The organism is Zobellia uliginosa (assembly GCF_018860745.1).
Lineage (GTDB): Bacteria > Bacteroidota > Bacteroidia > Flavobacteriales > Flavobacteriaceae > Zobellia > Zobellia uliginosa_B.
Map to the genome: position 1 here is coordinate 519,044 of NZ_JAHKPY010000002.1, position 107,522 is coordinate 626,565.

General features: G+C 36.0%; 67 protein-coding genes (1 of these 67 cut by a window edge). 25 read left to right on the forward strand and 42 right to left on the reverse strand.

The window, feature by feature from the left end:
• From KO521_RS02700 to nagB, 3 genes are all read right to left on the reverse strand, one after another.
• Positions 1 to 282: the 5' end (the start) of a glycoside hydrolase family 3 protein gene (locus KO521_RS02700; RefSeq protein WP_215938364.1), read on the reverse strand. Its footprint begins 1,296 nt before the window's first position; the window shows 282 of its 1,578 coding nt (coding positions 1-282); the start codon lies at positions 280 to 282; its stop codon lies beyond the left edge, outside the window.
• Positions 275 to 1,549 carry an MFS transporter gene (locus tag KO521_RS02705; protein WP_215938365.1) on the reverse strand — a complete coding sequence of 425 codons (1,275 nt, stop codon included), beginning with the start codon at positions 1,547 to 1,549 and terminating at the stop codon, positions 275 to 277. Before KO521_RS02705 ends, KO521_RS02700 begins: the two co-directional genes overlap by 8 nt.
• A 147-nt stretch (positions 1,550 to 1,696) precedes the next feature.
• Positions 1,697 to 3,625 (reverse strand): glucosamine-6-phosphate deaminase, encoded by a 1,929-nt coding sequence (gene nagB, locus KO521_RS02710; RefSeq protein WP_215938366.1) that lies wholly within the window; start codon positions 3,623 to 3,625, stop codon positions 1,697 to 1,699.
• A gap of 193 nt (positions 3,626 to 3,818) precedes the next feature.
• Between nagB and KO521_RS02715 the strand changes: the two genes are divergently transcribed.
• Both KO521_RS02715 and murQ read left to right on the forward strand, forming a co-directional pair.
• Positions 3,819 to 4,568: a DeoR/GlpR family DNA-binding transcription regulator gene (locus tag KO521_RS02715; RefSeq protein WP_215938367.1), complete on the forward strand. Its 750-nt coding sequence runs from the start codon at positions 3,819 to 3,821 to the stop codon at positions 4,566 to 4,568.
• 5 nt (positions 4,569 to 4,573) lie between these two features.
• The gene (gene murQ / locus KO521_RS02720; protein ID WP_215938368.1) at positions 4,574 to 5,383 is read left to right on the forward strand and encodes an N-acetylmuramic acid 6-phosphate etherase; all 810 of its coding nucleotides are present in this window, start codon (positions 4,574 to 4,576) and stop codon (positions 5,381 to 5,383) included.
• Positions 5,384 to 5,385: 2 nt separating this feature from the next.
• On the opposite strand, the gene KO521_RS02725 is transcribed toward murQ, so the two are convergent.
• Together KO521_RS02725 and KO521_RS02730 are read right to left on the reverse strand one after the other, a co-directional pair.
• Positions 5,386 to 5,787: a c-type cytochrome gene (locus KO521_RS02725; RefSeq protein ID WP_252729828.1), complete on the reverse strand. Its 402-nt coding sequence runs from the start codon at positions 5,785 to 5,787 to the stop codon at positions 5,386 to 5,388.
• Between the two features lie 50 nt (positions 5,788 to 5,837).
• Positions 5,838 to 6,959, reverse strand: a complete 1,122-nt coding sequence (locus tag KO521_RS02730) for a PQQ-dependent sugar dehydrogenase (protein WP_215938369.1) — start codon at positions 6,957 to 6,959, stop codon at positions 5,838 to 5,840.
• Positions 6,960 to 7,095: 136 nt separating this feature from the next.
• On the opposite strand from KO521_RS02730, the gene KO521_RS02735 reads away from it, so the two are divergent.
• The 3 genes from KO521_RS02735 (at position 7,096) to KO521_RS02745 (ending at position 18,300) form a co-directional block, all read left to right on the forward strand.
• Positions 7,096 to 15,882, forward strand: a complete 8,787-nt coding sequence (locus KO521_RS02735) for a T9SS type B sorting domain-containing protein (RefSeq protein ID WP_215938370.1) — start codon at positions 7,096 to 7,098, stop codon at positions 15,880 to 15,882.
• A 129-nt stretch (positions 15,883 to 16,011) separates the two neighbouring features.
• Entirely contained in the window at positions 16,012 to 16,728 is a 717-nt protein-coding gene (locus tag KO521_RS02740; RefSeq protein WP_215938371.1) for a dienelactone hydrolase family protein, read from the forward strand.
• A gap of 90 nt (positions 16,729 to 16,818) precedes the next feature.
• Entirely contained in the window at positions 16,819 to 18,300 is a 1,482-nt protein-coding gene (locus KO521_RS02745) for a sulfatase family protein (RefSeq protein WP_215938372.1), read from the forward strand.
• 108 nt (positions 18,301 to 18,408) lie between these two features.
• On the opposite strand, the gene KO521_RS02750 is transcribed toward KO521_RS02745, so the two are convergent.
• The 8 genes from KO521_RS02750 to tsaD all read right to left on the reverse strand — a co-directional run bounded on the left by KO521_RS02750 (position 18,409) and on the right by tsaD (position 32,475).
• Positions 18,409 to 21,996, reverse strand: coding sequence for a VCBS repeat-containing protein (locus KO521_RS02750; RefSeq protein ID WP_215938373.1), 3,588 nt, complete (start codon positions 21,994 to 21,996; stop codon positions 18,409 to 18,411).
• Between the two features lie 104 nt (positions 21,997 to 22,100).
• On the reverse strand, positions 22,101 to 23,852 hold the full coding sequence (locus tag KO521_RS02755; RefSeq protein ID WP_215938374.1) for a RagB/SusD family nutrient uptake outer membrane protein: 1,752 nt from the start codon (positions 23,850 to 23,852) through the stop codon (positions 22,101 to 22,103).
• A 59-nt stretch (positions 23,853 to 23,911) separates the two neighbouring features.
• Entirely contained in the window at positions 23,912 to 27,250 is a 3,339-nt protein-coding gene (locus KO521_RS02760; RefSeq protein WP_215938375.1) for a SusC/RagA family TonB-linked outer membrane protein, read from the reverse strand.
• A 323-nt stretch (positions 27,251 to 27,573) separates the two neighbouring features.
• Positions 27,574 to 28,752 carry a class I SAM-dependent methyltransferase gene (locus KO521_RS02765; protein ID WP_215938376.1) on the reverse strand — a complete coding sequence of 393 codons (1,179 nt, stop codon included), beginning with the start codon at positions 28,750 to 28,752 and terminating at the stop codon, positions 27,574 to 27,576.
• Between the two features lie 7 nt (positions 28,753 to 28,759).
• Positions 28,760 to 29,860 (reverse strand): AI-2E family transporter, encoded by a 1,101-nt coding sequence (locus KO521_RS02770; protein ID WP_215938377.1) that lies wholly within the window; start codon positions 29,858 to 29,860, stop codon positions 28,760 to 28,762.
• Between the two features lie 25 nt (positions 29,861 to 29,885).
• Positions 29,886 to 30,533 (reverse strand): DUF4159 domain-containing protein, encoded by a 648-nt coding sequence (locus tag KO521_RS02775; protein ID WP_215938378.1) that lies wholly within the window; start codon positions 30,531 to 30,533, stop codon positions 29,886 to 29,888.
• Between the two features lie 143 nt (positions 30,534 to 30,676).
• Positions 30,677 to 31,384: a 16S rRNA (uracil(1498)-N(3))-methyltransferase gene (locus KO521_RS02780; protein ID WP_215938379.1), complete on the reverse strand. Its 708-nt coding sequence runs from the start codon at positions 31,382 to 31,384 to the stop codon at positions 30,677 to 30,679.
• A 35-nt stretch (positions 31,385 to 31,419) separates the two neighbouring features.
• A complete protein-coding gene (gene tsaD, locus KO521_RS02785; RefSeq protein WP_252729829.1) occupies positions 31,420 to 32,475 on the reverse strand; it encodes a tRNA (adenosine(37)-N6)-threonylcarbamoyltransferase complex transferase subunit TsaD in 1,056 nt (351 codons plus the stop codon).
• Between the two features lie 57 nt (positions 32,476 to 32,532).
• On the opposite strand from tsaD, the gene KO521_RS02790 reads away from it, so the two are divergent.
• The 4 genes from KO521_RS02790 (at position 32,533) to KO521_RS02805 (ending at position 40,191) form a co-directional block, all read left to right on the forward strand.
• Positions 32,533 to 36,972, forward strand: coding sequence for a translocation/assembly module TamB domain-containing protein (locus KO521_RS02790; RefSeq protein WP_215938380.1), 4,440 nt, complete (start codon positions 32,533 to 32,535; stop codon positions 36,970 to 36,972).
• Between the two features lie 275 nt (positions 36,973 to 37,247).
• Entirely contained in the window at positions 37,248 to 38,234 is a 987-nt protein-coding gene (gene pfkA / locus KO521_RS02795) for a 6-phosphofructokinase (RefSeq protein ID WP_194526833.1), read from the forward strand.
• 21 nt (positions 38,235 to 38,255) lie between these two features.
• Positions 38,256 to 39,257: a type I glyceraldehyde-3-phosphate dehydrogenase gene (gap, locus tag KO521_RS02800; protein ID WP_215938381.1), complete on the forward strand. Its 1,002-nt coding sequence runs from the start codon at positions 38,256 to 38,258 to the stop codon at positions 39,255 to 39,257.
• A gap of 82 nt (positions 39,258 to 39,339) precedes the next feature.
• The gene (locus KO521_RS02805; protein WP_215938382.1) at positions 39,340 to 40,191 is read left to right on the forward strand and encodes an N-acetylglucosamine kinase; all 852 of its coding nucleotides are present in this window, start codon (positions 39,340 to 39,342) and stop codon (positions 40,189 to 40,191) included.
• Positions 40,192 to 40,251: 60 nt separating this feature from the next.
• Here the strand turns inward: KO521_RS02805 and KO521_RS02810 are convergent, their stop codons facing one another.
• The gene (locus KO521_RS02810; RefSeq protein WP_215938383.1) at positions 40,252 to 40,632 is read right to left on the reverse strand and encodes a RidA family protein; all 381 of its coding nucleotides are present in this window, start codon (positions 40,630 to 40,632) and stop codon (positions 40,252 to 40,254) included.
• A 90-nt stretch (positions 40,633 to 40,722) separates the two neighbouring features.
• Complete coding sequence (locus tag KO521_RS02815; RefSeq protein WP_215938384.1) at positions 40,723 to 43,470, reverse strand: putative LPS assembly protein LptD; 2,748 nt, start codon at positions 43,468 to 43,470, stop codon at positions 40,723 to 40,725.
• Between the two features lie 105 nt (positions 43,471 to 43,575).
• Here KO521_RS02815 and KO521_RS02820 point away from each other — a divergent pair, with 105 nt between their 5' ends.
• From KO521_RS02820 to KO521_RS02860, 9 genes are all read left to right on the forward strand, one after another.
• Entirely contained in the window at positions 43,576 to 44,901 is a 1,326-nt protein-coding gene (locus tag KO521_RS02820; RefSeq protein WP_252729830.1) for an N-acetylmuramoyl-L-alanine amidase family protein, read from the forward strand.
• A 100-nt stretch (positions 44,902 to 45,001) separates the two neighbouring features.
• A complete protein-coding gene (locus tag KO521_RS02825) occupies positions 45,002 to 45,985 on the forward strand; it encodes an MlaD family protein (RefSeq protein WP_215938385.1) in 984 nt (327 codons plus the stop codon).
• Positions 45,986 to 47,314, forward strand: a complete 1,329-nt coding sequence (locus tag KO521_RS02830) for a (Fe-S)-binding protein (RefSeq protein ID WP_215938386.1) — start codon at positions 45,986 to 45,988, stop codon at positions 47,312 to 47,314. It begins immediately after the preceding gene.
• Positions 47,315 to 47,365: 51 nt separating this feature from the next.
• Positions 47,366 to 48,157: a (Fe-S)-binding protein gene (locus KO521_RS02835; protein WP_215938387.1), complete on the forward strand. Its 792-nt coding sequence runs from the start codon at positions 47,366 to 47,368 to the stop codon at positions 48,155 to 48,157.
• Positions 48,158 to 48,195: 38 nt separating this feature from the next.
• On the forward strand, positions 48,196 to 48,678 hold the full coding sequence (locus tag KO521_RS02840; RefSeq protein ID WP_215938388.1) for an ABC transporter ATPase: 483 nt from the start codon (positions 48,196 to 48,198) through the stop codon (positions 48,676 to 48,678).
• 105 nt (positions 48,679 to 48,783) lie between these two features.
• A complete protein-coding gene (locus tag KO521_RS02845; RefSeq protein WP_215938389.1) occupies positions 48,784 to 51,696 on the forward strand; it encodes a glycoside hydrolase family 3 N-terminal domain-containing protein in 2,913 nt (970 codons plus the stop codon).
• A 130-nt stretch (positions 51,697 to 51,826) separates the two neighbouring features.
• Entirely contained in the window at positions 51,827 to 52,972 is a 1,146-nt protein-coding gene (gene bshA / locus KO521_RS02850; protein ID WP_215938390.1) for an N-acetyl-alpha-D-glucosaminyl L-malate synthase BshA, read from the forward strand.
• 1 nt (position 52,973) lies between these two features.
• A complete protein-coding gene (locus KO521_RS02855) occupies positions 52,974 to 53,417 on the forward strand; it encodes a hypothetical protein (RefSeq protein WP_215938391.1) in 444 nt (147 codons plus the stop codon).
• Positions 53,418 to 53,538: 121 nt separating this feature from the next.
• Positions 53,539 to 54,717: an OmpA family protein gene (locus KO521_RS02860; protein WP_252729831.1), complete on the forward strand. Its 1,179-nt coding sequence runs from the start codon at positions 53,539 to 53,541 to the stop codon at positions 54,715 to 54,717.
• Between the two features lie 5 nt (positions 54,718 to 54,722).
• On the opposite strand, the gene KO521_RS02865 is transcribed toward KO521_RS02860, so the two are convergent.
• From KO521_RS02865 to KO521_RS02945, 17 genes are all read right to left on the reverse strand, one after another.
• A complete protein-coding gene (locus KO521_RS02865; protein WP_215938392.1) occupies positions 54,723 to 56,774 on the reverse strand; it encodes an HAD family hydrolase in 2,052 nt (683 codons plus the stop codon).
• A gap of 309 nt (positions 56,775 to 57,083) precedes the next feature.
• Complete coding sequence (locus KO521_RS02870) at positions 57,084 to 58,265, reverse strand: GNAT family N-acetyltransferase (protein WP_215938393.1); 1,182 nt, start codon at positions 58,263 to 58,265, stop codon at positions 57,084 to 57,086.
• Between the two features lie 52 nt (positions 58,266 to 58,317).
• Positions 58,318 to 59,283, reverse strand: a complete 966-nt coding sequence (locus KO521_RS02875) for a hypothetical protein (protein ID WP_215938394.1) — start codon at positions 59,281 to 59,283, stop codon at positions 58,318 to 58,320.
• A 5-nt stretch (positions 59,284 to 59,288) separates the two neighbouring features.
• The gene (locus KO521_RS02880) at positions 59,289 to 60,719 is read right to left on the reverse strand and encodes an MBOAT family O-acyltransferase (protein ID WP_252729832.1); all 1,431 of its coding nucleotides are present in this window, start codon (positions 60,717 to 60,719) and stop codon (positions 59,289 to 59,291) included.
• A gap of 64 nt (positions 60,720 to 60,783) precedes the next feature.
• A complete protein-coding gene (locus KO521_RS02885) occupies positions 60,784 to 62,028 on the reverse strand; it encodes a GNAT family N-acetyltransferase (protein ID WP_215938396.1) in 1,245 nt (414 codons plus the stop codon).
• A 12-nt stretch (positions 62,029 to 62,040) separates the two neighbouring features.
• Positions 62,041 to 63,090 carry a GNAT family N-acetyltransferase gene (locus tag KO521_RS02890; RefSeq protein ID WP_215938397.1) on the reverse strand — a complete coding sequence of 350 codons (1,050 nt, stop codon included), beginning with the start codon at positions 63,088 to 63,090 and terminating at the stop codon, positions 62,041 to 62,043.
• A gap of 276 nt (positions 63,091 to 63,366) precedes the next feature.
• Entirely contained in the window at positions 63,367 to 64,023 is a 657-nt protein-coding gene (locus KO521_RS02895) for an HAD family hydrolase (protein ID WP_215938398.1), read from the reverse strand.
• Positions 64,007 to 64,975 carry an ATP-grasp domain-containing protein gene (locus tag KO521_RS02900; protein ID WP_215938399.1) on the reverse strand — a complete coding sequence of 323 codons (969 nt, stop codon included), beginning with the start codon at positions 64,973 to 64,975 and terminating at the stop codon, positions 64,007 to 64,009. The genes KO521_RS02895 and KO521_RS02900 overlap by 17 nt, the downstream gene beginning before the upstream one ends.
• A complete protein-coding gene (locus KO521_RS02905) occupies positions 64,972 to 65,991 on the reverse strand; it encodes a glycosyltransferase (RefSeq protein ID WP_215938400.1) in 1,020 nt (339 codons plus the stop codon). The genes KO521_RS02900 and KO521_RS02905 overlap by 4 nt, the downstream gene beginning before the upstream one ends.
• Positions 65,988 to 66,599, reverse strand: a complete 612-nt coding sequence (locus KO521_RS02910; protein ID WP_215938401.1) for a sugar transferase — start codon at positions 66,597 to 66,599, stop codon at positions 65,988 to 65,990. The genes KO521_RS02905 and KO521_RS02910 overlap by 4 nt, the downstream gene beginning before the upstream one ends.
• A 138-nt stretch (positions 66,600 to 66,737) precedes the next feature.
• A complete protein-coding gene (locus tag KO521_RS02915; RefSeq protein WP_215938402.1) occupies positions 66,738 to 67,880 on the reverse strand; it encodes a glycosyltransferase family 4 protein in 1,143 nt (380 codons plus the stop codon).
• 22 nt (positions 67,881 to 67,902) lie between these two features.
• Entirely contained in the window at positions 67,903 to 69,042 is a 1,140-nt protein-coding gene (locus KO521_RS20600; RefSeq protein WP_215938403.1) for a glycosyltransferase, read from the reverse strand.
• Positions 69,006 to 70,085, reverse strand: a complete 1,080-nt coding sequence (locus tag KO521_RS02925; RefSeq protein ID WP_215938404.1) for a glycosyltransferase family 4 protein — start codon at positions 70,083 to 70,085, stop codon at positions 69,006 to 69,008. Before KO521_RS02925 ends, KO521_RS20600 begins: the two co-directional genes overlap by 37 nt.
• Entirely contained in the window at positions 70,085 to 71,044 is a 960-nt protein-coding gene (locus KO521_RS02930) for an ATP-grasp fold amidoligase family protein (protein ID WP_215938405.1), read from the reverse strand. Before KO521_RS02930 ends, KO521_RS02925 begins: the two co-directional genes overlap by 1 nt.
• Before the next feature lie 28 nt (positions 71,045 to 71,072).
• Positions 71,073 to 72,050: an O-antigen ligase family protein gene (locus KO521_RS02935; RefSeq protein WP_215938406.1), complete on the reverse strand. Its 978-nt coding sequence runs from the start codon at positions 72,048 to 72,050 to the stop codon at positions 71,073 to 71,075.
• A gap of 582 nt (positions 72,051 to 72,632) precedes the next feature.
• A complete protein-coding gene (gene murJ, locus KO521_RS02940) occupies positions 72,633 to 73,988 on the reverse strand; it encodes a murein biosynthesis integral membrane protein MurJ (protein WP_215938407.1) in 1,356 nt (451 codons plus the stop codon).
• Between the two features lie 10 nt (positions 73,989 to 73,998).
• A complete protein-coding gene (locus tag KO521_RS02945; protein ID WP_215938408.1) occupies positions 73,999 to 75,093 on the reverse strand; it encodes a glycosyltransferase family 4 protein in 1,095 nt (364 codons plus the stop codon).
• Positions 75,094 to 75,459: 366 nt separating this feature from the next.
• On the opposite strand from KO521_RS02945, the gene KO521_RS02950 reads away from it, so the two are divergent.
• Positions 75,460 to 76,716 carry a right-handed parallel beta-helix repeat-containing protein gene (locus tag KO521_RS02950; RefSeq protein WP_194550736.1) on the forward strand — a complete coding sequence of 419 codons (1,257 nt, stop codon included), beginning with the start codon at positions 75,460 to 75,462 and terminating at the stop codon, positions 76,714 to 76,716.
• A 53-nt stretch (positions 76,717 to 76,769) separates the two neighbouring features.
• Here the strand turns inward: KO521_RS02950 and KO521_RS02955 are convergent, their stop codons facing one another.
• The 10 genes from KO521_RS02955 to KO521_RS03000 all read right to left on the reverse strand — a co-directional run bounded on the left by KO521_RS02955 (position 76,770) and on the right by KO521_RS03000 (position 92,905).
• A complete protein-coding gene (locus KO521_RS02955) occupies positions 76,770 to 78,380 on the reverse strand; it encodes a sialate O-acetylesterase (protein WP_215938409.1) in 1,611 nt (536 codons plus the stop codon).
• A gap of 202 nt (positions 78,381 to 78,582) precedes the next feature.
• Complete coding sequence (locus KO521_RS02960) at positions 78,583 to 79,125, reverse strand: serine O-acetyltransferase (RefSeq protein ID WP_194550734.1); 543 nt, start codon at positions 79,123 to 79,125, stop codon at positions 78,583 to 78,585.
• Positions 79,126 to 79,199: 74 nt separating this feature from the next.
• Entirely contained in the window at positions 79,200 to 81,038 is a 1,839-nt protein-coding gene (locus KO521_RS02965) for an Ig-like domain-containing protein (RefSeq protein ID WP_215938410.1), read from the reverse strand.
• Positions 81,039 to 81,496: 458 nt separating this feature from the next.
• Entirely contained in the window at positions 81,497 to 82,279 is a 783-nt protein-coding gene (locus KO521_RS02970; RefSeq protein ID WP_215938411.1) for an SGNH/GDSL hydrolase family protein, read from the reverse strand.
• Positions 82,280 to 82,281: 2 nt separating this feature from the next.
• Positions 82,282 to 83,301, reverse strand: a complete 1,020-nt coding sequence (locus KO521_RS02975; protein ID WP_354668187.1) for an MBOAT family O-acyltransferase — start codon at positions 83,299 to 83,301, stop codon at positions 82,282 to 82,284.
• A 679-nt stretch (positions 83,302 to 83,980) separates the two neighbouring features.
• Entirely contained in the window at positions 83,981 to 87,706 is a 3,726-nt protein-coding gene (locus KO521_RS02980) for a PKD domain-containing protein (RefSeq protein ID WP_215938413.1), read from the reverse strand.
• 503 nt (positions 87,707 to 88,209) lie between these two features.
• Positions 88,210 to 89,490, reverse strand: a complete 1,281-nt coding sequence (locus KO521_RS02985) for a nucleotide sugar dehydrogenase (protein ID WP_215938414.1) — start codon at positions 89,488 to 89,490, stop codon at positions 88,210 to 88,212.
• An 85-nt stretch (positions 89,491 to 89,575) separates the two neighbouring features.
• Positions 89,576 to 89,890 (reverse strand): hypothetical protein, encoded by a 315-nt coding sequence (locus KO521_RS02990; RefSeq protein WP_215938415.1) that lies wholly within the window; start codon positions 89,888 to 89,890, stop codon positions 89,576 to 89,578.
• A 598-nt stretch (positions 89,891 to 90,488) separates the two neighbouring features.
• The gene (locus KO521_RS02995; RefSeq protein WP_215938416.1) at positions 90,489 to 91,511 is read right to left on the reverse strand and encodes an NAD-dependent epimerase; all 1,023 of its coding nucleotides are present in this window, start codon (positions 91,509 to 91,511) and stop codon (positions 90,489 to 90,491) included.
• Positions 91,508 to 92,905, reverse strand: a complete 1,398-nt coding sequence (locus tag KO521_RS03000) for a nucleotide sugar dehydrogenase (protein WP_215938417.1) — start codon at positions 92,903 to 92,905, stop codon at positions 91,508 to 91,510. Before KO521_RS03000 ends, KO521_RS02995 begins: the two co-directional genes overlap by 4 nt.
• Positions 92,906 to 93,304: 399 nt before the next feature.
• Between KO521_RS03000 and KO521_RS03005 the strand changes: the two genes are divergently transcribed.
• From KO521_RS03005 to KO521_RS03030, 6 genes are all read left to right on the forward strand, one after another.
• A complete protein-coding gene (locus tag KO521_RS03005; protein WP_215938418.1) occupies positions 93,305 to 94,291 on the forward strand; it encodes a UDP-glucuronic acid decarboxylase family protein in 987 nt (328 codons plus the stop codon).
• Between the two features lie 441 nt (positions 94,292 to 94,732).
• Positions 94,733 to 95,818 carry an aminotransferase class I/II-fold pyridoxal phosphate-dependent enzyme gene (locus tag KO521_RS03010; RefSeq protein WP_215938583.1) on the forward strand — a complete coding sequence of 362 codons (1,086 nt, stop codon included), beginning with the start codon at positions 94,733 to 94,735 and terminating at the stop codon, positions 95,816 to 95,818.
• A gap of 4 nt (positions 95,819 to 95,822) precedes the next feature.
• Positions 95,823 to 97,754: a polysaccharide biosynthesis protein gene (locus KO521_RS03015; protein WP_215938419.1), complete on the forward strand. Its 1,932-nt coding sequence runs from the start codon at positions 95,823 to 95,825 to the stop codon at positions 97,752 to 97,754.
• Between the two features lie 40 nt (positions 97,755 to 97,794).
• Complete coding sequence (locus KO521_RS03020; RefSeq protein WP_436801482.1) at positions 97,795 to 98,598, forward strand: polysaccharide biosynthesis/export family protein; 804 nt, start codon at positions 97,795 to 97,797, stop codon at positions 98,596 to 98,598.
• A 30-nt stretch (positions 98,599 to 98,628) separates the two neighbouring features.
• Positions 98,629 to 101,013, forward strand: coding sequence for a GumC family protein (locus KO521_RS03025; RefSeq protein WP_252729833.1), 2,385 nt, complete (start codon positions 98,629 to 98,631; stop codon positions 101,011 to 101,013).
• 360 nt (positions 101,014 to 101,373) lie between these two features.
• Positions 101,374 to 107,493: a malectin domain-containing carbohydrate-binding protein gene (locus KO521_RS03030; protein ID WP_215938420.1), complete on the forward strand. Its 6,120-nt coding sequence runs from the start codon at positions 101,374 to 101,376 to the stop codon at positions 107,491 to 107,493.
• Positions 107,494 to 107,522 lie beyond the last annotated feature (29 nt).

The window sequence follows — 107,522 nt, forward strand, 5'->3', positions numbered from 1 at the left end:
GTATTTTGCTGATTTTTGATAACGTATAATCAGATTCTGCAACGTTTCAAAACTTTTCTCGTTGGAGACTATTTTTTTCTTCCCTTCAAAATTTGTGGCTGCACTGGCTCTACTGTGAAAAAAGCATAATGAACCAACAGAATGTTCTTTAATAAGTTTTTCTAACTGCTGAATTTCTTCTTCAGAATCATTTATAAAAGCCGCAGGCATAAATAACTGACCTACTTTCTCCTCTAAATTTAATGTTTTAGAGGCTTTTGTATGTGGTAGAACATTAGGCATCTAATTTGGTAGATTTTTTCCCGAAATCTGCTGGGTATTTGATAAATTTTACTAAAAATAAGGCCGGAAGCGCTGCAATTACGACCCAAACGAAGAATCCGCCATAGCCTAACCACTGTTGCATAAAACCACTTATCATACCCGGTAGCATCATTCCTAACGCCATAAAACCGGTAGCAATGGCGTAGTGCGAGGTTTTGGATTTTCCTTCGGAAATATAAATGAGGTACATTAAGAAGGCTGCAAACCCAAATCCGTAACCGAACTTCTCTAGAATAACCGTACCGGTTACCGCATAAATACTTGTTGTTTTGGTCATGGCCAGAATGGCATACAATACATTGGGCAGATTTAATGAAATGACCATGGGTAACATCCATTTTTTTAGTCCATCTTTTGAAATGAGTATACCTCCAAGAATTCCGCCAATGGAAAGAAAGATAACACCCGCTGTGCCAAAAATGGTACCTAATTGTTCTGTAGAGTACCCCAGGCCACCCTTGTCAGGGGCATCTAATAAAAAAGGTGCGGCCATCTTTACTAGTTGAGATTCACCAAGACGGTAGGTTAAAATAAAGGCAAGAGCAATACCTATGCCTGGTTTTTTAAAAAATGAAGCAAAAACCTCAAAAAAACCTTTTGGACTATCTCTTGTAATCTCTACGGATGATTCGTATTTGGGAGCAGCAAAAAAATTAGAGACCGTTAGAATCAACATAAGGAAGGCTGCCACCGTCATGGTAATGCTCCATGCCTTTGAATTATCACCATACTTATTTTCTAGGAAACCCGCCATTACTACAATTAAACCCTCTCCGGTAACCATTGCCAGCCGATAGAAAGTACTGCGCATACCGACGAAAAATGATTGTTTTTTCTCCGTCAATCCAAGCATGTAGTATCCGTCAGAAGCAATATCATTGGTAGCGGATGCAAAAGCCGCCATCCAAAAACAGGCTAGGGTAGTAGTTAAAAACAAACTGGAAGGGATGGTAAGTGCCACCCCGAAAAGGGCTAACGCAATTAGCAATTGCATGGATAAAAACCATTTTCGTTTGGTGCTTTTAAGGTCTACGAACGGACTCCATAGCGGTTTTAACACCCAAGGTAAGTATAGAAGACTAGTGTATAAACCTATGTCTTCATTACTAACACCCAGTTGTTTATACATAATTACGGACACACTTACAACCAAAACATACGGTAGGCCTTGGGTAAAATATAAAATGGGAACCCAGACCCATGCTCCCTTGTCTTTTTCTATCATGAAGTTGTATGTAGCTTAAAGTTTAAAAGTGGTTTAAAGCTACTATTTTTTGTGGGTATTTTGAAGCGGATACTTTCTAATATTTGGAAAAGAAAATTATAAGACCTGTTACTAAAGGATAACAGGTCTTTTTGTATTCAGAAAGTTTTAAAATTTATAGCGTACAAAAGCTTCCATTGCTGCATAATGGGAAAGACCTAATGCACGATATCTTTCTGCTGTATTTTTATTTCTTTCTTCGGCGCGCATCCAAAACTCCCTGGAATCGTCTCCTTGGAACATAACTCCGTCTTTTTGCGATTGGTGGCAGAAGATGGCATAGCGTTTCTTTAGTACTTGGCTAGGGCTCATGGGTACCGCCATTTCAATTTCGTCCACATCCCATTCGTGCCATGCGCCTCTATAAAGCCATACCCAACAATCATCCATGTAAGATTCAGTTTTCAATCTATTTAATGATTCAAAGATGGCATCAAGACATACCTTATGTGTGCCGTGAGGGTCCGCCAAATCACCAGCGGCAAATATCTGATGTGGTTTTATATCGGCAATAATAGCTTGTACGATTTCAATATCCTTTTCTGAAAGATTGTTTTTTTTGATAGTTCCCGTTTCGTAAAAAGGAAGATTTAAAAAATGAACTTTAGAATCTTCAAGGCCCAAGTATCGTACAGCCGCATAAGATTCTCCTTGACGAATATTTCCTTTTAGTTTTCTTACCTCAAGAGAATCAAAACTACTATCGTTTTTCTGCTCAATAGAATCTATTATATTTTGTGCTTCTTCTGAAGGCGCAATACGTTTGGATATCTCGGCATAACGAAGTGCATCCGTATCAGATACCGCTATATTTCCCGAGGTTTGATACACTACGTGCACATCATGGCCTTGCTCTATCAATCTATCAAAAGTACCGCCCATTGAAATAACATCATCATCAGGATGCGGACTAAAAATAATCACTCGTTTTCTGGCAGGTTTCGCGCGTTCTGGACGGCTAGAATCATCGGCATTTGGTTTACCGCCCGGCCAACCGGTAATGGTATGCTGTAACTTATTGAACATTTTTATGTTTAAATCGTACGAGTCCTCCATGGCCAATAAACCGGACATACCATTGTCATTATAATCTTTATCCGTTAAACTCAGTATAGATTTTTTGGTTTCGTCGCATAGCCACACAATAGCTTTTGAAGTCAATGTTTCCGTCCATTCTAAAGATTCATCTACCAACCACGGGGTCTTGTTGCGTGTAAGTTGGCTACCGGCACCGGTATCCAAAACAAACGTACAGTTTTTATGATCTTGCAAATAGGTAGCAGGAACTTGCGGAGAAATTTTGCCTTCAATTGTCTTTTTAATGATATTTGCTTTGTTTTCCCCCCAGCCTAAAAGCACAATTCTCTTAGCGCTCATTACCGTAGATATACCCATAGTTATGGCCTTTCTGGGAACATTGTCAATTCCTAGAAAAGCAGGTGCTGCATCTAAAAGGGTAATATGATCTAGCGTAATCACACGGGTCCCGGAATTGTAGTGAGAACCAGGTTCGTTAAAACCAATATGACCCGTACGTCCAATACCAAGCAATTGAAAGTCCAGTCCGCCCTTCTTCTTTATTTTCTCATCATAAGCAATACAATAGTCAATGACTTTATTAGGAGCTAAGGTTCCATCAGGAATATGTATGTTTTCTGGAGCAATATTAACATGGTTGAAAAGATGCTCATGCATAAAATACCAGTAGCTTTGGCGATTATCCTTCTCCATAGGAAGATATTCGTCTAAATTAAAGGTGATGACGTTGTGAAAACTAAGGCCATCTTCCTTATGCATCCTGACCAGCTCTTCATAAACCCTTATAGGTGATGAACCTGTAGCAAGACCTAAAACACAATTCTTATTCGCACCCTGTTTCTTTCTGATAAGGGCAGCAATCTCTTCTGCAACTTTAATAGAGGCTTGATTTGAATCGGTAAAAATTACATTATGAATTTTTTCGAAACGAGTTTCTTCAAATTGTCCAACCGGTTTATACCTGATATTTACACCATTTTTCTCTAAAATTGTTTTCATAGAAGCAGCTCTTTTGTGTTTGTTGTATAGAAAGTTATTAATGCAAATATATGCAAAACAATTCCATTTTGCTGTTTTGTGCTTTTTTTGAATGCTGTTTTATGCTTTTTTAATGATTATTTAACTTTAAGATGGTAAAAAACAGCAATTCTCATATTTTGCTATCTTTGCTGAGAATTTAATTTAAAGTGCAATGTTAAAAGAAGAACGGCATCAGACCATTCTCAGTCAAGTAGAACTACATAATAGAATTTTATTGACCGATGTAGCTGAATCTCTAGATGTATCTATTGATACGATTAGGCGGGATGTAAAGGAACTGGATGCAGAGAATAAATTACGTCGTGTACATGGTGGAGCCATATCCTTAGGTTTCACGACCAACAATACCCGAAACGTAAATATATATAAGCAGAAAGAAAAGATTATTATTGCCGAAAAAGCGCTTGCCCTTCTAAAAGATGGAGGTGTTATTTTTGTAGATGGCGGAACTACCTGTTTGGAACTAGCGCAATTGATTCCTCAACAAATTGAATTGACCTGCTTTACCCATAGTCTTCCCGTAGCTATGGAATTGCTTACAAAACCTAATGTAACGGTTATTATGATTGGGGGCCAAGTGTCAAGAGAATCGCAAACGGCCATTGGTGCCAATGCTATTCATAATTTAGCGGAGATAAAGGTAGACTTCAGTTTTATTGGGACGGGTTATGTAGATTCGCATTACGGACTTACAGAGTTTGATTGGGATATTGTACAGGTAAAAAAAGCCGTAATAAAATGCTCGAAAAAAACGGTACTTTTGTCTGTCTCCGAAAAATTGAACTCGCAGCATCGCTATAAAACATGCGATATAAATGCAATAAATACACTAGTTACGGAGCTAGAACCGGAGAATGCCCTTTTAAATTCATTTAGAAACCACGATATCAGAATTCTATAACCATTATGGAGTATACTAAAATAACCGAAACACCATCTAATCACGATAATTTAGAGCAGATGGATACAATTACCCTTCTTCAAAAGATGAACGAAGAAGACCAAAAAATAGCGGATGCAGTAGCTAAGGTAATCCCCCAAATAACAGTATTGGTTGATGGTCTAGCGAAACGGTTTGAAAAAGGCGGGCGTTTGTTTTACATAGGTGCGGGTACCAGTGGAAGATTGGGTATTTTGGATGCCTCTGAAATACCACCAACTTTTGGTATGCCACATACACGGGTAATTGGTTTGATTGCAGGAGGAGATACCGCCATTAGAAAAGCTGTTGAGAATGCAGAGGATGATGGCGTACAGGCGTGGAAGGATATGATGGTTCATAATATCACTGAAAATGATGTGGTGGTGGGTATCGCTGCCTCTGGAACTACACCATATGTTTTAGGAGGTATTGCCGAAGCGAAGAAAAAAGGACTTTTAACCGCAGGAATTACCAACAACCCTGGGTCACCATTGGCAGTTGCGGCAGATATTCCGATAGAACTGAATGTTGGGCCGGAATTTCTAACAGGAAGTACACGTATGAAAAGTGGGACTTCTCAAAAATTGGCGCTCAATATGATTTCAACTGCCTTGATGATTAAGATTGGCAGGGTGAAAGGAAATAAGATGGTAAATATGCAATTGAGCAATAGCAAGCTTGTTGATAGGGGAACGCGCTATGTAGCAGAAGGTTTGGGCATAGATTATGATAAGGCAGAGAAATTGCTTAAAAAACATGGTTCTGTAAAGGCGGCTATTGATGCGGGAGCCTAAACTTATTTTTCAATGGCTAGTACTTCTTCTGTTGTAACGATTTCGTCCGAAGAATTGCCCCATGAATTCATTATAAAATTCATAACATCAGCTATTTCATCATCATCCAGCCCCATAGGTGTCATGATATTGTTATACGTAACTCCGTTTACTGTCATCTCTCCCTGTTGTCCGTATTTTACACCACGGATGCTTGCTTCCCGGTTTTGAGCTAGATAATCGGATTTTGCTAGTGGGGGAAAGGTGCCGGTAATCCCTTCTCCTCCTTCTAAATGACAGGTAACACAGAAGTCGGTATAAATTTCAGCGCCTCGTTGCATGCTCTCCGCAAGTACGGTTTCTTGTGCTTGCGCATAGTATACGCTAACTAATAAGAACAAAAAAAGGCAAAAGTTTTCTTTCATAAAATTTGTTTCTGTTTGGTAATTCATTTTTATGGAAGGTAAAGGGATATTTAGGATTTAGGGACTAATTTGTAGATTCCTTTACCTTCAACGGCAACATATATCAACCCGTCCGGGCCTTCTTTTATGTCCCGTACCCGACCCAAATCTGTCAATAGTTTTTCCCGTTTCACAACTTTGGTACCATCCATATGTAACCGCTCCATGTACTGAAATTTTAAGGATCCCACTAGAATACTTCCTTTCCAGTCTCTGTAATTATCAGTAGTTACAAATGCCATACCACTAGGCGCAATACTTGGTACCCAGTAGTGAACAGGTTGTGTCATGCCTTCCATCTCAGTTTTGTCGGTAATAGGGGTACCGCTGTAATTTACACCGTAGGTAACAAGGGGCCATCCGTAATTGGCGCCGGCTTTAATGATATTTATTTCATCGCCACCTTTTGGACCATGTTCGTTATCCCATATTTCACCAGTTTCAGGATGTTTTGCTAATCCTTGTGGATTCCGATGTCCATAACTGTAAATAGCGGTTTTGGCACCTTTGATACCAACAAACGGATTATCTTCAGGAATGCTTCCATCGTCATAAAATCGATAAATTTTTCCCCCGTCACGGGTTATGTCTTGTGGATTTTCGTCGCGGGCACCTCGTTCTCCAATAGATAGGTATAAGTAACCATCATTGTCAAATTCAATGCGTGAACCAAAATGTTGTCCTTTTGTGGTGTTCGGAGAAGCTTTGTAAAGTAGTTCTTTGTCTGTTAGTGTATTATCTTTCAATTTACAGCGCATTAAGGCCGTGTGCCCTCCTTTTTCTTTACCTTCTTCGGACGCATATGAAATGTAAATCCAGCCTGTATTTTCATAATTTGGGTGCAATTCAATATCTAAGAGTCCGCCTTGACCTCTTTGGTAAACCTCGGGAACGTTTTTGACCTTTATTTTCTCTCCGTTTTTATAGTGAATAAGTTCCCCGGATTTTTCAGTAATCAACATTTCATTTGCAGATAAAAACACCATACCCCAAGGAGTCTGCATTTCATCGATCATAAGTTCTGCAGTGTATGGCGCATTTTCTGGGGTATCTACCTTGTTTTCAGTGTTTTGTGCGCAAGAATAACTAAGGGTTATGGCGATGAAGGCTATCGTTAATACACTATTTCGCATATTTTGACGTTAAATGATAATATTAAGGTGTCTCGTTATGGTTAAAGATAACGAGAATTTACAAGTTTAATAGAATTACCCGAGAGAAAGTGATGCACCCCAAATCGCTCGTTTTCTTTTTTAAATGACTTAACCTATGCTCCCAAAAAAAACACAGCGTATTCTGTACGCTCTACTGTTGATGACCTTTTCAGTAGTCTGTAGTTCTGCAATTGCAGGAAAGAAAGCCTTTGATCTTTATGATGACGTGGCCTCTGCGGTAAAGGAAGCGGTTTCTGTTAAAAGTGAAACCGTTACCAAATCAAAAACATTATTAAATACGACTTCAAACAGAAGCACGGCCAAAGAAGCTGCCGCTCCACCCATGTTTGCAACTATCATTCAGAATGCAGATGAAGAAGTGGGTTGTACTGCAGATGGTTCAACCGTTGCTCGTTTTAATCTATGTGGAGATTCTGATGATGAGATTATTTCGTTATCAGGTTCATATAGTAATGTTTCTTGGCAGGTTCTAGGAGGCAGTTGTACTCCGGATATAAACCAAGATTGTCCTAATACAACCATATCCTGTTACACAGAAGTAGCTACAACACCTACGTTTCAATTGGATGCCAGTAGTATTTCTGCAACAACGGGAGCGGAATATCGTGTTGTTGCCGATGGGCAGCAGTACTTTTTTAAGGTTAAGAAAAGTACTATTTCATATGGAGTTTCTTCAAAAGATTTTGTTTGTAATAACCCAGGAAGAATAGAAATTACAGGTCTTCCTAACAGTTACCAATTTAACCTTAATGAAGGAGGAACGGTTGTGAGACCTTACCAATCTTCTTCTATTTTTTCAAATTTAGATCCGGGTACCTATACTGTTAAGGCCAGGTTGAATATTTCTGGAGAGGTTTGTGAATATCTAATAGGTCCTATAGAGATTGAACCAGTAGATATTGAAATAGATGTAACATTCACAAATCCTACTTGTAGTGGAGAGACAGGTACTATAGATGTTTCGGTAAATCCTGAAGTTCCTGGTCCTTATGTTTATACCTTATTAGATGATAGCGGAGCAGAGATAGAATTTACTTCAACTATTTCAAGTAATACGTATTCTTTTGGAGCGGTTAGTGAAGGAACATATGCGGTTAAGGTTGAGACCAATGATTGTAAGGAAGATATTCCCAATGGTATAGCTGCACCAATTCAATATACAGATACCAATGGAGACCCTATTACGGTGGGTACAGGTTTAAGTCCTATAACCGTAATTACGGATACAAATGGTATGAGTTTTGGTTGTTCGGATATAACTAGTATTGATATAGATGTAACTCCCTCGGGAGGTTCTGGTACATATAGTTATACCGTAGTTGGCGGAGGTTCCGGTACTTCTGGTGGTAATTTTACAGGTACAAGTTCATATACAGTTAATAATCCAGGCACCTACACCTTTTACATTACCGATAGTTCAGGCTGTACAGCCGAAAAATCTGAATATGTAGCACAATTAGATCCGCCGGATGTTACGGCAGATGATATTGTTGGTACATGTACTAATGGTGGCGGTAAAGTTGAATTTACGGTAACAGACCCAAAAGGTTTTAATTTGGCCTATAGAGTCACTAATAATGCAGGTGACCCGTTTACAAGTTCATCAACCATACCGGTTGCGGATGGCACTTATAATATTGTTGAAGTACAATATTCTCAAGGAGCATTTTCATGTGTATTGTCTTTACCGGCAGAAACAGTAACCTCTGCAGGAGGACTAACAGGTTCCGCAGCAATGACTCAAGACTATACTTGTGTTAATGGAGGCGGTATAATAGATTTTGCTGTTGCTAGTGGTGGTTCTGGAAGCGGGTATGAATACAGTTTAGATAATGTAACATACCAACCAGGAACCTCCTTTACTGGTTTGTTACCTGGTAATTATACACCATATATAAAGGACGATGCTGGTTGTTTCCAGGCTTTAACGCCAATAGATATATCACAGCCAACTCCTCCCGATTCTATAACTTTTGCTCAAGACAATCTAGATTGTGCTTCGGGAACAAGTAGGGTCACTGTAAATGTATTACCTGCAACTTATACGGTTACGCAATATGAAATTATATCATCCAACCCCACAACCACTTTGCCGCCTGCACAGGGTAGTAATGTGTTTCCTGGTTTGGATTTAGATACCTCGTACCAGTTTGAAATTACGGATGCTAGTGGGTGTACGTATACAGGAAACTTCACAACGGGTGGCTTTAGTTCTATTAGGGCTCAAGTAAAATCTGGTGGAGACAGACGTGTTTGTCCTAGTGGGACAGATGGTACTGGTGCCTTTTTGATAGATGGCTTTGCCACAGATTACAACTATGCAGTCGTTCAATTACCAGCTACACCAGTTGTTAGTGGTACAAGCAGTGATTTTGAAATTCCTATTACAGGCTTAGGAGCTGGTACGTATGAAATTACAGTGACGGACAACGATACCAATTGTACTTCTACTGCATCTTTTGATGTAGAAGAAGCAGCAACTCCATTAAGTATTACACCAACAGTAACGGATATGAGCTGCCAGAATAATAATATTGGTAGAGTACGTGGCGATGCTACAGGTGGTTTTGGCGGGTATCGTTATGAGCTACAATGGCCAGGTGGAACCGTACAAGGACCAAAAACTGGACGTACATTCGGTAATTTAACGGAAGAAGGAACTTATACCATAACAGTTATCGATTCTGAAGGGTGTACGGCTTCAAATACATTTATTTTAACTAGTCTTGATGCACCTACCATTACAGAAGGGGCAATAGATTATTGTTATTCAGCTACTAATGACGGAGAGATTACGGTCACTTCAACAGCTGGTACAGCTGCTTTGGCAACACATGAGTATAGGATTAATGGAGGAACATTAGTCCCTGGTGTTGCAGGTTCACATACATTTACAGGCTTAGTTCCTGGTAATTATACGATTGAAGTTGTTGATGCTAACGGCTGTACGGCTTCTACGTCTGTAATTAGAATTCCACCACAAGTACAAGTTAGTCTCGATTTAAATAGGGAGATCGATTGTGGAGGTGATGGAGAAATGCAGATTACGGTTTCTGGTGGAGATATTTCAGATTTGACTTCTACCTCGTACACCATATTTAGAAACGGTGTTGCCGTTGCAGCTCATACCGGAAATCAGCTGCCATCTAATACGTTTACGTATACTATGGATTTCACTCAGTTTGGTGATTATACCGTAGAGATATCCGATAATAACAGCTGCAGTAATATATCAGAACCTTTAACATTTGCAGAACCTACCAATATTGCCGCTACACACAGAGTAGTAGGCCCAAGTTGTGGCGATGCTAATAGTGGTTTTGTTGAGATTACACCAACAGTATCTTCAGGTGTACCGCCGTTTGAGGTTGTATTTGCACCAGTAGGGGAATTACAGTCTAACCCGTTAGATCCAAATAGTCCAACTGGCGATGCTATTAATTATGCTTATTTAGATCAAACCGTATATTCCGGGTTAGCGGCAGGTGATTATGAATATGTGGTAAAAGATGTAAGGAATTGTGTTACTGCCGTTACTGTCATTTCAGTGGTAACAGATCCTGTGGCTTCTGTTGATGCTAGTATTACGCCTATTGATGCTACTTGTACTACAGGGGCTTTATCAGGAGGAGTTACTATTAACCCTATGATTTCACCGGGTGTTCCTAATTATACAATAACCATTGAAGATAATTTCGGAAATGCTTTTATAACAAGAAATAATGTAGCCCCGGGAGATTTACCTTTAGATATAGAAGACGCTAGCTTGGTACCGGGCAACTATCAAGTAATTGTAATAGACTCAAGAGGGTGTATTGATCAAGAAACTTTGGTAATTGCTTCAACCAATCTTGATATTATACCAAATTACCCTACACCGCCAGCAGTTTGTACTCCGGGAGGGACTACGGTTTGTGTTGATATTGTAAATGGAACGGGGCCTTATGAGATTCGTTTGGTAGCTGATCCAGCCACCCTTTGGGAATCTCCAAATGGCGCACCAGCTTTACCAAACCAACATTGCTTTACAAATCTAATGTGGGGAACTTCATACACAGTTGAAGTGCGTGACACGGCAACAAGTTGTATATATGAAGAGGTGATTACTTTACCGGATGGCCCAGGAATGAACGTGGATATTTTGGTAGACGGCGCAACATGTAGAAATGGAAATGTTGGTGTAAATTATGACATTACCACGGGTACTGCACCTTTTGATGTTGTGATTACAAATTTAGATACTGGTTCAATCATATATAATGTTACTGGATCATCATTAGTTACTTTAGCTTCCGACTTATCCGTTCCAGCAGGTAGATATGGTGTTTCTGTAGAAGACGCATCCGGTTGTTCGGATGGTGATGAAGATGAGGCTATCTTAGCATTACCTCGTGTAGATGTTATCGATAATCAGAATGCGAACTGTAATGCATTAGGACAAATAACCGTTAGGGCAAATGGAGGAACTGCACCTTATGAGTTTGCATTTGTAGAACAAGGAACCTTGGCTCCAGGAGTTGCACCAGCGGCATCAGAATTTGACAGTTCTCCAACTAAAGAGTTAGCAGGTTCTTTAACAGGTATCACTTACGATATTTGGGTTTTGGATGCCGGAGGATGTCCTGCAAGTACATCTGCAGCTATCATACAAATGAATCCTGATTTGCCTTTACTAGACCCGGTAGTTGATAATCAATGTGATGTAACTGCTACTGCTGCAACAGGTTTTGATATTACCTTAAGTCTGCCAGGAGATTTTGATACGCCTACGTTTACCTTGAATGGGGTAAGCCAAACTGTGGCAAATTCAGGTGATTCAGCTATTAACACTACAGCAACATTTACTGTAAACAGTGTTGGGTCTTACGCTTACAATATTATAGACGCAAATGGTTGTGAGGTTGATGGAGTGGCTGAAGTGTATCAAGTTTTAACTGCTTCTGGTGATTTCTCTACAGAACCTAATTGCGAAGAAGAAGATGGTACTATTACAATTACAGCAGATGGTGGTAGTGGTAATTTTGACTATACATTAACAGGAACTGATTTTGACGGAAACCCTGTAAGCATGACCATTTCAGATGATGGTGATGATGCTGTATTTAATGCCGTTGTTGATTTTACAAATGTTCCGCCAGGAAACTATAGTGTAGAAATTGAAGATCAAATTGTAAATGATGGGGCAGGTCAATGTTCCACTACGGTAGACAATATTATAAGATCAGCACCAACCAGTCCGGAAATAGATGAAACCGGTGCAACGGACGTAAGTTGTAATGGTCTAAATGATGGAAGTATATCAGCTTCATTAATAGCGGGTACAGATGTAGACGGTATTAAAGAATATAATCTTTATGATACAAATTTGGCCTCTATGCCATTAGGTTATGATACGTCATCTAGAGATGAATTTAACAATTCTGGATCATTTATCGATTTAACTCCAGGTACCTATGTACTAGAGGTGGTAACAGATAGAAATTGTTTTGATAGGGCAGAAGTAGTTATTAATGAACCACCAGCTTTCAGTATTACTGCTACCGCAGGTACATTACAATGTGAAGTTGGTGCCAACAGATTTAGTACCACGATACTTACTGCAACTGTTGATGGTGTTGAAGTAGGGAATGGTGCGGATTATGGGTTTAAGATAAATGCAACAGATAGTTATCAAACTACGAGCAGTAACACTATGGATTTTGTAATAGTGGATACTGGGGTGCAGCAAACGTTTAATGTTTATGCAATTGATAGTAATGGTTGCGAATATATTAGCGCTGATGTGGTCATTGACCCTCCTAATAATGTAACAGCGACAATTACTCAGGTGTCTCCAATGGATTGTGAAAATCCGGAGCGAGTTCGTGTAACTGTAGCGGGTAGTACCAACTTTATTATTGAAGATCAAGGTTTTTCTGTAGCTCCAGTAGCTAATCAGACCCAACCAAGTGGTAGTTTTGTAGAATTTGATTTACCTATGGTTGCCGGTGAGTACAATTTACAAGTAAACGATATAGGAGGTTGTACGTATCCTATAGCTGCTTATGTGGTAGATGAACCTGTGTTACCAACCGTGACAATTACAGAATCACAAGCTGTAAGTTGCTTTGGAACTACAACGGGTGAATTAAGTATTGATGTAAGCGGCTTTACAGGAGAATATGAATATTGGGTATACGATTCTAGTGATCCAGGATTTACTGGAGGTGCTTTTGGTGCCACAGTGGCTGGAAACTCCAACGGAACTGTTGATATAGCTACAGACGGAAATCCTTTTATCATTACGGGATTAGAAGGTGGTAATCACCGTGTTGTAATTCGCGAAAGCAATAAAACGGTCACTGGATGTAATGTCTTTAGTAATGTCACCGTATTGAGCACGCCAAGTACCGCATTGGTTATTACTACTTTAGATGAAGTTGGTAGAGTTGGTTGTACTAATGATCTGGGCGAAATAGTAGCCACAACAGAAGGTGGCTGGGATACAGCTCCTTATGAATATATGTTGGAATATGAAAGCACTGTAGGTAGTGGTTTTGCACCCCACTCGAATGCCTCATATGCAACTTTCGCAGCCAATGGTAGTAACAATACCTTTACCGGACTTGCTAGTGGAAATTACAGGGTTACCGTAAGAGATGTGGAAGGGTGTACCGACACTGAGGAAATTGAATTAATAGCGGTGCCACAAATTGAGGTAGAAGCAATAATTACAAGAGAATTGGAATGCCCAACAGGTAATGATGCTATCATTTTAGCTGTAGACCCAACCGATAGTACAACACCAGGAGCTATTGGCGGTGTACCAGGTGCAGGGTACCAGTATCGATTATTACATTTAGGGAGTGATAATAATACTGATGTTGTGACCGAGACAGGTTATCAAACTGATCCGGAGTTTTCCGGTACATCAGGAGTTATTCCTGGCGGGTGGTACGCGGTTGAAGTAGCGTCTACTTTAGGTTGTGGAGTTGTGTCTGCACCTATTCAAGTAATTCCGCCACCACCAATTAATCCGGCATTAATTCAAACATCGGTTCCGGCCTGTGGTAATGCGGCAACTATGATGATCCGTGTAAATAATCCACAAGGAGGAACATACGAGTACAGTGTGAACGGTTCTGGAGGACCTTGGACTCTTATTAGTGGAACAGATTCAAATGGACTTCCCGTTGCAACTGGTATTCCAGGTACTATTGGTGACTCCTATCGTTATGAAGTACGTAAGGTAGGTAGCTTAAGCTCTTGTTTGGCCGTGAAGACCAATGGTATTACAATTACCGATGCAGAGCCGTTGAGTATAGATATAAACTCTCCTACTTTTGATGTTTCATGTGCTTATGAAGTAGATGGTAGAATAGAAGGTATTGCTAACGGAGGTACGGGTATTTATGAATTTAGAATTTATAGTTCTGATCCGGGTTCTGATGCTTTTGTCGCAGAAACCATGGCCACTTACCAAAACCGTACTATGCAGGATTTTGGAACATTTGAAAACTTGGACGCGGGCAGTTACTGGATTTCAGTCATTAGCCGTGCTAATTGTGGGGTTGTACAAGGTCCGTTTGTTATTGACCCAGCCATACCGGTAGATATAGTAGGTGATAGTACGCCAACCACTTGTTTTGGAGAGAGTGATGGGACTATTACAATGGAGGTTACAAGTGCTACTGCAGGGTTGGTTCAATTTGCTATAGAGCCAAACTTAAGTGAGTTCTTTAGTGACCCTGATAACCCAACTGTATATACATTTACGGATTTACCGGCAAATACGTCTAGTAATCCTTCTTATACAGTATTAGCGCAAGATGCGGAAGGTTGTCCTCAGACTTTTGAAATAGTGGTAAGTGAACCTGACGAAATAGACATTACAGATTTCAGTACAACGCCAGAAACATGTATCGGTTTTGAAGATGGTACGGCACAAATTACAGTAACCGGAGGTACGCCATTTGTAGATCCTACAACATTGGATGAGTATTATGAAACTCGTTTAGTTGGTCCTAATTCCGATGGAACCGAAGTGTTTTTAAGAAATGATAGTTTATCTTTTGATAGTTTAATTGGAGGAGAAGGATATATAATTTTTGTACAAGATGCCAATGGATGTGGTACCAATGTGCCAATTACAATAGATATAGGAGTGGACCTAACAGCGGAACCTTTGGTTCAGTACGGTTGTGAAGGTATTTTCCCTAATAGCACGGCTTCCGTGCAGTTGCAAGAGGAGAGTTTAATTCCAGACCTGTTGTTCGCCTTAAACCCTATTGACCCATCTGATGCTATTACGGCTTTGGCAACGACTGAACGTTCTTGGGGTGATTTAGCTCCGGGCGACTATACAGCTTACATTTACCATGAAAACGGTTGTACTAACTTTGTTGAGTTTACTATAGAAGCTTATGATCCGTTAACATTAGTGGCTGAGAAAACAGGTCCTAATGAGATTACTGCAACTGCTGAAGGTGGTTTTGGTGGATATGAGTTCTTCTTTGATGGACAGTCTTATGGAAGCGAAGGGTTGTATACAACTACCGAAAGCGGTGAAGTTGAAATTAGAGTGGTAGATCAAAATGGTTGTGTAGCAGTGGCCGTTATACCGTTTGAATTTACAGGTATGCTAGAAATTCCTAATTTCTTTACACCCAATGGTGATAATGAGAATGATTTCTGGGCACCAGGTAACAGAGAGTTCTTCCCTAACATTGAGGTAATTATCTATGACCGTTACGGTAGGGTAGTTGCAGAGCTAGATGCAGTTAGTGAATGGGACGGTCTTTATGAAGGTAAGGAGCTTCCAACGGGTGACTACTGGTATGTTGTAAATCAAAATGATGATAGAGATATACGATATGTTGGACATTTTACCCTGTATCGTTAAAAGTTGATTGAATAATAAAAAAAAGAAACGGATGCCTATTTTGGCATCCGTTTCTTTTTTGCGCTGTTTTATAAATTGTATTTTAACCGATGAATTCCGTTATATCTATTTACGGAGAAGAATACATAAATGCTTCAGAAATTATATCTCATTTTGCTTTGTTTCGTACTGCAAAGTTGTGCCGCCCAATCTAAATACAAGCTAATAGATGCCGAACAAGAAACGGTAATCAAAGAGAACTATAGCTATTACCTCTACTATCCTGAAGGCTACGAAGAAAATACGGAAGAAAAATATCCCCTTTTATTATTTCTTCACGGAGGAGGGGAATCCGGTGATAGTTTGGTGTATGTAAAAAGAAATGGTCCACCAAAATTAATTCAAAGAGGAAAGAAATTTCCTTTTTTGATATTGGCACCTCAAAATCCGCAAAAAAAAATGTGGTGGAATACACGCTCTGTAATGCAGTTACTGGACACTATTGTAGAAAATAACCGAGTTGATAAAAACAGAATTTATCTAACCGGACTAAGTAGAGGAGGAGGAGCTGCTTGGGAAATGGCCGTACAATACCCTGAAAAGTTTGCTGCAATGGCCGTGGTTTGTGGTATGACGCCTCTTCCATATGCTTCTTGGATAGACAAAAAAATGCCTATTTGGGTCTTTCATGGGGAAGAAGATGAGTCTATTCCAATATCAGAATCGGAAACCATGGTTGCTAAACTAAAAAGCATGAACTATGATGTCCGTTTTACAAGATACCCAGGTGTTGGTCACGATTCGTGGATACAAGCTTATGATAACGAGGAGTTGTATGAATGGTTTATGAAGCAGGAGCGGCAGTAGAGAGTCATTTCTAATGTGGTGATTAAATCAGTATTTTCAATTAAAAGTAATTATACTTGTACTATATATAATTTAGATAAAATGAATAGAATGAGACTATTTTACGGGTTTTTTTTTTTAACGGTATTCAATGTTTCCTGTTTATTGGCAAATACGGAACCCGAAAAAAAGACAAAGAAAAAACCGCGTAATGTAGTATTCATCTTAACTGATGACCATAGATATGATTATATGGGGTTCACAGGCAAAGTTCCTTGGCTGGAGACTCCCAATATGGATAAATTAGCACAAGATGGCGCCTATTTATCAAATACTTTTGTAACCACTTCATTGTGCTCCCCAAGTCGGGCATCTATATTAACCGGACAATTTTCTCATTCACATACCATCGTAGATAATCAGGCGCCTGATCCAGGTAACTTAATGTATTTTCCTCAGTACTTGGAGAAAGAGGGCTATCAAACTAGTTTTTTTGGAAAATGGCATATGGGGGACCATGGTGACGACCCCCAACCCGGCTTCACACATTGGGAAAGTTTCCCAGGACAAGGAGTGTATTATAATCCAACATTGAACATTAATGGAAAGCGAACAGCTTATAAAGATTCAACTTATATCACAGATTTACTAACCGAGCATGCAATAGATTGGTTAGATAACAGAGATAAGAAAAAACCATTTTTCTTGTATTTATCACATAAGGCAGTACATGCTGGCTTTCAACCTGCTCGTAGACATAAAGGGCGTTACAAAGGAAACAAAATAGCGCTTCCGACAACGTACGAGCAGACCAAAACGGGAGCGTATAAAGATTTAAAATGGCCGGAATGGGTAGCAAATCAAAGAGTGAGTTGGCATGGTGTGGATTATATGTATCACGAGAATCGTGATATACACGAAATGGTAGTTGATTATTGTGAAACGTTATTAGGTGTAGATGAAAGTGTGGGTTCTGTTATGCAATATTTAAAAAATGAAGGACTTGATGAGTCAACTTTGGTAATATACATGGGCGATAATGGATTTAGTTGGGGAGAACACGGTCTCATTGATAAACGACATTTTTATGAGGAATCTGTAAAAGTACCTTTGTTGGTAAGGTGTCCCGAATTGTTTGAAGGAGGGTTGAAACCTAAAGCAATGGTTCAGAATATAGATATAGGACCAACAATTTTGGCAGAAGCAGGAGTAGAGAAACCAAAAAATATGCCAGGTGTTTCCTTTATACCAGCGCTTACAGGAGAACCTGGAGCTAAAGTGCGTGAAGAGGTTTTTTACGAATATTTTTGGGAGTATGATTTTCCCATGACACCTACAGTATTTGGTATGCGTACAGAGAAATATAAGTACATGAAATACCAAGGAATTTGGGACAGGAATGAACTTTATGACCTTGAAAACGATCCAGAGGAAATGTATAATCTAATTGCAGAACCTGATAAACAAGAGATTGTTAAATCTATGTCTACGGATATTTATAACTGGTTAGAACAAACGAATGGTATGCAAATACCTTTAAAACAAACGATAAAGTATCGTTTTGGAGATTATAAGCATGAGGGGGAGTATTGATTTATAGATACATCTAACCCTAATTTAATTTTTAAGCTTGATAAGTTATTCTTAGTTTAGGAAAAAAACACTTGACATATTACTTTTAACAAATTTGCTAAAATAATTTTAGGGTTGAATTTGTCGAGTTAGGTTTCCATTGTTGTCATAGAAACGAATTTCTATAAAGTCTTCTTTAACTTCTATGAACCGTCCTGATTGTGATTGAAATGTACTGCCCCAGTAAAACTCATGCATTTGTTTGGTACTATCGTGCAATACTACTTGCGCCTTTACCTCTTTTGGTTGTAAAGCAAGTACTTTCAATCGGGTTAACTTAGGCGTATTAAACACTTTTAAAGAATCATTGTTTTGAGATGCCGCAATCAATGTTTTTGAATCACCCACTCTAAAATTAACAATTGCTTTGGCATCTCCAGGAACAAAGAAACCACTCTTATCCAATGAAACTGGTATAAAATTACCATTCCCCTCATTTTTTAGAGCAAGCCCAGTAATGGCATCTGCAGACCCTTGCTGTACTTCCATACCAAAGTCATTACCTACTAAAAGAATATCCTTCAGGCCGTCAGCGTTAAAGTCTAGAGGTTGAATCCCGTAGACAGCAGCAAACTGTGCCTGAACTGGCAGTTCGTGCATTCTAAATTTTTCATTTCCTAAATTCTCTATCCATGAACTTTTCATATAGGTAAGAGAGTCAACGGTGGCATCATCTAAAAGACCATCAGAAAACATTTCAGGTAGTGTGGATTCGCCAAACTCACCGTATGAATTAAACATTTTTCTAATACCTACGTACTGCTTTGTTACATCTTGCCAAGGATGGTATAAATATTCCTTTTTAATACCGATGCTATCCCTTAAGTAAAAGGAGATAAGTGGATCTATGGAGCCATTATGGTCAAGGTCTTTAGAGTATATATGTACAGGTTCTTCCTTTGAGCCTTTAAAGTTAATATTCTCACCAACATTTCCTGCAATATAATCTATGTCTCCGTCGTTGTCTAGGTCAGCAGCGGCTAAGCTGTTCCACCAGCCAGAATAATTAGATGTACCTGTATTATCGGTAATTTCAATTAATTTTCCATTTTCATTTCGGAAGAAACGTAACGGAGCCCATTCTCCGGCCAAAATTAGGTCAGGCCAAAAATCTCCGTTAAAATCTGTCCATAGCGCATCACTTATCAACCCAGGATATTCAAGGTTTGTGGCTACTTCTGTAGTTACATCGGTAAATCTAACTTGTTCATTAGTACTGTCATTTCTTAAGATGTATGAACGATCTGGTCTGGGGTAGGAAAAAGGGAGAACTCTGCTTCCAACAAAAAGGTCTAGGTCTCCATCGCGGTCAAAATCGGCAGCTTTAACTGTAGAGGAATTAGTTTTCATGTCCGGAAGACCTTCCTCAGATTGAGTAAAGCTTCCTTTTCCATCATTAATCATTAGAATATCTTGGTAATAGCCGTGACCACTGGGGTACTGGGCACAACCACGAGCAATGAATAAATCTAAATCTCCATCATTGTCCGCATCAAAAAGCAACGTTCCAGCATCTTCTTCTTCAAGCTTGTCCGATGTTTTATATCCTACTTCGATTTGATTAAAAGTCTGATCTAAATTTTGAATAAACCATTTTTCTCTAAAATTTCTACTTGAAGCAACAAACATATCGTCTAAGCCATCGCCATTTATGTCTCCCACGGAAAGAGAAGGGCCATATTGAGAAAATTTATGTGGTAGGGTACTTTGAAAGTTGAAATCAATGAAGTCATGATCTTGTGAAAGATGCTCTAAATTATAATTTTTAGAAACATTTTCAAAAGTAGTTTTATGCTCAATCTTTTTATTCTTGAGACTAGTTATTTCTTTTGGGTTGTATGCAATGTTTAGGACAGAATCTAATACAGTAGTTTTAACTACTTGGTATTTTCCATTTGGCCAACTGATTAAAAGACTATCAATTTTTTGTCTGTCTCCTATTCCGAAATGAAAAGTAAGCTCGGGTTGAGAAAGGTATCCACGCCCAGATAAAAGGGATTTCCTTTGATGTAATGAATCTGCAAAAATTTCAACATATGCACCTATTGCACTAATGTTTTCTTTTTGACCAGTTAATTTTACTCTTAGGTAGTGCTGAGATTCCTTAAATTCGTTGGATTTATTTTCGAGTAGCAGAACGTTGTCATTTATGTTGCTTACGACTAAATCTAAATCTCCGTCATGATCTAGGTCTGCGTAAGCTGCCCCAGTGGAGTAGGTGGGCATGTTCAATCCCCAATTCTTAGTGCTATCCTTGAAGTTTAAATTTCCATGATTACTGAACATAAAGTTCGGAATCTTTATTTCTGGTATGGCTGCCAGTAATTTTTCTTTACTTAATAACCTACTTGAACTAGCTCTGAAATCCCCAAAATCTCGATCTGTGACATCTTTAGGGAATCCATTAGTAATAAAAAGGTCTTGGAACCCGTCATTATTATAATCTGCAAAGAGAGGAGCCCAACTCCAGTCAGTTTCTTTTGTTTCTGTAAGCATGGCTATTTCACCATAAACAGGAAGATTAGTTTCTGGATTAGTTCCTAGTTTAGTTTGAAGCGTATTACGTGCATATTGCTTTTCGTAATCGTATTTTTTTATGAAAATCTCTTTTTGATAATTGCTTGGGCCTTGAAATAGTTTTTTTCTTTTGTTGTAATAGGGTTGCATTTCAGTAGTGAAAAACTCAAGATTTCCATTATTGTTAATATCCGCAGCATCGCTTCCCATTGAAGAAAAACTAAAATGTTTAAATATGTCTCTAGCCTTATTAGTAAATGTACCGTCTTGATTGTTTATGTAAATTAGGTCACTACTTAAAAAGTCATTCGCAACGTATATGTCAGGCCAACCATCATCATTAAAGTCATTAATTAATGTGCTGTGGCTGTATCCGTGAAATACGATTCCTGCATCCTTGGAAACGTTAATGAATCGCTGTTTGTTTAAAGTAGAGTCCCATATATTTTCATAAAGACGATCCTTGCTCATAGATGAACCATCATCTTCTATGGGTCTAAAATCACTTGGGTCAATACCTTCAATCTGGTTCACTCCAATAAATAAATCAAGGTCGCCATCATTATCGTAATCAAAAAATTGTGCATGAGATGAGTAGGTGTCGTCGGCAACACCGTACTCCTCGGCCATTTCTTTAAATTCAGGAATACCTTGTGTATTGTTCCCCTGATTAATGTATAGCAGGTTTTTTCTTTGAATATCAGTTTTTCTGAAAGTATTGCAGACGTATATGTCCAACTTGCCATCTGTGTTAATATCTATAATTGATACACCCGAAGACCATTGTAGCGAATCTGTTTTTCTTATAAGGGCAGCTTCTGTAACATCTTTAAATTTAAGCTCTTTGAGATTAAGGAAAAGTTTGTTCTCAACTTGGTTGCCAGCAAAGAATATATCGTCAAAACCATCACCATTTAAGTCACCTAAAGCAACGCCCGCACCGTTGTAAACAAACTCGTTGTCCATGATGTTTATAGAATCATTTTCAATTAGTTTATTATTGAAAATAAGTTTAGAATCGTTTTGGTCTACACTTATAAACCTTGTAGCTGAAGCTTTTTTATTACAACTTGTAAAAAGTAGAAATACAGTAGAAAATATAGAAAATAGTATTGTTGGGAACGAGTTTTTTAATTTCATTTGACACTTGGAATATGGTAGTCTACAAATATGCAAGAAGGTTTGAATATAAACAAAAAAAGCTGCTCGTTAGAGCAGCTTTTTTAAGTAATTAAACTAATGTATTAATAACCAGGATTTTGTTGTAATACCCCTGGCTGTAAATCTAATTGTGTTTGAGGAATAGCTCTGTACTCATCTTTGCCTGCAGTAAACCTAGCTCCAGAGTAAGCCTGTGTTAATTTTTGAACCTCATAATCAAGATAAGCATTGATTTCTTCCGCAGCAACGCCCCAACGAACTAAGTCAAAGAAACGATGCCCTTCACCTGATAATTCAAGTTTTCTTTCAAAACGAACTGCTTCTGTAGCAGATTCTTTGCTGGCAAATTGAGCAGCAGGGTATTCTTCAATAACATAATTAGCTGCATCAGATCCATCTTCATTTTTAATCCAAAATTCAGATTTAGCCGCTCTAGCGCGTACCATATTGACATAGGTTCTTGCATTTTCCAATGTTCCTGCTTCTATTTCTGCTTCAGCAGCCATAAGCAGCACATCAGCAAAACGGATGATTGGGTAGTTCATAGTGGCATAACCACGTGTCCATGAACTAGCATCGGTAAGCGTACCTTCTTGATCAGCATAGTAAACAAACTTTTTAGGAGAATAAGGACCACCATAAGCCTGAACACGTATCCAAGCTTGTCCTGGGTGAGGTTTCCATCCTAAATAAGGGATATCTCTTCTACCAATGGAAAAGTCAATTCTTGGATCTAATGGGCCTGCATCTGGAGTAAATGGTTCCGTAGAAGCAACATCCATATCGTTTACTACCTCGTTTGCAGGGTCATTATATGATTTATCAAGTAAAGGAAGTCCATCTGCACCAGTTCTAAACGAATTTGCTAATTCAAAACTAGGCTGAAAAAATCCACAACAGTCACCAGGACCTTCGTTTCCGGTAAGGTAAGGGTAGTTTAAATCATCAAACCAGTTAGCATTGGTTACACTTCCTGTTTCATTAGAAGATTCAACATCCATAATAGCTTCTACGTGATTATCAAATGCAGCATTAAACACTTTTGAATAGTCATCAAGAAGAGCATATTTCTCACCATTCCAGGCTACACCATTAGCAATGACATCATCAAACCATGTTTTGGCTTCTGCATACTTTTTTTGATATAATTTAGCCTTAGCCATATAAGAAGCTGCGGCCCATTTATTCACTCTACCAGCATCTGTTGTTTCGGGAAGGTTATCATAGGCATATTGAAAATCAGCTTCAATCATAGCCCAAGCATCACCATCGTTTGCTAGTAAAACAATATCCGTTGGGAGTACTGTTTCGTCAAAAACAACAATATTGTTAAAGTTTTTCTTTAAGTCAAAATAGAAATGACCCCGTAACATTCTGGCTTGAGCACTTATCTCAGTTACTTTGTCAGCAGGGAGAGATTCACTATTATTTGCAACAGTGCTCAATACCGTATTACATCTACTAACACCCTCGTAACGTGATTGCCACAATACATTAACTTCTGCAAAAGTTGCATCTGCTTGAAATCTTTGAAAAGTGGCCAATGAAGCGCCATCTCCAGGGTCAGTTCCTTTATTGGCATCTCCACCAAGTATTGATCCTACAAGCCAGTGGTTGGGAGCACCACCACGTTCGTTACCTACGTTTAGTCTTCCATTAATCATTGAATAGGCACCAATTAAAAGACCATCAAGACCTTCGCTCGTACCTACTTGAGCATCAGCTAAGGAACCGGTTGGGGCTATTTCCAAAAACTCATCACTACAGGACACGCTTAACGCGAGCAGTGCGACCATAGCTAGGGTCAGCTTTTTTGAATTCTTATTTGTTTTCATATTATATTTTTAAAATGTGATTTGTAACAGATATTCTTTACAAGCTTCTTGTAAAGGAATTATATTCCAATTTCAAAATTGATCATGTACTGAGGTCCTACAGGATAGTTCCCAATATCAATACCAAAGTTGGTATCAGCACCACCACCAACACCAGGGTCAATACCGCTATAGTTAGTATACGTCCAAATATTATTGGCTGAAAGACCAATTTTAAGTTTAGTTAACCCTAATTTATCAGTCAGATCACCTCTAAAATCGTAAGAAAAAGAAAGTCTTTGTAATCTAAGGTAGCTACCATCTTCTACATACCATGAGTTACCTACAGTATTGGTACTGAAATTTGAGGCACTTTCCCATCTTACTACTTCAGCGTTATTCCCTAATTCTGGAGTCCAAGAATTAAAAGCTGCTGGACCTTTTGCCGAGCCTTCAAATACACCATAAAAATCAGTATACCATTTGGTCTGGTTCCAGATTTCATTTCCAATAGACGTATACCAGTACGTTTCGAATTCCAGTTTTTTGTATTTAAAGTTAAGCGTTAAACCACCAGTAAAATCAGGTACAGGACTACCAAGAAATTTACGGTCATCTGAAGTTATTCTACCATCTCCGTTTATATCTTCGTACTTAAAACGGCCTAAACCTTGCCCATCCTGAGCATCAACCGTATCACCTTCTTCGTTAACATAGGTGCTTGCATCAAGTTCAGCTTGACTATTGAAATACCCTGTTACATTGTAACCATAAAAAGAAGAAAGAGAATGTCCTACTGCATTTCTAGTAGCTACGATATCTCTAACAGAAGGTCCATCAAAAAATTCAAGACCAGGAGCTAATGCTTCTATTTCATTGGTTAAAAAAGCAGCTGTGACTCTTGCTTCAAAAGAAAAATCCTCAGTAAAGTTACCTCTACCTATTATCTCAAAATCTACCCCTTTGTTAGACATGGTTGCAATGTTTACAGAAGGTGCACTAGCGTAGTTTCCTGTAACACCAGGCAAAGGCAATTGATAAAGAAGATCTTCTGTATCTTTTTGCCACCAGTCAAAAATAAATTCTAGTTTGTTATTGAAGAAACTTGCGTCAAAACCAATATTTAAGGTAGTACTGGTCTCCCATTTGGCATCAGGGTTTCCAATACGGCTTGCTGCAAAACCTTCACTGGTACCAGAAGCTTGGCCTAATGTCTGATAAAAAGAATAATTTCTATCAGAGGCATAAAGTGAATATTGATTATTTGGGTCTACGTTGTTTGAGTTACCCATTTGTCCCCAACCAGCACGGAACTTTAAGTCACTAACAACTTCTTGATCCTGCATAAATGACTCAGCAATTACTCGCCATGCACCAGAAACTGCAGGGAAGACACCGTAACGATTATTTTCTCCAAAACGAGAAGATCCATCACGGCGAAGAACTCCAGTAATGTAATATTTATCATCAAAACTGTAATCTAGCTTACCAAAAAGAGAATAAAAGTTTACTCCTTTAAATTGGCTACTGTTAACAACTGGGCTTTGTACCACACTTAAACTTTGGAAATCAAGATCTGTAGAAAAAGGATTGATACCAGAACCGTTTATGTTACGTCCAATACCAGTATTTAATGCTTCTATACCAGCTAAAGCTTTTACACGATGCTTCCCAAATAATTTGTCATAACTAGCTGTGTTGGTAAATGTCCAGCTGAAGAAATAGCTGCTACCTTCACTGTAACCATTACTTGCTTGAGGTTCAGAATCTCCCAAATACTTATAGGAATAGGAGTTATAATGAGAATTGGAATAGGTTCCTCCAAGACTTGACCTAATAGTTAAACCATCAACAGGTTTTAAAAGAACATATATATTACCTGTTCCTCCAACTGCATAGGCCTTATCATCCCCATCGTCATTTTTCAAAACACGAACAGGGTTACGGGCGTTACCAAAACCTGCTGCTTTGGTACTTGCAAAACTGCCAAACTCATCATATACAGGAATTATTGATGGCATACGAATTGCAGAAAGAATCACAGATTCATCATTCGCTCCTCCAATACCACCTTCACCACCAAATCCTCCTGTTACAGAGCGATAAGTGGCTTGAAAATTTTCACCAATACTCAACCAAGGCGCTATGTCCCATTCTGAGTTAAAACGAGCTGTGTAACGTACAAATTCGTTTTCAAGTAAAATACCTGATTGATTTTGTCCGGAGATACCAGAATAAAATCTACCATTGTCAGTTCCGCCATCAAAGCCTACAGAAAATCTACTTATAGGAGCAATTCTAGTAATCTCTTTATACCAGTTAGTACCTGCTAGGTTAGGCTTTATTAAAAATGTATTATCAGGGTCATTCTCATAATTAGCTTGTATCTGAGCAAGATTTACCTGGCTGGCAGATACTCCGCTCACTCCATCTGCATATAAATAATCAGGGAGGGTGGCAATAGCATTTGAGCCATATTGTGGGTGCCTGTAGTCAACAGGGTCACCACTCACAGCTGCATCATTTTCATATGCTATGTGGGTATACCTTGCTTGATCCTGAGGACTTAATATTTCTAGTGCTCCGCCAACATTAGGGTCGGTAACACCACTAGATATATTTACTGTCATTTCAGTTTTGCGCTTTCCTCTCTTACCTTGCTTTGTGGTATATACTACAACACCGTTAGCAGCTCTTGCCCCATATATAGAAGCAGCGGCAGCATCTTTTAAGACCGTTGTGGTCTCAATATCATCCGGATTTAGGAATTCTGTGTTGGATACAGGAAGCCCATCTACTACATATAAAGGTTCATTACCTCCAAAAGCACCAAAACCACGAATTCTAATTTGACTAGAAGTTCCTGGTTGACCATTTGTAATAACTGTTACACCCGCAACCCTACCTTGTAATTGTTGCTCTACGTTTCCGGAGGGTATTGCGGCTAACTCTTCTGCTTTTACGATGGATACTGCGGCTGTTGTTTCTCGTTTAGTTTCTGTTTGATAACCAGTGACAATAACTTCATCTAAAGCGGCTGCATCATCAGCCAATGTAATGTTGATAGTGTTTTGGCCATCAACAGGAACTTCTTTAGTAACAAAACCTAAATAGCTTATCACTAAAATAGCATTATCTTCTACATCTAAAGAGAAGTTACCATCAAAATCAGTTTGAGTTCCATTTGTGGTTCCTTTAACCACAACATTTGCCCCAGGTAGCGGAATTCCACCGCTATCTAAAACCGTTCCTGTTACCGTGGTTTGAAAAACGTTCTTGACCTCAATTTTAAGGTTTGAACTTGAATTTGCAAAGGCATTTTGTGGCCCAGTACAAATCATCATTGAGAAAAGCCCAATTCCCAGTGAGGAAATTTTACTCTTGGACCTTAACGATTTGTAATCGCGTTTTTGATTCATAATGTGAGTGTTGTTTGTTAGTTTATTAAATCCTTATTTTTCCAGTGTTTTTGTTAAGAAAAACAAAAAATAAATGTAATAATAATATGGGTATGTTAAAAACACGCATAAGTTATTTTTGAAGAACTTAACCAGTTTAAATAAGACAAATGTTGCAATTACAATATATTTAGAGCTTTCTTAATTTTGTTTAGTACTGATATAATGAGAGTTATGGAATCTAGAACTCCAAGTGATCAATGCTTCATTTGTTTCAAAGATTAACTGAAAAATGAAGGAAAAATATTACAAATAAAACGAATAAGCAAATTCAAATGTTAAAATTAAACTCTTTTGCACTGTAGAACTACAACGTTTTCGTTTAAATCTTTGGTAAAAAACAGATAAATTTCGCCGCCATCTTTAATTTTCATCTTTTTTCTAATGGTGACTACGCTCTCGGGAAAGTTCCTTGTGGTTATGTTAGCTTTTTTGATTCTTGCTTTTTTTAAAGCCGATTTATTATAGGGGAGGATGACTTCAATTATAAATCTTCGCCCTGGGAAATCAATCAGACTGTTCGAGGTGTATAGATGGGTGTTTGTATGTAGTTTCTTTACTTGCTTTGCTTGACCAATGATTTTAAATGCGCCTGATTTTAGGATCGCTGCATTAGGTTCGTAGAGATAAATTAAGGGTTCTGAAAACTTAGATATGGCTTCTTTTTCAGATTGGATGTTGAAATTAAAAGTTTGGTCACCTTTTAAAGTTTTATTGATAGTTTTTATGGAGATACTTCCCTGATACTTTTTTTGCAGAACCCAAAGTAATTCCTTTACGTCGTTTTGTATAGCAACAATGTGTATTTCTTTTATATGGTCTAATTCTTTTATTCCTGCTGAAATGTCTAATAAAGGAGCAGTTTTTATCAGTATGTTATCCGATTTTGAGAGCATCAAATCTAAATTATCAACTACATTGGGCAGGCAATCCGATAATAAAAAAATGCGTTGCTTTAAATCATTTCTTCGTGAAGGATCAACATATATCCAGTCAAAATTAGTATTGGATTTTTTTATAAAATACAAACCATCTTCATTATAGGTTTGTACGTTTTCAGCATCTAAAATCCTAAGATTGTAGGTTGCAATTTCAGAAAGATTTTCATTCAATTCACAGTGGTAAACACGCTCTGTTTTTTTACTAAAAAAGTAGCTGTCCACACCTAGTCCTCCGGTGACATCTACAAGTGATTTTCCACTGACTAAATCCGCTTTATATTTGGCTGTAATTTCGGAAGAAGTTTGCTCAATATTTAATTTGTTGGGGTAGTAGATATTGCTGGCAGAAAACCAAGTTGGTAGCTTTTTTTCAGATTTTTTCCTTGCTTCAAGCTGTTCTACAAGTTCATTGTTGGAAACATCGTCAAAAATCGGCTTTTTAAGCAATACTGACATGATGTCAGTGTTCTTATTTTTTATTATAAATTCCTGTACACCAGTATTTAATATATTTTTATTCAAATTAAAACTATAAACTTTTTGTTAGTGACTTAACAAGCTTGTTTTCGGATAAAAACTCCTTTAAAATTACTTTAATTGCTGTATATCCTGGTACTGCAACGATCATCCCTACGACTCCAAAGAGCAATCCGGCAATGATAATAATCAGGAAAATTTCGAGCGGATGAGATTTTACACTATTAGAAAAAATTAGAGGTTGAGAGAAGAAATTATCCACTAATTGACCTATAGCCAATCCTATTAAAACATACCCTGCTTTAGGTAATATAACCGTGCTGAAATCCATGCCTAAATTGCTGGTCATAGTAAGTACTATCATTATCACTCCGCCAATGATTGGGCCTATGTATGGAATGATGTTAAATAGTGCGCATAAGAAGGCAATAACGATGGCATTTTCAATACCTACTATAAGTAGTGTTATCGTATAGATTACGAACAAAATAAAAATCTGTAACAGCAATCCAACGAAGTATCTTGAAAGAAGATTGTTAATTTTATTTATAGAATGTATGGTTCTATTTTCATTGTCCTTGTTCACAAAAGCCAAAATACCACTTTGCAAAAGGTTACTATCTTTTAAGAAGAAGAACGAGATAAAAAGAACTGAGAATAAACCAATACTTGCTGTGCTTAAAACGTCTAAGAATGAATTTAGGAAATTGGGGATAAAACCTATATTTAAACTGTCTACAATAGTTTTTTCAAAGTCGGTTTCTTCAATTATTTCATCAACTACATTGGGGGCTGTTCCAATGAAATTTACAATCTGGTTGTGTAATGATTCTAAATTCAGTTTTAATTGGTCTATATCTAAGAGGGATAAGTTTTTTCCTTGTTCGGTCAGTAATGGCACGAATAAAGCAATGATACCGGCCAAAATACCAACCATGATGACCATAGTGATAATTACAGCTAGCGTGTTAGGTATTTTTAATTTACGTCTTAAGAAAAAGACCACGGGCCTCCCGATTAATGCGGTTACGGCTGCTATAGCCAGATAAGCGATTACGGATTGAATCATCCATAAAAAGTAAAGCAGCAGCGCTACACCTAGGATAATACCTACTGAGCGTAAAATTCCCTGGCTGATCGTTTTTGCGTCCATTGTGCTGTTAATTTTTGACTTGAGGCTAGTTTTTGAAGGCATACGTCATGATATTGGCACCCATTTGTAGGGCCTTGGTTCTTACTTCTTTGGGGTCGTTGTGTACAGATGGGTCTTCCCAGCCATCTCCTAAATCACTCTCGGTAGTAAAAAGTAGTACAAGACGATTCTCGTGAAAAATACCTAATGCCTGAGGGCGTTTCCCATCATGTTCGTGAATTTTAGGCAGTCCTTTAGGAAATTCAAAAATTTCTTTAAATATGGGGTGGTCTCTACCAATTTCTACTAAAGGGTTGTTCGGGAAAACCTTCTCCAGCGCTTTCTTTAAGTAGGGGGCCATTCCATAATTGTCGTCAATATGTAAAAACCCGCCAGAAAGGAGGTAGGTTCTTAGGTTTTTGGCCTCTTCATCGGAAAACACAACGTTTCCGTGACCCGTCATATGCAAAAAAGGGTATTGAAAAATTGTACTGCTTCCAACTTCAACGGTTTCTGGCTTTTCATTTATTTGTGTACCAGTATTTTTGTTGCAGAACTTTATGAGATTGGGCAATGCCGTAGGGTTGGCGTACCAATCTCCTCCTCCATTATATTTTAAAATAGCTACATCTTGCGCATGTAGTTGAGTTGTGACGAGGGTTAGAATAACTAAGCAGTAAATATGTTGTTTCATTTATGAGCGAGCTAAGTATCAATTGCTCAAATGTATGAATTATGAAGATGAAATGGATTTCTCTTCCGTCTATTGTTTAAATCGTCCTCAAGTTATAATACTGGTTATTGAGTTGAAATGGGGCTTGCGAGGTGTTGATGCTATCATCCATTATTAATCATATTCACTGTTGTGCAGGCAACAATAGCAGCGGTTTCGGTACGTAAGCGGTATTCTCCCAAGGAAACCGGTAAAAATCCTTTCTCGTACGCAATATTAATTTCGTTCTGGGAAAAATCTCCTTCCGGTCCTATAAGCACAGTTACGTCCTTGTCCGCAGCCACTCTTCGTTTTAAATCCACTTTTTCTTCCTCCTCGCAATGGGCAATAAATAATAGTCCGTTTTGCTCTTTTTCTATAAAGGCCTTAAAAGATATAGCATCATTTAATTTAGGTAAGTAGGATCGTAAGCTTTGTTTCATTGCAGATTGAATCACCTTTTCCAAGCGTTCTTTTTTTATGACTTTCCGTTCTGATCTATCACAAAATATGGGGGTAATTTCATTAACGCCAATTTCTGTGGCTTTTTCTAGGAACCATTCCAGTCGATCATTGTTCTTTGTAGGGGCAACGACTATGTGTAGCCAATGAGCTTTTGCGTGTTTTTTTTTGGTTGAAATAATTTGAGCTTTACATCTTTTTTGATCTGCCAACAAAATTTCAGATTCAAAAATATATCCCTTCCCGTTAGTAATGTGGAGGATGTCTCCTTCTTTTTTCCGTAGAACTTTTACAATATGCCTACTTTCTTCACGTGAGAAGGTAAATTGGGAAATACTTTTGTCTAAATCGGGATTGTAAAATAACTGCATAGGGCAAGTATATAAACTAATTGAACTTTTTGAGCTTACTTGGAAGATAGTACATATCGCGCTTTAGCGGAAACGTCTTGCTTGGCAAATTCGTTTTGTTGGTATTTTAAATGGCCTACTATACCTATCATAGCTGCATTATCCGTGCAATATTCAAATTTTGGTATGAATGTTTTCCAGCCTCTATTTTTTTCTGCTATTTTAAGAGCATTTCTAATCCCAGAATTAGCACTCACCCCACCTCCAATGGCTATTTGGGTAATGCCGGTCTGCTCTACGGCTTTTTTGAGTTTATCCATTAGGATATTAATTATGGTCTTTTGGATAGATGCACAGATGTCATTAAGGTTCTCTTCTACAAAATTTGGGTTTTTGGCTGTTTCCCTTTGGATAAAATATAGAATACTTGTTTTTAATCCGCTGAAACTAAAGTTCAGTCCGTCTACCTTTGGTTTTGGAAAAAGAAATGCCTTTGGATTTCCTTTTTGGGCATATTTGTCTACCAATGGGCCACCAGGGTAGGGTAGGCCTAAAATTTTTGCACTTTTATCATAGGCTTCGCCTACGGCATCATCAAGGGTTTCGCCTAGTATTTCCATGTTAAAATAGTCTTTGACGAGTACAATTTGTGTGTGGCCACCACTAATGGTCATAGCTAAAAAAGGGAATTCCGGATTGCCATCTGGCTGCCCTTCAATGAAGTGCGCCAATATGTGCGCTTGCATATGATTTACCTCAATAAGAGGAATGTTTAGGCCAAGGGAAAGTGACTTGGCAAAAGAGGTTCCTACAAGAAGTGAACCCATCAATCCAGGACCACGCGTAAAAGCTATGGCAGATACTAGTTTTTTGTCGATATTTGCTTTATTCAAAGCTTGGTGTACAACAGGAACAATGTTTTGTTGGTGAGCCCGTGAGGCAAGTTCAGGTACAACACCACCATATTCCTCGTGAATCTTTTGAGTGGCGGTTACATTGCTAAGTACTTTTTTATTGCTTAAAACAGCAGCGGAAGTGTCATCACAAGAAGATTCTATAGAAAGAATATAAATAGTTTCGTTTTTCACCAAGTTTGGAATAAAAGTTGACATCGCAAAGGTAAAACATAAAGACCTATCAAAAAACTTAGAAAAATACTGATTAGAACCATGATGGTCCTCGTGTTGATCTGTATTTTGGGTACGGTCATCCTTTCGTTGCCTTTCGTTCAGACCAGTTTTGCTAAGTACGCTACAGATACCATTAACAAGGATTTTGGTACTAATATTAATATTGACAAGCTTCGGATTTCTTTAATTACCTGGGATACCAATCTGGAGGGTATTTATATTGAAGATTATAAGAAAGACACCATTTTCTACGTAAATAAGCTAACCACTTCAATTCTTAGTGTTCGTAATCTAAGTAAGGGAAAGTTGGAATTTGGTGATATTAAAATTGATGAACTTGACTTTAAGTTGAAAACCTATCTGGACAATAGAAACACAAATCTAGAGGTATTCATAGATAAGTTTGATGATGGTAAACCTAGGAAACCAGGTACGGAACCCTTCTTTTTCTCCTCCTCGGACGTTCAGATATCAAATAGTAATTTTCGTTTGATCGACGAAAACTTTGAAAACGAACTCTTACTGGATTTTGAGGAATTGAATATAGGGGCAACTGATTTTCAAATCTTAGGACCTCAGGTATCAGCAAAGATAAATACTATGGCTTTCAATAGTCAGCGTGGTATTAATGTAAAAGAGATGTCTACGGACTTTAAGTATACCAAGCAACAGATGCGTTTTGATTCGCTACGCATTAAAACCATAGGCTCACATTTAAAAGGAGATTTGGTTTTTGATTACGAGCGTAAAGACTTTGCGGATTTTTTAAATAAGGTAAACTTAAATGCGGAGTTTGTAGAATCTGAAGTGGCTTTTGACGAAATCAACCTGCTTTATGATCAATTTGGAAAAGGTAAAAAGGTTAATTTTTCTTCTAAAGTAAGCGGTGTGTTAAATAATCTGAACACGACTGAGCTTTTTGTACAATCAGATAATACAGGAATAAGGGGAGATTTCAACTTTAAAAATCTTTTTGTTAGGAAGCTACCGTTTGTCATGCGGGCAGATATGAAAAATGTAACCTCTAGCTACTATGAGTTACGTTCGCTAATGCCTAATATTCTAGGCAAGTCATTACCTTCTTCGTTTCAGAAATTAGGACAGTTCACCATTCGGGGTAATACTGTGGTTACTGAAAATTCCATAGATGCCAAGGTAAACCTAAATACGGCAATTGGTAGTAGTTATGCAGATTTAGAACTTTCTGATATTAACAATATAGATAACGCTACCTACAAAGGTTTTGTTTCTCTTATAGATTTTGATCTTGGGGATTTTGCCGAAAATAAACGATTGGGCAAAACCTCACTGGATTTTAATGTTGAAGGTAAAGGGTTTGTACAAGAAACACTAAATACAGAGGTAATAGGGGAAGTGTACTCGGTAGAATTCAATAATTACGAGTATAATGACCTTAAGGTCTCCGGAATCTTAAAGGAGCAATTGTTTGATGGTACACTTTTGAGTAATGATGAGAATGTAAAGTTCAGCTTTAAGGGATTGGCTGATTTTGGAGAAGACCGGAACGACTTTAATTTTATAGCATCGGTTGATTATGCTGATTTAAATAAATTAAACTTCATAAAAGACAGTATTTCCATTTTTAAAGGGAATGTAAATATGGATGTTACCGGAAATACGCTAGATAATCTGGTGGGTGACGTTAAGTTTACAAAAACTATTTTTCAGAATAAGAATGACACCTATTATTTTGAAGACTTTAAGGTGTCTTCTATCTTTGAGGAAAGTGGTATTCGTGTTATTGATATCAACTCACCGGATATAATTACGGGGTATATGAAAGGGCGTTTTAAAGTAGCGGAACTTGGGCGTTTGGTTCAAAACTCCCTGGGTAGCATTTATACTAATTATAGGCCATTTAATATTTCGGGAGGGCAAACCCTTGCTTTTAATTTTAAGATTTATAATAAAATTGTAGACGTCTTTTTTCCCGAGGTTAAATTTGATCCCAATACTTTTATAAAAGGGAATATTGTTGCAGATGAGGGTGATTTTAAGTTAAATTTCAAATCGCCCAGTATAGTTGCCTTTGGCAATGAAGCGGATAATATTGATGTTAAAATTGATAACAAAAACCCTTTGTTCAACACCTATATTTCTGTTAGTGATCTCTCTACAAACTATTATGACGTTAAGGATTTCAATTTAATTAATACCACGTTAAAAGACACTTTGTTTTTTAGAACTGAATTTAAAGGAGGTAGCGACTTAAATGACAGTTACAATCTTAATTTTTATCACACCTTTAATAAGGATAATAAGTCTGTTATAGGCTTAAAGACTTCGGATATCAATTTTAAGGGTAACAAGTGGGTGCTGAATAAAGATGGGGACAACAAGAATAAAGTAGTGGTAAACCGCACGTTAGATAGTATTGATATCCGTGAGATTGTAATGAACAATAGTGCTCAGGAGCAAATTAGGCTTAAGGGCCAATTAGCAGATTCTACTTATAAAGATTTGCAGCTACAGTTTAAAATCGTTTCTCTTAATAAAATAACTCCGGCAATAGATAGTCTTAAATTACAAGGTGAGGTAAACGGTACGTTAAACATACTTCAAAAAGATAACATCTATCTCCCGTCCTCTAATCTTGCCGTAGAGGATTTCTCTATTAATGATATGCGTTTAGGGGATTTAACCGTGGGTATTGTTGGTAATAAAGATCTAACGGAGTTCGCCGTAAATTCTCAAATTAAGGATGAGGGTGTAGAAAAGTTGAGCGTTGTTGGTAATATTATAAATAAAGAAGAAATACCTAAAGCCAATCTTCTGGTAAGTTTGGATAAATTTGATTTAAAGCCATTTGCCCCTTTGGGTGAGAACATTATTAGCCATATACGTGGGTTTGTTAGTGGTAATGCCCGCATACAAGGCACAGTGAATAACCCTGATTTTAGTGGTGTTCTTACCTTAGATGATGCCGGTTTGGGCATACCGTACTTGAATGTAGATTATAATTTTGCGGCGAATTCTAGGGTAAATCTGGATAAGCAAACTTTTGACTTTGACCAGATTAGAATAACAGATGTAGCTAGAAACACCAAGGCCACTTTGGATGGTACTATTAGTCACTCCTTTTTTGATAATTGGCTTCTTGATTTAAATGTAGATACCAAAAATGACCGACTTCTTATTCTGGATACGGAATTTGAAGAAGAAGTCCTGTACTATGGAACAGGTTATTTAGATGGAAAAGGCAGGATTTTTGGTCCTACAAAGGCTCTGAATATAAAGGTCGAAGGTAAAACGGCTAGAGGTACATCCTTGAAAATTCCACTAAGTGACGTGGCTTCTATTGGAGATTATTCCTTTATCAATTTTGTTGAAAAAAATGAATTGAACCATGTAGAAGAGGAACGTGTTCTTGATGAGTTCCAAGGTCTGGAGCTTACTTTTGATTTAGATGTTACACCAGATGCCGAAGTAGAAATCGTAACGGATACCAAAACAGGAAGTTCATTAAAAGGTAGTGGAGTAGGAATTCTGTTGATTAGGATCAATACTCGTGGTGCATTTGAAATGTATGGTGATTTCGTTGTTGTAGAAGGGCAGTATAATTATAAATTTGGAGGAGTAATCAACAAGACGTTTCAAGTAAAGCCGGGAGGCACCATCGTTTGGGATCGTGAGCCCCTTAAAGCAACTTTAGGACTAGAGGCGGTATATGCATTAAATGCAAATCCTGCACCTTTATTGGATAATCCGGGATATACCAGAAGAATACCAACAGAAGTGGTTATTAAGTTAACGGATGATTTGGAGAGTCCGGATATTGAATTTAATATTGATTTCCCAGGCACGAATTCCATTGTAAAGTCAGAATTGGAGTATCGTCTTCAGGATCCAACGGTTGAAGAACGAAATGCACTCTTTTTATTAGCTCAGGGGTCTTTCGTAAACGACCAGACGGGAATTGACCAGCAGGCAGTGACTGGAAACTTATTACAATCTGCTTCAGGGTTGCTAAATCAGGTGCTGGGGAACAATGACAAGTTTAACCTAGGGCTGTCTTACGAGCAAGGTATTCTGGACAGAAGTGCAGATTACCAAACTGAGAACAGGATTGGAGTAACTGTGTCCACTCAGATTAGTGATCGTTTACTCTTTAATGGCAAAGTAGGTGTGCCTGTGGGTGGTACTACGGAAACGGTTGTAGCTGGTGATTTTGAAATTCAATTGTTGCTTAATGAAGAAGGAACGTTGAGTGCCAAGTTTTTTAACAGAGAGAACGAAATACAAGAATATTTAGCGGATAGACTAGGATATACTCAAGGTGTGGGTATTTCTTATGAAGTAGATTTTAATAGTTTTAGGGAGCTTTTTCAGAAAATTCTTAGAAAAGAAGAGAAAGAAGTTCCAAAAGAGAAAATTCCCAGACCTAATGAAGTTCCTACTGCGGTAATGGGCAAAGATAGCTTGCTGAAATTCTATCCAAAAAATAAACGGTTGAAATAAAACCGTTTGAGTTAAAAAAAGAACACCAGACTACTACTGTAATTGCGGCTATCCCGCAGTACAAAAACCACTGAAAACTTGCGAAAACGTTATAGTTTCTGGTAAAACCTCAAATTATTGAATTCTCAATTTAAAGCAGTTTTTGAGTGTAAATTTGTTATAATTTAAAGAAAAAATTAAGAAAATGTGAGCTAGGTTATCATGACGTTAAATTAGAAGGATAAGACAGTTGGAATTCAAATAAGTTTGTTAGTTTTGCGACTTAGTTTTTTTTAATGGCTTCAGAAATAAAGAAAATAGGTGTTTTAACCTCTGGTGGAGATTCTCCCGGTATGAATGCAGCAATACGTTCAGTTGTTAGAACTTGTGCCTACATGAAAGTAGATTGCGTAGGTATCTATAGAGGATATCAGGGCATGATAGAAGGTGATTTTAAGCCTATGGACGCTAGGAGCGTTAACAACATTATAAACAAGGGTGGTACTATCCTAAAATCTGCCCGTTGTGACGATTTTAGAACTCCAGAAGGCCGTAAGAAGGCTTATGAGCAATTACAAGCAGAAGGTATTGATGCTTTTGTGGTAATTGGAGGTGATGGTAGTTTTACCGGAGCTATGGTATTCAATCAAGAGTATCACTTTCCGATCATTGGTATTCCTGGTACAATAGATAATGACATATTTGGTACATCTAATACAGTGGGCTTTGATACGGCCATGAATACTGTAGTAGATGTAATTGATAAAATAAGGGATACGGCCAGTTCCCATAACCGACTTTTCTTTGTAGAAGTTATGGGTAGAGACGTGGGTCATATTGCTTTAAACGTTGGTGTAGGTGCAGGTGCTGAAGAAATTCTCATACCTGAGGCTAACCGTGGTCTTGAGCGTTTGCTTGAGTCTTTGAAACGTAGTAAAAAATCAGGGAAATCTTCTAGTATTGTAGTAGTTGCCGAAGGTGATAAGATTGGAAAGAGTGTCTTTGAACTTAAGGAATATGTAGAAGAACATTTGCCAATATATGATGTTAGGGTGTCTGTATTAGGGCACATGCAGCGTGGTGGTTCCCCGTCTTGTTATGACAGAGTGTTGGCAAGTAGAATGGGAGTTAAGGCTGTAGAAAGTTTGTTGGAAGGCCAAACTAATTTTATGGTTGGTATCCAGAACAACAAGATTATATTAACTCCGATCAGTAAGGCCATTAAGGGTCATACAAAAATAGATAAGGAGCTTATTCGAGTTTCAGAAATAATGACAACATAATTTAATTCAAAACAAAAGAGCATGTCAGATTTAAAAATAGGAATTAATGGATTCGGCCGTATCGGAAGATTGGTCTTTAGAGAAACTGTAAAAAGAGAAGGTGTAGATGTAGTAGCAATCAACGATTTGTTGGATGTTGAGCATTTGGCCTACCTTTTAAAATATGATTCCGTACATGGAAAGTTTGAAGGTACTGTTGAGGTAAAAGATGGTCACTTGGTCGTAAACGGTAAAACAGTAAGAATCACAGCAGAACGTGACCCTAAAAGTATTAAGTGGGATGCAGTTGGCGCTGAAATAGTTGCTGAGTGTACTGGTATCTTTACAACTTTGGAAACTGCACAATACCATATTGATGGTGGTGCCAGAAAAGTAGTTATTTCTGCTCCTTCGAAAGATGCGCCAATGTTTGTAATGGGTGTAAACCATAACGAAGTTAAGGCTTCAGATGTAATTGTTTCAAATGCATCTTGTACTACAAACTGTTTGGCACCGGTGGCCAAAGTTTTAAATGATAGTTTTGGAATAGAGGAAGCGTTAATGACTACGATTCACGCAAGTACTTCAACTCAGTTCACTGTAGATTCACCATCTAGAAAGAACTACCGTTTAGGTAGATCGGCAATGTTGAACATTATACCTTCAACTACTGGTGCTGCAATTGCGGTGACTAAAGTTATACCTGCTTTAACAGGAAAACTTACTGGTATGGCCTTTAGAGTGCCAACTGCTGATGTTTCAGTGGTAGATTTAACGGTAAGAGTCAGTAAGCAAACATCTTTAGATGATATTAAAAAAGCCTTTAAGGCAGCTTCTGAAGGCGAGTTAAAAGGTGTGTTGGGTTATACGGATGAGAGCGTAGTGTCTCAAGATTTCGTAAGTGATCCAAGAACAAGCATCTTTGATGCCGAGGCGTGTATTGAACTAAACCCTGGTTTCTTTAAGCTAATTTCTTGGTATGATAATGAGGCTGGTTTTTCTAATAAAATGGTAGATTTGACTCAGCACGTTGCCAGTTTATAATTTTTTAGAATATTACTAATGGTAATCCTGAGAGTGGGCAATATTTTGCTTATTTTCAGGATTATTTTTTTAAACGAACATTATGATTTTAATTGTAGATAGTGGTGCCACAAAATCTGATTGGATTGCCTTGGACGAAAAGGGCGAGCAGTTATTTATGACCCAAACCTTAGGTTTAAGTCCTGAAGTGTTGACAAGGGAAGTAATCGAAGACAGATTGGCCAATAATTTTGAGCTTTCAAAAAATAAAGAAAAGGTTTCTAGATTGCATTTTTACGGTGCGGGTTGCGGAACGGAGCGTATGAAAACTTTTTTAAGAGAGATTTTCAAAGAGTTTTTTCCCAATGCAAAAGCAGACGTGAAAGAAGATACTTATGCGGCTATATTCGCGACTACAAAAATTGGTCACCAAGGTATAGTCTGTATTTTGGGTACTGGTTCTAACTGTAGTTATTATGATGGTCACCAATTGTTTCAGAAAGTAACCTCTTTAGGTTATATACCTATGGATGATGGTAGTGGTAACTTTTTTGGAAGAAAATTGATTAGAGACTATTATTTTCATAAAATGCCACAAGACTTGGGTATTAAATTCAATAAAGAATACGATTTAGATGCAGATGTTATAAAAGAGAATTTATACAAGCAACCAAATCCAAATACATATCTAGCTACTTTTGCTCGCTTTTTAGTCGAAAACAAGGAGCACCCGTATTGCAAAGGTGTTATAGATAAGGGATTTCAGCAATTTGTAAATAATTATATCATGCAGTTTGAGTTGGCCACAAAAGTGCCAATTAACTTTGTAGGTAGTATTGCGCATTATTTACGTGATGAACTTATAGAAGTATTGAAGCGTAATGATCTAATTGTTGGCGTCATAAGACAAAGACCTATAGAAGGTTTAATGGAGTTCCATTCAGAGACTATCTAAACTTTAGGAGATTTCGTAATCTAATCAGGACTTGATGAATAATCAAGCCCTGATTTTTTGTTAACGTACGGCAATCATTGAAATTTCCACATTTACAAACTTTGGTAAATTCGCAACTTCAACCGTTTCTCTAGCGGGAGCAGTTTCGCTATTAAAATAAGAAGCATAAACTTCGTTTACATGAGCAAATTGATTCATATCGCTTAAGAAAATTGAACTTTTCACTACATTCTCAAAAGTCATATCGGCTTCTGTAAGTATCGCTTTTAAATTTTCCATAGATTGGCGTGCCTCCTTTTTAATATCACCTGCAATGATCTCACCTGTTTTGGGGTCTAACGGTATTTGACCGGAAATATACAGCGTGTCTCCGCTTAGGACAGCTTGGTTATAGGGACCTATAGGGGCTGGGGCGTTCGAAGTGTTAATTATCTTTTTCATGATTTTATAGTTTTCTATTTATTGAAAAATATTAAAATAGCATCTTTTCTTCGTCAATTAAAAACCAGTATTATAAATGGCTCTATTAACTTAACGCTGACTTCGGTTTTCCCACTTCAAGTCACTAAGAATAGAACTTTTTATACCAATAAAGAAATACCACCTGGAGTACTGTCCAAAAGGTGTCCAATTAAAGTTCATTCTAAAACTTTTTAAGTCCCTTTCAAAACGTAATTGGGTTAGGGTAAAGCCTTTGTTCTTAAAATCATAACCACTTGAACCACCTACCTTCCAGCGAGGTGAAAGTTCAATATCACCGGAAAACATTAAAGAATGACTACTAAATTCGTTCTGTCTGGCAGAGTTAAAGTAGCTAGCGGAATAAGCCAAACGGAAATTCCATGGAATCTTAGTGCCATAACGCGGGTTTTCAAGATCTCCATCTTTTTCTTTATCGTAATCGTCTCCACTACGGCGATCATCAAAATTATCAGCTCTACCAAAGAGGTCATCATCCCTACCACCACTTTGTGCTACATAGTCATATGCACCGGTTTCTTCATCTTCTTCCTCTTCGTCCTTTTTCCTTCGCCCAAAGGTTTCACTATCTATGGAATATCCAATGTTTATGTTCGCTTGGGTCAATCTAAAAAGGCTTCCTCCGTTATCTATATTGAACTTTTCAATTCTTCTGCCGTTGTTATCAATAGCATAGGGGTCTAAACCCGCTGAAAAGTTGATTGACATTTTATTGTCCAAAATATTAGTACCACCATTTATTCTAAGTGGGCTTAATTTTAAAGAATCGGATTCAAAATTATATCCTGTAGAAACGTTAAAGTTACTTAGGATAGGGACTTTTTTAGCTTCTGTTGCTGTTGAATCTTTATCTCTTACCTTGGCTTCTAAAGTGTTTGCAAGAGAGAAGCTAAGACTATTGCTTTTTCCTAAGCTTGGCGCACCGTTCAATGTACCTTCAAAACGGCTGTATTGTACAATTTCGCCAGTATCATTGTTTAGATATTCGTCATAAAACTGGTCAAAAGAAGGGGAGTAGCCATAGCTTAGAGATGGTCTCATAACGTGCCGTAAAGCTTGTATTTTTTTATCTTCCCCAAAATCGAAAGTACCATAAACCGTTGTACCTATACTGGCACTCATATTGTATTTGTTGTAACGGTCAAAACCAGAAATAGTATCTCTTACTACTGAGCCTATTGCGCCATCTTCACCTAATTCATAACGTTGCGTATAAGTTTCCAATGCCCATACATCTTCATAACTACCACCCATAGTAACGCTAAAGAATTTAGCTACTTTAAAGTTGGTGCTTATAGGAATTCTGTGTTTAGCTCCCACTAAAGCATTGTCGAACATGGCAGCTTTTAGGAAATCTTCATCATTTGTAGTAAGGGAGTTACGGGCGTTTACATCATATTGAAAATTAATGTTCTGAATCACTCCTTTTTTTATACCGTCTTTTTTTGCAAATGGAAATATACGTTCCATACTAGCCTGAAAAGTTGGTAGCGTCATTTGTATATTGTCTATAGTAGGGTCTTCCCGTGCCGCAGGACTCGTATTTTGAGAATGGCTGGCAGTAAGGCTCATGTTAACTGACGGATACGAGGGAAATGTCTTTGAGTATGAAATGGATGATGACAGGTTGTTGTTTTGCGTGAGTGGCAGGTTTACCTGGTTCAATGAGTTTTGATAATATGAACTACTTCCCAGGTTCACCGATGCCGAAAATCTAGAGTTAGGGCTTGCTTTAGTATCTTGTGAATGAGATATCTGTATATTCCAGACCTTACTGTTGCTATAGTCATCAAATCCTTTTTGACTTGTTACCAGGTTCTCATACCTAAAATTAACGTTACCACGGTAACGATAGCGCTTAGTATACACACTTTGTGTTCTAAAGCCATAACTTCCGTTGGTATAGAAATCGCCCGTTAGAGTAATATCCGCATACTCGGAAAATGGTACGTAATACCCTCCGTTCTGCAAAAAGTAACCCCTATCCGGGTCGTTGCCAAAAGTAGGCATCATTACACCTGCTGACCGTCCTACGGTTAATGGAAAATAAGCAAAAGGTAATGCAATGGGTGTTGGGACATCTGCAATGTAAAGGTTACTGAATCCAGCAATTACTTTCTTTTTAGGGACAAATTTGGCTTTTCTGATTCTAATATAATAATCCGGGTTAATGGTATCTGCGGAGGTTGTTAGTTTTCCCTCATGTAAAAAATAAACCGAATCATTCTCTTTTTTTGTGATTTCGGCATAAACTTTCATTGCGTCACTTCCCAATTGACCCAAACCGGCCTGTTGCTCTGTTCTGGAGTTCCAAATCAGTGCTTTTTGAGTGTCAAAATTAAAACGAATACTATCCGGTCTTACTTCGTTATCACCTTGTTTAAAATAAGGAAGCTGGGTATAATTTCCTAAGGAGTCTTTAATTCTACCGGCATAAACTTCATTTTTAATGTAGTCCATGATAATAATACCAGCCTTCAATTCAGTATCTTGATAATATATCTCGGCTTCGTTATACAAGTATATCTTCTGGTCTTTTTGGCTCAACCTTACATGATCTTTGGCCTTATATTTAATTTTGTCTAGAAGAAGAGGTTTCTTTCCGTTCTTGGTTTTTAAAGCGGAGGAATCGCCCACAATACTGTCTTTAATAGCAGGGTCGGGAAAGAGTGGCGCAATAATTGTATCCTTTTCTGCTTTAATGGGTAGAGGTATTAAACCATCTTCTTGAGCAAGTGAGGAGAATGTGCCAACTAATAGCAATGCCAGTAAAAGAAAAAAATGTTTATTTGATTGCAAGGCTATATATCCTATTTTTGTAACCGTTTGGCTTTATTTTCGGAGTTCAAACTTACATATATTTTTCGTTCCCTATACAGGGAGTTACCATAAATTTAACCATTAATGAAGGCTAATAAATACAGTGTGAATATGCGCGTAAGACGGTTTCTTTTATTTCCTATAGTTTTTTTAACACTAATTTTATCCTCTTTCCACAAAAATAATACCGAAGATAGTGATGATGGTAGGTTCACTGTTGTACTAGATGCTGGGCATGGTGGCCATGACCCAGGGAATATGGGAAATGGGTATTTAGAGAAAAAAATAGCTCTTAATATTGTTTTGAAAACTGGAGCTCTACTAGAAAAGAATCCGGATATTAAAGTTATATATACTCGTGACGATGATACATTTGTAGACCTCTATGAGCGCGGGCAAATAGCGAACAAGGCTAATGCAGATCTTTTTGTTTCGGTACATTGTGATTCACATACTTCCAATGCCCATGGTGCGGGAACCTTTGTTTTGGGGCTTCATGCCAATAAACAGAACTTTGAAATAGCCAAGAAAGAAAACTCGGTTATTTACTTAGAGGATAATTACAAGTCTAAATATGCCGGTTATGATATTAATTCTCCAGAATCTGTTATAGGGCTTACTATAATGCAAGAAGAGTTTTTAGATCAGAGTATTGCACTTGCGAAAGCTATTCAGGATAATTTTTCGAATAAATTAAAGCGAACCGATAGAAAGGTAAAGCAAGCAGGTTTCATTGTTTTGCACCAAACGGTTATGCCAAGTGTCTTGGTGGAGACTGGTTTTTTGACGAACAAAGATGAGGGTGCGTATCTAAATTCTAAAAAAGGACAAAATGATATGGCAACATCTATTGCCGATGCCATTCTAACCTATAAAAAAAGCGTTAGGGCCAATGTTGCGGATTTTTCTGCGAATTCCATACCGGAAGCTCCAGAACCCGAGGTAGTTAAAAAGGAGGTTATAGAACCGAAGAACGAAACAGTTACTGAAAAAATCAAAGATCAGCCTGCAGTTGCAAAAACCACAGAAGTTCCTGTGGTTGAAGAAAAGAAAAAGGCAACACAAATTATAGAAGAAGCAAATAAAAAGGAGGTCGTTTCCACAAAAGAAAAACCCAAAAGACGTGATGAGGCTACCGTACGCAGAGAGGCCAAACCCAACGTAGTATATAAGGTTCAGATTATGGCCAGTGCCAAGAATATTCCATTACGCCCATCTTCTTTCAACGGGTTAAATGGTGTTGAAAAGGAACCTTTTAAAGGTTTGTTTAGATATGTTTACGGCAGTGCTAGCTCAGTAGATGAGGCAAAAACGCTAAAATCCAAAGCGGATTCAAAAGGGTATACAACGTCATATATTGTAGCCTATAGAGACGGCAAAAGAATACCTTTTAAAGATAGTCTTAAGTAGGTTTCGTCTTAATAAGTAACTACCTTCCATATTTTATTTCTAATTTTGTTAGAGACCTATGTTTTAAACAAAGTCTCTTATTAACCCAAAATCGATCCTTTTGAAACTATCCAGGGAAATCAAAACAGGAATCATCGTAATAGGCGGTATACTGTTGTTCATCTTAGGCTTTAGCTATTTAAAATCATCCCCGTTATTTGAAGATGGAAAGACCGTATACGCTGTTTATAATGAAGTTGGAGGTCTACAGGTGGGAACTCCGGTAACCATAAACGGGTTCATTGTAGGTAATGTTACTGGCGTTAAATTCAAGGACAATAGTGGAAGCCTCTTGGTAGAACTTTTTATAAAGAGTGATTTTGACTTTTCAAAAAACAGTCCGGCAGAATTATATGACACAGGTATTATCGGCGGTAAGGGAATACAGGTGAAACCTGTTTTTGATGGGTCTCCAATGGCAAAATCGGGTGATACTTTACCAAGTAAGGTGCAATTGGGATTGACTCAATTGGTTCAAAAACAATTAACACCGTTACAGCGTAAAGTAGAGGGTGCAGTTACTAATGCAGATAGTCTGCTAATGAACGTAAATGAAGTTCTGGATGAAAAGGCCAAATTGGATTTAAGGCAAACCCTTAGTGGGCTTAATACTACGGTTGCAAGTTTTCAGAAAAGTGCCGATGTCCTTAATAGAATTTTGAGTAGTAATGAAAATAGGCTAAACGAGTCTCTGAACAATTTTCAGGAATTGACATCAAATTTCGCTAAATTATCCGATTCTTTAAATAATGCTGGTTTAGGCCGCACTTTAGCAAATCTAGAATCTACTATGGGTAATTTAAATTCTTTAATGGCCAATATAGAAAACGGAAACGGAACGCTTGGTAAACTTGTAAAAGATGAAGAGCTCTATGAAAACTTAAATAATGCTTCTAGAGAATTGGATCTTTTGTTACAAGATTTTCGTTTGAATCCAAAACGCTACGTTAATGTATCGGTTTTCGGTAAAAAACAGAAGGAATATGAACTTCCTGAAGAAGACCCTGCTAACCAAATGCTTCCACAACCACAACCGCAACAATAAATGGAATACCTACCAAATATTATTTTTGTAGTCGTACTCACAGCTGGTATCGGCTTTTTTGCTAAAAATGTAAAACGCCTGTCAAGGAACATTAAACTAGGCAGGGATGTTGATGTTTCCGATAATACGGGTCAGCGATGGAAGAATATGGCTAGAATAGCCTTGGGCCAGAGTAAAATGGTCGTTCGCCCTATTGCTGGTTTTTTGCATATTATCGTTTATGTGGGCTTTATCATTATCAACATTGAAGTAGTAGAAATTATTTTAGACGGAATCTTAGGAACGCACCGCCTTTTTGCTCCATTGGGAATAGTTTATGACGGCTTGATCGGTTCTTTTGAAATTTTGGCATTATTGGTAATTGTAGCGGTAACTATCTTTTGGGTGCGAAGAAACATCATACGCATTAAAAGGTTTATTAAGCCCGAAATGGCGGGTTGGCCCAAAAAGGATGGTAATCTGATCCTTTATATAGAGTTGGTGTTGATGACCCTGTTTTTGACTATGAACGGTGCTGATTATCAATTACAGCAAATGGGTGCTGCACATTATACAGAAGCAGGTATGTTTCCTGTAAGCCAGTTTATAGCTCCACTTTTTCAGGGTATGTCTATGAGTTCCTTAATTCTTTTGGAACGTACTGCTTGGTGGTTACATATCATTGGTATACTGTGTTTCTTGAACTATCTGTACTATTCAAAACACTTACACATACTTTTGGCTTTCCCAAACACCTATTATGGGAAATTGGCACCTAAGGGTCAGTTTAAAAACTTAGATGCCGTAACTGCAGAGGTTAAATTAATGATGGATCCATCTGCAGATCCTTTTGCCGCCCCTGCAGAAGATGATACCGCTGAACCGGCAAAATTTGGTGCTTCGGATGTTACGGATTTGAGTTGGGTTCAACTTTTAAATTCGTATACCTGTACCGAATGTGGGCGTTGTACGGATGAATGTCCGGCTAACCAAACAGGCAAAAAACTATCTCCCAGAAAAATCATGATGGATACCAGGGATAGATTGGAAGAGGTAGGAAAAAATATAGATGCCAATAAAGGGCAATTTGTTGACGATGGAAAACAGTTGTTGGACGGGTATATAAGTAGAGAGGAACTTTGGGCATGTACTACTTGTAATGCATGTGTTCAGGCCTGTCCCGTAAGTATTGATCCCCTCTCCATTATTATGGATATGCGTCAATATTTGGTGATGGAAGAATCTGCGGCACCTACGGATTTAAACAATATGATGGGTAATGTGGAGAACAATGGTGCTCCATGGCCTTTTAATCAAATGGACCGATTGAATTGGGCCAAAGAAGAATAAGCGAACTGTAGAGTTTACTCAAATAATTTTTTAGAACTAGAATATTTTATAATGGCGAACGAATTAAAAGTTCCAACAATGGCAGAACTCTTTGCTGCAGGACAAAAACCAGAAGTGTTGTTTTGGGTTGGCTGTGCAGGAAGTTTTGATGATAGGGCAAAAAAAATCACCAAAGCATTTGTTCAATTATTGAACAAGGCAAATGTTTCCTTTGCCGTATTGGGAACAGAGGAAAGCTGTACGGGAGATCCAGCAAAAAGATCTGGAAACGAATTTTTATTCCAAATGCAGGCAGTTACCAATATTGAGGTAATGAATGCCTACGGAATTAATAAAATTGTTACGGCTTGTCCGCATTGTTTCAATACTATTAAAAATGAATACCCTGGTTTAGGTGGTCATTATGAAGTAGTTCACCACACACAATTCTTGAAAACGCTTTTTGATGATAATAGAATTACGTTGGAAGGCGGTAAATTTAAAGGGAAGCGTATAACCTATCATGACCCTTGCTATTTAGGTAGGGCAAATAATGTTTATGAAGCACCCAGGGATTTGATTCGTAAGTTGGATGCTGAGCTTATTGAAATGAAGAGTTGTAAGGAAAAGGGACTTTGTTGTGGTGCTGGTGGAGCTCAGATGTTTAAGGAACCTGAAAAAGGAGACAAGGACATTAATATTGAGCGTACAGAACAGGCAATGGAGACCAAGCCAGAAATCATTGCTGCCGGATGTCCTTTTTGCAACACAATGATGACCGATGGAGTAAAGAATAAAGAAAAGGAAGGTGATATTGCAGTAATGGATATAGCTGAGCTTATGGCTTCGGCAGAAGATTTGTAATGCCCTAATTTAACAACCCCAAGTTAGAACACTTAGAAATGCTAGTAGAATTTAACTCATTACCTAATGCTTCGCGCATTTGGATCTATCAATGTAACCGTAGCTTTACGGATGCAGAGTTAGAGGAAATACAAAAAGAACTCAATGATTTTATAACCGAATGGACTGCTCATGGAAGTCAGTTAAAAGCAGGTTATGAAATTAGATACAGACGCTTTGTTATTTTGGCTTTGGATCAGAGCGCAACAGCTGCTTCTGGTTGTTCAATTGATGCATCTGTACATTTTATTCAACATTTAGAAAAAAAGTATAATGTAGAGCTATTGGATAAGATGAACGTATCTTATAAGCAAGGCGAACATGTTGCTTACAAATCGTTGATAGATTTTAAAAAGATGGCCAAACAGAAAGCAGTTTCAAAAAATACTATTGTTTTCAATAATTTAGTTACTAATAAACAGGAGTACCAGGAACATTGGGAAGTACCTGCTTCTGAGAGCTGGCACTCCCGTTTCATGTAAAATGAAATATAGTTTCAATTCCTGAAGTATTGATTTTATTATATATATCGGATGAAATGCAATATTCCCTTTAGTTTTTAGTTATTGCCATAGATCAATCTAGTAATGCGGTTTTTTCCTTTTTTTTCCTTACTTTTTTTTGTATTTCTGAGTGCAAGTGCGCAACAACATCCTTTGGTTACCAAAGATAGTTTGGCACAAAGCAAATGGGTAGATGCACGCTATAATGAAATGTCCCTTGATGAGAAGTTGGGACAGCTTTTTATGGTGATGGTCGTTTCCGACCAAGCAAAATCCAGTACGGATAAAGTAAAAACGCTTATCAAAGAGCAACAAATAGGAGGGGTCATTTTTTCTACGGGAGGCCCTATAAGACAAGCAAAATTAACAAACGAGTTTCAGTCAGCTTCCAAAATACCACTTATGGTTGGTATGGACGCGGAGTGGGGGCTTGCCATGCGTTTGGACTCCACTTATGCTTTTCCTTGGAATATGACCTTAGGGGCAATAACTGATAATGCTATAGTTCAGAAGGTAGGAAAAAGAATTGGAGAACATGCAAAGCGTTTAGGAGTGCATATTAATTTCGCACCCGATGTAGACATCAATACCAATCCTCAAAACCCTATTATAGGTAATCGTTCATTTGGGGAAGACCGTGAAATTGTTGCCGAAAAAGGTATTGCTTTCATGAAAGGTATGGAAAGCGCTGGAGTACTTTCCAGCGGTAAGCATTTTCCTGGCCACGGAGATACGGCAACAGACTCGCATAAAGCCTTACCAATCATAAATTTTACCAAAGAGCGATTGGATAGTGTTGAACTATATCCTTTTAGGAGATTAATAGAGGCTGGGTTGAGCAGTGTCATGGTGGCTCACTTGGAGGTTCCTGCACTAGAATTGAAAAAAGAACTTCCCTCTTCATTATCCGAACAAATTATATCTGGTTTGTTAAAAGAACAGATGTGCTTTGAAGGATTGGTGTTTACTGATGCTTTGAATATGAAAGGAGTAACCAACCATGGAAAAGACGGGGATGCTGAAGTGGCAGCCTTTATGGCAGGTAATGATATTTTATTGATGCCTACCGAGGTCGAAAAGGCTAAGGAAAAATTGACAAAAGCTTTTAATAAGGGAAAGATTTCCGAAGAAAGACTGGCGAATTCTGTAAAGAAAATTCTAATGGCCAAGTATAAGGCGGGTCTTCATACATACAATCCAATAGATTTAGAGAATTTATATGAAGACTTGAATTCTAGAACTGATGATTTGGTTTACGAAGAAGCTATTGAAAATGCATTAACCGTTGTTAAGAACAATTTCTACCTGATGGGTATCAAAAGGATAGAAAATAAGAAAATTGCCTACGTAAAATTTGGTGATGCCGATAGTGACCCATTTGTTGATGAGTTGAATAAATATGCTTCGGTAACACAAGTAAACGGGAGCGATATTACTACATTAAAAGATAAACTTAAAGACTATAACCTAGTCATCATAGGGCACCATAAAAGTAATAAGAGTCCGTGGAAAGCCTACAAATTTTCAAAGAAAGAGTTACAGTGGCTACAGGATATAGCAGATGAAAGAACATCAAACGTTATACTTTCTGTTTTTGCTAAGCCTTATGCGCTTTTGGATGTACCTTCATTTAAAAGTATAGATGGCGTTCTGGTTGCGTATCAAAACAGTGAGTTAGCACAGCGTAAAGCTGCACAGTTAATTTTTGGAGCCATTCCTGCAGAAGGTAGACTTCCCGTAACTGCACACAAAGATTTTCCTGTTAATACACAGATCAAATTAAAAACATTACTTCGGTTAGGATATAGTTTCCCGGAAAGAGTTGGGTTTAATGCCGCGAAATTAGCGGAGGTGGATACTTTGGTTCAACATGGATTAGATTCTCTTATGTTTCCTGGAGCGCAAGTTTTAATTGCCAGAAGGGGAAAAGTTATCTATAATAAAGGTTTTGGAAAACCAACTTATGACTCAAAAGATAGCATAACCACCACATCTATTTATGATTTAGCCTCCATTACCAAAATATTGGGTACCCTGCCTATGATAATGAAAATGGAGGAGGAAGGGGATATTAAACTGAACAACACCTTCCAAGAGTTAATTCCTGAATATGCGGATACAGAGTTAAAGAACGTTACCGTTCTAAAGGCTTTATCCCATTATGGAAGACTTCCTGCATGGATCGCTTTTTATGTTGATACGCTGGATAAGAACAGAAAGCCATCAAAGGAATTTTACAGGACAGAACCCACTGATGGATTCTCTTACAAGGTTACGGATAAGCTCTATTTAGCCGATGCATACAACGATTCAATCTATAACAGAATTGGCCGTCAAGATTTAAAATCCAATCGCTACAGGTATAGCGATGTGGGATACTATGTAATGAAGAAATATATAGAAAAGGTTGGGAAAAAACGTATAGACGAACAAGTTGATAAATTTCTCTACCAACCAATTGGCGCAACAAATACCAGTTACAACCCGTTAGAAAAGTTTCCAAAGAACAGAATTGTACCATCGGAAGAAGATAAATACTATCGCTACGAAACCGTTCAGGGCTACGTTCATGATATGGGTGCCGCAATGCAGGGGGGTGTTGGTGGTCATGCTGGACTTTTTAGTAATGCCGGTGATGTGGCTAAGATTATGCAAATGTACTTGCAGAACGGGTTTTACGGCGGAACACGATTTTTAGATACACGGACCGTTAAAAAATTCAATACCTGTTATTTTTGTGATAAGAAAGTGAGACGCGGTGTCGGTTTTGATAAACCGCAATTAAAGGATAGTGGTCCAACCTGTGGATGTGTTTCACGAAAAAGTTTTGGGCATAGTGGTTTTACAGGTACTTATACCTGGGCTGATCCAGAAGAAGAGATTGTCTATGTATTTTTATCCAATAGAACTTATCCATCATCTTCTAACACCCTTTTAATTAAATCTGGTTTGCGAACCCGAATCCAGCAAGTTATCTACGATGCTATCCTAAATTAAGTTCTACTTTCTAATTGAGCATATGGTACGCTAGAGAGTAATATCAATTATATATGATTATCTAGAACCTGTTTTGAAATTAAAAAGAGGTTTTACCGACTTACTTTATAGATTTAGCTAAATTTGATTAATGAAAATAGCAATTGTTTGTTACCCCACCTTTGGTGGAAGCGGTGTAGTAGCCACAGAACTTGGTATAGCTTTGGCCAACAGAGGTCACGAAGTACATTTTGTAACCTATAAACAACCGGTCCGCTTAGAGTTGTTGGGTAATAAAATTTATTTCCATGAAGTTCATGTGCCGGAATATCCCTTGTTTAAATATCAACCCTATGAATTGGCTTTATCCAGTAAGTTGGTAGATACTATTAAACTGTATGACATAGATTTGCTTCATGTTCATTATGCCATACCACACGCATATGCTGGTTATATGGCTAAAAAGATGTTAGAGGAAGAAGGTATTTATGTGCCAATGATTACAACATTGCACGGTACTGATATCACTTTAGTGGGAAAACACCCTTTTTATAAGCCGGCAGTTACTTTTAGCATCAACCAATCGGACGTGGTTACTTCAGTTTCAGAAAATCTTAAACAACATACTATGGAGGTTTTCGATATTAAAAAGGAAATTGAGGTTGTACCTAACTTTATAGATAAGTCTAATTATAGCACTTCATTTACGGACTGCCAACGGTCATTAATGGCAGAGGATAATGAAAAGATAGTTACGCATATAAGTAATTTTAGAAAGGTAAAACGTATTCCGGATGTAATCGAAATTTTTGATCGTATTCAAAAAGAGCTTCCTGCTAAATTGGTCATGGTGGGCGAGGGGCCTGAAAAAGAAAATGCCGAAAGGTTATGTGAGGAAAAAGGTATTTCGGATAAGGTGATATTTTTAGGAAACAGTAATGAAATAGATAGAATCCTTTGTTTTTCAGACCTGTTCTTACTCCCATCTGAGTCAGAAAGTTTTGGTCTGGCCGCTCTAGAGGCAATGATCAATAAAGTACCTGTAATTTCAAGTAATGCAGGTGGAATACCAGAGGTGAATGAACACGGTATTACAGGTTTTTTAAGTGATGTAGGTGATGTTAAGGATATGGCTAAGAATGCGGTTCGCATTTTAGAGGATGACGGTACATTGGAGAAATTCAAGAAAAATGCTGTAATATCGGCAGAACGTTTTGATATTATGAAAGTTCTTCCGCTCTATGAGGCACTTTATGAAAAAGCCTATAAAGCTAGGTTTGATAAATCTTATAGTTAATATGAAATCTATTCTCTTGATTTTAGTTTTACTTTTTTCATCCTGTAAAGGGCAGGAAAAAGGTGTTACTAAAGACAGGAAATCTAAATTTGCAGACCAATTGGAACTTATAGAAAGCGATAATTATAGTGGTTCTGATGAAGAGGAATTAATAGTGGTTACGGATATGAAGACCCTGCAAAAATTTTATTCTAATTTAAATAGAACAAGAAAACCAGGTTTGCCCGTTCCTCAAATAGATTTTAGCAAAGAATTACTTATCATTTACTGCGCGGGAAAACGTCAAAATTTCTTTGAACCAAAGTTGTTCATAGAGAAAGAGACAGAAAGTAATCTTGTCGTTCGAGTCATAGATAAAGGGCATGATAAGACCTCTACATCTATTATCACTCCATTTTCTGTATATAAATTACCACTTACCCAAAAAGAAATTACCTTAAAATAGGACTGTTAAGGATAGCATAAAATTAACGGACTATCGATTATTGTTACCGTTCAAAGTGTACTTTGGGGGTATTGGATTGATAGTCATTACTTTGTGGTTAGAACACCCAAATCTAATTGCTATGAAATCTTTTACCTATTATATGGTACTGTTGCTATGTACTTCATTTAATCTTTTACAAGCTCAAGAAGAGTTACAGCTTTCCGAAAAAGATAGCATCGTTAAAAGCTCATGGATGTTTGGTGTTGGATACAATATCGTAGACGATTCCGGTGATGTATTCGATGAATTGTTTTCTTTTGGTAAACAGTGGAATGCGCTATCTTATCCGTCTAGGGTGAGTATTGGCCGTTATTTTAAAAGTGGTATTGGTATAGAGGCGATAGCTAGTTACAACAAATATAAGGTTGGAAAATTTATAGATGGTGTTACTAATCTTGAAGAAACCCAGTATTATGGATTAGACGCAAGGTTGACTTATGATTTAAATAAACTAATTGGGGAAACTGCTTGGTTTGATCCCTATTTGGGTGTGGGTGCGGGTTATACTGATGCAAATAATCAATCCAGAGCTACTTACAATGCTGTAGTTGGCTTTAGAACTTGGTTTTCAGATAGAATTGGGATGGATTTTAGTTCATCTGGCAAATGGGCTGCAAACAATGATGATGCCACCAATCATTTGCAACATGCAGCAGGTATAGTGTATCAATTCGGTATAGAAAAAGGACTATCGAAAAAGGGAGAGAAAAAATTGGCATTGATTGAGGAGATGGCTGAAAAACGTCAAAAAGAACAGGATTCAATAGCTGCAGCCCAAATAGAGAAGGAACAGGCCGCTTTAGCTGCGAGATTAGCCAAGGAGAGGGAGCAAGCCCGTTTGGCATCCATAGAGAAAGCTAAGGTAGACGAGGAGGAACAGCGAAAGCTAGATATTAAAAAGGAAATTGATGATTTAGGCCTGGCTTATTTTGACCTTAATTCTTCTTATTTAAATTCAAAATCGAAAAAGGTTCTAGACGGATTGGCCGTTGTTTTACAAAAACATCCTGAGTTAGAATTGAAAATCAGTTCACACACAGATTCCAGAGGAACCTCTAAATACAACAATTGGTTGTCTCAGCGGAGGGTAGATAGAACCAAAGCATATCTTATAAAAAAAGGAGTAGACATCAATCGTCTTGATACTGAGGCGTATGGAGAGACTAATTTACTAAATGAATGTGATGACACTGTCTATTGTGGCGAAGAAAAACACCAAGTAAACAGGCGTTCAGAGTTTGTAATCACTAAATACTAATGAAATTAAGAGAGCAAACCTTTTTTAAGCCACTTTCTTTTTGCCCAAAAGTTAAGCCTAATATAGTAATAGGATAGGTTTACTGGCCAGGAAAGCCAATAGAAGCCCTTGTAGAATAAGAATGGCTTTATTTTAACTAAATACCGAAAAACTTTCTCGGGAGATTTAATAAAGGTTTTTATGAGACCAACTTTGGAAATACTAATACTATTGGGGTTATACTCCAATCCAACTTTGTTTTCCCCAACATTTTGGTAAAACCCTTTTGTAATTTGCCGGATAAAATTAAGTTTTTTTCTAGTGGTAAATATGCCTGTTCTTAGAGCCATATCTGTAAGATATTCTTGTACTACTTCTTGAGAATAATCTATAGCTCGTAATTCTGCAAAAAGAGTTTTGAATTCGGTGAACATATATTCCTGAATAGAGCCAATGTATTTGTCGTAAACCATTTTTTCATTAGGTTCATGATATTCAACAGTTGGCGATTCGCCTTCTTGCGCAAATTTATACGATAACGTGCTGCCATGAGGAGCTGCTAATAGCTGTTCATAAAGTTGTCCGTTGGCCATTAGAATATCATCAGAAAAGTCGTGGTTAGGATAAATCGAAAAATTGAGACCATATCTTTTGGTATCTTTTTCAATATTATAGATTTCCTTGAGGCCTAGGTAATAACCGGTAACAGGAATTTTCTTTTTGAAAAACTTATAAATACTTTCCTGCATAGTACCACCCCAGCCAACATCTACTAGAGCAAGACCATTTTCTTGATAATTGGCCCCAAAAGAATTCAAATATTCTAAAAATGCGCCCTTCTGAGTCTCTCGATTCTTAGCGTAAGCGTCTTGAAAAATTAAGTTATTCCGAAGGTAATCCATAGTCTCAGACTTAAAGAAATCTGGGATAATCTCATCTTTAGGGAATGGAATATCACTGGTAATCGTAATCTTGGTATCATCAGAAAACGGAAACCAATCTAGAAAATGCTGCAAAGACATGTCTCCAAATTTTCTCAGTAACTTTTCAAAGCCTTCTTTAGGTAGAGGACGTAAAGCTAATTGCGTAGCAGACTGTCTGGAGGCTTTTAAATAATGTGTGTTAATTTTTTCTTCGCTTTTGAACAAGTTCATTTCTTGATAGCAATCAAATAATTGCTTTAAAAAATGGCCCTCTCTAGCTAAAAAGAAAAGATCTTTAGTGCCATTTCTTTTGGCACTTATATACAATCGTTCAGTGAAAAAGTAAAAGTGTAGTATGTATTCACTAAACTGATATTCGCTCTCTAAACACCTGGTTTTTATGGTGTGGCAAACTTTTTTAAAATCGTTTTTATCAGAACCCAAAAGATTTTTTTTGTTTCTGAATTTATGAGAAAAATGCTTAAGGTGATAAGATTCAATAGCATACTTGGAAGCATTGGTATCATCACTTTTCTTGTTATCTCCGATCATTAATACAGACTTTGGGTCTGTATTTGTTTTATCAAGAACATAACGGTATAAGCCTCCTTTGGCCTTACTCTGCCCAACCGTACTTGAAATGAAAACATCAGTAAAGAGATGCGCCATTTTATGGTGTTCTAAAATTTTTACGATTACGTTTTTAGAAAGGTAAAAATCTGATAATAAGTAAATTTGATATCCTTTGTCTTTGTAATCAGAAAGAATGTCTATTAATTCATCATTCTTGAATTGAACAGAAATTTCGGCAATATAGTCAGCTTTTTCAAAGAGTTTTTTAAATCTGTCAAAAGGAACGTCATGCAGATTTTCCGTATTGACCAACCTATTGTAAACCTCTTTAATAACGTCTTTGTACTTTACTTCTAAAGTAGGCCGTTGTTGCTTTTTTCCAAGATAGGTTAAAGACTCATTCCTTATGGTAAAAAGTCTTTCGGAAGAGAAACTCATTCCAAGCTCTCTAACCATGAACTTCCCCCACAATCGCATAGCGTAGTTAGGGTGGACATTGCGGTGAACTAAGGTGTCAAAAAAATCTGTAAAAAGAATTTTTCGATTAGGAAACCGCGCAATTCTACGCTTCAGGTTTATCAATGGGACTGATTAGATAAAATTAAAAAAACTTTTAATTAAGAAGACTAACGGATAAATAGAAGAAATATGATTGGTGAGCGATGATAAATAGAAAGAATTATATCTTCTTTTAGTTCTGCGAACCATAATTTCAAATTCAATTTTAGGGACTTACTTTTTGACTGCGCCACGATGTTCTCTTTACGGGGTTTAACTGCGAATATATACGACGAAGTGCAGTTTACGGACGTTTTTTAAGAAAAAATTAAGAAAAAAATCGATAAACAGTAATAACATGTTAAAATTGATGACCGTTTAACGGATTTAGTTCTAAAAAGATGTAGTAAAGGAAGTACTAGAAAGCAAAGCTTTACTCTTTTTTCCTATAAATAAGTAAGACTCCGGTTGGTATAAAATTGAGTAAATGGCAATATCAGCCTGTTTTTCATCACTTTCATAAAGAAAATCATAAATTCTTCGACGTAAAAAACCAAATTTCTTAATTCGGTAATCTATCAATTCAATATTTGAAAATTCCGTTTCAAATGGTATTCGGTTAAATTTCAAGGTATCTGAAAGAGGTGAGGTTTTCTTTGAATTAGCGTATTTGGTCCTATTAGCGTTATATTTTTCAATAATCCCCTTTTCACGTGCATACTGTTTCAATGCTTTGGATAAATAATAAAGTTTCGCCTTTATTCTGGCGCCTAAATCCTTCTTTTTGAAAAAAATATGATAATCGTAATTATAAACCGTATTACACCAGCGCCTTTTCCAATAAAAATCGCCTTTAGAGAAGGTAATGAGTTTTATTTGGTTGGCAATACACCATTCTATTTGCTTCATTAAATCAGTATAACCAGTATTGAATTTGGAATAATCAATATCATACGTTCGGATATATTGAAAAATAACATTTTTCATGTGGAAGTTCAAACAAATATCAATAGGCATATTTCCGTTGTAAATAATATAGAAGGAAGCTTTCTTATCAATAATCATTTGGTAGACATTTTCCCTGTAAAATTTTTGTGTAGTCAGGTTTATATTGTCTTTTATTCCTTTCTCCAGTGAACGTAACGCTAGTAAACGGTAGAATTCGTCCATAATAAAATCGTACACGTCCTTATCAATTGCCCCAAAATACATTTCATATCTAATGTCAAAACATTGTTCCAATTTTTTTTGTTCTCGGCGTAGTTTATAGCGACTAGACTTACCGAAACGGTCATTTAGATAATCATTTAATGAAGGAACATTTTTAAAATCAATGAGAAATCCAGGATATTGTTTTATCGTGTGGAATCCCACATTTTCAGGAAGGTTTCTTGTTGTTAGCTTAAAATAGCCGGGTACGTCGTGTACTACGAAAGTTGAATGTAGTAGTTGAAATTCCTTATCGTTAGTATTGCTAAATAAAAGTTCATTGGTGTATCTATTGTGCAATTGCCTATAGTGGGTAGGAAGTTCTTCCTTGGTGTAAGCATCGAAAAAAAAATTTGTAGAATTCATATAGTGGTTAAGGTCACCAATACAAAAATCGATATTTTGATTGACCGTTATACTATTTTTTTTGCTCTTTTAAATAATCCGCTAATTCTTTTGCTATAAGTGATCGGCCATATGCGTTCCAATGATGGTCGTATATAAGCGTAGTTGGTTTTTTGGAGTTCTCAAATTTAGGAGCGAAATCTATATACTTAATTCCATTGTTCCTACAAAAATCTAAGAACCGATCGCTTGTTTTTCTACTATCTAGGAGTAGGCTTGTTTTGCTTTTATCAAACCCGTATAACTCAATCAAATTTTTAAAATTAGCAATTCGTTGTTTGTCAATTTTGAGCTTTTCCGCTTCACTATCCTTTAACTCGTTTGTTTTATACGCCTTATCTGTCTCATTAAAAGCTATACCGCCTTGCGCAAGTTTCTTTAGAGGTTCTACAATACCTATTTTACTCCCATAAGCCAACAGTTTTATATTATCCCTTATTTTAAAAACAGTGGAAGACAACATTTTTATCCGTCCTTTATTCGGCTCATATTCCGCACGTCCCAAATCATTCTCGTAATTTAGGTATAACACGATTTTATCTATTAGCTGAAAGTCTTTGTGGTAGGCATAAACTAAATGCATCTGGTTGGCAAAGTCATATCCGGCATACCCATATTCATATACTTCAACATCTTTTACCTTGTTTTCAATTTGCTTACCAATGGAATTTGAAAAATCTTGATGAAACCCTTCAATGAAGGAATCCCCAATTAAGGCCATTTCAAATTTATCTGCGGACGGATTAAACTCTCTAAACGAATTAAAGCCGGCTTTGTTGATGTGAAATTTGGAAAAGTTTTGATTTCTATTACCCGTAACAGCATAGCCATCGTGGTCAGGTATACGTTTTTCAACGCCATATTTATCAATAAACCTTGGCGGGTCTTCTGTATACAAATGAAACACTCTAACGATTACTTCTAGTAAAAGAAGGATTAAGAGTATGTATAAGACCGATTTTAGAATAAATTTTCTCATCCAGATTAAAATTGAAAGTAAATAAATGAGCGGTTTACACCATCGTCATAGAATAATAAGATACTTAAAATAACTAACGTATATAAAAGAAACCGGACTAGTGGCGATCCAAATTTAAACGGATTTCGCTCATCTTTTCTAATTAGATATTCATAGACGGTGAATAATGCCACTAGCAAATAAAAGTCGAACATTCTATACCCCATAGGGTGCATATAAGGTTCGTAGCTAAAATTATTTCCTATTTGCTTGATGAAATCAAATGATGAGGAAAGGGAAGGAGACCTAAAGAATATTCTTGAAAAAGTAACAAGAAAGAATGTTAGGAGCACCTGTAGTATTTCGGTGATGCTGGGAAACCATGTTTTTTCCGCAATTACATTATTGGCGTAGACCCTATTTCTGCCCATTAGAAACACTGGAATATAAAGAAGCGCGTGAATTGCGCCCCAAAAGACAAATGTCCAATTGGCTCCGTGCCATAGACCACTAACTAGGAAAATAACAGCAATATTCCGCAATGATTTTAGTTTACTTACCCTTGAGCCGCCCATAGGTATGTAAAGGTAGTGTCTAAACCAAGTACTTAGGGAAATGTGCCATCTCTGCCAATATTCCGCAATGTTTCGCGAGAAGTTGGGAAATTTAAAGTTGGACATCAGTTCCACCCCAAACAGCTTAGCCGTTCCTATGGCAATATCCGTATATCCGCTAAAATCTCCATATACTTGAAAACTAAACAGGGATACTCCTAAAATTAGGGTAGAGGCAGGGTAGTCTGCGTAATTGGTAAAAATATCATCTACTATGGGAGCTAAAGAATCTGCGATAACCAGTTTCTTAAAAAAGCCCCAGAGAATTAGCTTTAGACCACTAGTTGCTTGCTCATATCTAAAAATCCGCCTAGTATTAATTTGATCTAATAAGTTGGATGCGCGTTCAATAGGACCTGCTACCAACTGTGGGAAAAATGCAACGAAAGCAGCAAACGAAATAAAATTTTTAGTAGGTTTTAGTTTTTTATAATAAATGTCAAATGAATAGGACATGGTTTGAAATGTGTAGAAAGAAATACCTACCGGTAGAATAATGCGGAGTGTCCAGACGCTCTTAATATTATAACCAAGCGCATTTACGGATTCTATAAATGAGTCAACAAAAAAATTGAAATACTTAAAGAAACCTAGAAGTCCCAAATTGAAGCCTACACTTACCCATAGCCAATATCTAGCTTTCTGTTTGTTATCTTGATTTTTAAAAATTTGTTGACCAACAAAGAAATCTAGAACTGTGCTGAAAAAGATAAGAACAAGGAAGCGCCAGTCCCACCAGCCATAAAAAACATAACTAGCAACAATAACCAATAAATTTTGAATCTTCAGGCTTTTCTTAAATACAAACCAGTAGAGTATAAACACTACTGGAAGAAAAATCAAAAAATCAAGAGAATTAAAAAGCACTGTTATTTAAATTTTAGTTTGATAATGATTTGAAATAGAATTATATAGGAGACACTTTCACCTGTTTGGCATTTCCAATAAAATAGTATTGGCCAGCAGTATTGGCAAAAGCCTTGAGGTTTTTAAAATATTCATTATTAAGATATAAGAACTCAAATGCTTGTGTTTTTATTTTATGGTTTTCAGATAAGTTTAAATCTATTTCTGTCAGCCCTGCTGGTAAAGGCTCGGAAGAAATATCTTCAAACTTGTACCGGGCTTCTGAAGTAACAACCTCTGTTTTCCTATTTTTAAGTTTATAGGTTAACTTATGTAATCTTTCGTTAACGTTTTTATCCCGTAATTTCTGTTTAAAATCAAAGAAAGACTTGATTGCAAATGCCAAAGTTTTGGCTGTTAAAGAAGCGGAGTCGTATAAAATATGATAATTAAAATCATAGGTTTTGTTGGACCACCGGGTTTTGTAATCAAAATACCCTTTAGAAAAATCAAAGATTTCAATTTTTTCGGAAATGCAGTATTCTACTAACTTCATAATAGTAACAGAGCCTAAATGAAATTTGCCGTAATCGATATCAAAAACAGTAATAGCATCAAAAAGAACGGCGTCCGAGTGGTAGTTAAGCGTTACTCCAATTGGATTGTCGCCGTCATAAATAACGAAAAGGGAGGCTTTTTTTTCCAGTATTAAGGGGTAGGCAACATCATAATAAAATTCCCATTCTTCAGGATTGAGATTGTTATTGGTAATCTGTTTATCATCAAAACGCTTGATGAGCAAGTTTTTAAATGATTCAAAAATAAAATCATATTGAACTTTTGTAATCTCACCACAGTACACTTTGTACGAAACATCAAAACAAGCTTCAAACCGTTTTTTATACTTATTCAATTTGTACCTACTACTCTTGCTAAACGTTGAGAGCATGTACTCATTTAAGTTATTATATTTACCTAATTCAATGGCAAAACCAGGGTATTGCTTGGAATAATGAATTTTTAATGGATGGTCAGAAGCAATAGTAGTATCTCTATTGAAATATGCGGGCACATCATAAATAAGAAATACCTTTTTTTTATAATCTCTGGCAAGCTCAGGCGTAATGTTGTAGTCCATACCCTTGGTAAGGGTTTTTCCGTAATTAGTGTATAAGGGCAAGCTAGCATGTTTGTAAAAGCCAACGTCTGCAAGGAAATCAAACCTTATAGGCTCTTCTCCTTGGTCAAAATGTTTTGCCCAAATAGAAGTATAGGTGTCCGATAGGAATGGGTTGTTCTTTACCAAAACAGGTTAGTATTAATGTGATTTGGGTATTTGGCGGTATGCAGGAAAAAAGTTGCTCTCTCCGTCATTGGTTTTTTCACTTAGCTGCTCTCCACGCTTTTTTACCAAATCTTTATAAACTTTAGGATTTACAATGTACTTCCAAAACTTGGCAGGTCTGTGATTTTTTGAAAAAGTAGATTTAAAGGCATAAAGGGAATCATTCTTAACCCCTTTACCACCACCTAGATTAAAATACTTATAACCTTCTTCGGAGGCATCAATACGCATGGTATCAATTATAAGTTTTATGGCATTTAGATTTAAATATTTTTCTTTGTAGCCTGACAAATGATATTGGACAATATCATCCATTTTAATGAACATTGCCCCCCCTATAATTTCATCTGTTTCATTTATTACGCATAATAAAAGTTCTGTTTTAAAAAAGGAACTGAGCATAAATTGATAGAAGTACCGATCGTTAAAAAAATAGCTATCATCTGCATGAACCCTACGCATATTTTCATAGTAAATATCAATAAAAGCGCGGATGTCTTGTTCAGACGTCCCTTTTCTTACCGAGCAAACCTTTCTAGATTTGTTTATATATGTTTTTAAACGACTACTATATTGCTGCCTTTGAAGGTCAAGAGGTAATGTGAGGTCTATATAAACTACTTCGCCAGGGCTTGAAATTTCGCCAATATCGGCAAGAATCTCTTCTTGATGCTCAATATAGGGGTGAAGCCTGGAAAAAACGGAAACAATTTTTTGCTCTATAAATAACTTTTGAAGTTCACTTTTAAAGTTGGTGTTTTCAAAATTGAGTTTTTTTGTGCTACACAGAGGTCCGGCATAGCCATAAACAGAAGTTACATCTTTATAGCTCGTGCCTTCAATATCCCTAATCATTAAAGGTAGAATGATGCTAGCGCCCTCTTCTTCATAATGGATAAGTATAGGCGTTTCGTCCTCCCCCTTGGAGAGATAGTGGTAGTGGTAGGTATGGTAGAAGTCACAGTGGTCAACAGTTTTTAAAATGTCGTTCCAATCACTTCTTTCCGTTATGATTTCAATCATTTATTTTGACTAAATATCAGAAGAGACAATCGTGCCTACTTCATGGGTTTTGGTATAGGTTTGATTTTGATGACAAACAAATATTACCCATAATGGAAACTTCTGATATCAGCACTTAATAAAACACCATTGGTTAAGGCCATTTGATTAAGAATTAATTAAAAATCAGTTTATTCAATTACTATTTAAATCCATTTTAGATAAAGGATTTAAGTTTAAAATCTTTAATATAAATTTACAACTTCACTAAGTATTATCAAAAAAACGAGCGCTATTCTAATATATTTTAATATCCCCTAAACTTTTAACAAAGCTCTGTGGTAAGTTCTCTTTGGTAAAGTAAAGAAATGAATCACTATGAATATTGAGGCCATTATCAATTAAGCCAATAGAATTCCAATTTAGTTGATTGGGAGCTATAAAATCTTTTCTTACATTATCTGCCACATAACAGTATGTATGGTCTTTAAAACTGTTCTCTATGGCTAAGTAGTTATTTTCATTTGGTTTCTCCGTACCCAGCTCTTCAGAAATAACAATTTTATCAAAATAATGTTCAATACGTAATGCATTGAGTTTTGCTCTTTGTGTTTTACTTCGGCCATCGGTAATTATAGCAAGTTTCCCTTTATTTTCTTTAATGGTCTCTAATAAAGGAATAACGCCCTGAAACGGGCTTATTGATGGTGTATGATTTCGATAAGAGGTTATTAATGTCTTTTTTTCAACGGAAAAAGTAGTTGTTAAATACTCAAATACATTTTCCTTATTACGGTACATCGAAAACATTTTAACAAAAAGATGTTCCCATTGGTTAGGATTTAATTCTTTGGCGATGGCACAATAAGCCGATCTTAAATAATCTACTTCATTATAGAGTGTGTCGTCCAAATCAAAAACGATGACCGAATTTTCATTAACCTTTATATCCATGGACTAAAATTTCATCATCATATCTAATCATGAGAAGGTCTTTTTCCCAACAGTCAAAATTTTCTTCTATTTGCTTGCCTAATATAAATTCCTCTAAAACCCATTTTGGATAATTGGCACCGGCCAAGTAGGATAGGGGGTAACCACCACCAAACCGGGGGTTGATTTCAATTGCTCTTATTTTATCTTCTGTACCATGAACAAAAAACTGAGCTGTTAAACAGCCTACGGCTCCTTCAACTTTTGCTAAGTTCTTCTTGATATAATCAACCAAGAGGTTCTTTACGGTCAAGGCTTTATATACTTCCCCATCTCTTACTTCAATTCTTTTGCGGGGCACTACGCATTTTAGCATGTTGTCTTTTCCGTAGTAAAGGTCACACGTAAACTCATTATAAACATCATGGTCAAGATATTCCAAGAACATTAGTTTTTCATTTTCAAAATGATAATCAGTCAAATCTTTTTGGTCCTTTATAAGATAGGTGTCAACACTTCTACTACCATCTATGGGTTTAATGAATAGAGGTAAAGTGTAGTCTTCTTTGGTAAATTCTTTGGCTACAGAAACATTGTGTTCTTCAAAGAACTTATGAATTTGTCTTTTGTCTCTACATTTACCAACAAATTCCGTTGAAGCTACAATAGGAGTAATGCCATTTTGCTCTAGCAATGTTCTATTTTGCGCCAGGGGTAACAGTTCCGTATCAATTGTAGGGATTAACAAGCTTATGTCACGACTATTGCATTCTTTGACCAAAACATTAAAATAATCTGGATGGGTAACGAATGGCACTTTAAAATAGCCGTCAGCTACCTGACAAGCACCTGAGAGTGTTGGGTTTGCATCTGATGCATAAACTTTAGCTTCAGGATATAGCTTTTTAAGTTCCTTTTGAAATGCTCTGACCAGTGACACGCGTCTACCTGCGGAAGATATAAGAATATTCATTGTTTTAAAGTATAAAAAGATCGGAACATCTTTATGAACGGATTTATCAAAGGTTTTCTATTAAATACGAAAACCAAGCAAGAATAGCCTATTCCGTGATAATCTTCACCTATGAATTTCTTTAAGGGGTAAGCATCTATTTTTTCAAAATCCGATAACATGGCAGGAATTTCCGAAACCGAGATATCTGACTTCATCAAACGAACCATTAAGAAGAAAACAAACGACTGTTGTCTTGTTTTTAATCTTTTAATACAGGCTTCTGCATTTGGATGGTTACTTGGTATTGTTAATATCAATTTATCAAATACATGTGCGGCATTTGCGTTGTCATATATGACTTTATTGTAATGCTCAGGACTCTTGTTGCGCATTGCCGATGTTGGCAGAATACGATATCTATGCACGTCCAGGTTTGTATGTGCCATTCTTTTGGCCTTACAGAATAGTTCAGCCGTAAGTATGGCATCTTCCATCCATTTACCTTCTATAAACCGAATACCGGTATTTTTTATAAAGTCCCTTTTAATTAGATACCACCAGATTTCGTTTTGATGTTTTCTATGCGCCACATAAGAAATTCCATCCTCTATAGTTAGGGAATCTAGTTTATCACCTAAGTTATCTGAAATAGGATATCTCTTTTCTACAACAGATTTTGTTTTGAAAGTGAGTATGTCTAAACTATTTTCTATTGCTAAGTTCAATAGAATGGGTAAGGTGTCCTTGGCAATGTAATCATCAGGGTCTAAGAAATAAATATATTCGCCTTGCGCTAAATCAAAACCTGAATTACGAGCAGCTCCAACACCGGCATTTTTTTTATCGATTACTTTTATATGGTCATTTTGCTTGGAGTAATCAATAGCAATTTTAAGGGTATTATCTTTAGACTCGTCGTTAACGATGATGATTTCGTATTCGTCAGGATTTAATCTTTGGTTCAATAGGCTATCTACACATTCTTGTAGATATAATTCCATATTGTAGCAGGGAATGATTATACTTAACTTCATACTTTACTATTTCCTGTAAAAACTTCCATTGTAGCACTTGAATCTGAACTGATACCGTCACTTTTAAGAACTTTCTGAATCGTTAGAAATATTATTTTCAAATCTAATAAAAAAGATAGGTTTTCAACATACCACACGTCATACTCAAATTTTTTATCCCATGATATGGCATTTCTACCATTAACCTGCGCCCATCCTGTTATACCTGGTCTAACTAAATGCCTTTTCTTTTGTGTTTCACTGTATAGGGGTAGGTAGGATACTAAAAGCGGTCTAGGTCCTATCAAACTCATTTCTCCTTTTAAAACATTCAGTAATTGCGGTAGTTCATCAAGAGACGTTTTTCGTATAAATTTCCCTATAGGTGTAAGTCTAATTTCATCAGGCAGTAAATTTCCATTCTCATCTTTCCTATCATTCATGGTTTTAAACTTAAGAATTTTAAAAACCACCTCATTTTTACCTGGTCTTTTTTGTACAAAGAAAACATTACCCTTATTAGATATAGCCAGAAAAAGAATAACAAATACCATCAGCGGTCCCGCAACTATTAATCCAAATAGCGCGACAAGAAAATCAATTAATCTTTTAAGTATAGCTTTATACATTGGTATAACTAAGGATATAACAAATTAACTATAATATTTTCATTTTTATTGATGACAATAGACCAAGTACAATTTTAATGGCTGTAGGGGCTTATACAGAATTTTCTGTCAAAACTTTATCACAGCAGTATTTGTATTTTACAATTGGTCTGAGATAATATCCAATATATTCTTATTTATTAAATGAACATCAAATTTATTTTCTGCTAATTTTCTGCTTTCATGCCCCATGGCCTCAATATCTTCTGGGTGGTCTAAGAAATACTTTAAAGCTTCTACTAAAGGTTCTTCTTCTTTAGGAGGAATTAAAAATCCATTTCTTCCTTCTAGAACAGTTTCTCTGCAACCAGGTTGCATTGTAGTAATAATTGGCATTCCACACGAAAGTGCCTCTAAAATTGAACGAGGAACACCTTCACGATAGTACGTGGGTAGAACAAATATATCCAGCTCGGAAATAGCTTTAGCAACGTTGTTAGACTTACCATGATAAACAATTACTCCTTTTTCATTAAGTGCTTCCAATTCTTTTTTGGACACGGCAGAACTACTATTTTCTGGAGGTTCACCAATGATATGAAATTCTGAATTGGGATATTTAGGTTTTAATTGTCTAGCTGCATTCATAAGCAGTTCAACACCTTTTTCTTTCATTAACCTGGCTACAAGAACAAACTTTACAGCACTGTTTAATGAACGCTCTCTTGGTTTAAAAGCAAATTTCTCTAGATTGATGCCAGAACCGTTTACAACATGTAACGATTGATTTTCAGCAACAATTTTATGGTTTTTAAAAAGCTGAAGATCATCTGAGTTTTGGAAAATAACGGCCTTATTACTCTTTAAAGCTTTACGATATAAGAATTCAGTTATTGATTGTAATACTTTTGCCTTTGTGGTGACTCTACTAAAAGTAAAACCAAGACCTGTAATAAGCGAAATAACCGGTATATTCAATTTTTTAGCAGCAAAAGAACCGTATATGACTGGTTTAATAGTGTATGGGAACAGAATATCAATCTTATATTCGTCCATTAAAGATCTTAATTCTTTAATTGTATTGTAATCACTTATTGGGTTTAAACCGGTTCTCTGTAAATGAAAAGGAACAGGTACACCTCCCAATTCTTCAACCAAGCTTAACGTATTTTCGTTGAAATCAGGGCCACCACAGTACACCTTAAAACCTTTGCCTAACAAGTGTTTAATTAGGTCCCCCCTAAAATTACTCAAAGAAAACGAGGCGGAGCAGAGGATGAGTATATTTTTGTTGGTATTCATAAATCAATTTATCTGGAATAAATTATTTAACAGATTCCATTATTTGAGCATAGAATGAAGACTGTGTTCTTGACTTTAAGAACGAATCAAATATAGGTTTATTGGCTTTGGTATCACTTTGGAGTACATTAATTATACTACTTTTTAGTTTTTCCGTATTTTCAGTAGGGCATGTTTGGATGTTTGGAATGTCTTCAATACCACCAGCACTTAAGGTTGCAACTATTGCTGTGTTTTGAGACATCATCTGTAAAAGTACGTTTGGGAACCCTTCAATACGAGAAGATAACACACACACCTCGGCTCTTTTAAAGTACGCATATACGTTTTTTACATAACCGGGCATATGAATCCTTTCTTTCAAACCTAATTCTTCAATTTTTTTATTAAGATTATTCCTTTCCGCACCTTCACCAAGAATAATTAAGTCTAAGTCGTTGTTGATTACAGCTATATCTTTGAACGCTTCTATAAGAATATCAAAACCTTTTGCGGGAGCCAACCTTCCGGCGGCAACAATGAACTTTTTAGTTTCATATTCTTTGTCTATCGCTCCGGTTCTTGAGTTTATATCATCAAAATTGAAGGGGTTAGAAATGGTTTTGATGTTCAGCTTTTTTGTTAAAGAAGGGAGTGCTTCCATAAGCTGCTTTTTCATATAGTCGGTTTGTGTAATTACCAATGATGAGCCTTTATAACCCAGAGCATAAAAGAGAGAATAAATTTTTAGTTTATAACCGCTTAAAAGCTGAAATATAGAATTGGATTCCCTTAGAATAACTTTAGCTTTGATAAAGCCTAATCTTTTGGCTAAGCCTAAGGTACCGTTTATTATGGTCTGAGATGAGAACGTAAAGGATACATCTCCATAACTTTTAAAGAATAGATAGGGTAGGAGGTAGATCGCACCAACAAAATATGAATTGAAGGGAAGATAAACAATATCAAAGTTTTCTTCTAGATCGCTCCAGCCATTACTAGTTTTTTTTGATAATATAATGACACGACATTTCTGTCTGCACCCCGATACATAGAGCGCCATACTTTTTACAATATGTTCTGAGCCTTGTACGCTATCTGTGGGGAGAACAAAGAGCCAAGTATTTTTTTTGTTTGGTTTCAGATTTATGATTTTGTTACCTGTTCTATAAGTTCTGTCCACTTATGACCAACGTTTTCAATTGAAAATTTATCTAATGCTTTTGAGGCATTTAATTTAAACTGTTTACGTTTTTCAGGACTACTTATTAACTCGTTTAATTTTAGTACCATGTCATCAATATTTTGATTTTCAACTAAAGAACCATTTTCACCATGAGTTATTATATCCGAAGGGCCAGAAATACAATCAAAAGCAATACAACAAACACCTTGAGACATGGCTTCTAATAAAGTCATAGGAAGTCCTTCATAACGAGATGGTAAGACAAATATTTCAGTATTTAAAAGTAAATTTTTTATATCGGTTCTATAACCTGTAAAAACAATGTTGTCTTTAATACCAAGTTCTTCACTTAATTTTTTTAGATAAGTAATACCATCATCACCTTTTCCAACTATCTTAAATGTCCAATCAGGATGTTTGGTTAGAACGGATTTTGCTATATAGATAAGATTATCAAAACCTTTATGGTCATAACGGTTGACGTCGCCTATGGCTAATATCTCTTTCGAATCACTAAATTTTATATCATTCTCTTTTACGGTTTGAAAAGTGCATGGATTTGGCATTAACCAAACATTTTTGTTACGCTTAGAGAAGTACTCTTGGTCAAATTGAGTAAGTATGGTAACGGCACTAGCTAATGGGTACAGATTATTCCATAAAATCTTTTTAGCGAAAGTGCTTTTAGTATAATGATTGTTGTGTTCTGAAACAATTAGTTTTAAATTATAAATCCTTGCAATTGGTATAGTTAGATATCCTAATAAATTAATATGTGAACTAATTATATCTGGTCTGTTATTTTTATTTTTATAAAAGGATAGTAAGCTGAAAAACCCATTTATTACTACTGAATGAAATAAAGGATGGCTGTGTAATTTTATTCTCTTGATTCGAGAATCAAGTTCATAATTATCATCTCCTGTAAAGGTAATTATTCTAATACTAAGTCCTTTTTGTACAAGATAATTGGCCAAAAGGCTAACCACCCTTTCTGCACCACCTCCACTCATCTTGTTTATTAGAAAATCTACCTTCATTATTGACTTTGTGTTTTTGCGAGTAAAAGTTCACTTCCTAAAGCTAAATCCCATTCAGATGGTAATATAGGAGCAAATCCGCTATCGTGATGAAAGGTAAGTTCTCCGAAGTACAGTTTTCCGTCAACATCGTACCAATCTACTCGAACGTAACAAAAAGGTTTTGCTAGGACTTTGGAAAGCTCTATCATTTTGGTTAAAGTTTTAGGGGCTGGAACTTCAAAATTGGCAGGGTCAGTATATTTACCATTTTCTTTTTTGGAAGACCATTTATAAGGTTCTCTCTTCCAGTCAATGCTATACCAGTTTCTATAATGATCTTTAGTGCCTCTACCAATGTCTACTTGAATCATTCTAACCTTACCATTAAAACAATGAAGTTTATAGTCCATAGGAATATCACCTTCCCTGGTTTGTAACAAAGATTCAACAATAATCAAGGGCGGAATATTTTTGTATTGCCACTCTCTCGTAATGTTATGGGCATAATTTTTTTCCAACCTTATTTTTAAATCGGATTGAATTTTAAAAATATCAATTTCCTCTTTATTTATAACAAAGTACCCGCCCCCACTATCATGGTTTGTTTTTATGATACAAGGGCTGTCAGGAAGATTTTTTTTGGTGATTTTGGTAGGGTCTTGCGTATGGATTAAGAGTGGCACAAGGTATTCAGATCCAATATTTTTTTCAATATACGCACGAACTGCATATTTATCAGCGCACATAGTATGCAGAGAGGTTCTGTCATTAAGTTTGAGCCAATTAATTTTTTCATTGAGTGTTTTAGGATGTTCCAAATCGATAGGACGCCCAAAAGATTCTTTGTAAACTCTCTTAATTACCCTTTGGTCGGCTGCTATACGAGTCCAATAAAAAACATTTAAGTCAATAACTTTTTGAATTAGAATCCTTCCTACTGACGTTTTATTATATAATTTTTTTAATATTTTCTTCATATATAAGTAAAATAGAAAAATTAAATATTTAAGAAGTAAAAATAGATTGCTGTTCGTTTAGTAATTTTTCTTTTACATTAATGTAAACGTACATAGAAATAAAAATATTACAGTAGTTATCAAAATAACCATGACCGGTCATAAGATATATAGATATGGTAAGACTTAAGTAGAGATATTCAGGATTCGTTTTAAAAACAAGAAGACTTCTGTACAGAATGAATAAGTATATGCCAATCATAATTAAGAACGGCAGAATACCAGCTTCACCAATAACCATTAAATAAGAATTGTGGACACCCGGCAAACCTGGCCTATGCAACTGAAAAAAATAATAACCATTTCCAAACAAGGGCTTATCTAAAACATACTCAGTATAAAGTGCCCAAGTTTCAGTTCTACTATCCTCTCCCAACGTTTTGGTTTGAACAGCTTGTTCATTGCTGAAAATACTAGAAAATGCTGAAAAGCGTTCTTTATTCAATGATAACATACTCGAAATAGCAAAAAAGATAACGAAGGTACCGGCTCCAATAATTGGGGTGATAATATTTTTTCTACTTCGATAAATAGCCACAAGATTTATCAGGAGCCATATAAGAATAAATGTTCTTGAAAAAGTTAATATTCCAGCAAGGGTTAAAATAAATTGCCCTAAAACTCTAAATCCTAATTTTGGAACGAGATAGCTCAAGCTATACCCAATGAGGCAAATAGAACCGGCTAAATTTGGGTTTAAATAAAAACCACTATATCTACCGTAAGTAGGATAAAAATTAGCATTTGCCAAAGGAAAAACTAACGCATTTATGATTATAGAACCTGCCCCGATAAGAAGAATATTGAAAATTTCTTTTTTCGAGGTTCTATGCAATACTTCTACTGAAAATACCACAATCGCCAATGAACGGATAAACTCTTTAATTATTTCAATTTCATTAACACCGTAGAGTGCATTTACCCCACTAAAAATAAAATAGAATAAGGTTAAAAAAATAAATGGCAAGGGCATCTTGTGTTTCTTCTTGATTAGAAAAAAAAATAGAAACAATAAAAGTGTCGAGGCATAGCTAAGTAGGGAGCCCAAACTTGGGTTGAAATATGCCGTTATGTAATTAGGCAGGTTCCAAAGCAATAAGATGAGTATAAGGTATTGTATACCTTTTAAAATATTGTTCATTAGCTACGGCGATACTTCATAAACTACAAAAATAGATTTATATTTCTTATTAGAGTCATTAATTCATATTTGTACGTGAAAATCATGTTTGTACGTGAAAACCCATCTTTTTGGATTTTTATGTAAATTAAATATCATTAGTTCCTATTAAAAAATTGATTGGGTTGCTCGGATATTTTTTTATAACAATATGAACTTTCAAAATTTGGACTTTGCTAAAATAGCTCACCTAATACAACTAGAAAGCTTTCCGAATGTATGTAGAAAAAGAAGACGGAAAAACTTAATTAGCTATAATGTTCCAAAAAAAAAACATAAAAAAACAAAATAGACAGGCTTCTAACTTACGAATAACTTCTAAATATTTAATTTAAATTGTCACTAATTCCAATGTTTAGATTGAAAAAATCATGTAGTAACCCCTGTCTTTTTACTTTCCTTAAACGTAAAATAAAACATAATGACATTTTTCAATATTACAACTACGGTTGTACAAATAGCTATTCCTAGAATACCATAATACTGAATGAGAATATAGTCCAGTATAATATTTAGAACTAAAGCTCCAAAGGAAACATAAGCCATAAATGCGTTTTTATTAATACTTGTTAAAAAATTCACATTTATCGTTCCTGCTATAGTAAAGGGAATATATACTAAAAAGATTTTTTGAATGTTCGAAACCACTTTCGTATCTTCTGCGGTAAACTCTTTTCTTTGAAAGAAAAATTCAACAAAGAAATCAGTAAAAATAATTCCCAATATCGCAAAAACAGCACCTCCCCAAAATGTAATTTTCATCATTTTAAACACCGTTTCAAAAGATTTTCCTCGATTGTTAAGCACTAATTTCGAAAAATAGGGTAATAATACATTTGTAATAGCTATGGCCAAAAGACCGATCAAAAAGGCGGGCATTTTTTTTCCATAATTAATGGCGGCAATTGAACCTAGGACTAATTGCGCAGCAAAATATTGGTCTACAACACCATTCATTCCTGTTAGAAAACCAGATGAAATTTTAGCGGGCAATTGTGCAAACATAAGCCTGGCGTTGGAACTCTTTAAATTTGGTTTAGATAGTTTTAGGATTTTCTTTTTCAGACAGAGTACTAGATAATACAAAAAACATAGTATGGACCCAAACAAAGTACCAAAAGCTAAGACCAAATTACCGAACACATCCCTATATAAAAACAGACAAGCTATTATAGAAATAGGCACGAACACACTACCGTAAGAAGAATATTTGTATTCTCCATATATATTTAGCATACCACTTAGCAAAGAAGAAAACCCCCAAATCACAATACATGGAAGAAGATAGCGAAATTGACTTTTAATCATACTATAGTATTCTTGGGTATGACCAGCGAAGAAATTTTCCACATAAGTATCGGTAAACACAAAGGCAATTATCATAAATAGAACAGACACTAAGCCTGTTACCAAAAAACCAGTAGTTTGAAAAGAAGATATGCTATTTGTAGTTTTTAATTCTGCAACATAACTAGGTATAAAAACATTTTTAAAAGCACCCAAAAATACAGTATCGATAAACCCTGGAACAAGTGAAGCAATAAAAAATGTATCCAAAATTTCAGAAAGGCCAAAGTTTGCAGCAACCACCGATTCTTTATAGAAACCAATGAATTTTATCAATAGAGTTGCAATACCAACAGTAAGTATATTCTTAACAACTTGATTTTGAAATAAAGCTTTTGCATTGAAATTTTTGAAAAAGCTTTTAATTTTATTTATCATTACAATTTTACTATTTCAGATTTTTTAAAATAATCTGCTCCCAATCGTTCGCTATATGAACGGCTTGAAATTTTTCTACCGACATCTGTGCTTTTATCGAAAAATTTGATCTTAAAGTCGCATCATTAAATAGAACATTTAGTTTTTCTTCTAATTGTATTTGATTGTTCATTTCAATCAGAAAACCGTTTTCTCCATTTTTTATTAGTTCAGAAGGACCTGTTGGGCAGTCAGTAGCAACGCAAGGTAGTCCATAATGCATAGCTTCAATCAAGGCATTTGGAAAACCTTCATATATAGAGGTAAAGGCAAATATAGAGCTGGAGTTGTAATGATCGCTTATGGATTTTGTAGGAGACAGAAGTTTAATTTTCTCTTGCATCCCTAATTCACGTATTATATTCTCATATTCCTTTTGTTTTGGTCCTTTCCCAATTATGTGTAAACACCAATCTTCTTCATTTAGAGCTGAAAAGGCTCTTATTAAAAGTATTTGCGCTTTTTGTTCTGTAAAACGACCTACATTAAGAACAATTTTCTTTTTTTCGATTTCTTTATTTCTTGACAAGGTTAACTCGGTAGAAATAGGGTTAGCCAATATTTGGAGATTTTCTTCTTCAACGAAAGATTTAAAATATTGTTCAATAATTTTAGTCTGTACTACCAGACAATTGGCCTTTGGATAAGTAAATTTCAAGAGAGTGTTCCATAAAAAGCCTAGGTTTACTTCGTATGGGTTATTTCTCTCGCTTATTATAACAGGAATTTTCAGGGTTTTTGCAGCAAGTATTCCTAAAATATTCTCTCTTGTTAAAAAACAAATAACTAGTTCTATCTTTTCGTTTCTTAAGTGCTTAGTAATTCTTTTATAGAGTTTATAGTTTAGTTTTATAGTGTCAAAAACTGTCTTACTCGGCTTAATCTTATCATAACAATATAATTGCTTTATTCTAGGGTCCAACTTGTAAAATGGACTTAAATTAACAAAAGTAATTACTGTTACTTTATATTTTTCAATTAGTTCATTACATAATGTACTAACTACCCTTTCAGCCCCCCCAGAGCTTAAAGACCCAATAATAAATGCAATAGATTTTTTTTTCATTAAATGGATAATTATAAGGAACAAGTCTAAATCTCAATATGTTCCATCTCAGACCCATAAAGAAGAAAAACTTAAACAATACCATACGTTAACGCAGAAACTGATGTTTTCTTTCTTAAGAATGGGCAAAGATGTATAAAAGTTGATAAAACACAAATAATTATTCAAAGATAGCTTAAACACCCATATACAGTTGTTGATAAAACTACAAATGAAAATTGATTGGTTACTAAATAGGTCACATACCATAACAACCATATGAATAATACTAATATGACTTAATTTTAAGAAACCTAAAACTTTAGACTCATTTTAAAAACTTAGTTTTACGTCGTTAAAGGGCTATCATGTAAATAAATTTAATTTATGATTGAGAAACGTTTTGTTGTGATTTTGGTTTTGTTGTGTATTTTCAAGTTGTCCGGACAAACTGTAAAAATTTCAGACTTCGGTTTTGATGCTTTTGATTCTACAAAACATATTTATGATGCTATTTTATCAGAAAACGATACTGTCATTTTTGATAAGCAGCATACGCAGTGGATAACAGGCCCATTACTTTTTAATCAGTTGAAAAACAAAGTGTTGGTTTTTGAGGAAGGCGTCATGCTATGCGCTAAGGAAGGAGGTTTTGTTAAAACTACGGATGCTTTAATGGAATTTCGTAATTCACATAATGTCATAATTATAGGAAACTCCGCTATCTTGCAAATGAATAAGAAAGAATATACTGATGGGGAGTGGAGACATTGTATCAGCCTAAGAAGTTGCACCAGTATAAATATTTCCAATTTAACACTCAAAGATTCAGGGGGAGATGGTATTTATATAGCGGGAAGTAAAAAAGGCGAATTTTCGGAAAACATTCAAATTGAAAATATAGTATCGGATAATAATAAGAGACAGGGAATGTCGATTGTTAGTGCCAAGAATGTGACTATTAAAAATAGTATTTTCAAAAATACCAAAGGAACCCTTCCAGAAGCTGGGGTAGATGTAGAACCAAATTCAAAACTTGATCGTATTCAGGGTATTCGCTTTTACGACTGTACATTTGTTGAGAATAACCATGCGGGTGTTGTTCTTGCATTGCATAATTTAGAAAGTGATTCCGCTCCAGTTGATATTGAATTTGTTAATTGCGTAGTAGAAAATAATCATGATAAAGGCAATAAATATATAGCGAGCGAATTAATCTTCAATGCCCATAAAACCAACCCTGTAAAAGGTAAGGTTGTTTTCGAGAATTGTTTGATAAAAAATTCAAAATGGGGTCTTTTCTATAGTAGGAAGACTGTTGAAGCCTACAATGTTACTTTTAAAAATTGTTCTGCTTTGAATATTTGTAAAGACGGATCATATCCACCTATTTATTTGGAAGTGCCAGATTATTACAAGGGTAGTTATCAATTAGGAGGTTTTATTTTTGATAATTTAACACTACAATACAATGCTAATGTACCCTACATGTCAATAAGGGGCTCGACGCTACCCACGTTAAAAAATGTTTCTAGTATTTCAGGCGATATAACATTGATAAGTACCCAAGAACCTAAAGTGGAATATATAAAATATAGTGGTTCCAATAATATTGATGTAAATATTAATATTACCCAAGAATAAAACGAGTCCTAATCTGACTTTACAACTCTAATTAGAATACTTATTTGACAGGTCTATTTCAGTTTAAGATATTCATTGAAATACCTGCGGCCTAATTCTCTTTGACCTGCAGCATCATAGTGAATATAATCTACCTCATCATCACCTTGTTTCACAATAGTTGATGGATATGATGGATTTGCAAACCCTACAATGTTTACTCTGTTAACTGTGTCTGCCAATAATTGTTGATGTGTTATTCTCTCAGGTTTTGTATTGACCCAGAAAGGTACCATTCCGCCAAGAATAAAGGGTGTGCTAATTTGTTTAAGGTCGGTTCTTACATCAGAAATAAATTGGTCTAAAGTATTGGCAAAATTTTTGTTGTATACATCGTTTTCCCCTTGATGCCACAATATTACTTTTAAACTACTTGATGGATATTTCTGCAGTACATGCGTAACTCTTTCAATCATGTCATTGTACAGGAGGTCACCCTTGTTCCAATCACCATCTTTAAAACCTGTGCTGTTTTTCCCACAAGGAATAATTAGTATTTCCCTATTGCTGTTAAGAAGTTGATTTTTATAAAGTTTAGCAAAAGTTAAACCGAAACCAATTTTACCAGTGCTTCTGGTGTGATGATCTAATGGTTCGACGGCATCAACGATTTTATAATCATTACCGTTGTTTCTTCCAAATTGATTGATTCTATCCTCACTTGCGTCAAGAGTTGAGTTATATCCCGTTCCTCCGTGAGTATTGGATTGCCCTGCAATTAAAATAATATCATAACCGAACTCTTCGGTTTCTGGAGTAATTTCTTCTGATGGTTCTTCATTAGTTGGCACTTGTTCGCTTATCACATCGTCTTCAATATCTTCATCAATATCTTTTTCAGCCTCATTTTTCTGAATTTCTTCTTCTTCTTCTTCTTCTTCTTCTTCTTCTTCTTCTTTTTCTTCCTCTTTTTCTTCTTCCTCTTTTTCTTCTTCGAAATTCTCCTCAGTATCATTGTTCACCAATTCATCCTTTAATTCACCTTCATACGTCACCCACAATTTCGGACTAGTTTCTGGCGAACTCTCTTTTGAATTTACCAGAATTTCATTTCCTTCTGAAAGAGCAAGAATAAATGTATTTTCGTTCTTATTAAGTTTTGAAACATTAAGATCAATGAATCTTTTGTTATTTTGTTGAGATATTTCCTCCGATATATTTATTATTTCTCCGATTTCTGGTAAAACTATTGAATCAAGATTAATTTCATTCCAAATAGGTGAGTCTCCTTTGATAATATTTATTTTACCATCACCGAATTCGCCAATTATGGATAATTCCAAAGTGGCCGTTAAAATGGTATCTTTAATTCTGTCTAAATTAAACTTAATATAGCCAAGATTTTCTTGTTGTTCTAATATGATAATTGTATCATTTACTCCTTGTTTCCCGGATAAGTATATGTCATCGGTAGGGGTAAAGGCAAACTGACTATAGATTATGGAGTCTTGTACTTCCTCAGGAGCAGATACATTATCCTCAACCGTTATCAATCCTATTGCATCCGCTAAGTCTTCTTCTTCTTTACTACATGAAATTACAATAACTGAGACTATAGCAACAAACAATAGCCTAAAAAGTAGTTTATGCTTTTTGAAAATATGTATTGAATGGGATGAAATCATGAAAAGGTAGGTTAATTAAAAGAGTACCATAATTTGGAGAGGTACTTATCTTTTAATTAAACGTTCAATATGCGGTAATTAGTCAATTTTTTCGTTAAACGGTGCCGTTAATTGTAATTTTCGATGAAGTGACATTTCTCTTAACATTAAAAGCTTTTTATAGAGTAGACATTTCGTAAAAAAAGAAGATAGAGCGTATCGATTAGCCCTTTAAAATATAATTGATATAATCTTCCGTTGGATTTTCCTTCGCAATAATTTGGGCAGGATTACCAATTACTAATGAATTTTCAGGTACATCAGAATTGACAAAAGAGTTTGGAGCAATTAGAACATTGTTACCAATTTTTATATTTCCCGCAATAACAGTACCTGTTCCAATCCATACCTCGTTACCAATAATTGGAGACCCTTTACGTTTCCCTCTATTGGTTTGCCCAATGGTAATTGAATGAGATAGATTACAGTTATTTCCTATTACAGCTTTTTCGTTAATCACGATCATTCCAAAATGACCCAAATAAAGACCATGACCAATTTTGGTTTTAATAGGAATTTGAATACCATATTTATAACGAAGTTTTTTCAGGACATATCGGTAATATATTCCTGATATGGAGAATCTTTTTTTGGAAGCCGCTTTTCTGAAGTAATATGTAAATTTAAAACCCTCGGATTTAAAACCTTTTCTTATACTAGATTCTCCTTTATATCTGTATAAATCGTATTTAATATGATGCTCCATTATGGATTTTCAAATTATTATTAAGGACTATAGCTTTCTTGTCGTTACAACTTAATTAAATATACTGGTTAATTTTATTCTTGGGCCAAATATTCTAAGAATATTTCTAGGTTTGTATATCCATCGTTGTTAACATCCTTTTTGCCATCCGTAGAATCGGTAGGGTCTAAGCCAACTGAGGTTTCCCACTCATCGTCCATTCCATCTTTATCTGAATCTTGATATGCTTCACCACTTTTTAAGTTGGGGTAGCCAACGTCGGATACATTTATAAGCATGCCTCCATTTCTATTTATTACGTTTTGTACAACTCTCTCGTCCGAAGAATCTCTATTGGGTTTGGATGCCCCTACATTTGCTAATACAGTACTTTCGACTTCAGATGATTGCATGGGGTTAATTCCTGAATTGAAAACAGGTGTGTTCTGTAGATAAGGGTTAATATTAGACGATATTTTTGCAGAATTACCGTCTAAAGTATTATCATGAATATAACCTTGAGTGCCTGAAATATTACCATCGGGACAGTTATTTAATGAAGCGGTTAGTTGAATAACAGTTTCATTTACACTAACATTAGGATTTGATTTGTAAACATTACCAATAATATCAAATTGATTTTCATAAGTAGGGTAGGTAGCATCTTTAAAACCGTACACAAGGTTGTTTATCATCTCAAAGCTAGAGGTACAAGTCGAAGACCTTATGTTACGTTCCATATTATGAACAAAGAGGTTTTTATAAACACTTATATTATTTGCTCGATTCCATAGGATTAATCCGAATTTGTGACTAGTTGAAATATTCTCTCCAACAATACTATTTTGTATGGTTATATTACGAACATTGCTTGTCCCACCTATTCCACCCATTTCAACGATTTCATCTTTTCCCCAACTCAAGCTACAATGATCAATTATAACGTTTTCTGTTGTAGTATTATTGAAGGCTATGATTCTAAGAGCATCTTCATTAGAACCTGTAGTTTGCTCACCAGGTCTGATTCTAATATGTCGTACAATAACGTTAGACGCCATTATTCTAAATTCAGCACCTTTAATGGCAATACCATCTCCTGGAGCGGTTTGTCCTGCTATGGTTACATTTCCGTTACCGTTGCTAATTTGGAGGTATGAATTACACTCTATTGTGCCTGAGACCTTAAAAATAATGGTACGAGGTCCTTCAGCCAATAAAGCGGCTCGTAGACTTCCATTTCCAGAATCATTAAGGTTGGTAACCTCTATAATTTTTCCACCTCGTCCACCAGTTGCAAATTTACCAAATCCTTCTGCTGAAGGAAACGCTTTTAAATTTTCATATTTTTTATTGAAAAAGATGGTTACTTTGCCTTCTTCAGTTTTAATTTCTCCTTTTTCATCAGTGGTCTTCACAGTATAAGTGAATGTGTCTTCCTCTTCGTTAGTTTTGTCATCAAACGTTATCGTTTCGGTTTCTTCTTCGGCTGTTTCTGGTTCCTTAATAGTACTCTCAGTTTGCGCTGATTCCTCTTCGGTTATGTCAGTATTGTTCTCTTGTGTGGTTTCATTTTCATTGCTTTCTTCGGTATTAACCTCTTCGTTATTATTTCCGGTAGTTATGATATAGGTTAAAGTATTATCTGGGTTAATCTGTACTGTTCCATTTTTTGGTTGCGAAGTTTCTACGATTTGTACTTTATCGGTATCAATAAAAGTATCATTATCCAATACATCTAAAACAATAGAGCTGTTTCCGTTTAAATTGTAACTATCGTTAATGAGATATTCACTATAGTTATTAAGACTGCTTTCTCCATCTTGGACGACATAGCTTGCTAATAAATCTACATCTTTTGAACAAGATGCGGTTAGCAAAAAAAAAGCAAAAGATAGTAGTACTCCTTTTGAGGGAGATATGGTTGTGCAGTGCATAAGTAGGAGTTGTTTAGTCAGAAAAACAGCTTTGGGAACTATTTATCTAGCTTTGTTTCATCATTCTTCTCTATGAAAATTTTTGTTCATTCATCTTACTTTTGAATCAATTGAACGAATTTTGTTTTATAACTCCATCAGAGTTTTGTTTGTTGCTTACTAAGCTCTTTTTTAGATGAACTGCACTATACCTAATTGTGATTATCGATGAAGTGTGTTAAAATAATGTTTTGAGGTAATGTAAAGCATTGATCACTTAGTGAAAATAGAAGAGTTTGGCGTTAAGTTAGTTTTTGTGTTAAGAAGATTAAAAATAGATACCATAGAACATGGACCTGAACTATTCAGGTGGAGTTTTAAACTATCTGTGTAGGAAAGCTTGTATTAGCAAAAATAGTTTTTCAAGAGGTTTTAGGGAGCTTATAAAATAAAATCGTAGACCTGTTATTTGTATTGATTTAATTGTGTTCGTTTAGGAATTGAAATATCTGATTAGCAATAAGCTCATTCCCTTCCTTTGTATAATGTCCATCAGAAAAACGATATTTATCTCCAATGTGTAATTCAATAATAGGCTGATTCACACCATTTTTAATAAGTGACTTTTTGGTTAGGTTGTCATGAACCAAATACACAACATTATCCAAATCAGATTCAAATAGTTCAAAGTTGGGCTGTGAATAGAATTTAGGGCCATTAAGTTTTTGGTTGATTAAATTAACGATTTTAAAAGAGGATTCCTGTTTTTTATTTACCTGTTTCTTGTAAACTAAATCGTTAGTCCCGCTTATTAGTATAAAAACTAGTTTAGCTTCTTTTAAATCATAGGTTTTATAAATGTCATTGTATGTATTTAGATTTCCGCCGCTAGCTCCAAAATTAAAAACTTTTGCATCAATTGTTTCATCTAATAAGTAAGCGATTGAATTGTATGTACCACAAATTTCTGATTTCACGAATGAATCACCAACTAATGCATAATTTTCGCTTAATTCATTAGTTTCAAAATCAATGTGAGAATAAAAACCCAAATTATTTATATTTAATCTTATTTTCTCTCCATTTGGATTATAGCCAATAGAATCATTTTTATTTGCAATAGATGGAGTAGTAAAGACCCGCTTAATATCTGCTGTAAATTGCCTGACACTAAAAATAGGGGAGGTGAGGCCTTGAAAGCATTCAAAAACTACAATGAATAATAAGAGGAAAACAAAACTATTGAGTATTAATTTCTTCATGATTAAAATTGAAAGTATATAAAATCTGTTTGAACAACACCAAAATATAGTACCACATGGAAGAGTAGAAAAATGTAAAATAAAATCCTAATAATTTTATATTTTGAAATAGTAGATAATCTTTCATCTTTTCTCAAAAACCATTCTATAATTATGAATACAAGACAGTAGCCCACACCTTGAAGTTTTGAACTGGGTAATTGAATTTCAATAAACATTTTTTTTATGTACAAAAAAGCATTTGAAATAGTATCGCTACGAAAGAATACCCAAGCAATAACAACAAAAAAATAAGTAACACTAATCTCAATGAACTCTTTTATAGACGGTAGAAATTTATTTTGGGCAACAATACCTCCTACATATTTTCTATTTAGATCAAAGTAAAATAATGGAACATATAATAAAGCATGTATAAAACCCCACATTAAAAAAGTCCAATTTGCACCATGCCAAAAACCACTAACCAAGAAGATGATAAATATATTTTTTAGAGATTGCCATTTACCCCCTTTTGACCCACCTAACGGTATATATAGGTAATCTCGAAACCAAGTTGACAGTGAGATATGCCATCTTCGCCAGAATTCACCAATATTTCTTGAGAAATAAGGAAACTTGAAATTAGACATTAGCTCAAAACCAAATAACTTAGACGTACCTATGGCAATATCTGAATACCCACTAAAATCACAATATATCTGAAAGGAAAAATAAATAGCACCGAGCCATAGTGTTCCTCCATCATAGTCTTGATAGTTTGCAAATATATCGTTAGCCCTTGGGGCTAAAGAATCTGCGATTACAACTTTTTTAAACATTCCGTACAAGATCAACCGAAGGCCTTGAACAGATTGTTTATAATCGAATTTTCTTTTATTTAGAATTTGAGGTAATAAGTTTGTTGCTCTCTCTATAGGACCTGCTACTAATTGGGGGAAAAATGCAACAAAAGAGGCAAAGCCTATAAAATCTGATGTAGCTTTTAAATTCTTTCTATAGATGTCTATTGTGTATGACATTGTTTGAAAGGTATAAAATGAAATACCAACTGGTAAAATTATGTTTATAGTCCATCTATTTGCCGGGGAGAAACCTAACTCCATCAACAACTCCATTAAGGAATCAATAAAAAAATTGAAGTATTTAAATACGGCAAGAACGCCAATATTAAAAAGAATACTTACCCAAAGATAAATTTTTTGTTTAGACGGTTTGAGCTCGTTTTGGACTTTTAAACCTATAAAGAAATCAACTAAAGTGGATAGCAAGATTAAAAATAGGAAGCGATAGTCCCACCACCCATAAAACACATAAGAACTAACTAGTATCACTAAATTTTGCGCCTTTAAATTAACCTTAAAAAGAAGCCAATATAAAACGTAAACTATGGGAAGAAATATTAAAAAATCATTTGAGTTAAAAAGCACAGAATTCTAATTTTTTTAGAAATGTAAAGATATACTTTCAAAGAATAACGAAAGGGTTTAACTTATTTATTTCCTACTTACCAATTAAATAAATGGCAATAGGGGTAGAATGCAATTTAACTTACTTTCTCATTCTTAAAATTGGCTAGGTAAATTTTTTATTTTCACCTTATTTGAAAACAAAATGCAAATAACGCCTAATATAAGCCTATAGGTGTTAATTACATTTCGTTTTCGCAAGTACTATGAATTATTTGAGGGTATTTACAATTTAATCGATATGATTGTAAGAAATGTTGACATTTACATTCGTACTCGATTTATAACCGTGTCCATAGGTTAATGGATTATCATTAGGTTCTTTAACCGTAAAAGAGCCTTGAATATCCTTTACAGTATGATTTGTATTTGGAGCATTGATATTCATAAAAGGAAGGTTTACGTTATACTCTAGGTAAAAATTATTAAATTCAAAATTACCTGTAGTTGTGTCTGCTCCTAGCGCCTCTAGTTCGATAATATAATTTGAACTAGAAATATTATAGGCGGAACAGTCTTTAAATATAACTTTAAAAGCATCAGCAGCTTTTTTTGCTTTGATTATCCGAGATTTACTTCCGTTGAATTTTAGATTGGTGAAAGTAGCCGTTCCTTTAACAGGGTTGCTATGATCTCCTTGGAGAATCATAAGTTCTGCATCACTTACTCCTGAAGAAGAAGATTTTGTATTATTACTGAACGTACAACTACTTAAATTAACCGAAATAGGAGTTGATGAACTGGTAAGTTTGCCAACTGAAATTAGGAAGCCATGACTGTCATTGTTAGAAAATTTGCAATTACTAAAATTTATATTTACCAGTCGTTCACTGGCGTCATTTGGTTCTAAGTCAACTCCAGACTCTGGGTCTGCACCATTAGACCCATTGAATTCTGAATTTTTAATCCAAACATCCTCTGCACTGATGATACTAAGCCCTTGTCTGCGATTATTTTCACATGTAATATTGTCTAATGTAATATTTTTTGAATAATTGGCATTATAACCGCCCGCAATATACATGCCATCGCCTCCACTGTCTTTTAGAATTAAATCCTTAACGGTAATATTGTTCCCTCCGTCGATAGAAAACGCGTGTCTGTTTTCCATACTATTGTATTCTGATTTAATCATTTTAAGTTCTGCATTATTCCCCTCTATTTTGATATTCTCAGCGGCAACTAGTTGAAATAATATACTACTAGATGCAGAGAATGCTCCAGATTTGGCCCTCAAGGTTACTCCAGACTCAAATACTATTGTCATATCTTTAAGTCTAAACAGTTTTAAGGGTTTAACAATCCAGTCTGAGCTTTGTTTGTCAATGACCACATACGAACTTCCTGAGGTTAACGCTTTATAGACAGCATCCGTTCCATCACTAGAGTTAAATCCAAAATCAGATGCGAAAACAGCATTTGAAGGGTAGTTTCCAGAGCTTCCGCCAGTATCTCCACTTCCAGTGTCTCCTCCACCAGTGTCACCACCACCTGTATCTCCACCGCCAGTGTCACCACCACCAGTATCTCCGCCACCGTTGTCCACAGGTCTTTCATTCACTTTTACATCAATAGTTGTGGCATGGGTCAGTCCATCTTTATCTTTTACAGAAAGTTCTACTTTGTAAGTTCCCGGATTAGCAAAATCGTGGGAAGGGTTTTTATTTGTTGTTGTAGAACCATCATTAAAATCCCAGAAATACCCTGTAATGCCTGTATCATCAGTAGAGTTATTGGCACTAAATTGAACATTCAAGGGGGCATACCCTGTTAAAGGTGTACCAGAAGCTACCGCCACAGGAGCTTCATTTTGGGTTTCGGTGATGGTAATGGTTATAGTTTCAGAATCTTTTAACCCTTCCTCATCAGTAACTGTCAATACCACATTGTACGTACCTTTGCTTTTGAATGAATGCGAAGGATTTGAACTTGTAGCGGTACTACCATCCTTAAAGTCCCAAAAGTAGTTTTTTACAGCTTTATCGTCAGTAGAACCATTGCCTTTAAATTGAATTTCCAACGGAGCTTCTCCTTCAGTAACATTTGCAGATGCATTTGCGTTAGGAGCTTCGTTTTCTGTTTCGGTAATTGTGACCGTAATAGTTTCGGAATCTTTTAGTCCCTCTTTATCTGTAACAGTTAAAACAACATTATATGTGCCTTCTGCATTAAAAGAATGGGAAGGATTGCTGCTGGTTGCAGTACTACCATCTTTAAAGTCCCATGAATAGGATGTAATAGCCTTGTCGTCCGTAGAATCGCTGCCTTTGAACTGTATTTCCAAGGGAGCTTCCCCTTTTGTAATATTTGCAGAGGCTTTTGCATTAGGAGCAGCGTTTTCTGTTTCAGTAATTGTAATGCTAATGGTTTCAGAGTCTTTTAGTCCTTCTTCATCAGTAACCGTTAAAATAACATTGTATGTTCCTTTTGCTTTAAAGGAATGAGAAGGGTTGCTACTGTTTGCCGTACTACCATCTTTAAAATCCCATAAATAAGATTTAATAGCTTTGTCATCCGTAGAATCGCTGCCTTTGAACTGAATTTCCAAAGGAGCTTCCCCTTTAGTAACATTTGCAGATGCATTTGCATTAGGGGCACTGTTTTTCTTAGCTTTTACTGTAATAGTAGTTTCTTCGGTATCAATTTTCCCTTGAGCATCTTGCACTGTCAGGCTTACTTTATATGTACCCGCTTTTTCAAATGTGTGAGAAGGATTTGCTTGATTGGAAGAATTACCATCGCCAAAATTCCAACCATAGTTTTTAACCTCTTGATCATCACTAGAATTATTACCCGTAAAACTAACTTTAAGTGGTGCAGTTCCCGAAGAAGGGGCAGCATCTACTGCTGCAATAGGAGATTGGTTTTCAACAGGATTGGTTACAGGGGGTTTAATTTCATCTTCCTTAGGAGTCTCTACCGGTGTTTCCTCTTCCTCCTCTTCTTTAGGAGTTTCAACTTCTTCCTCTGTCTCTTCCTTAGGAGTCTCTACTGGCGCTTCCTCTTCTTCTTTAGGAGTTTCAACCTCTTCCTCTGTTTCTTCTTTAGGAGTCTCTACTGGCACTTCCTCTTCCTCCTTAGGAGTTTCAGCTTCTTCTTCTTCTTCTTCTTCTTCTGTTTCTTCTACTTCGTTTGGAGTTTCTGTCTCTTCAGCGGTTTCATCTTGATTTTCTTCGTCGGATATAGGCTCTGGCTCAGAAGTGATTATCGAGATGTTTTCGTTTTCTTGAATTATAGCTTCAGCATCTTGTGGAGCACTGTAGGTAACCACAAGTTTTGGTCCTTCTTTTGTGTCATGCTCTTTTGATGCAAATGCTAAATCATTACCGTCTTCATGTTTAAGTACCAAGGTAATTACTTCTGTTCCTACCTTTTCTTCATCTAAAATGATTTCGTGAGTCTGATTGATTTGAAAAATTTTATTTGTGGAACCTAATAATGTGTCAGATTGTGGTGCCGTAATCTCCGTAATGCTATGTTCGGACCAATCTGTAGATTCTCCTTTTAGTATAGATATGGTTCCATGACCGTCGTCATTACTAATCGTAAATTCAAAATGAATCTCTTCTAAACTCCCACCAATAGAATCGATTTGACTTAAATCGAACATAAGATAGCTTTCTCTATTCCCCTCTTCCAAACGAATCAAATCTTGATTGTATCCTTTGCCACTTTGTAAATGTGCGTCATGTATAGGAGTGAAGACCGTAGTTCTCGTTTCGAATATTATATCTGCAATGATTTCCTCTTCTATCAAGACTTCTTCTTCCAGAACTTCTTCTTCTGTCAATTCTTCCGAGGCATTTTTGCTATCTGCATCCTTAACTACCTTAGAAGGTTCGTTTAAGACTGCATCCTTTAGTAGTTCAGTATCTTTAGTACAGGATATTATTACAATTAGAAAAGCAAGTGCAAACCAGATAAAAGATTTGTTTGGGGTAGTGGTGCTAAACTTCATAAGTGGGTTAAAAAGTTAATTTTTCTTAAATTATTGAGGCTGCTAAAAATATAACATCGTTTAATAACATATATTATCGATGAAATGCAGGCGGCCAAAAATAGAAACAAATTAATATAAATCGTTTTTTTCGATGAAAAATATTTAATAATCGATGAAAAGCACTAAAAGTGTTAAAATCTACTGTTTATCGAACACAAGATACAGTACGTCTAAAAGCCAGACTTTAGACGTTTAAGCTTTATTTTTTTAACGTTTTGTTAAGAAATTAATCGATGAAATGCAACAAAATGTTAAGTTTTCCATGAAGTTGAAACGTTTTGAAGAGGTGTTCGGGATTTGGGCTATTTCGTTTTCCTAAAAAATATCTTAGGATTAATTTCAGATTTATTTATTCTAAAAAAGTAGGAGAGAGTCGGTTTTTTCTAAAATTAGCAACAAAAAAAGGTATGACTTCTGCATCATACCTTTTAAACTGAATAATTTTTTTGAAGATGGAATTGTTATAAGCGTCCGTCCACTTCGCCTTTTAAAATGCTTTTAACATCATATAATATCCCTTCTGGTTTTAAAGAATCCCTAAGATTAAGCGTTAGAAACTCCTTGTGGGCAACGGTCAATACTATAACATCAAATTTTTGTTCAGGTAAAGTAGATACCATATCAAGATTCAGTTCTCTTTTCACCTCCTCCTTGGAGGCCCATGGGTCATATATAGTTAAGTTGGTACTATAACTTTTTAGGTTGTTAGCAACATCAACAGCTTTTGTATTTCTGACATCGGGACAGTTTTCTTTAAAAGTAATACCAAGAATAAGAATGTTAGCTCCTTTTATCTTGATGTCTTTTTGAACCATGAGTTTAATTACTTCGGAAGCGACATATTTGCCCATACCGTCATTCATACGACGGCCAGCTAATATAATTTCGGGGTGATAGCCAAATTCTTGGGCTTTTTGAGCTAAATAATAAGGGTCAACTCCAATACAATGACCACCAACCAAACCTGGCTTAAAAGGAAGGAAGTTCCATTTGGTGCCTGCCGCCTCCAACACAGCAGTAGTGTCGATTTCCATTAAATTGAAAATTTTAGCCAACTCATTAACAAAAGCGATGTTAATATCTCTCTGTGAGTTTTCAATAACTTTTGCAGCTTCTGCAACTTTAATAGTAGGTGCTAAATGAGTGCCTGCTGTAATTACTGAAGCGTAGAGATCATCTACTTTTTTTCCAATAGCAGGAGTAGAGCCTGATGTTACTTTAAGAATTTTTTCTACCGTATGTTCTTTGTCCCCTGGATTGATTCGTTCTGGCGAGTATCCCACGAAAAAATCCTTATTGAATTTTAAGCCGCTAACCCGTTCTAAAACTGGGACACACTCATCTTCGGTTACACCTGGGTAAACAGTAGATTCATAAATTACCAAATCACCCTTTTTCAAAACTTTCCCAACAGTCTCACTTGACTTGTACAGTGGGGTTAAAATAGGTCTATTGGTACTGTCAACCGGTGTTGGTACGGTAACTATGTAATAATTACAATCTGAAATGTCTTCTAATTTAGAAGTGCAATATAGACCTTTATCAAAATTAGGAGTTTTTTGCAGAACAGTATTTAAATCTTCATCACTTACCTCTAAAGTAAAATCCTTACCAGATTGAAGTTCTTCAATCCTTTTTTGATTGATGTCAAAACCAATAACAGGATATTTAGTAGCAAACAAACGTGCCAAGGGAAGGCCTACGTAGCCCAGACCGATTATTGCTATTTTTTGTGTGCTCATTATTTCTTTTTAATTTTAAATTATTCCTATACCAGTCCATTGCTGATTTTTGACCGGTACTTTTACTGTATTATGGGTTGTAGCCCTAATTTTTACATGCTTTAATGATAGCGTTAAGATAATGAGTTACATCACCTTCTATTTCAAGGCCGTAAGTTACTTTGATATTTTTAATTTTAGCGCTATAAGTACTTAAATATTCTTTTAAAAATTTAGTTAATTCTTTGACATTAGTAAATTCGCTGGAAGCAACATTGTAAATAGTATTTATAGCTTTTTTAATATTTGTTGCGAGAGTTCTCAAATTCATTTCAACCACTTTATCTATATAAATGAAACCCCTGGAAAAACTATCGTCTATATTGGGATTTTGAGGTTTTTCAAAAAGATTAAGAAACATAACTCTAATCTTCCAATTCGGTATATCAATAGTGTATTTTGTAAGATTATAAAGTAGTAGGAGTTTGCCTATTTTATCTTCAACTTCAAGCCTAGATATTCAATCTCCGTAGGTAAAAGGACCTGCAGCATAAACAAACTACTTTATTTTTGCGTTACGAGCTGCAATTAAGATATTCAAAAAGCTAAATACATTAGCGTCATTACTTGTGACAAGATTCTTTATAGATTACGAAAGAGACTCTAATGGTTCTTGATGTAAAAAGTAGTTAATATTTTTACAAACTTCTTCGCAATCTCTAGGTCACGAATACCACCTTCAATTAGTGTAAAATTAGCATTACCTGTAAAGGAGTTTATATTTTTACCTCTGACTGTAGCAAAATTGTCAAGGAAAATCACCTGACTGCCAATTTTTAAAAGTGATTCACATAGATTTGACCTAATAAATCTGGCATCTCACGTTTACTGAAATTGTAAATTCTGATAAAATTTAATTTCGTTGTGTGACATTGATCATGGTATGAAAAGTAATAAAAATAAGAAGACTCAAATGTTTATTGAATTTGAGCCTTTTTAAATTTATGGTTGATGAATCATCAATTCTTCACATTGTAATATTCCCTATACCAATCAACAAATTTTTGAACACCATCGGATACAGAGGTATTTGGTTGATAGTCGTAATCTCTAATAAGATCATCAACATCGGCCCAAGTACGTTCTACATCACCTGGTTGCATTGGCATAAGTTTCTTTTCAGCTTTTTGTCCCATGCTGTTTTCTATAGCTTCAATGAAATCTGTAAGTTTAACAGCATTGTTATTCCCTATGTTATAGATTTTATACAAATCTCTATTTTCGACCGGAGCCGTAAGCGTTCTAAAAACACCTTCAACGATATCAGCAACATAAGTGAAATCTCTTTCCATCTTACCATGGTTAAAAACCTTGATAGGTTTTCCGTTGGCAATCGCATCTGTAAAAAGGAATAATGCCATGTCCGGTCTTCCCCATGGCCCGTATACCGTAAAAAAACGAAGTCCGGTTGTTGGAATATGAAACAAATGACTATAAGTGTGAGCCATGAGCTCATTGCTTTTTTTGCTTGCGGCGTAAAGGCTTATGGGATGATCAACGCTGTCTGTAGTTGAGAACGGTATTTTCTCATTTAAACCATATACACTAGAGCTACTAGCATACACTAAATGTTTAATCTTATTGTGTCTGCAGCATTCTAATAGATTCAGATAGCCAACGACATTACTGTCAATATAGGTTTCTGGATTTTCTATACTATAACGAACACCTGCTTGAGCTGCTAAATTACAGACCCGGTCTATTTTTTCTTCTTTAAATAGTTGAGGTAGAGCTTCTCTATCCTCTAAGTTCATGCGAACAAAGGAAAATTTATTACCATATATTGAACCGTAAGATTTCTTATGAAAAACTTTGGCATCATTTTGATCAATGCCCAATTGTTTCAATCGCGCATATTTTAAATTTATATCATAATAATCATTAACATTATCCAGTCCTACAACTTCATATCCATTTAGAAGTAGTTTTTCGCAAAGATGATATCCTATAAAACCGGCGGCTCCGGTGACTAGAATTTTCATGATTGTCCTATTTTGTAATATTGGAAACCTTTTGCTTCCATTTCCTCTTTTGATAATAAACGACGACCGTCAAATACAAATGCAGGTTTCAGCATTTTTTCAAAAATTGTTTCCCAAGAATAGCCCTTAAATTCATCCCATTCTGTAAGAATAGCAACGGCATGTGCATCTTTCACGGCATCCATAGGGTCTGTAACAACAGTTAAGAGCTTTCTGTTTTCTTCAGGAGTACGTGTCTCTAAATAATCCAAATCAGCGTAAATTCTATCTGCTGAAACTTTAGGGTCATAAACTACAATTTCAGCTTTTTCTTCTAGTAAAGCATTTGCTATATCAATGGCAGCAGACTCTCTTGTGTCATTGGTGTCCTTTTTAAAGGCCCATCCGAAGAAAACGATTTTTTTGCCAGAAACCGTGTTATATAAGGTAGAAATGATATTTTCTGCAAAACGTCTTTTTTGATAGTCGTTCATTATAATTACTTGCTCCCAATAATCAGCAACTTCTGTAAGGCCAAAACTTCTGGAGATATAGACTAGGTTCAAGATATCCTTTTGGAAACATGATCCTCCAAAACCAACAGAGGCGTTAAGGAATTTTGAACCAATTCTACTATCTGTTCCAATAGCTCTTGAAACTTCCGCAACATTAGCATCAGTTCGTTCACATAATGCAGAAATAGCGTTAATAGAAGAAACGCGTTGTGCTAAAAATGCGTTAGCTACTAATTTTGAAAGTTCTGAAGACCAAACATTGGTTTGAAGAATTCTTTCTTTAGGCAACCAATGAGCATATATCGAACTCAATGTATCTTTCGCTTCTTGTCCTGATGGTGTCTCATCACCACCAATTAACACACGGTCTGCTTCTAAAAGATCCTCAACAGCTGTTCCTTCCGCTAAAAATTCTGGATTTGAAAGTATTTCAAATTTCACTCCATTACCGGTATTTTCCAGAATACTTTTGATTGCACTTGCAGTTCTAACTGGTAATGTAGATTTTTCTACTACGATTTTATCTGTTTTGGCCACTTTGGCGATGTTACGGGCACATAGTTCAACAAATTTTAAATCTGCAGCTTGTCCTTTTCCTTTTCCGTAGGTTTTGGTAGGTGTGTTTACAGAGATAAAAATAATTTCAGCTTCATCAATAGCTTTATCTACTTCTGTGGTGAAAAAGAGGTTTTTCCCTCTGGTTTTCTCAACGATTTCTTTAAGACCTGGTTCGTAAACGGGTAAATTATCAAGATTAGAATCATTCCATTGGTCTATTCTAGCTTGGTTGATATCTACAACGGTTACCGTAATTTCAGGGCACTGACTAGCAATTACGGACATAGTTGGTCCACCTACATATCCTGCACCAATACAGCATATTTTATTTACTTTCTTCATGACTGGGTTCATTTTATTTGGTTGCAAAGATTACTAAATAACTCAAAACTTCCATGCATTTTATCGGTTAAAAAGATATTAATAGGATTATGTGCTAAAATTGAAAGTTTTGGAAGTGTATTAATAATCACTTTATATTAATATAATTGTTTTATTCATCTTGTATTGATACAACGCCACAAGTTGTCCGAAATTATATACGACCGTTATGTTAAATTAGATTGTTTGTCTTTCGTCCCAAATATAGGAAGTTCATAGTTTTTTGAAGAAAAATCGCCCTTTGTTTAACGCATTGTATTTATATTCGTGGAAATTATTATATCAATATTGATAAATTATTCTGGTTTTACAGCACAAACCTAAGTGGCGTGATTTGAACCTAAATATTAAAAGTAAGAAATGAAGAAAATACTCATCACCGGAGCAGCAGGTTTCTTAGGGTCTCATTTATGCGATCGATTTATAAAAGAAGGTTATCATGTTATAGCAATGGATAATCTTATAACCGGAGACTTACGTAATATTGAACATTTATTCAAATTGGAATATTTTGAATTTTACCATCATGACGTCACTAAATTTGTAAGTGTTCCCGGGAAGTTGGATTACATTTTACATTTTGCATCGCCTGCAAGCCCAATCGATTATCTTAAAATTCCTATTCAAACCTTAAAAGTAGGTGCACTGGGCACCCATAACCTTTTAGGTCTGGCTAAGGTCAAAAAGGCAAGAATATTAATTGCTTCGACTTCGGAAATATATGGAGACCCTTTGGTGCATCCTCAGACTGAGGAGTACTACGGTAATGTGAATACTATTGGCCCAAGAGGAGTATATGATGAGGCGAAAAGGTTTCAAGAGTCAATTACAATGGCCTATCATCGTTTTCATGGTTTGGAAACTAGAATTGTGCGTATTTTCAATACTTATGGACCTAGAATGCGTTTAAACGACGGTAGGGTAATACCTGCATTTATAGGACAGGCATTAAGAGGTGAGGATTTGACCGTTTTTGGAGATGGAAGTCAAACACGTTCTTTTTGTTACGTAGATGATGAAGTTGAGGGTATATACCGACTGTTGCTTAGTGATTATGCGTTGCCTGTTAATATTGGTAATCCGCATGAGATTACCATTAAGGACTTTGCAGAGGAAATAGTGAAATTAACGGGAACTGGTCAAAAAGTGATTTACAAACCATTACCACAAGATGATCCAATGCAGAGACAGCCAGATATCTCTAAGGCTAAAGAAATTTTAGGTTGGGAGCCTAAGGTTTCAAGGGCGGAGGGTATGAAAAAGACCTATGAATATTTTAAGTCTTTACCGGAAGATGAATTATATAAAAAGGAACATAAGGATTTTAAGGATTATAATAGGATTTAAATAAGTAATTTAGATATTCATAAATATAAAAGGAGCGGTCATTAAAATTGGTTTGCTTCTTTTTTGTAAGTATTTGATTTTTAGTTTGCAGCGTTGTGCGTTGCTTGGATAGTTTAAGTAGTTTAGTTGGTTGGCTTATCAATATCACGTCTATTAGTAGGTTTGAAACGTAACTATGTAGGAATAACTAGACTAAGAGTTAAGGCTTTTAGTGCGATTAGCCGAATTTTTAAGGCGTACAACAAGATAAATTAGAGATTTTAGAGTTAAGGTTTAGTTTTGTATTTGATAATTTAAAAGAACTTTTAGTGATTTTTAGATTATATTTATATGTTTGGCCAAGGTTTGAGATAATCTAGGCACCCCCAAATAAAGTGAACTATAAACCAATTTCAATTGAAAACTATTACTAAAGAAAAGATATGGCTGTCTTCACCACACATGGGCGGGGGCGAACAAAAATATGTTCAAGAGGCCTTTGATACCAATTGGGTAGCCCCTTTGGGTCCTAATGTAGACAACTTCGAAAAATCTATTGTTGAGTTTTTAGGTGGTAACACCAACGTGGCAGCGCTTAGCTCAGGTACTGCGGCTATTCACTTAGCATTGGAAATATTAGGCGTCACAAGTGGCGATGAAGTAATTTGTCAAAGTTTTACTTTTTCCGCTTCAGCTAATCCCATTATGTATCTTGGCGCTACGCCAATATTCGTAGATAGTGAAAAAGACACCTGGAATATCTCTCCAAAATTACTTATAGAAGCCATAGAGGCGCGAATAGCACTTGGCAAGAAGCCTAAGGCCATTGTTGCAGTTCACTTATATGGTATGCCTTATAAAGCAGATGAAATAACGCGAATTTCCGAAAAGTACGGCATTCCTGTGGTGGAAGATAGTGCGGAAGCATTGGGAAGCTACTACAAAGATAAAAAATGTGGTACTCTTGGTGCCATAGGAATCTTGTCTTTTAACGGAAATAAAATTATAACTACATCTGGTGGCGGAGCTTTGGTTGTTAAAGATGAGGCCATAAAGAAAAAAGCAGTATTCTTAGCTACACAAGCTAGAGATGATGCGCCTCATTATCAGCATTCTTCAGTTGGTTATAATTACAGAATGAGTAATATTCTTGCGGGTATTGGTCGTGGTCAAATGGAAGTATTGCAATCTAGAGTTGACCAAAGAAGATTTAATTATACTTTTTATAAAAAGCACCTAGCGCATCTTTCTGAAGTAGAATTTTTGGATGAGCCTAGCGGTTACTCAAGTAATAGATGGTTGACTTGTATTTTAACTCCTTCTTTTGAAATAAGGGAAGAAATCAGGTTGGCCTTATTAGAAGAAAATATAGAATCAAGACCTTTGTGGAAGCCTATGCATTTACAACCGGTTTTTATTGAATACCCAAATTATAGTGATGGTACATCTGAAGACCTTTTTAATAGAGGCCTTTGTTTACCAAGTGGCTCTAACCTTTTAGAGAGCGATCTTAAAAGAATCGTAGAGCTTATACTAACCAAAATTTAATCTGATGATAAAAAACTATGTAGTAAATAATGCCCATAAGTACGCATCTAAATGGCTTGTTTTGAGTATTGATGTCGTAATGATAGCTATCTCTTTTGTACTATCATACATCATACGATTCAACCTTACATTAGATTTTGATATAGACAAGCTTTTTGTTCAATTACCTATCATATCCTTAATTGCCTTGGCATCCTTTGTGTTTACGGGTTCTTACAAGGGTGTGGTTCGTCATACAGGTGTAAGGGACGTTTATAACATTTTCAATGCTATCTGCTTATCCAGTATACTATTGATTTCAATGGTGTTATTTAATCGTGAACTAGGTGTTTTTGAAAACTTTACAGTTCCTTTAGGTATCATTATCATTCACAGTTTGTTAAGTTTTGTAGCCCTAACGGCTTCTCGATATGTATTTAAATCACTTTACAGCAATTTTATGGCTCGTGATTTTAAGGTAAATAAGAACGTTTTAATATTTGGAGCAGGTGAGTCGGGAATATTAACTCAAAGCGCCCTTGTTAATCATACGAAAAGTAGGGTTAGGGTTGTAGGTTATATAGACGAGGATGACAAGAAAATAGGAAAACAAATTAATGGCGTTAAAGTATTTCATAAAGATGTACTTAACAAAGATTTTATACTTAAAAATAGTATTTCAGAAGTCATTTTTTCAATTCAAAATATCGACCCTAAAGGTCTTAAGGATTTGGTTGAGGGTCTTGTAGATTTTCCAGTACAGGTCAAAATTGTGCCTCCAGTTGAAAAATGGATCAATGGAGAATTAAAAGTGTCCCAAATTAAACAAGTTCAAATTGAAGATCTTTTAGATAGAGCTCCAATCAATATTAAAAACTCTAAAATATCCGAAGAAGTTAAGAATAAGGTCGTTTTAGTTACCGGTGGCGCTGGATCAATAGGGAGTGAAATTGTACGTCAGGTATGTACATACGATTATAAATCACTGATTATTATTGATCAATCGGAATCTGCACTTTATGACTTGCAACAGGAACTAAAGCAAAATGGATTTCATAATTTTATGCCTATTGTTGGTGATGTTAGGGATAAGAATCGTCTTAACAATCTTTTCCAAGAGTATAAGCCAGACATTGTATTCCATGCTGCAGCATATAAGCATGTTCCATTAATGGAATATAACGCATATGAAGCTATTAAAATAAATGTAGCGGGTACGAAAGTAGTTGCTGATTTATCGATAAGTCATAATGTTGACAAATTCATCTTTATATCCACGGATAAGGCCGTGAACCCAACAAATGTTATGGGTGCCACGAAACGAATTGCTGAGATGTATATTAGTTGTATGCAACAAAAAGGAAAAACGAAATTCATTACAACCCGATTTGGAAATGTTTTAGGATCAAATGGTTCAGTAATACCACTTTTCAAAAAACAAATAGATAAAGGAGGTCCGCTAACTGTGACACATGAGAATGTTACTCGGTTTTTTATGACCATACCAGAAGCTTCTCAATTGGTATTGGAAGCAGGAGCAATGGGTGATGGTGGTGAAATATTCATATTTGATATGGGCGAGTCTGTTAAGATATTTGACTTAGCCAAAAACATGATAAAGCTTTCTGGACTTAAATATCCGGAGGATATAGACATTAAGATTACCGGTTTGCGCCCAGGTGAAAAATTATACGAAGAATTATTGGCAAATGGTGAAAATACTTTGCCTACCTATCATAAGAAAATCATGATCGGTAAAACAAGGTCACTTGATTATATTTCTGTCCGATCTAGAATTGATGAACTATGTGTTTCCAACATGTTTTTCAATGAAAGTACGGTAAGTTTGATGAAAGAGATTGTTCCTGAGTTTATTTCCAATAATTCAGAACTCTGCTCGTTGGATAAGAAGAAAGAAGTTGTGACTAAGAATCATCCACTTAAAAAAGTCTTATAACTTTTTAATTCGTTATTATTGCATGAAAATTATATACGCTATGTCCAAAAAAAGTATGATATCAACCGATATATTTAAATCATTTAAAAATGCTTTACCCATTTTAATTATATCCCTTGTTTTGCTATCTTCCTGTGCTTCAAGAAAGGAAGTTGTGTATTTTCAGAATACAGGAGATTTTGAAACTTTGGTAGATAAAAATAGTTTCACCCCAAAATTTAAGGTTGATGATTTAATTAGTATTTACGTTTCAACTTTGGATAGTGAAGCCAGTGCACCTTTTAATTTATTGCGAGGCGCATCTGAGGGAGGTATTCGAGCAGAACAGGTAGATTATTTAATTGATAAAGATGGTGAAATTGATTTTCCAGTCATAGGAAAGGTTAAAATAGCTGGACTTTCAGGGGAAGAGGTTCGTGTTTTATTACGAAATAAACTTTCTGATTATTTGAAAGACCCTATAATTAATATAAGATTACGTAATTTCAGTGTCTCTGTTTTAGGAGAGGTTAATAGACCGGGAACATATCCTGTAGATGGTGAGCGTATAACTATTTTAGAAGCTTTAGGTCTTGCAAGTGATATGACCATTAAGGGTAGGCGTGAAAATGTTATGGTAATTAGAGATTTTGACGGGACAAAAGTTTATACTCGAATCGATTTAACTAAAAAAGAGGCATTGAGTTCGCCTGTATATTATTTGACGCAAAATGATGTGGTGTATGTAGAGCCAAATAATTCGGCAATTAAATCCTCAACACTTGATGCCAGGATGGGAATTGCTGTTTCTATAGCTTCATTATTAATTACTTCAACAGTGCTTTTAATTACTAGAACTAACTAAAGTCTACAGTTACTCTATTAAATACATAAAATGAGCGTAAATACTCAAAAATCCATGTCGGACAACTCGTTTGACTTAAAGGAGATTCTTAATACCTATACGGCACATTTAAAATGGTTTATATTGTCAGTCGCAATAGCATTGGTTATGGCTTTTGTCTACATACGATATGCTACCCCTCAATATGCTGTTCAAACGCAAATTCAAATTTTAGAAGATAAAACTTCTGGGTCAGAACTGGATGTTTTTCAAGATTTGAGTCTGTTAGGAGGAGGTAAAAATAAAATAGAAGACGAATTACAACTTATAAGTTCTCGTTCCAACTTAATACGTGTAGTTAAGGAATTAAATTTAAATACTAAAATATTAGTACAGGGAAATATAAAGGAAACAGAACTATATAAAACTCCTCCGGTAAATTTAAGTTTTATTGCAGCCGATTCTGTTCTGAATAGGGCTAACTTGGAATTTTTTATAACGATTAGCTCATCAACAACTTTTGGTTATACAGAGGAGGAAGATAAGCCGGTAAAAATTTTTGCTTTTGGAAAGAACATCTCAACATCTATTGGAGACATTGTTATTACTCCTAATGTAGGCGTGTTCGAAAGTTTCAAGGACAAAAAACTAAGGGTTTCTATTTTGCCAATAGAGGATGTTGCACAGGGTTATCGTAAACGTATCTTAATTTCCAATCCTGGAGATTTCAGTAATATTGTTAATTTAACCTTAGAAGATCCAATTAGGGAAAAAGCGTCCAATATTCTTGACGCATTGGTCAGAATTTATAATGAAAATGCTATAGAGGATAAGCAAATTATTGCGGATCGTACGTCTAACTTTATAGATGAGCGAATTGCAAATATTTCTTCTGATTTATCAAGTGTTGATCAGTCTGCACAGGATTTTAAAACTGAAAAAGGTGTGACGGATATTGCAGCTGAAGCTAATGTAAATCTAAATGTTGGGGTCGCCAATCAACAAGAACTGGCTAATGCTCGTAATCAATTGAACATGGCGGCATCTATGCAGGATTTGGTTCAGCAGCAGAATAGCTATGAAGTTCTGCCAACTAATATAGGACTTTCCGATCCTACCATAGCAAGTACTACAGATCGTTACAATCAATTAGTTTTGGAACGGAAAAGACTACTGAAAAGTTCTAATGAGAAAAACCCGGTGATTGTAAACCTTGATCAGCAGATAGCGGGTTTAAAGAGTAGTATGCAGTCTAGTTTGAGTAGTACGGTAAACAATTTAGGCCTTACTGTAAATTCTTTAAGCGGGCAACAGGCTCGATTTAATAGAAAGATTTATTCTTCTCCGGCTAATGAGCGAGCTTTAAGGGACATTACCAGGCAGCAACAAACTACAGAATCTTTGTATTTGTATCTTTTACAAAAACGTGAAGAAGCACAAATTTCAGCAGCTTCTAGTTCACCTAAATCCAAAATTGTAGACCAAGCCTACAGTGTCAGCAAGTTACCAGTTTCCCCTAAAAAGTCTATAATCTATTTAGCATCTTTTATCTTAGGTTTGTTAGTTCCTTTTAGTATTATTTATGCTAAAGATTTATTGGATAACAAAGTGCATAATATGCACACCTTAGATAAGTTGGTTAAAAATGTACCTATTTTAGGGGAATTGCCTAGATTAACCAAAAAGGATGAAAAGTTTGTAGTTAAGGAAGATAGGTCTGTACTAGCAGAGTCTTTACGAATTATACGTACCAATTTAGATTATTTGATAAAATCAAAGCGCAATAAGGTAGGTAAAAGTAATATAGTTTTTGTAACCTCCAGTGTTCCTGGTGAGGGTAAAACTTTTCTTTCCACAAATTTGTCAATGATATTAGCTAGTACAAATAAGAAGGTTCTCTTACTTGGGGCAGACATAAGAAACCCCAAGTTGTACACATTCTTCTCAAGTGGAGGAGTTGATAAAATGCAAAAGCCAACCCGAAATAAGGATGCGGGACTTACAGAGTATTTGTATGACAACACTATAGAGATTAGAGATATAGTTAATCCAATGTTAGTGCATAGAAATACGGTAGACGTTATATATTCTGGTAGAATACCACCCAATCCGGCAGAACTATTAATGAGTGATAGAATAAAAGAATTATTTACCCAAGTTTCTGAAACATACGATTATGTCATTGTGGATACAGCTCCATTAATGGTGGTTACAGATACCCTTCTTATTAGTGAGTATGCAGATCATTTGTTGTATGTGACAAGGGCAGGAGTCACAGAAACAACTGCTGTAGAGTATCCGATAAAACTTCAGGAGGAAGGAAAGATAAAAGGGCTATCGTTTGTAGTGAATGATGTAGATTCTTCTAATTTGGGTTATGGTGGTAAATATGGCTACGGCTATGGTAAAACCCAGAAAAAGTGGTGGAAGTTTTAAAATATTTTTAATTCATAATTTTAGTAAAGCCCTGAAGAAATTCAGGGCTTTACTTTTTGTCAGAAGAACAAAAGCTCTCTTGGTAATTAGAGTTTATCAGTATTTTAGTCATATATTCATTGCAATCTTCCCCCAAAATGTCAAGTTTCTATAAACACCCTTCTATTGTTTAAGAATAGGACTACGGAACTAAAAGAAATTTCTTGACTAACTAGAGGCATAGCCTATGGTGAGTTATCGGTATTCAATCCTATTTTAACGAAAAGAGGTAGGGTTTTAAGGTCTTAAACTGTTATTAGATTATATTTGTTAATTGTTTGAATAGCACATTTTTACAAGAAAAGCCAAATACTATTTAGTATGAAACATAATTACGCTACAAGTTTATTAATACCTTGTTTTATAATCTTTTTTTTAGGGAATTTACGAATTCAAGCACAGTTACCAACTGAGTTTGTGAAAACTGATTTAACTACGGGTTTAGCAAATGCTACAAGTTTTACATTTACTCCTGATGGTCGTGTTTTTATATTGGATCGGTTTGGTGAAATTTTAATTTATAAGCCGGATACACAGATTACTGTTTCAGGAGGTGTGCTTCCCGTTTTTCATGAATTAGAAGACGGTTTAGTGGGTATAGCGGTCGACCCGGATTTTGAATTGAACAATAAAATATACTTACATTATGCTCCTCTAGATTTTATAGGAAATAGAGTATCCAGATTTAGCGTGGTTGGAGATGCTATAGATTTTTCTTCTGAAGAGATAATAATTCAATGGCCTACCAGTAGAACCGCAGAGTTTCACTCTGGTGGTGATATGGATTTTGATTCTCAAGGAAACTTATTTATCGCTACAGGGGATAACACCACATATGGCCCAAGGCCATATGCCCCTATAGATGAAGAAGTTTCAGATATGAGTGCTGAGAAAGCTTCGTCAAACACAAATGATTTAAGAGGGAAAATATTACGAATTAAACCAGGTGCGGGTAGTAGTTACACAGTACCTTCGGGTAACTTATTCGCAACTTCTGCGGAAGGAAGGCCTGAAATATATGTAATGGGGGCGAGAAACCCTTATCGTATACATGTAGATGAAGAAAACGATTGGTTGTATTGGGGGGAAGTTGGTCCAGATGCAAATGTTGACAATGTTCTTGGCCCAAAAGGGTTGGATGAAATTAATCTGACAAAGGCTCCGGGTAATTATGGGTGGCCTTATTTTTCAGGAGCGGATAATGATCCTAGCGAAGAGTACGCGTATCAAATAGATTATGCGGACATACCATACTACAATGACCCTGCTGCTCCAGTAAACATATCTAAATGGAATACGGGCGCTACTAATCTACCACCTGCTCAAGAAGCATGGATCGAAAAATTTCACAAATGTTATTTGGCCGGCTTTAGGTACAGGTATGATTCTGAATTGTTGGATGATCAAAGGTTGCCAATCGAGTTTGACGGTTTGTTTTTTTATTACGATTTCAACACGAGTCAAATATGGGCCGTTGAAATGGATGCCAATGGAGATATTATTACAGAAACGCAATTAACGCAAACTGTTTTCCCTGGGACGGGTAATTCTAAAAACGGTTATATTGATATGGAAGTTGGCCCTGATGGTAAGTTATATATATTGGCCTATGGTGCAGGTTGCTGTCCAGATGATGTGGGAACCGGTCGACTTATACGAGTAGATTATACAGGAATTACAACAAATTCACCTCCATCAGTTAAGATGCAGGCTAATGTCACCAACGGACCTTTGCCGCTAACAGTTAATTTTACTGGTGAAAATACTACTGATCCTAATGGAGATACGCCATTAACTTTTGCCTGGGATATTGATGTAGATGGCACTGTGGATTATACGACCGAAAATATTTCACATACATACACTGTTGCAGGTACATACACAGCGCAATTAAAAGTTACTGATCCTGATGGAGCTGTTGGTGCCAAAACAATCACTATATATGCGGGTAATTCTAAGGCAAATTTTGATTTTGCTTCGCCACCAGATGGAGGACTATTTGGTTGGAACGATGATTTTGTATTTGACCTGAATGTAAATGACCCTGAAGAAGGCGATATTGATTGTACTGATGTGAATGTTATACCATCTTTAGGTCACTTAAACCATTTTCATGATGACAACACAATCGATGCTTGTGGAACCAGTTTGAATTTAAATGATACAGGACATGATATAGATGGTGAGATGGACATTTACTATGTATTAAACGCTAACTATACAGATGCGGGAGGACTGATATCTAGAGATCAAATTACATTGCATCCAAAGCGAAAAGAGGCAGAATATTATGATACACAAAGTGGCACTACCATAATTGAAAATAGTTACGAACTTGAAGGTGCTTCAGAAGCCTTACAAGTAGATAATAACGGGTATATTTCTTTTTCTGGAAGAAATTTACAAAATATCACCGGTGTAAAATATTTAGTGGCTTCGGATAATTCGGGCAGTACAATCGAATTAAGGGTAGGTAGCCCTACAGGGAATGTAATAGCAACAACTGAAGTTCCTTCAACAGGAGATAATGATGAATGGATTAGAGTGGAAACTCCAATAACAGCCCCTAGTGGAAAGAACGATTTATTTTTTGTTTTTAAGAACAACTCAAGTGCACAAGATATTTTTAGATTAAACTATGTAGAGTTTACAGGAGCTGGAGTTTCTACTGATAATACAGCACCAACTGTTAAAGCGGTTCAATCTGTTGGAAATTCTGCGGTTAGTGTACTGTTTTCAGAGTATGTAGACCAGGCTTCAGCAGAAAATATGGCTAACTATGCTATTGGAAATGGAGTTACCATCTCATCAGCAGTTTTGCAACCGGATAGCAGAACGGTTTTACTTACTACCTCATCCTTGTCTGCTGGAACAAGCTATTCCATAAATATATCTAATGTTGAAAATACGAGTAGTATTATTATGGTGAGCGATAATTTATCGTTTATGGTATTCGAAGAACTTCGAATAAATGCAGGTGGAAACGAAGTAGTCTTTGAGGGAAATACATTTATTGCTGATGCCTACTTTAATGGTGGTTATACTTATTCAAAAGCCATAGATATTGAAGGGACAACAAATGATGCCATATATCAAAGTGAACGCTATGGCCCGAATTCAGGGGGGTATGGTTATGATATTCCGGTTGGTGTTTCTGGGGAATATGATATTCGCCTGCATTTTGCGGAAATTTTCTTTAGTGTAGATGAGAATCAATTGGATAAAGGTGCTGGAACAAGAGTATTTAATGTTGTAATTGAAGGTGAACAAGTATTGACCAATTTTGATATTTTGGAAGAAACAAATCCTTCAACGGCTTTAGTAAAGGAATTCAACAACGTTTCCATTACTGATGGCTTTGCAAGTATTTATATAAACGGAGTAGAGCAAAGTGCGAAAATAAATGCAATAGAAGTATTATCACCTGATACTTTCGAAGAAAGTACACCAACAGATTCAAATATAACAATAACTTCTCCTTCAAACGGTTGGGATGTAAATCAGCCTTTTGAGGTAGCTTTTAGAGTGGAAAATTGGACTATAAATGAAGACGATACCCATGTGCATTATTTTATAGACGGTACCTTAATAGATAAATACTATGGTTATGATCCAATTCCAATTGATGACTTATCCGATGGTGAACATACTATAAAAATTGAGTTATTTAATGCGGATCACACAGGTACAGGTATTTATGATGAAGTTGTAGTAAATGTTACGGGATTAATTACTTGTAATGTCACTCCATTTCCTGAATCATGGGTGGTGCATGAATTTGCAGAAAATCCGTATGTTGTAGTTTATACTTTCGCTGATTATGATTTGGATGGTGATGGTCTAAAAGATATTGTTACAGGAGGTTGGTGGTATAAAAATTCAGGGATTGCTTCTGGTGAATGGGCAAAAAATGAAATAGGCAGCGTATTTAGGAATGTAGCGCATGTTTATGATTTTGACAATGATGGGGATATGGATTTGTTGGGTACCACTGGTGAATATAAGGGAGCTCAATTAGTATGGGCTCAAAATGATGGTAGTGGTAATTTTACAGTATATCAAAATATCCCTGAGGGTAACACGGACTATGTAGAACCCTTCTTGGCAGGTATTGCGGGTGGTGTGTTTGATAATTCAGCTACTTATAGAATGGCGATAAACTGGAATGGGGCGGAATCTACAGATTCTCCTATTCAAATGTTGACTCCTTCTAATAACATTACTACCGAAATGTGGAGTTTAGTAGACATTAGCTCCGAGTCGTCTGGAGAAGATATTCAAGCTGGTGATATAGACAGAGATGGTGATCTTGATTTATTTCAAGGGGTAAATTGGTTGCGTAATAATGGAAATTTAAATTTCGAAAAATTTGATACTGGAGTAAATAACGCTTATTCTACTACAGCAGACCGTGCTCAATTGGCAGATTTTGATAGAGACGGTGATTTAGACGCCATTGTTGGTCAATTAAGTTTAGGTAGTGGAGGAGAAGGTACAGGAGCTAAAACAGAATTTGCTTGGTTTGAGGCCCCTGCAGACCCTACACAGCTATGGATTAGACACGACTTAGATACTAATGTTAATGGAAGTTTAAGTGTATTTGCTACCGATTTTGATTTTGATGGAGACCAAGATATTATAGTAGGTGAATGGCGAGGTGATCAGCGTTTAATAGCATTTGAAAATGATTTATGCGGTTCCGGTGAATTTAATAAAATTATATTGGATGATGGTGCTTTAGGATACGAACATCACGATGGTGCACGAGTAGTTGATATTGATGCGGATGGTGATTTAGATGTTGTTTCAAATGGTTGGACTAATGATAAGGTTCTCAGAATTTACGAAAATACAACTCCGCCGGTATTAGATGATAGGCCTATTGTTAATGCAGGAACAGATAAAATCATTTCTGCTGATGCAGTAACCTTGACCGGATCTGCAACGGATCCAGACGGCGGTGAGATAGTGTCTTACCAATGGTCTCAAGAAAGCGGTCCTAATGTGGCAACTCTAAGTGGGGCCAATACAACGGAATTAACGGCAACAAATCTAATTGATGGATTATATGTATTTAGATTGACCGTTATTGATGAGGAGGGTGATAGAGGTTTTGATAGTGTTACGGTAACAAAATCAACTTTATCTACAGTTACACGAATTAACAGTGGAGGTCCTAACTATATTTATGATGGTGTAAGTTGGGCAACAGATCAATATTCAAATGGAGGAGCAACCTTAACAAATGCAATTGAAATAGCGAATACTGAAAACGATGTATTGTATCAAACCGAACGATACAGAACCCAAGGGGATTTAATTTATGAAATACCGGTTACTAATGGTGAACATAGCTTAAACTTACACTTTGCAGAAATCTATTATGGTGTACCGGGAGATGGGTCAACGGGTGGAGCTGGTTCTCGAGTGTTCAATATTGATATTGAAGGACAACAGCAAAAAGAGAATTATGATATTTTTGTAGAGGCCGGCGGGGCTGCAACGGCTATTATTGAAACATTTAGTGGTATAAATGTAGCTGATGGTAGCTTGACTATAACTTTGACCCCTGTTACCGAATTCCCTAAAATATCAGGTATTGAAATTATTGAGCCTGTAGTTGAAGGAGCTCCTGTAGTAGATGCGGGAGATGACCAAATGTTAACATCACCGGAAAATAGCACCGTACTTTCAGGGTTAGGATCTGATTCTGATGGTGGCACTGTAACCTTTGAATGGACTCAAGAAAGCGGACCTAATTTGGCTACTTTAAGCGGAAACACAACTCCTGAACTCTCAGTGAGTGATATGGAAGAAGGAGTATATGTATTTAGATTAACCGTTACCGATGATGAAGGTGAAGTAGTTTCTGATGATGTTTCAGTAACGCTAGTTCCTCAAAATGGACTCTTAGCTGTGGCGGAAGCTGCACCAACAGAAGGGGTATCTCCTTTGGAAGTAACTTTTACAGGGAGTAATTCGGTTGGGGATATTACAACGTATTTATGGGACTTTAAGGACGGTAAGACTTCATCTTTGAGCGATGCAGCTAATACTTTTGTAGAGAATGGAACTTATGAAGTAGTTCTTACTGTTACGGATGCAGGTGGAAATACGCATTCAGATACGGTGACGATTACGGTTTCGGAGACTATTGAAGGAGATAAAATGGGTTATATCCTTGAAAAGAATCCTATTACGGAAGGTGTAGCTAATATTAGAATTCTTAATCAACCAGAGGATTTTATGATGTTAGGAATTAACCTATACGATCAACAGGGCCGCTTAATAAGTGGAATAGGGGCAGAGGATGTAATTGTTTCGGGTGTTGATACGTATCAAGTGCCAGTTCATCTTTTGCAAGATGGAATATACTTCTTACATATAGCAAATAACAAAGGTAAGCCTGTTACAATGAAATTATTAATACAGCAACCATAGTATATTGAATATAAATAAAAAAAATGCCG

What these genes read in the sequence shown, in the direction of transcription:
- KO521_RS02705 (WP_215938365.1), bottom strand. Translation starts at nt 1,549, where the DNA reads ATGATAGAAAAAGACAAGGGAGCATGGGTCTGGGTTCCCATTTTATAT.
- nagB (WP_215938366.1), bottom strand. Translation starts at nt 3,625, where the DNA reads ATGAAAACAATTTTAGAGAAAAATGGTGTAAATATCAGGTATAAACCG.
- KO521_RS02715 (WP_215938367.1), top strand. Translation starts at nt 3,819, where the DNA reads ATGTTAAAAGAAGAACGGCATCAGACCATTCTCAGTCAAGTAGAACTA.
- murQ (WP_215938368.1), top strand. Translation starts at nt 4,574, where the DNA reads ATGGAGTATACTAAAATAACCGAAACACCATCTAATCACGATAATTTA.
- KO521_RS02725 (WP_252729828.1), bottom strand. Translation starts at nt 5,787, where the DNA reads ATGAAAGAAAACTTTTGCCTTTTTTTGTTCTTATTAGTTAGCGTATAC.
- KO521_RS02730 (WP_215938369.1), bottom strand. Translation starts at nt 6,959, where the DNA reads ATGCGAAATAGTGTATTAACGATAGCCTTCATCGCCATAACCCTTAGT.
- KO521_RS02735 (WP_215938370.1), top strand. Translation starts at nt 7,096, where the DNA reads ATGCTCCCAAAAAAAACACAGCGTATTCTGTACGCTCTACTGTTGATG.
- KO521_RS02740 (WP_215938371.1), top strand. Translation starts at nt 16,012, where the DNA reads ATGCTTCAGAAATTATATCTCATTTTGCTTTGTTTCGTACTGCAAAGT.
- KO521_RS02745 (WP_215938372.1), top strand. Translation starts at nt 16,819, where the DNA reads ATGAGACTATTTTACGGGTTTTTTTTTTTAACGGTATTCAATGTTTCC.
- KO521_RS02750 (WP_215938373.1), bottom strand. Translation starts at nt 21,996, where the DNA reads ATGAAATTAAAAAACTCGTTCCCAACAATACTATTTTCTATATTTTCT.
- KO521_RS02755 (WP_215938374.1), bottom strand. Translation starts at nt 23,852, where the DNA reads ATGAAAACAAATAAGAATTCAAAAAAGCTGACCCTAGCTATGGTCGCA.
- KO521_RS02760 (WP_215938375.1), bottom strand. Translation starts at nt 27,250, where the DNA reads ATGAATCAAAAACGCGATTACAAATCGTTAAGGTCCAAGAGTAAAATT.
- KO521_RS02770 (WP_215938377.1), bottom strand. Translation starts at nt 29,860, where the DNA reads ATGGACGCAAAAACGATCAGCCAGGGAATTTTACGCTCAGTAGGTATT.
- KO521_RS02775 (WP_215938378.1), bottom strand. Translation starts at nt 30,533, where the DNA reads ATGAAACAACATATTTACTGCTTAGTTATTCTAACCCTCGTCACAACT.
- KO521_RS02780 (WP_215938379.1), bottom strand. Translation starts at nt 31,384, where the DNA reads ATGCAGTTATTTTACAATCCCGATTTAGACAAAAGTATTTCCCAATTT.
- tsaD (WP_252729829.1), bottom strand. Translation starts at nt 32,475, where the DNA reads ATGTCAACTTTTATTCCAAACTTGGTGAAAAACGAAACTATTTATATT.
- KO521_RS02790 (WP_215938380.1), top strand. Translation starts at nt 32,533, where the DNA reads ATGATGGTCCTCGTGTTGATCTGTATTTTGGGTACGGTCATCCTTTCG.
- pfkA (WP_194526833.1), top strand. Translation starts at nt 37,248, where the DNA reads ATGGCTTCAGAAATAAAGAAAATAGGTGTTTTAACCTCTGGTGGAGAT.
- gap (WP_215938381.1), top strand. Translation starts at nt 38,256, where the DNA reads ATGTCAGATTTAAAAATAGGAATTAATGGATTCGGCCGTATCGGAAGA.
- KO521_RS02805 (WP_215938382.1), top strand. Translation starts at nt 39,340, where the DNA reads ATGATTTTAATTGTAGATAGTGGTGCCACAAAATCTGATTGGATTGCC.
- KO521_RS02810 (WP_215938383.1), bottom strand. Translation starts at nt 40,632, where the DNA reads ATGAAAAAGATAATTAACACTTCGAACGCCCCAGCCCCTATAGGTCCC.
- KO521_RS02820 (WP_252729830.1), top strand. Translation starts at nt 43,576, where the DNA reads ATGAAGGCTAATAAATACAGTGTGAATATGCGCGTAAGACGGTTTCTT.
- KO521_RS02830 (WP_215938386.1), top strand. Translation starts at nt 45,986, where the DNA reads ATGGAATACCTACCAAATATTATTTTTGTAGTCGTACTCACAGCTGGT.
- KO521_RS02835 (WP_215938387.1), top strand. Translation starts at nt 47,366, where the DNA reads ATGGCGAACGAATTAAAAGTTCCAACAATGGCAGAACTCTTTGCTGCA.
- KO521_RS02840 (WP_215938388.1), top strand. Translation starts at nt 48,196, where the DNA reads ATGCTAGTAGAATTTAACTCATTACCTAATGCTTCGCGCATTTGGATC.
- KO521_RS02845 (WP_215938389.1), top strand. Translation starts at nt 48,784, where the DNA reads ATGCGGTTTTTTCCTTTTTTTTCCTTACTTTTTTTTGTATTTCTGAGT.
- bshA (WP_215938390.1), top strand. Translation starts at nt 51,827, where the DNA reads ATGAAAATAGCAATTGTTTGTTACCCCACCTTTGGTGGAAGCGGTGTA.
- KO521_RS02855 (WP_215938391.1), top strand. Translation starts at nt 52,974, where the DNA reads ATGAAATCTATTCTCTTGATTTTAGTTTTACTTTTTTCATCCTGTAAA.
- KO521_RS02860 (WP_252729831.1), top strand. Translation starts at nt 53,539, where the DNA reads ATGAAATCTTTTACCTATTATATGGTACTGTTGCTATGTACTTCATTT.
- KO521_RS02870 (WP_215938393.1), bottom strand. Translation starts at nt 58,265, where the DNA reads ATGAATTCTACAAATTTTTTTTTCGATGCTTACACCAAGGAAGAACTT.
- KO521_RS02875 (WP_215938394.1), bottom strand. Translation starts at nt 59,283, where the DNA reads ATGAGAAAATTTATTCTAAAATCGGTCTTATACATACTCTTAATCCTT.
- KO521_RS02890 (WP_215938397.1), bottom strand. Translation starts at nt 63,090, where the DNA reads ATGATTGAAATCATAACGGAAAGAAGTGATTGGAACGACATTTTAAAA.
- KO521_RS02895 (WP_215938398.1), bottom strand. Translation starts at nt 64,023, where the DNA reads ATGGATATAAAGGTTAATGAAAATTCGGTCATCGTTTTTGATTTGGAC.
- KO521_RS02900 (WP_215938399.1), bottom strand. Translation starts at nt 64,975, where the DNA reads ATGAATATTCTTATATCTTCCGCAGGTAGACGCGTGTCACTGGTCAGA.
- KO521_RS02905 (WP_215938400.1), bottom strand. Translation starts at nt 65,991, where the DNA reads ATGAAGTTAAGTATAATCATTCCCTGCTACAATATGGAATTATATCTA.
- KO521_RS02910 (WP_215938401.1), bottom strand. Translation starts at nt 66,599, where the DNA reads ATGTATAAAGCTATACTTAAAAGATTAATTGATTTTCTTGTCGCGCTA.
- KO521_RS02915 (WP_215938402.1), bottom strand. Translation starts at nt 67,880, where the DNA reads ATGAATACCAACAAAAATATACTCATCCTCTGCTCCGCCTCGTTTTCT.
- KO521_RS02925 (WP_215938404.1), bottom strand. Translation starts at nt 70,085, where the DNA reads ATGAAGGTAGATTTTCTAATAAACAAGATGAGTGGAGGTGGTGCAGAA.
- KO521_RS02930 (WP_215938405.1), bottom strand. Translation starts at nt 71,044, where the DNA reads ATGAAGAAAATATTAAAAAAATTATATAATAAAACGTCAGTAGGAAGG.
- murJ (WP_215938407.1), bottom strand. Translation starts at nt 73,988, where the DNA reads ATGATAAATAAAATTAAAAGCTTTTTCAAAAATTTCAATGCAAAAGCT.
- KO521_RS02945 (WP_215938408.1), bottom strand. Translation starts at nt 75,093, where the DNA reads ATGAAAAAAAAATCTATTGCATTTATTATTGGGTCTTTAAGCTCTGGG.
- KO521_RS02950 (WP_194550736.1), top strand. Translation starts at nt 75,460, where the DNA reads ATGATTGAGAAACGTTTTGTTGTGATTTTGGTTTTGTTGTGTATTTTC.
- KO521_RS02955 (WP_215938409.1), bottom strand. Translation starts at nt 78,380, where the DNA reads ATGATTTCATCCCATTCAATACATATTTTCAAAAAGCATAAACTACTT.
- KO521_RS02960 (WP_194550734.1), bottom strand. Translation starts at nt 79,125, where the DNA reads ATGGAGCATCATATTAAATACGATTTATACAGATATAAAGGAGAATCT.
- KO521_RS02965 (WP_215938410.1), bottom strand. Translation starts at nt 81,038, where the DNA reads ATGCACTGCACAACCATATCTCCCTCAAAAGGAGTACTACTATCTTTT.
- KO521_RS02970 (WP_215938411.1), bottom strand. Translation starts at nt 82,279, where the DNA reads ATGAAGAAATTAATACTCAATAGTTTTGTTTTCCTCTTATTATTCATT.
- KO521_RS02975 (WP_354668187.1), bottom strand. Translation starts at nt 83,301, where the DNA reads ATGTCATACACAATAGACATCTATAGAAAGAATTTAAAAGCTACATCA.
- KO521_RS02980 (WP_215938413.1), bottom strand. Translation starts at nt 87,706, where the DNA reads ATGAAGTTTAGCACCACTACCCCAAACAAATCTTTTATCTGGTTTGCA.
- KO521_RS02985 (WP_215938414.1), bottom strand. Translation starts at nt 89,490, where the DNA reads ATGAGCACACAAAAAATAGCAATAATCGGTCTGGGCTACGTAGGCCTT.
- KO521_RS02990 (WP_215938415.1), bottom strand. Translation starts at nt 89,890, where the DNA reads ATGTTTCTTAATCTTTTTGAAAAACCTCAAAATCCCAATATAGACGAT.
- KO521_RS02995 (WP_215938416.1), bottom strand. Translation starts at nt 91,511, where the DNA reads ATGAAAATTCTAGTCACCGGAGCCGCCGGTTTTATAGGATATCATCTT.
- KO521_RS03000 (WP_215938417.1), bottom strand. Translation starts at nt 92,905, where the DNA reads ATGAAGAAAGTAAATAAAATATGCTGTATTGGTGCAGGATATGTAGGT.
- KO521_RS03005 (WP_215938418.1), top strand. Translation starts at nt 93,305, where the DNA reads ATGAAGAAAATACTCATCACCGGAGCAGCAGGTTTCTTAGGGTCTCAT.
- KO521_RS03010 (WP_215938583.1), top strand. Translation starts at nt 94,733, where the DNA reads ATGGGCGGGGGCGAACAAAAATATGTTCAAGAGGCCTTTGATACCAAT.
- KO521_RS03015 (WP_215938419.1), top strand. Translation starts at nt 95,823, where the DNA reads ATGATAAAAAACTATGTAGTAAATAATGCCCATAAGTACGCATCTAAA.
- KO521_RS03020 (WP_436801482.1), top strand. Translation starts at nt 97,795, where the DNA reads ATGTCCAAAAAAAGTATGATATCAACCGATATATTTAAATCATTTAAA.
- KO521_RS03025 (WP_252729833.1), top strand. Translation starts at nt 98,629, where the DNA reads ATGAGCGTAAATACTCAAAAATCCATGTCGGACAACTCGTTTGACTTA.
- KO521_RS03030 (WP_215938420.1), top strand. Translation starts at nt 101,374, where the DNA reads ATGAAACATAATTACGCTACAAGTTTATTAATACCTTGTTTTATAATC.